At 69.6% G+C, this 115343-nt stretch carries 94 protein-coding genes and 1 pseudogene (2 of these 95 cut by a window edge); 40 read left to right on the forward strand and 55 right to left on the reverse strand.

The window, feature by feature from the left end; genetic code table 11:
• The 4 genes from JK364_RS40320 to JK364_RS40335 all read right to left on the reverse strand — a co-directional run.
• Positions 1–75: the beginning of a carbohydrate ABC transporter permease gene (locus JK364_RS40320; RefSeq protein WP_230993232.1), read on the reverse strand. Its footprint begins 876 nt before the window's first position; 75 of the gene's 951 nt are visible here — the first part of the coding sequence; its start codon is at positions 73–75; its stop codon lies beyond the left edge, outside the window.
• Positions 72–1058 (reverse strand): carbohydrate ABC transporter permease, encoded by a 987-nt coding sequence (locus tag JK364_RS40325; protein ID WP_201856482.1) that lies wholly within the window; start codon positions 1056–1058, stop codon positions 72–74. The genes JK364_RS40320 and JK364_RS40325 overlap by 4 nt, the downstream gene beginning before the upstream one ends.
• A gap of 237 nt (positions 1059–1295) precedes the next feature.
• On the reverse strand, positions 1296–2540 hold the full coding sequence (locus tag JK364_RS40330) for a sugar ABC transporter substrate-binding protein (RefSeq protein ID WP_201856393.1): 1245 nt from the start codon (positions 2538–2540) through the stop codon (positions 1296–1298).
• Between the two features lie 108 nt (positions 2541–2648).
• On the reverse strand, positions 2649–3713 hold the full coding sequence (locus tag JK364_RS40335) for a LacI family DNA-binding transcriptional regulator (RefSeq protein WP_201856394.1): 1065 nt from the start codon (positions 3711–3713) through the stop codon (positions 2649–2651).
• Positions 3714–3846: 133 nt separating this feature from the next.
• Here JK364_RS40335 and JK364_RS40340 point away from each other — a divergent pair, with 133 nt between their 5' ends.
• Positions 3847–5991, forward strand: coding sequence for an amylo-alpha-1,6-glucosidase (locus JK364_RS40340; RefSeq protein ID WP_201856395.1), 2145 nt, complete (start codon positions 3847–3849; stop codon positions 5989–5991).
• A 56-nt stretch (positions 5992–6047) separates the two neighbouring features.
• Here the strand turns inward: JK364_RS40340 and JK364_RS40345 are convergent, their stop codons facing one another.
• Positions 6048–6839, reverse strand: coding sequence for a class II aldolase/adducin family protein (locus tag JK364_RS40345; RefSeq protein ID WP_201856396.1), 792 nt, complete (start codon positions 6837–6839; stop codon positions 6048–6050).
• Positions 6840–7049: 210 nt separating this feature from the next.
• Here JK364_RS40345 and JK364_RS40350 point away from each other — a divergent pair, with 210 nt between their 5' ends.
• Entirely contained in the window at positions 7050–8252 is a 1203-nt protein-coding gene (locus JK364_RS40350; RefSeq protein WP_201856397.1) for an IS110 family RNA-guided transposase, read from the forward strand.
• 108 nt (positions 8253–8360) lie between these two features.
• Here JK364_RS40350 and JK364_RS40355 read toward each other — a convergent pair whose 3' ends face one another.
• Positions 8361–9824: a sodium:solute symporter family protein gene (locus JK364_RS40355; RefSeq protein ID WP_201856398.1), complete on the reverse strand. Its 1464-nt coding sequence runs from the start codon at positions 9822–9824 to the stop codon at positions 8361–8363.
• Positions 9825–10123: 299 nt separating this feature from the next.
• On the opposite strand from JK364_RS40355, the gene JK364_RS40360 reads away from it, so the two are divergent.
• The 5 genes from JK364_RS40360 to JK364_RS40375 all read left to right on the forward strand — a co-directional run bounded on the left by JK364_RS40360 (position 10124) and on the right by JK364_RS40375 (position 17247).
• On the forward strand, positions 10124–11347 hold the full coding sequence (locus JK364_RS40360) for a PucR family transcriptional regulator ligand-binding domain-containing protein (protein ID WP_307841524.1): 1224 nt from the start codon (positions 10124–10126) through the stop codon (positions 11345–11347).
• Positions 11348–11389: 42 nt separating this feature from the next.
• Positions 11390–11713: a PucR family transcriptional regulator gene (locus tag JK364_RS57725; RefSeq protein ID WP_307841525.1), complete on the forward strand. Its 324-nt coding sequence runs from the start codon at positions 11390–11392 to the stop codon at positions 11711–11713.
• 210 nt (positions 11714–11923) lie between these two features.
• Entirely contained in the window at positions 11924–13225 is a 1302-nt protein-coding gene (locus JK364_RS40365) for a serine hydrolase domain-containing protein (protein WP_201856399.1), read from the forward strand.
• Positions 13226–13450: 225 nt separating this feature from the next.
• Positions 13451–15622: a hypothetical protein gene (locus tag JK364_RS40370; RefSeq protein ID WP_201856400.1), complete on the forward strand. Its 2172-nt coding sequence runs from the start codon at positions 13451–13453 to the stop codon at positions 15620–15622.
• A gap of 5 nt (positions 15623–15627) precedes the next feature.
• Positions 15628–17247, forward strand: a complete 1620-nt coding sequence (locus JK364_RS40375) for a type 1 periplasmic-binding domain-containing protein (RefSeq protein ID WP_230993234.1) — start codon at positions 15628–15630, stop codon at positions 17245–17247.
• A 63-nt stretch (positions 17248–17310) separates the two neighbouring features.
• Here JK364_RS40375 and JK364_RS40380 read toward each other — a convergent pair whose 3' ends face one another.
• Positions 17311–19047 carry a sensor histidine kinase gene (locus tag JK364_RS40380; protein WP_307841534.1) on the reverse strand — a complete coding sequence of 579 codons (1737 nt, stop codon included), beginning with the start codon at positions 19045–19047 and terminating at the stop codon, positions 17311–17313.
• A gap of 427 nt (positions 19048–19474) precedes the next feature.
• Positions 19475–20680 (reverse strand): globin domain-containing protein, encoded by a 1206-nt coding sequence (locus JK364_RS40385; RefSeq protein WP_201856401.1) that lies wholly within the window; start codon positions 20678–20680, stop codon positions 19475–19477.
• A 326-nt stretch (positions 20681–21006) separates the two neighbouring features.
• On the opposite strand from JK364_RS40385, the gene JK364_RS40390 reads away from it, so the two are divergent.
• The 3 genes from JK364_RS40390 (at position 21007) to JK364_RS40400 (ending at position 22595) form a co-directional block, all read left to right on the forward strand.
• Positions 21007–21501 carry a hypothetical protein gene (locus JK364_RS40390; RefSeq protein WP_201856402.1) on the forward strand — a complete coding sequence of 165 codons (495 nt, stop codon included), beginning with the start codon at positions 21007–21009 and terminating at the stop codon, positions 21499–21501.
• Entirely contained in the window at positions 21498–21941 is a 444-nt protein-coding gene (locus JK364_RS40395) for a pyridoxamine 5'-phosphate oxidase family protein (RefSeq protein ID WP_201856403.1), read from the forward strand. Before JK364_RS40390 ends, JK364_RS40395 begins: the two co-directional genes overlap by 4 nt.
• A gap of 198 nt (positions 21942–22139) precedes the next feature.
• The gene (locus JK364_RS40400) at positions 22140–22595 is read left to right on the forward strand and encodes a cyclic nucleotide-binding domain-containing protein (RefSeq protein ID WP_201856404.1); all 456 of its coding nucleotides are present in this window, start codon (positions 22140–22142) and stop codon (positions 22593–22595) included.
• 19 nt (positions 22596–22614) lie between these two features.
• Here JK364_RS40400 and JK364_RS40405 read toward each other — a convergent pair whose 3' ends face one another.
• Entirely contained in the window at positions 22615–23307 is a 693-nt protein-coding gene (locus JK364_RS40405; protein WP_201856405.1) for a response regulator, read from the reverse strand.
• Between the two features lie 167 nt (positions 23308–23474).
• Complete coding sequence (locus tag JK364_RS40410) at positions 23475–25040, reverse strand: MFS transporter (protein WP_201856406.1); 1566 nt, start codon at positions 25038–25040, stop codon at positions 23475–23477.
• A 128-nt stretch (positions 25041–25168) separates the two neighbouring features.
• On the opposite strand from JK364_RS40410, the gene JK364_RS40415 reads away from it, so the two are divergent.
• The 3 genes from JK364_RS40415 to JK364_RS40425 all read left to right on the forward strand — a co-directional run bounded on the left by JK364_RS40415 (position 25169) and on the right by JK364_RS40425 (position 28453).
• Positions 25169–26125, forward strand: a complete 957-nt coding sequence (locus tag JK364_RS40415) for a LysR substrate-binding domain-containing protein (protein ID WP_201856407.1) — start codon at positions 25169–25171, stop codon at positions 26123–26125.
• Positions 26126–26424: 299 nt separating this feature from the next.
• Positions 26425–27312 (forward strand): universal stress protein, encoded by an 888-nt coding sequence (locus JK364_RS40420; protein ID WP_201856408.1) that lies wholly within the window; start codon positions 26425–26427, stop codon positions 27310–27312.
• A 265-nt stretch (positions 27313–27577) separates the two neighbouring features.
• Complete coding sequence (locus JK364_RS40425; RefSeq protein WP_201856409.1) at positions 27578–28453, forward strand: universal stress protein; 876 nt, start codon at positions 27578–27580, stop codon at positions 28451–28453.
• Positions 28454–28666: 213 nt separating this feature from the next.
• Here the strand turns inward: JK364_RS40425 and JK364_RS40430 are convergent, their stop codons facing one another.
• From JK364_RS40430 to phnG, 11 genes are all read right to left on the reverse strand, one after another.
• The gene (locus tag JK364_RS40430; protein WP_201856410.1) at positions 28667–29236 is read right to left on the reverse strand and encodes a hypothetical protein; all 570 of its coding nucleotides are present in this window, start codon (positions 29234–29236) and stop codon (positions 28667–28669) included.
• 60 nt (positions 29237–29296) lie between these two features.
• Entirely contained in the window at positions 29297–30964 is a 1668-nt protein-coding gene (gene ctaD / locus JK364_RS40435) for an aa3-type cytochrome oxidase subunit I (RefSeq protein ID WP_201856411.1), read from the reverse strand.
• Between the two features lie 190 nt (positions 30965–31154).
• Complete coding sequence (gene phnN, locus JK364_RS40440; RefSeq protein ID WP_201856412.1) at positions 31155–32378, reverse strand: phosphonate metabolism protein/1,5-bisphosphokinase (PRPP-forming) PhnN; 1224 nt, start codon at positions 32376–32378, stop codon at positions 31155–31157.
• Positions 32375–33550 (reverse strand): alpha-D-ribose 1-methylphosphonate 5-triphosphate diphosphatase, encoded by a 1176-nt coding sequence (locus JK364_RS40445; RefSeq protein ID WP_201856413.1) that lies wholly within the window; start codon positions 33548–33550, stop codon positions 32375–32377. Before JK364_RS40445 ends, phnN begins: the two co-directional genes overlap by 4 nt.
• Positions 33547–34200, reverse strand: a complete 654-nt coding sequence (locus JK364_RS40450) for a DUF1045 domain-containing protein (protein ID WP_230993235.1) — start codon at positions 34198–34200, stop codon at positions 33547–33549. Before JK364_RS40450 ends, JK364_RS40445 begins: the two co-directional genes overlap by 4 nt.
• Positions 34201–34277: 77 nt before the next feature.
• Positions 34278–34997 (reverse strand): phosphonate C-P lyase system protein PhnL, encoded by a 720-nt coding sequence (phnL, locus tag JK364_RS40455; RefSeq protein ID WP_201856415.1) that lies wholly within the window; start codon positions 34995–34997, stop codon positions 34278–34280.
• Positions 34998–35000: 3 nt separating this feature from the next.
• Positions 35001–35780, reverse strand: a complete 780-nt coding sequence (phnK, locus tag JK364_RS40460) for a phosphonate C-P lyase system protein PhnK (RefSeq protein ID WP_201856416.1) — start codon at positions 35778–35780, stop codon at positions 35001–35003.
• Positions 35777–36640, reverse strand: coding sequence for an alpha-D-ribose 1-methylphosphonate 5-phosphate C-P-lyase PhnJ (locus tag JK364_RS40465; RefSeq protein ID WP_307841526.1), 864 nt, complete (start codon positions 36638–36640; stop codon positions 35777–35779). The genes phnK and JK364_RS40465 overlap by 4 nt, the downstream gene beginning before the upstream one ends.
• Entirely contained in the window at positions 36637–37722 is a 1086-nt protein-coding gene (locus JK364_RS40470) for a carbon-phosphorus lyase complex subunit (RefSeq protein ID WP_201856417.1), read from the reverse strand. The genes JK364_RS40465 and JK364_RS40470 overlap by 4 nt, the downstream gene beginning before the upstream one ends.
• The gene (gene phnH / locus JK364_RS40475) at positions 37722–38348 is read right to left on the reverse strand and encodes a phosphonate C-P lyase system protein PhnH (RefSeq protein WP_201856418.1); all 627 of its coding nucleotides are present in this window, start codon (positions 38346–38348) and stop codon (positions 37722–37724) included. Before phnH ends, JK364_RS40470 begins: the two co-directional genes overlap by 1 nt.
• On the reverse strand, positions 38345–38818 hold the full coding sequence (gene phnG, locus JK364_RS40480; RefSeq protein WP_307841527.1) for a phosphonate C-P lyase system protein PhnG: 474 nt from the start codon (positions 38816–38818) through the stop codon (positions 38345–38347). Before phnG ends, phnH begins: the two co-directional genes overlap by 4 nt.
• Before the next feature lie 166 nt (positions 38819–38984).
• Between phnG and phnF the strand changes: the two genes are divergently transcribed.
• The gene (gene phnF / locus JK364_RS40485) at positions 38985–39731 is read left to right on the forward strand and encodes a phosphonate metabolism transcriptional regulator PhnF (RefSeq protein WP_201856420.1); all 747 of its coding nucleotides are present in this window, start codon (positions 38985–38987) and stop codon (positions 39729–39731) included.
• Positions 39732–39807: 76 nt separating this feature from the next.
• Entirely contained in the window at positions 39808–40668 is an 861-nt protein-coding gene (locus JK364_RS40490; protein ID WP_201856421.1) for an endonuclease/exonuclease/phosphatase family protein, read from the forward strand.
• A 52-nt stretch (positions 40669–40720) separates the two neighbouring features.
• On the opposite strand, the gene JK364_RS40495 is transcribed toward JK364_RS40490, so the two are convergent.
• The 8 genes from JK364_RS40495 to JK364_RS40530 all read right to left on the reverse strand — a co-directional run bounded on the left by JK364_RS40495 (position 40721) and on the right by JK364_RS40530 (position 51556).
• Positions 40721–41605, reverse strand: a complete 885-nt coding sequence (locus JK364_RS40495) for a MurR/RpiR family transcriptional regulator (RefSeq protein ID WP_307841528.1) — start codon at positions 41603–41605, stop codon at positions 40721–40723.
• A 60-nt stretch (positions 41606–41665) separates the two neighbouring features.
• Positions 41666–43351 carry an ATP-binding cassette domain-containing protein gene (locus JK364_RS40500; protein ID WP_201856423.1) on the reverse strand — a complete coding sequence of 562 codons (1686 nt, stop codon included), beginning with the start codon at positions 43349–43351 and terminating at the stop codon, positions 41666–41668.
• A complete protein-coding gene (locus JK364_RS40505; protein WP_201856424.1) occupies positions 43348–44241 on the reverse strand; it encodes an ABC transporter permease in 894 nt (297 codons plus the stop codon). The genes JK364_RS40500 and JK364_RS40505 overlap by 4 nt, the downstream gene beginning before the upstream one ends.
• Positions 44238–45239, reverse strand: coding sequence for an ABC transporter permease (locus JK364_RS40510; RefSeq protein ID WP_201856425.1), 1002 nt, complete (start codon positions 45237–45239; stop codon positions 44238–44240). The genes JK364_RS40505 and JK364_RS40510 overlap by 4 nt, the downstream gene beginning before the upstream one ends.
• A 101-nt stretch (positions 45240–45340) precedes the next feature.
• On the reverse strand, positions 45341–46861 hold the full coding sequence (locus tag JK364_RS40515) for an ABC transporter substrate-binding protein (RefSeq protein WP_201856426.1): 1521 nt from the start codon (positions 46859–46861) through the stop codon (positions 45341–45343).
• A gap of 108 nt (positions 46862–46969) precedes the next feature.
• On the reverse strand, positions 46970–47788 hold the full coding sequence (locus tag JK364_RS40520; RefSeq protein WP_201856427.1) for a YmdB family metallophosphoesterase: 819 nt from the start codon (positions 47786–47788) through the stop codon (positions 46970–46972).
• Between the two features lie 865 nt (positions 47789–48653).
• Complete coding sequence (locus tag JK364_RS40525) at positions 48654–50207, reverse strand: AbgT family transporter (protein ID WP_201856428.1); 1554 nt, start codon at positions 50205–50207, stop codon at positions 48654–48656.
• A 98-nt stretch (positions 50208–50305) separates the two neighbouring features.
• Positions 50306–51556, reverse strand: a complete 1251-nt coding sequence (locus JK364_RS40530; protein ID WP_201856429.1) for a lyase family protein — start codon at positions 51554–51556, stop codon at positions 50306–50308.
• A 398-nt stretch (positions 51557–51954) separates the two neighbouring features.
• Here JK364_RS40530 and JK364_RS40535 point away from each other — a divergent pair, with 398 nt between their 5' ends.
• Positions 51955–52647: a GntR family transcriptional regulator gene (locus tag JK364_RS40535; protein ID WP_201856430.1), complete on the forward strand. Its 693-nt coding sequence runs from the start codon at positions 51955–51957 to the stop codon at positions 52645–52647.
• 361 nt (positions 52648–53008) lie between these two features.
• Here JK364_RS40535 and JK364_RS40540 read toward each other — a convergent pair whose 3' ends face one another.
• On the reverse strand, positions 53009–54229 hold the full coding sequence (locus tag JK364_RS40540) for an alpha/beta hydrolase (protein ID WP_230993237.1): 1221 nt from the start codon (positions 54227–54229) through the stop codon (positions 53009–53011).
• 587 nt (positions 54230–54816) lie between these two features.
• Between JK364_RS40540 and JK364_RS40545 the strand changes: the two genes are divergently transcribed.
• The 3 genes from JK364_RS40545 (at position 54817) to JK364_RS40555 (ending at position 59304) form a co-directional block, all read left to right on the forward strand.
• The gene (locus JK364_RS40545; RefSeq protein WP_307841529.1) at positions 54817–56241 is read left to right on the forward strand and encodes an MFS transporter; all 1425 of its coding nucleotides are present in this window, start codon (positions 54817–54819) and stop codon (positions 56239–56241) included.
• Between the two features lie 225 nt (positions 56242–56466).
• Positions 56467–57285 (forward strand): 3-hydroxybutyrate dehydrogenase, encoded by an 819-nt coding sequence (locus JK364_RS40550; protein WP_201856432.1) that lies wholly within the window; start codon positions 56467–56469, stop codon positions 57283–57285.
• An 81-nt stretch (positions 57286–57366) separates the two neighbouring features.
• Positions 57367–59304, forward strand: a complete 1938-nt coding sequence (locus tag JK364_RS40555) for a helix-turn-helix domain-containing protein (protein ID WP_201856433.1) — start codon at positions 57367–57369, stop codon at positions 59302–59304.
• A 6-nt stretch (positions 59305–59310) separates the two neighbouring features.
• Here the strand turns inward: JK364_RS40555 and JK364_RS40560 are convergent, their stop codons facing one another.
• The gene (locus JK364_RS40560) at positions 59311–59976 is read right to left on the reverse strand and encodes a 3-oxoacid CoA-transferase subunit B (protein ID WP_201856434.1); all 666 of its coding nucleotides are present in this window, start codon (positions 59974–59976) and stop codon (positions 59311–59313) included.
• 3 nt (positions 59977–59979) lie between these two features.
• The gene (locus JK364_RS40565) at positions 59980–60741 is read right to left on the reverse strand and encodes a CoA transferase subunit A (RefSeq protein WP_201856435.1); all 762 of its coding nucleotides are present in this window, start codon (positions 60739–60741) and stop codon (positions 59980–59982) included.
• Positions 60742–61187: 446 nt separating this feature from the next.
• On the opposite strand from JK364_RS40565, the gene JK364_RS40570 reads away from it, so the two are divergent.
• The 6 genes from JK364_RS40570 to JK364_RS40595 all read left to right on the forward strand — a co-directional run bounded on the left by JK364_RS40570 (position 61188) and on the right by JK364_RS40595 (position 67768).
• Complete coding sequence (locus JK364_RS40570; RefSeq protein ID WP_201856436.1) at positions 61188–62423, forward strand: substrate-binding domain-containing protein; 1236 nt, start codon at positions 61188–61190, stop codon at positions 62421–62423.
• Between the two features lie 19 nt (positions 62424–62442).
• Positions 62443–63237, forward strand: coding sequence for an ABC transporter ATP-binding protein (locus tag JK364_RS40575; RefSeq protein WP_201856487.1), 795 nt, complete (start codon positions 62443–62445; stop codon positions 63235–63237).
• Entirely contained in the window at positions 63234–64037 is an 804-nt protein-coding gene (locus JK364_RS40580) for an ABC transporter ATP-binding protein (RefSeq protein ID WP_307841530.1), read from the forward strand. Before JK364_RS40575 ends, JK364_RS40580 begins: the two co-directional genes overlap by 4 nt.
• Entirely contained in the window at positions 64037–64924 is an 888-nt protein-coding gene (locus tag JK364_RS40585; protein WP_201856437.1) for a branched-chain amino acid ABC transporter permease, read from the forward strand. Before JK364_RS40580 ends, JK364_RS40585 begins: the two co-directional genes overlap by 1 nt.
• A complete protein-coding gene (locus JK364_RS40590; RefSeq protein WP_201856438.1) occupies positions 64921–66030 on the forward strand; it encodes a branched-chain amino acid ABC transporter permease in 1110 nt (369 codons plus the stop codon). The genes JK364_RS40585 and JK364_RS40590 overlap by 4 nt, the downstream gene beginning before the upstream one ends.
• Before the next feature lie 271 nt (positions 66031–66301).
• Positions 66302–67768 (forward strand): extracellular catalytic domain type 1 short-chain-length polyhydroxyalkanoate depolymerase, encoded by a 1467-nt coding sequence (locus JK364_RS40595; protein ID WP_201856439.1) that lies wholly within the window; start codon positions 66302–66304, stop codon positions 67766–67768.
• A 33-nt stretch (positions 67769–67801) separates the two neighbouring features.
• Here JK364_RS40595 and JK364_RS40600 read toward each other — a convergent pair whose 3' ends face one another.
• From JK364_RS40600 to JK364_RS40630, 7 genes are all read right to left on the reverse strand, one after another.
• A complete protein-coding gene (locus JK364_RS40600; protein WP_307841531.1) occupies positions 67802–68908 on the reverse strand; it encodes an ABC transporter ATP-binding protein in 1107 nt (368 codons plus the stop codon).
• The gene (locus JK364_RS40605) at positions 68905–69780 is read right to left on the reverse strand and encodes an ABC transporter permease (protein WP_201856440.1); all 876 of its coding nucleotides are present in this window, start codon (positions 69778–69780) and stop codon (positions 68905–68907) included. The genes JK364_RS40600 and JK364_RS40605 overlap by 4 nt, the downstream gene beginning before the upstream one ends.
• Positions 69768–70706: an ABC transporter permease gene (locus JK364_RS40610; protein WP_230993238.1), complete on the reverse strand. Its 939-nt coding sequence runs from the start codon at positions 70704–70706 to the stop codon at positions 69768–69770. Before JK364_RS40610 ends, JK364_RS40605 begins: the two co-directional genes overlap by 13 nt.
• Complete coding sequence (locus tag JK364_RS40615; RefSeq protein ID WP_230993239.1) at positions 70703–71821, reverse strand: ABC transporter substrate-binding protein; 1119 nt, start codon at positions 71819–71821, stop codon at positions 70703–70705. Before JK364_RS40615 ends, JK364_RS40610 begins: the two co-directional genes overlap by 4 nt.
• A 62-nt stretch (positions 71822–71883) precedes the next feature.
• Positions 71884–73320 carry an aminobutyraldehyde dehydrogenase gene (locus tag JK364_RS40620; protein ID WP_307841532.1) on the reverse strand — a complete coding sequence of 479 codons (1437 nt, stop codon included), beginning with the start codon at positions 73318–73320 and terminating at the stop codon, positions 71884–71886.
• A gap of 74 nt (positions 73321–73394) precedes the next feature.
• Positions 73395–74495 (reverse strand): zinc-binding dehydrogenase, encoded by a 1101-nt coding sequence (locus JK364_RS40625; protein WP_201856442.1) that lies wholly within the window; start codon positions 74493–74495, stop codon positions 73395–73397.
• On the reverse strand, positions 74492–75679 hold the full coding sequence (locus JK364_RS40630) for a mandelate racemase/muconate lactonizing enzyme family protein (protein WP_201856443.1): 1188 nt from the start codon (positions 75677–75679) through the stop codon (positions 74492–74494). The genes JK364_RS40625 and JK364_RS40630 overlap by 4 nt, the downstream gene beginning before the upstream one ends.
• 123 nt (positions 75680–75802) lie before the next feature.
• Here JK364_RS40630 and JK364_RS40635 point away from each other — a divergent pair, with 123 nt between their 5' ends.
• A complete protein-coding gene (locus JK364_RS40635) occupies positions 75803–76570 on the forward strand; it encodes an IclR family transcriptional regulator (protein WP_201856444.1) in 768 nt (255 codons plus the stop codon).
• A gap of 76 nt (positions 76571–76646) precedes the next feature.
• Here the strand turns inward: JK364_RS40635 and JK364_RS40640 are convergent, their stop codons facing one another.
• A complete protein-coding gene (locus tag JK364_RS40640; protein ID WP_201856445.1) occupies positions 76647–77870 on the reverse strand; it encodes a saccharopine dehydrogenase family protein in 1224 nt (407 codons plus the stop codon).
• Positions 77871–78002: 132 nt separating this feature from the next.
• Here JK364_RS40640 and JK364_RS40645 point away from each other — a divergent pair, with 132 nt between their 5' ends.
• From JK364_RS40645 to JK364_RS40660, 4 genes are all read left to right on the forward strand, one after another.
• Positions 78003–78722 carry a TetR/AcrR family transcriptional regulator gene (locus tag JK364_RS40645; protein WP_201856446.1) on the forward strand — a complete coding sequence of 240 codons (720 nt, stop codon included), beginning with the start codon at positions 78003–78005 and terminating at the stop codon, positions 78720–78722.
• Between the two features lie 254 nt (positions 78723–78976).
• On the forward strand, positions 78977–80569 hold the full coding sequence (locus JK364_RS40650; protein ID WP_201856447.1) for an APC family permease: 1593 nt from the start codon (positions 78977–78979) through the stop codon (positions 80567–80569).
• A gap of 99 nt (positions 80570–80668) precedes the next feature.
• The gene (locus JK364_RS40655; RefSeq protein ID WP_201856448.1) at positions 80669–81922 is read left to right on the forward strand and encodes an exo-beta-N-acetylmuramidase NamZ family protein; all 1254 of its coding nucleotides are present in this window, start codon (positions 80669–80671) and stop codon (positions 81920–81922) included.
• 90 nt (positions 81923–82012) lie between these two features.
• The gene (locus tag JK364_RS40660) at positions 82013–84829 is read left to right on the forward strand and encodes a SpoIIE family protein phosphatase (RefSeq protein ID WP_307841533.1); all 2817 of its coding nucleotides are present in this window, start codon (positions 82013–82015) and stop codon (positions 84827–84829) included.
• A 104-nt stretch (positions 84830–84933) separates the two neighbouring features.
• On the opposite strand, the gene JK364_RS40665 is transcribed toward JK364_RS40660, so the two are convergent.
• The 10 genes from JK364_RS40665 to JK364_RS40710 form a co-directional block, all read right to left on the reverse strand.
• A complete protein-coding gene (locus JK364_RS40665; protein WP_201856449.1) occupies positions 84934–85176 on the reverse strand; it encodes a hypothetical protein in 243 nt (80 codons plus the stop codon).
• Between the two features lie 98 nt (positions 85177–85274).
• Positions 85275–86537, reverse strand: coding sequence for an Nramp family divalent metal transporter (locus JK364_RS40670; protein WP_201856450.1), 1263 nt, complete (start codon positions 86535–86537; stop codon positions 85275–85277).
• Between the two features lie 109 nt (positions 86538–86646).
• The gene (gene groL / locus JK364_RS40675) at positions 86647–88296 is read right to left on the reverse strand and encodes a chaperonin GroEL (protein ID WP_201856451.1); all 1650 of its coding nucleotides are present in this window, start codon (positions 88294–88296) and stop codon (positions 86647–86649) included.
• Between the two features lie 94 nt (positions 88297–88390).
• Positions 88391–89416 (reverse strand): NAD(P)-dependent alcohol dehydrogenase, encoded by a 1026-nt coding sequence (locus JK364_RS40680; protein ID WP_201856452.1) that lies wholly within the window; start codon positions 89414–89416, stop codon positions 88391–88393.
• Positions 89413–90144, reverse strand: a complete 732-nt coding sequence (locus tag JK364_RS40685; RefSeq protein WP_201856453.1) for an iron-sulfur cluster assembly protein — start codon at positions 90142–90144, stop codon at positions 89413–89415. The genes JK364_RS40680 and JK364_RS40685 overlap by 4 nt, the downstream gene beginning before the upstream one ends.
• Positions 90141–91172 carry an amidohydrolase family protein gene (locus JK364_RS40690; protein ID WP_201856454.1) on the reverse strand — a complete coding sequence of 344 codons (1032 nt, stop codon included), beginning with the start codon at positions 91170–91172 and terminating at the stop codon, positions 90141–90143. The genes JK364_RS40685 and JK364_RS40690 overlap by 4 nt, the downstream gene beginning before the upstream one ends.
• A gap of 140 nt (positions 91173–91312) precedes the next feature.
• Positions 91313–91669 carry a propane 2-monooxygenase effector subunit MimD gene (mimD, locus tag JK364_RS40695; protein WP_201856455.1) on the reverse strand — a complete coding sequence of 119 codons (357 nt, stop codon included), beginning with the start codon at positions 91667–91669 and terminating at the stop codon, positions 91313–91315.
• A complete protein-coding gene (locus JK364_RS40700) occupies positions 91666–92772 on the reverse strand; it encodes an aromatic/alkene monooxygenase hydroxylase subunit beta (RefSeq protein ID WP_201856456.1) in 1107 nt (368 codons plus the stop codon). The genes mimD and JK364_RS40700 overlap by 4 nt, the downstream gene beginning before the upstream one ends.
• A gap of 59 nt (positions 92773–92831) precedes the next feature.
• Complete coding sequence (locus tag JK364_RS40705; RefSeq protein WP_201856457.1) at positions 92832–93875, reverse strand: FAD-binding oxidoreductase; 1044 nt, start codon at positions 93873–93875, stop codon at positions 92832–92834.
• Positions 93876–93957: 82 nt separating this feature from the next.
• Positions 93958–95601: a ferritin family protein gene (locus tag JK364_RS40710; RefSeq protein WP_201856458.1), complete on the reverse strand. Its 1644-nt coding sequence runs from the start codon at positions 95599–95601 to the stop codon at positions 93958–93960.
• A 279-nt stretch (positions 95602–95880) separates the two neighbouring features.
• On the opposite strand from JK364_RS40710, the gene JK364_RS40715 reads away from it, so the two are divergent.
• Entirely contained in the window at positions 95881–97707 is a 1827-nt protein-coding gene (locus JK364_RS40715) for a sigma-54-dependent Fis family transcriptional regulator (RefSeq protein ID WP_201856459.1), read from the forward strand.
• A gap of 87 nt (positions 97708–97794) precedes the next feature.
• Here JK364_RS40715 and JK364_RS40720 read toward each other — a convergent pair whose 3' ends face one another.
• Both JK364_RS40720 and JK364_RS57205 read right to left on the reverse strand, forming a co-directional pair.
• Positions 97795–98157, reverse strand: coding sequence for an alpha-L-rhamnosidase C-terminal domain-containing protein (locus JK364_RS40720; protein WP_230993265.1), 363 nt, complete (start codon positions 98155–98157; stop codon positions 97795–97797).
• A pseudogene (locus tag JK364_RS57205) lies at positions 98131–98247 on the reverse strand (alpha-L-rhamnosidase-related protein); the annotation flags it as partial. The pseudogene JK364_RS57205 and the gene JK364_RS40720, both read right to left, overlap by 27 nt.
• Positions 98248–98636: 389 nt before the next feature.
• Between JK364_RS57205 and JK364_RS40725 the strand changes: the two are divergent.
• Entirely contained in the window at positions 98637–101246 is a 2610-nt protein-coding gene (locus JK364_RS40725) for an MGH1-like glycoside hydrolase domain-containing protein (protein WP_201856461.1), read from the forward strand.
• 109 nt (positions 101247–101355) lie between these two features.
• On the opposite strand, the gene JK364_RS40730 is transcribed toward JK364_RS40725, so the two are convergent.
• Positions 101356–102696 (reverse strand): erythromycin esterase family protein, encoded by a 1341-nt coding sequence (locus tag JK364_RS40730; protein ID WP_201856462.1) that lies wholly within the window; start codon positions 102694–102696, stop codon positions 101356–101358.
• Between the two features lie 10 nt (positions 102697–102706).
• Here JK364_RS40730 and JK364_RS40735 point away from each other — a divergent pair, with 10 nt between their 5' ends.
• Positions 102707–102958: a hypothetical protein gene (locus tag JK364_RS40735; RefSeq protein ID WP_201856463.1), complete on the forward strand. Its 252-nt coding sequence runs from the start codon at positions 102707–102709 to the stop codon at positions 102956–102958.
• 29 nt (positions 102959–102987) lie between these two features.
• Here JK364_RS40735 and JK364_RS40740 read toward each other — a convergent pair whose 3' ends face one another.
• Positions 102988–103659, reverse strand: coding sequence for a TetR/AcrR family transcriptional regulator (locus JK364_RS40740; RefSeq protein WP_201856464.1), 672 nt, complete (start codon positions 103657–103659; stop codon positions 102988–102990).
• 270 nt (positions 103660–103929) lie between these two features.
• On the opposite strand from JK364_RS40740, the gene JK364_RS40745 reads away from it, so the two are divergent.
• From JK364_RS40745 to JK364_RS40755, 3 genes are all read left to right on the forward strand, one after another.
• The gene (locus JK364_RS40745) at positions 103930–105423 is read left to right on the forward strand and encodes an MFS transporter (protein ID WP_201856465.1); all 1494 of its coding nucleotides are present in this window, start codon (positions 103930–103932) and stop codon (positions 105421–105423) included.
• 119 nt (positions 105424–105542) lie between these two features.
• Positions 105543–106760 (forward strand): cytochrome P450, encoded by a 1218-nt coding sequence (locus JK364_RS40750; protein WP_201856466.1) that lies wholly within the window; start codon positions 105543–105545, stop codon positions 106758–106760.
• A 65-nt stretch (positions 106761–106825) separates the two neighbouring features.
• Positions 106826–107029 carry a ferredoxin gene (locus tag JK364_RS40755; protein ID WP_201856467.1) on the forward strand — a complete coding sequence of 68 codons (204 nt, stop codon included), beginning with the start codon at positions 106826–106828 and terminating at the stop codon, positions 107027–107029.
• A gap of 434 nt (positions 107030–107463) precedes the next feature.
• Here JK364_RS40755 and JK364_RS40760 read toward each other — a convergent pair whose 3' ends face one another.
• Entirely contained in the window at positions 107464–108393 is a 930-nt protein-coding gene (locus JK364_RS40760; protein WP_201856468.1) for an aminotransferase class III-fold pyridoxal phosphate-dependent enzyme, read from the reverse strand.
• Between the two features lie 599 nt (positions 108394–108992).
• On the opposite strand from JK364_RS40760, the gene JK364_RS40765 reads away from it, so the two are divergent.
• The 4 genes from JK364_RS40765 to JK364_RS40780 form a co-directional block, all read left to right on the forward strand.
• Positions 108993–110528, forward strand: coding sequence for a beta-ketoacyl [acyl carrier protein] synthase domain-containing protein (locus tag JK364_RS40765; RefSeq protein ID WP_201856469.1), 1536 nt, complete (start codon positions 108993–108995; stop codon positions 110526–110528).
• The gene (locus tag JK364_RS40770; RefSeq protein WP_201856470.1) at positions 110525–111562 is read left to right on the forward strand and encodes a Fe(II)-2OG oxygenase family protein; all 1038 of its coding nucleotides are present in this window, start codon (positions 110525–110527) and stop codon (positions 111560–111562) included. Before JK364_RS40765 ends, JK364_RS40770 begins: the two co-directional genes overlap by 4 nt.
• 721 nt (positions 111563–112283) lie before the next feature.
• Positions 112284–115322 carry an amino acid adenylation domain-containing protein gene (locus tag JK364_RS40775; protein ID WP_201856471.1) on the forward strand — a complete coding sequence of 1013 codons (3039 nt, stop codon included), beginning with the start codon at positions 112284–112286 and terminating at the stop codon, positions 115320–115322.
• Position 115323: 1 nt separating this feature from the next.
• Positions 115324–115343 carry the 5' end (the start) of an ATP-grasp domain-containing protein gene (locus tag JK364_RS40780; protein WP_201856472.1) on the forward strand. The gene runs 1264 nt beyond the window's last position, so the window shows 20 of its 1284 coding nt (coding positions 1–20); the start codon lies at positions 115324–115326; the stop codon falls past the right edge of the window.

The raw sequence follows: 115343 nt of genomic DNA on the forward strand, positions 1-115343 counted from the left end.
GGCGGAAACCTTGGTCTCGGCCTTGGCCTTGGCCTTGGTCTTGGCCTCGGGGGCAGCCGTGGCCGTGGCGTTCATCGATTCCTCCCGGGGCGGGGACCGCGCTCCCGCAGCGCCCAGCGCTGCAGGGCGGTAAGGAACAGGATCAGCACGAGCAGGATGAAGGCGATGGCCGCGCCCTGCCCGAAGTCGGCGCCGTCGAAGGCCGTCGAGTACGACAGGAAGGCCGGCGTCAGCGTCGTGTTGCCCGGAGCGCCCTGGCCCATCACATACACCTGGTCGAAGACCTGCCAGGTGGCGATCGTCCCCAGGGTGAGGACGAGGAAGAGCACCGGCCGCAGCGCGGGCAGCGTGATGTGGCGCAGCATCTGGCGGCGGTTCACGCCCTCGATGGCGGCGGCCTCCTCCAACTCGCGCGGGATGTCCTGGAGGGCCGCGAGGAAGATCAGCATGAAGGTGCCGGAGGTCGTCCACACGGCCAGCAGGATGATCGTGCACATCGCGACGGACGGACCGGACAGCCACTCGTACCAGGAAAGGCCCATGAAGGAGTGGTCGGCCAGCACACCCGGGGGGTGGTCGGGGTCGGCGATCCCCAGGCCGCCGAGGAGTGTCGAGAGCACCCCGCGCGGGTCGGCGAACCAGTTGGGGCCCTTCACCCCGATCCAGGACAGCAGCGTGTTGACGGCGCCACTGCCCTGGAAGAGGAAGAGGAAGACGGTGGAGACCGCGATCGAGCTGGTGACCGACGGGAAGAAGAACGTGGTGCGCAGGGCGCCCCGGGCGCGCAGCAGCCGCTGGTTGACGATCAGCGCCAGCACCAGCGCGAGCCCGGTCTGCAGTGGCACGGTCAGCGCCACGTAGTAGACGTTGTTGCGCAGCGAGGTGGCGAAGAGGGTGCGGTCGAGGCCGTCCTCGGTGAGCAGCGCCCGGTAGTTGTCCAGGCCCACGAACTTCGCCTGCCCGGTGAACGGGTTGGACTGCCCGTCCCAGTCCAGCAGGCTGACCCACAGGGCCATCAGGATCGGCAGCACCAGGAACAGGCCGAGGATCAGCACCATGGGGCTGACGAACAGCCAGCCCCAGGCGCCTTCACCGCGGCGGCGCCCCGCGGGCGGGGTGTTTGGGGTGCGGGGCGCCGCCTTGGGGCCGGACCCGCCGGGCGCGTCAGATGCGCCCGGCGGGCCGGCCGTACGGGGGTCCCCGCCGCTGGCCCCGGGGGCCGGGCGGGGACCGGACGACGCGCCGCGAGGGGTGCGGCGCGCCGTGCGGTGGACGGTGCGGAAGGGCATGGCGGCTCAGTCGCCCTTCGCGAGGCTCTGTTCGCCGTTGCGCTGCAGGTCGGCGAGGATCTTCTGCGGGTCCGTGGTGCGCAGCGACTGGAGTTCGGTGTTGAACTGGCTGAGCACCTTGTCGAACCCGGCGACGGTCACCGGGCCCTGCGCGTAGGCGTTGGCGTCGACCCAGGCCTTGGCCTCCGGCGCCTGCTTCGCGTAGTCGGCGAGGGCGCTGGTGCGCGAGGGCATCACCCCGAATCCGTCGGCGAACTTCAGCTGCCGCTCACCGGAGCTGAGGTACTTCACCAGGTCCACGGCCGCCGACCGGTGGGCGCTCTCGGCGGCCACGCCCCAGCAGTTGCTGAAGGCCAGCGTGGCCTTCCCGGCCGGTCCCGCGGGCAGCGGGACCACCTTGTAGTCCACCTTCGGGTAGTCGAGCTTCATGCCGCCGGTCAGCCAGTTGCCCTCGATGGTCATGGCGGCCTTGCCCTTGCCGAGGGCCTCGCCGCCCCAGCTGGTGTCGACCTGCTTGGCGTACTTCATCGAGCCGGACCGCAGCAGCGACCTCACAAAGCCGAGTCCCTCGGCGTTCTTCGCGCTGTCGGCGGTCATCTTCGTCTGCTTCGCGTCGGTGATCCATCCGCCCGCCTGCTTCATGAAGACGCCGAGTCGCTGGTACTCGTCGCTGGTGACCAGGCCGGTGACCCCGTTACCGGTGAGCTTGCCGGCGACCTTCCTCAGCTCGTCCCAGGAGGTGGGGTAGTCCTTCTCGGTCAGCCCCGCCTTCTTCCACAGGTCGGTGTTGATGGCGAGGGCGAGGGTGGAGGTGTCCTTGGGCAGGCACACCAGCTTCCCGTCGTAGGTGAAGGAGGTGCGCAGGGGCTCGGCGAAGTCGTCCGCGTCCTTGATCTTGTCGCCATACGGGTACAGGGAGCCGCCCTTGGCGTAGTTCGCGAACTGGTCGGAGTTGACGTAGAAGACGTCCGGCGGCCGGTGCCCGGCGAAGGACTGGGCCAGCTGCTGGTTCATGTCCTTGGCGGCTTCGACGGTCACCTTGTTGCCGGACTGCTTCTCGTACGCGGCCGCGGCCTCCTTGACCGCCTTGGTCTCGGCGTCGCCCGAGGTGGCTATCAGGACCTTCAGGTGCTGTTTGGCGCCGGTGTCCTGCTTCGTTTCCTTGTCGTCGCCGAAGCTCGACGAGCAGCCGGTGGCGGCCAGGAGCGCCGCGCAGGTGACGAGGGCGGCCGTGGCCGTGCGGGGGGCCATGATTCCTCCGTGGATTCGGGATGGTACGTGCGGCTCGAGGGGGGTGGAGGAGAGGTGGTGTTGTGGGGCGCGGCGCCTCACGGCGCCGGCGCGGCGGAGGGCCGGTCGTCAGGGCGCCGGTGCGTCGGGATCCGGCGCCGGAGTGCTGTCGCGGACGACGAGGGACGGCTCCAGCAGGACGCGCTCCGGTGGCGCGGCCGGGTTGGCCATCCGGGCCAGCAGCAGCCGCACGCACTCACCTCCGACCGCCTCCAGCGGCTGGGCGACCGTGGACAGGGAGGGCGAGAGGATCCCGGCGGTCGGCGAGTCGTCGAAGCCGACCACGGCGACGTCCCGGCCCGGGGCGGCGTTCCGCTCGCGCAGCGCGTGATAGCAGCCGAGCGCCAGCGTGTCGCTGGCCGCGACCACGGCCGTGACACCCGCGTCCAGTAAGGGCTTCACGGCGATACGGGCCGCCTCGACGTCCCCCGCGCTCTCCGCGCGCCGTCCGCGCGTCGGGAGCCCGTGCCGGCGCATGGCCCGCTGCCAGCCCTCGGCACGGTCGTCACCGACACCGGAGCCGCGCGGCCAGCCCAGGAAGGCGATTTTGCGGTGCCCAAGGGCGACCAGATGCTCCACGGCGGCGTCCGTGCCCGAGGCGCCGTCGACGTCGGCCCAATCACCGATCTGCCGCCCCGACCACATCCGGCCGAAGCCGACGAACGGTACGCCCCGCTTGGCCAGCCACGCCTGGCGCGGATCCTGGCGGGCGGTGTTGCTGAGCACGAAGCCGTCGACGTCATGCCGGCCGAGCAGTTCCTCGTACCCTTCCAGGCTCGGGCCGCCGGGCGGGCAGGCGAACAGCAGTATCCGGTAGCCGGCCTCGTCGGCGGCCTGCGACAGGGCGTGCAGAAAGCGGTCCATGACCGGGGCCGTGTCGCCGCCCGGGGCGGGCTGGATGCCGTAGCCGATCAGCTTGCTGGAGCGGGTGCGCAGCGTCTGCGCGGCACGGCTCGGGCGGTAGCCCATCTCGTCGATCGCCGCGCGGACTCGCTCCAGGGTCTCGGGGCGCAGCAGGTCCGGTGAGTTGATGGCGTTGGACACCGTCTGCGGGGAGACACCGGCCCGGCGGGCGACCATGGCAAGGGTCACCGGGCTGCCCTTGGGCGAGGGGCTGCTGGTGGAGCGGGGCATACGGGTCTCCGACGTACGAGGGTCTGAAGCCTGGTCCTACGAGCTCGATTTGAGCGTTCCAAAGGCATTGTCAGCGCTCTGAAGAGGCCGTTAATGTCATTGGATCGATCTAATGCTGAGAGGTTCTACTCCTTTGGACACCACTGTCAAGGCCCAGGACACCAACGGACCGGTCACGACCTCCACTTCGGCGGCGGCGGATCTGCAGCCGTTCCTGCACGACGCGGTCGTCACGCTCTACGCGCCGAGCTTTGCGGTCTCACGCGCGGATGGGCAGCTCGACGGGGGTGCGGACGGCTTCTACCACGGAGACGGCAGGGCGCTGTCCCATCTGACCGTCACGGTGGGGTCCATTGCCCTGGCGCCGGTCGGCGGCGGGCTCAGGGGAGCCGACCGGGCGGACTTCCGGGCGATCCTGCGGGGGCTCGGCGAGGTGACGCCCGACCCGGCGGTCGCCCTGAACCGCCGCCGGACCGTGGCCTCCGGGCGGTTGGAGGAGAGCTTCGAGGTCACCAACGCGGGCACCCAGCGGGTCGGCTTCCGGCTCACGGTCACGGCCGGCACGGACCTCGCCCCGATGGAGCGGGTGAAGTCGGGCCACGTCCTGGACCCGGTGCCGGCGCGGGCCGGGGGCGCGGAAGGCGCCGAGGGCGGCGGTCTGGTGTGGTCCCGCGACGGGTTCGCCGTACGCCTGGGCAGCGAGCCCGCGCCGGACGCCCTGGAGGCACCGGAGGGCCGGCTGTCGTACGACGTCGAACTGGACCCCGGCGCTTCATGGACGGTGACGCTGCGCTGCACGGCGGCGTACGCGGACGGCGACCAGTTCCCGGCCGCCCCGGCGGACGCCGTACCCTGGCGCGGCCCGGCCCTGCGCAGCGCGGACCGGCGCTTCGACCACTGGCTGGACCAGTCGGTCGCCGACGCGGACCGGCTGCGCCTGATGGACCCCCGGTCCGCGGAGGGCCGCACGGGCGGCGTCGATCAGTTCCTGGCGGCCGGAGCTCCGTGGTTTCTGACCCTCTTCGGCCGCGACTCGCTGTGGGCCGCCCGGATGCTGCTCCCGCTCGGCACCGAGCTCGCGGCCGGTACGCTGCGCACCCTCGCCCGCCGCCAGGGGGCGGTGGCCGACCCCGCCACGGAGGAGCAGCCGGGGAAGATCCTGCACGAAGTGCGGCGCTCCACCCAGAGCTTCACCGACACGTTCGCCGTCCCGCCGGTGTACTACGGCACGGTCGACGCGACCCCCCTGTGGATCACCCTGCTCCACGACGCCTGGCGCTGGGGCCTGGCCCCCGAGCAGGTGGAGCAGCTGCTGCCGCACACCGAGTCGGCGCTCGCGTGGATACGCGACCAGGCGGACGCGGCCGGCGACGGTTTCCTCAGGTACGTCGACCGGACCGGACGGGGCCTGGCCAACCAGGGCTGGAAGGACTCCGGCGACGCCATCCGCCATCGCGACGGCCGGCTCGCCGACCCGCCGATCGCGCTGTGCGAGGTGCAGGCGTACGCGTACGAGGCGGCGCGGGGCGGCGCGGCCCTGCTGCGCGCTTTCGGGCGGCCGGGGGCGGACGCCTGGGAGGAATGGGCGGACGGGCTCGCCACCCGCTTCCGGAAGCGCTTCTGGGTGGAGGACGCGCGGGGCCCGTACCCGGCGGTCGCGCTGGACCGCGACAGCCGGCCGGTGGACTCGGTCACCTCGGGCTTCGGCCACCTTCTCGGGACGGGCCTGCTGAACCAGGAGGAGAGCGCGGCGCTGGCGGCCCGGTTGACCGGCCCCGACCTCGACTCGGGCCACGGTCTGCGCACCCTGAGCAGCGATTCGGTGGGCTTCAATCCGTACGGCTACCACATTGGCTCCATCTGGCCGCACGACACCGCGATCGCCGTGCACGGCCTGGTCAGGGCCGGCTTCCCGGACGCGGCGGCGCCGCTGGCGGCGGGCCTGCTGACGGCGTCGGCGGGGTTCGCCGGCCGCCTGCCCGAGCTCTTCGCAGGGCACGGCGGAGCGGCGGGCCCGCACCCCGCCCCCTACCCCGCGTCCTGTCGCCCCCAGGCCTGGGCGGCCGCTTCCTCGGTCCTGGTGCTGCGCTCGGCCCTCGGCCTGGAGGCGGACGTCCCGGGCGGCACGGTCACCGTGGCCCCCGCCTTCGCCGGGGCGTACGCCCCGCTGACGGTGACGGGGCTCCAGGTCGGCGGGGCCCGGCTGGACATCGCGCTGGCGGCGGACGGAGCGGTGAGCGTGACGGCACCGGAGGGGCTGACGGTGGTCTCGGCCTGACGCGGCGCCCCGGTGCTTCGGCAGCAGCTCTACGAGCTGTGCGTGAACCCGAGGCTTCAGTCCTTGTAGTCGGGGGCGATGCGCTCGACCATCCGGAGCAGTGCCGCCCAGGCGAGGTCGTACGCCTTGTCGTCCTGGAGGTCGGAGCTGTCGTCCTCGCCGGCCAGTTGGCGTGCGGTGAGTTCGCAGATGTCGGGGTGGGGGGTGATGAGCTTCGCGCCGCCGGCCATGGCCGTGGTCTGGATCTCGCACGCCTTGTCCAGGTAGTACATGCGCAGGAATGCCTCGCCCGGGGTCTCGCCGACGGTCAGCAGACCGTGGTTGCGCAGGATCATCGCGGGGTGGTCGGCGAGGTCGGTGACCAGGCGGCGCTGTTCGGCGAGGTTGAGGGCGACGCCCTCGTAGTCGTGGTAGCCGACCCTGCCGTAGAACTCCATGGAGATCTGGTTGAGCGAGAGCAGACCGTCCTCCTGCGCGGCGACGGCGCAGCCCGCCTTGGTGTGGGTGTGCAGGACGCAGTGGGCGTCGGGGCGGGCGGCGTGGATGGCGCTGTGGATGACGAATCCGGCGGGGTTGACGGGGTGCGGGGTGTCCTCGACGGGCCGGCCGGAGAGGTCGACCTTGACCAGGTTCGACGCGGTGATCTCCTCGAAGAGCAGGCCGTACGGGTTGATCAGGAAGTGGTGCCCGGGTCCGGGGACGCGGGCGGAGATATGCGTGAAGATCAGGTCGGTCATCCGGAAGTGGGCCACCAGGCGGTAGACGGCGGCGAGTTCGCGGCGCAGGCGGTGTTCCTCGTCGGAAGTGGTCTGGGCGGTGTGATCGGTGCGGAGTGTCACTTCGGTCATGAGTGCTCCCTAAGAATGGTTGGCGGTCCGGGAGGACCGGGTGTGGCTGATGAGTGGTTGCCGTTGATGGCTCGGAAGGAATGGCCGCCCGGTCCTCCGGGACGCTCCGACCACTGATTGAGAACTGCGGTCATCGCTGGTTAGGGACCTGTCGGCGGAGTGTTCTGCGGGCCACGGAAGTGCTGGTCACGGTGGAACGGAGCGACGGGCTTGAGCACGCCTCACGCGCGGATATGGGTCGGCGTCGATGCCGGCAAGGGGCATCACTGGGCAGTGGCATTGGACGCCGACGGCGAGACGCTGTTCTCCACGAAGGTGATCAACGACGAAGCGCAGATCCTCACGCTGATCGAGACCGCCCGGGAACGGACCGGTGAGGTGCGGTGGGCGGTGGACATCTCTGGCCGATCTTCCACATTGCTGCTGGCTCTGCTGGTCGCACACGGCCAGCAGGTGGTCTACGTGCCCGGCCGCACGGTCAACCGCATGTCCGCGGCCTACAAGGGCGAGGGCAAGACCGACGCCAAAGACGCCCGAGTCATCGCCGACCAGGCCCGCATGCGGCGGGACTTCGCCCCGCTGGACACACCGCCGGAGCTGGTCTCCACCCTCCAGCTGCTGACCCACTACCGGGCCGACCTGATCACTGACCGGGTCCGGCTGATCAACCGGCTCCGTGACCTCCTGGTGGGCGTCTGCCCCGCCCTGGAGCGGGCCTTCGACTACTCCGCGGCCAAGGGCCCGGTCGTCATGCTGACCGAGTACCAGACCCCGGCCGCCCTCCGCCGGATCGGTGTGAAACGGCTGATGACCTGGCTGGAACGCCGCAAGGTCCGCGGCGCTGCCCAGGTCGCCGCCAGGGCGGTTGAGGCAGCTCAGACCCAGATGACCACCCTGCCCGGGGAGAAGCGGGCCGCCAGGATGATCGGCGATCTCGCCCACCAGCTCCTGGCCCTGGACGAACGAATCAAGGACAACGACCGGGAGATCCGCGAGATGTTCCGCACCGACGACCGGGCCGAGATCATCGAGTCCATGCCCGGCATGGGCCCGATCCTGGGCGCCGAGTTCGTCGCCATCGTCGGCGACCTGTCCGGCTACAAGGATGCCGGTCGTCTGGCCTCGCACGCCGGCCTGGCCCCGGTCGCCCGGGACTCCGGGCGCCGCACCGGCAACTACCACCGGCCCAAGCGCTACAACCGGCGCCTGCGGCACATCTTCTACATGGCCGCACAGACCGCCATGATGCGTTCCGGACCCTCCCGGGACTACTACCTCAGAAAGCGGTCCGAGGGTCTGCTGCACACCCAGGCCCTGCTCGCGCTGGCCCGTCGCCGGGTCGACGTTCTGTGGGCGATGCTGCGTGACGGGAGGCTGTTCACCTCCGCCCCGCCGGTCACACAGGCGGCTTGACAAGATCATTGAGATTCCTTCTGTCGTGGGCCTGATGGCCGGCGGGGCCCCGGGCCGGTTTGCCCGGGGGCTGTGTCGGTGAGTGAGCTGCCGACGCCGTCGGTCTGATCAGGCCGCGCTGAATTCGGGGGTGCTGGTGGGCTCGCCTGCCAGGCGGCGGCGCCATGCCGCGACGACGGCTTCTTCGGTCGGCTTGGTCGCGAGGCTGACGGCCACATAGGCGATGAGGCCGGCGAGCAGGCCGTAGTAGACCGGTTCGTTGGCGAGGAGTCCGTCGATCACCATAAAAGTGATCACTGTGGCGCCGCCCGCGATCATCGAGGCCATGGCGCCGGGCAGGTTTCCGCGCCTCCAGATCAGGCCGCCGAGGATGGGTACGAGCAGGCCGCCGACGAGCAGGTCGTAGGCGACGGTGAGGGCCTCGATGACGTCCCCGAGGAGGCAGGCGATGACCATGGAGGTCACGCCGAGGATCGCTATGGCCAGGCGGTTGGAGCCGATCTCGTCCTGGTCCGCCGGGCTGACGGGGGCCTCGTGGCGGCCGCGGTGACGCAGCCGGGCCCAGATGTCATTGGTGGCGACGGTCGCGGAGGCGATCAGGGCGCCGCTGGCGGTGGACATCATCGCGGACAGGGCGGCGGCCAGGACCAGGCCCTTGATTCCGGTGGGCAGGGAGTGCTTGACGATGGTGGCGAATGCCTCGTCGGCGCTGGCCAGGTTGGGGTAGAGCGCCTTGGTGGCCATGCCGATGAAGGCTCCGGCCAGGGCGTACACGAGACAGTAGACGCCGGCGACGGTGCCGCCCCAGGCGGCGACCTTGTCGGTGCGGGCGGTGAAGACCCGCTGCCAGATGTCCTGCCCGATGAGCATGCCGAAGGTGTAGATCAGTACGAAGGTGAAGATGGCCTGTCCGCCGATGGAGGTCGGGGAGAGGTAGCCGTGCGGAAGACGGTCGGCCATAGCGGCGAATCCGCCGGCCTTGGCCACCGCGATGGGCAGCAGCAGGACGAGCACGCCCAGGCTCTTGACCACGAACTGGACCATGTCGGTGAGCGTGATGGACCACATGCCGCCGAGCGCCGAGTAGCCGACGACGATCGTGCCGCCGATGACGACCGCGACCCAGCGCGGGACGTCGAACAGGACGTCAAAGACGCTGGCGTAGGCGATGGTGGAGGTCACGACCAGCATGAGTGTGTAGATCCACATGACGATGCCGGAGACGATGCCGGCGGCGTCGCCGTAGCGCAGGGAGAGCATCTCGGCGACGGTGTAGACCCGCAGCCGGGCGATCCGGGCGGAAAAGAAGATGCTCAGGGCCAGCAGCCCGAGTCCGATGGAGCAGACCATGGCGGCACCGGAGATGCCGTACGTGTAGCCCAGGCGTACACCGCCGATGGTGGAGGCGCCGCCCAGGACTACGGCGGCCATCGTGCCGGTGTACATGAGGGGGCCCAGGCGTCTTCCGGCGACCAGGAAGTCGCTCTTGGAAGCGGCGCGTTTCTTGCCCCACCAGCCCACGCCGACGATGCCCAGCAGATATCCGGCCATGATGAGGTAGTCGACGGTCATCAGGGTCCTCCGATTCACCGCGGCCGGCGCCTGATGCGCGAAGCCGTCAAAGGGGCTGAGGGGAAGGGCGCGGCCGCGCGCCAGGTGGGGAGGCCGGCGGCGCGGCGCCGAGGAGTGGAGAGAGGGAGGTAAGGGGGTGTGCACATGGGCAAGGGCCAGGGGTGGTGCCCTGCTGGTTACACGACCGTAGCTACCGGTCGTCCTGTTGCTGAAGTGCGGGTTCTATCCAATATGGAGTCATCCGTTGGATAAAACCGGCACTCCCGCGCAGTGCCACCGGGCTGGGAGGATGCCTCCTCATGACCGAGACCGAGCAGCCGTCCGTTCCCCTCAGCGTGTTGCTGGCCGACCCGGAACTGGGCCTGCGCCAGGTCGCCGGACCGGCCGAGGACCGCCGTATCAGCACGGTCGGCACCACGGAGATCGAGGACCCCACGCCCTACCTCTTCGGCGGCGAACTCCTCCTGACCGCGGGGGTTCGCCTCCCGCGCTCCGCGGACGGTATCGACACCTACCTGCGGCGCGTCGTCGCCGCCGGGGTGGCCGCGCTCGGGTTCGGTGTCGCCCCCGTACACGAGGAGGTTCCACCCGAACTCGCCGCGGCCTGTGACCGCCACGGGCTGCCGCTCCTGCGGCTGCCGCCGACCACACCGTTCGTGGCGGTCGGGCAGGCCACGTACGCCGCCATCGCCGAGGCCCGCAACCGTGAGCTGAGGGACATCTCCAAGGCTCAGTCGGCTCTCGCCTCCGCTGCCGCCCGTCCGGATGCGCTCCAGGCCGTGCTCACCCAGCTCAGCGCCCACACCAGGGCCTGGGCGGTGCTTTTCGACGCCCAGGGCAATGAGCTGTTCGGCGCCGGTCCTCGCCCCCCGGCTCCCGCACCGCAGCGCGTGCGCGACCTCGCCGTACACACCCTCGCGCGCACCAGCCGACGTCACGCGGCGCACCGACCAGTTCCTCCCGCGGCAGCGGCGGATCACCACGGAGGCATCCACCTGACCGTCCACACCCTGCCCGGCGCTGACGGCGCCACCACGCCGCTGGCCCTTGCCCAGGCCACCACCACGGACCCGACTCTGGTTCACCGCCATGTGACCAGTACGGCGACCGTCTTGCTGGCCCTGCTCACCAGCCCGCGGCATGCCCTGGGCACCGACACCCACAGCGTCGGCGCGCTGGTACGGCTGATGCTCGGGGCCACCCCCGCCCAGGTAGCACCCGCCCTGGCCCCCGCCGGCCGAACGAGCGGCGAGCACTGGATCGTGGTCCACGGACGGCACATCCCCGGACGCTCCACACCGGCACCGCCGACCGGTGACGATCCGGCCCAGCTCGCGACACTGGGCACCGCGCTGGGCACGCCGTACCTGTACATCGACGGCCCCAGTCTGAGAGCGCTGATCCCCGGCGCACCGGACACCCGGCCCAGCGCCCCCGCACAGGCCGCCGACCTGGGGTGGATCCTCGGCTTCAGCGCGCCCGTATCCGCCCCCGACCTGCCACCGGCCGACCGCCAGGCCTAGCGCGCCCTGCAGCGCGCGATCGCCGCCGATGCCCCCGCCGTCGTGCACTCCCCCGACCCGCTCAGCCTTGATGCGATCGTCGCGCCGGCCGACGCCCAAGAGCTCGCCCGGACCCGCTTCGCCCCGCTGGACCAGGCCGGCTCACCGGGCACCACGGTCCTCCTGGACACCCTGCGGACCTGGCTGAACCTGCACGGCAGCTGGGACCGCGCCGCGGCAGCCCTGCGGGTGCACCGCAACACCGTGCGCCACCGCCTCGCTCGGGTCGCCGAGCTCCTCGACGTCGACCTTCGGGATCCGGGCGTCCGCATGGAACTCTGGTTCGCCCTGCATTGGCTGCCCGACGAGCATCGCACGCACCCTTGACCGGCAGAACTCCCGCAGCCACACGTGGCGGACGCCGTCGACCCGCCGCTGGTCCGCACCGCCCGTAGGACACGGAGCCACAGCCTCAGCCGTTCGGGTGTGTGTACCACACATTGGTCCCGTGCCCCCTGTGTATGAACACTTGCTTCCGACATCCGCGAGCCGCATAGCAGATGAGGGATGCGACTCAAGAATGAGGAGAGAGCCACGATGACCTTCAGGCCCATCGGCAGCCACCACGTCCTGAGCCGCCGGTCCACACTCGCCGCGGCGGGGATCGCAGCCGTGAGCGCTCTCGGCGTGGATGGTGCCCAGGCGCGGTCGAGGCACACGCGCGCGTCCAGCCGCTCAAGCCTCACACCGGAGGCCGAGCCGATCGCCGAGAACCTCCTCGACACCACCCCGGAGAACCAGGCCGCGACCTATCGGCACGTCGACCGCCAACGGCTCGCGACCCGTGCCATCCACATGGACCCGGCCCGAACCACCCCGCTCCCGCGCAACGGAACCTCACTGAGCGACGTGCGCTACACCTACCAGGGGACCAGTCGCACCGTCGAACGCTTCGTCGCCGAGAACCGGATCGCCGGTCTCCTGGTGCTCAAGGACGGCGTCATCGCCCACGAGCAGTACGCGATGGGCAACACCGAAACGACGCGGTGGACGTCGATGTCCATTGCCAAGTCCGTCACCTCCACCCTGATCGGCGCGGCCCTGGCCGACGGCGCGATCGGCGGACTCGACGACCCGGTCCTGCGGTACGTCCCCGAGCTGAAGGGCAGCGCCTACCAGGACAACACGATCCGCCAGTTGCTCCAGATGAGCTCGGGCGTCAAATGGATCGAAGCCGGCGCGAACGACCCCTACGGCGACAACGACATCGCGCGCATGTTCAAAGGGATATACGGCAAGCAGCCAGGCGCGGTCATGGAACTCATGCGGACCCGCCCGCGGGCGGCGGCACCCGGCAGCGTCTTCAACTATTCCACCGGCGAGGCCTACGTGCTCTCGGCCGTCGTCGCCAACGCGACGGGGAAGACGGCGAGCCGCTACCTGTCGGAAAGGATCTGGCGCCCCCTCGGAATGGAAGCCGACGCGTACTGGATACTCGACGCGCCCGGGGGCCGGGAGATGGGTGGCAGCTGCATCCAGGCGACACTGCGCGACTACGGCCGCTTCGGGCAGTTCATCCTGACCGGCGGCGACGGAGTCGTGCCGAGGGGATGGCGGAACCAGGCGGGCCGACCCGAGTCCAGGCTCACCGGCTACGGGCGCCTGTACGAGGGATCCCCGTACGGCTACGGCTACCTGTGGTGGGCCATCCCGCCCGGGGTCGCCGGTGCGCGCGGCCGTGTCCCCACCTTCGTAGGGCTCGGGCACGGCGGGCAGAAGCTCTACATCAACCCCGCGGAAGGCGTCGTGGCCGTGCTGTGGAGCGCTCTGCGGCCCGGGGTCGACGTGGATCCGGAGCTCTTCGCGCTCCTCGGCTCCGTGGTCCACGCACTGCGATGACAAGTGCCGCGGCCCTCCAGAGGTCTTCCCCCGCGAGAGCCCTCGAACCCGCCGACCGCGAGCGTCGTGCCGTCCGGAATATGCCGCCACGGCCGATCCGTCAACTCCCCTCCAGGGATTTATCATTGTCCACAAAGATCGGTCGAACTTTCCACTAATCTTCCTGACTCATCAGCGCCAGCCGCCCGATCCCGGGCGGGAGAGCACTCCACGGGGGAGGAGTCCGTGCATGAGGACTTGGGATTCGAGAAGCTGCTCAGCGAGGACGGTTTCTTCGCGTATCTGCTCGGGCGGTCGCCGTCGGGCGCCGGCCGCGATCCGCTGTACGGCCCCGACCTCCCGGTGGTGCTGCTCACCGGTGGGCCCGGCATGGGCAAGGGACGGCTGTTGCACGCCGTGCAGGATCATTTCGCGACCAAGGTACCGGTAGTCCGTCTGGACTGCGGCTCGCCGGTGTACGCGCACCGGGCGGGACCGGAGCCGGGCGCCCGCTCGGCCGCGACCGAGGCCCTGGTCGAGATGGCCCGGCGGCTGTGCACCTGGCAGGGTACGGGCGGCTCGTTCGCCTTCCCCCGGCTCTTCGCGGGCCTGGCGGTGATCGCGACCGGCGCCGCGGAAGGTACCCCCGCGGCGGTCGCGACGGAAGTCGAACGGTACGAGGAGCTGCCCCAGAAGCGGCGCCTGCCCGGCCTGAGGACGGGGGACTTCTGGAAGGGCGTGATCTCCGGATCCCTCCAGAACTTACTGACGGCCATGGCCGGGCAAGCGCTCGACCCGTACTCCGCGGCAGTGGGCAACGCGCTGCTGGAAGCCCTCTTCCAGTCCTTGGCGCCCCGGGGCAGGGTGGAACTGGAGCGAATCTACGGCGGCTATCCCGGCGCGGCCGGCCAGCCCATGCATGGGCTGAGCAATCTGGCCACCGACTTCCAGGCCCGCGGCGAGGCACGGGAGCTGGCGGAGGACTTCCTCTTCCGGGCGCTGCGCGAGGATCTGGAGGCGGCGTACGCCTCGGCGTCCGGCTGGCTGCGTCGGGTGGGCCGCCCGGCGTTACTGCTGGACCACGCCGAGTCGTCGCTGGGGGAACGGCTGCTGCGCGCCGTACTCACCGACCGCCGGAGCGGGCAGCGCGACCGCGTAGTGATCGTGGGCACGGCGCGCCGGGCGGACGGCGGCGCCTTCCTGCACGGCGGCCTGCCGCCGGAGGAGGTGGTGTCCCCGGCGGAGTTCCGTCCCTCTGACTGCGGCCCGCCCGAGTGGTCCCGGCGCCTGGGCGGAGGGTCGGAACGGGCTCCGCTGGCCGACGGGGTGCTACTGCTGCGGATGCCCTTCCTCACTGGGGACCAGCTGCGTCGGGAGACCGAGCGCAGACAGACGCGCGGGGAGCCGGAAGGCGGCGCGAACCGCCGTCGCATCGACGCTGCCGTGGCGCGGCTGAGCGGCGGCCGGCCGCACACGGTGATCCGGCTGGCCGACGCCGCCGCCGCCTTCCGGATGTCGGCGGACGCCAACGACCGGGACCTGCTGGAGGCCCCGCTGCGGCTCCCCGGCGACAGCGCCCCCGAGCGGCCGGTGGCGGACGTGCTGCTCCAGGAACTGCTCATGGACCAGTTGCCGGTGGGGCTGCCGACCGAGCACCGCGGCGAGTGGCTGGATCTGCTCACCCATCTGTCGGTGGCACACGACGAGGAGTGCGCCGATGTCCTGCTGCGGCATCATCAGTCGGGCCATGTGAACCGCCTCACCGCGCACCAGGTGTCGAAGCTGCTCACCGACACCGGATGGCCCAGCTGCGAACGGCACTTCGTGGGGGACTTCGGGCTGCGCCAGATGCTGGTGCACCGGCTGTACGGGCTGCGCCCCGACGGCGCCGCTTGGTACGCCGACCACCACCTCCTGCGAGACCATTACGCGGAACGGGCGGCGGACGGGAGACCGCCGGACAGCGGGGCGTTCAGTTCGGTCATCGCACACCGCATGAACCACCATCTGGTGTCCGGCGGTACGGACGATGTGGCCGACCATCTGGCCGCCACGCTGCCCGGGCGCCCCCAGGAGTGGTGCGCGGAGCTGCTGGAAATCGCCCAGGCACCGTATCCGCCGGGCGGCGCGGACGCCCGGCGGGAGCGCGCCCAGGGCCTGGTGACGTCGGAGGGACCCGCGCTGCGCCGCACCGCCGACCAGCTGCTGCACGCGGTGTGGCTGTGCGAGGAACGGACCAGGCCGACCGGGCAGGAGACGGCCCGCACACTGGCCAAGCTGCTGGAGCTTCTCTCGATCATGGAGTTCGACGGGGCCGGGCAGCTCGGCAAGGTGGCCACCTACTGGAGCGGACTGGCGGCGAACGAGCAACCACTGCTGCGCTGCGCCTGCACCGAACAACTGGGGCGAAGGGGGTAACGGGGATGCCCAGATGGAAGAAGTTCCTCTATGTATTGCTGGCCGCGGGGGCGGTCACGGTGTGTGTTTGGCTCGTGCTGTACTTCATCCAGAAGCCGGACACCTGCGCCGACGGGGTCGAGCGGACCGGCGGCGAGTGCGTCGGCGTCAATGGCGCGGGCTACGATTTCGGCACGCCGGAGATTCATGACGTCTCCCGGGCCATCGCACGCGAGAACAAGAGGATCGACGGCCAGCCGCATGTCACCGTGGCGGTGATGCTGCCACTCCAGTCGGACAGGGTCGCGTTGCGCCGGCAGATGCTCAGCGACCTCCAAGGGGCGTATCTGGGGCAGCGGCAGGCGAACGAGGGCGAGGGCGAACCGCCGAGGATCCGGCTGGTGCTGGCCAACCCCGGACGGGCGTACAAGCAGCAGAAGAAGGTCGTGGACACCCTGCTGCGGATGGCCGACTCGTCCAAGGACCGGCTACGCGCGGTCACGGGCTTCAACCTCAGCCTCGATGACACGCGAGAGGCGGTCAAGCGGCTGACGAAGCACAAGGTCCCGGTCCTCGCCTCGCGGATCAGCGGGGACGAGATCGCGAACGAGGACCGGACGGACGGGACGGCCGAGCTGCCGTTCCCCGGCCTGGCCCGGTTGATCCCCACCAACCACGACGCGGCCCAGGCACTGGCCAACTTCAGCGGCGAACGGGGCCGGGAGAACCAGCGGACGGTGCTGGTCTACGACAAGCGCAGCGACGCCTACAACGAGTCGCTGGCGAAGGCGTTCAGCGGCATCGACGAGAAGGGCCCGCCCGGTCCCGCCGCGATGCCCTTCGAGTCCCCGGCCATCGACGAGCCCGGCTCGACCGGCAACCAGTTCACCCAGACGGCCAACAACATATGCGACTCCGGTGCCAGCACCATCTACTTCGCGGGCCGCACGATGCACCTGCGGATCTTCGCGCTCAAGCTCGCCCAGGTGGACTGCCAGAACCGGCACTACACGATCGTCAGCGGCTCCGACGCGGCCTCGCTGCGGCAGGACATGACAGAGAAGGACTGGCAACAGCTGCGCGGCGCGGACGGCAAGGCGAAGGTGACGGTGCAGTACGCCGCCCCCGCGCACCCGGACGCCTGGAGTACCGGGCTGGCCGACTGGAAGCGGGAGTGGCGAGCCCACCACCACCGCGAGCCCACCAAGGCGGAACTCCCCCAGTACCTCACCGAGCCGAAGGCAGCCCTGGACACCCTGAAGAAACGCATCGAGACAACACGCGAGCAGGGCATCGACCTCGGCTCCGCCCCGAACCTGGAGGACTCCCGGACGATGCTCGTGTACGACGGCCTCATCACCATCGGAAAGGCGCTCCACCAGGCGCAGGAGGGAGGCGCCGGGGCGGTGCCCGGCCGTGCGGACGTCGGCGCTCAGTGGTCGCTGCTCCAGTCCCGGCACCGGGTGCGCGGTACGAGCGGCCTGATCTGCCTGACCAGCAGCGGGAACGCATACGACAAACCGGTCGCGGTGGTCCAGCTGGATCCGGGCCGGGGAGGCCGCGGCAAGCTGAAGTTCGTCGGTCTGGGCTGGCCCACCGGCCGGGAACAGCCGAAGAACTGTGTGATTCCCAGCCGCGTTCCCTGAACAGCGCGGCGCGCCGCTCGCCGCTCGCCGCTCGTCGGCCGTCGGCCGTCGGCCGTCGGGATGTCATGGGGCGGCGTGCAGCGGTGCGGCCCATTCCACGACGGTGCCGCCCGGCTCGTTCGGGCGGAGGGAGAAGGAGCCGCCCAGTTCCTCGGCGCGCTGCTGGAGGTTGGCCAGTCCGCTTCGGCGGGTGACGGCCGGGTCGAGGCCGTGGCCGTTGTCCGCCACCTTCAACCGCAGCGCCGTGTCGGTGACGTCCACGCTGACGTCGACGGCGGTGGCCTGGGCGTGCCGGGCCGCGTTGGACAGGGCCTCGCCGGCCACGGCCAGCATGTGCTCGGCGTGACCGGCGGGGACGTTGGTGTCCAGCAGGCCGGTCATGCGCAGCGCGGGTGCGAAGCCCAGGGCTTCGGCGGCCCTCTCCATGGCCGCCACCAGCCGGGCTCGCAGCCCTTCGCTCCGGGACCGTTCCTGCTCGCCGAGCGAGTAGATGGTGGAGCGGATGACCTTGATGGTGTCGTCCAGGTCGTCCACCACCCGCTGGACCCGCGCACCCACCTGCGGCCTGTCGGCGAGCCGGCCGAGCGTGGACTGCAAGGTCAGCGCCCCGGCGAATAACCGCTGGATGACGAGGTCGTGCAGATCGCGGGCGATCCGGTCGCGGTCGTTGAGGACCAGCATGCGATCGGCGTCCTGCCGGTGCTCGGCGACCTCGAGCGCCAGCGCCGCCTGGTTGCCGTACCCGATCACCATGTCGATGACGGCGTCGGTGAGGACCGGGCCGCCCGGCACGTTGGCCACCTGCAGCACGCCCCGCACATGGTCGCGGGTACCGAGGGGGACGAGGAACGCGGGGCCCAGCTCCACGACGGCGGCGCTGCCACCGCTGGCGCGCGGATCGGCACTGACCGCGTCGCTGGTGATGGTCTCCCCGGAGGCGAAGACCTTCGCGGCCAGCGTGGCGGCACCCAGGAGCAGACCGCGCGCATCCTCCGCGCGCGTTCCGGAGGCGGCCTCGATGACCAGCTCGCCGCTGTCGCCGACCGGGATGGCCAGGGTGACCAGGTCCGCGCCGGCCATCTCCCGCAGGGTGGCGGTGAAGGACTCCAGGACCGCGGTGGGTTCGGTTCCGGACAGCAGACTGCGGGTCAGCTCGTTGCTCGCCGCCAGCCACCGCTGCCGACGGCGGGCGTCGTCGTACAGCCGGGCGTTGTCGATCGCCACACCGGCCGCCGCGGCCAGGGTGCGCAGCACCGCCTCGTCGTCGGCGTCGAACTCCGCGGCGCCCTGCTTGCCGGTCAAGTACAGGTTGCCGAAGACCTGCTCGCGCACCATGATCGGGGTGCCGAGGAAGCTGGACATCGGCGGATGCCCGGACGGGAAACCCACGGAAGAGGGATGCCGCGCCAGGTTGGCCAGGCGCAGCGGCTCCGGGTGGCGGATCAGCAGTCCCAAGATGCCCTCACCGCGCGGGTAGTGACCGATTCCCGCGATGGTCTCCTCGTCGATGCCGACGGTGAGGAACTGCTTGATCGTGCCTTCCTCGCCCAGCACGCCGAGCGCCCCGTACTCCGCGTCGACCAGGCTGACGGCCGACTCCACGATGCGCTGCAGCACCACCTCCAGCTCCAAGTCGGAGCCGATCGCGAGCACCGCGTCGAGCAGCGTGTGGACGCGGTCGCGTGCCGACCGCACCTGCGCCACCTGCTGTTGCAGACCCTCCAGCAGCTCATCCAGCCGCAACTGGGGCAAGACCCCGGACCCCGCGGTATCGCGGGGCTCCTGACCGCACTCGTCCACCACGGTTGCTCCCCATTCCCCTCACGCCGACCTCACCAGAATGCCCGAGGCGTGGACGCGGATCGACGGCACCCCGGGGAGCGGTTCGGCGGCGGGTGCACACGCGATTCCGGCACCGGGCGCGTGCCGTTGACCGATCGAGGGTGCCGGGGTGGAGGGAGGCAGGAACTGTCAGGTCACGGGAACGGCTCCGGGATACGGGTACCGACGCGGGCGCTCGGTGCGGTCGTACACGGGATACCTCCGGATCGGTCGGCAACCAGCGTCCGGCATCGGGCGGTCCCGGCGCGGCGGCCAATGGGCCCATCGACAGGGGCCAAGTGTCCCTCGTCCGCATCGGGTGGGAGCTGGGCCGGTTGAGGGCGGTCGGCGCCCGGGACCGGCTGGTCCGTGGGGCATGCTTCCTGCCGCCCGGCGGTCCTGCGTCTCAGCCCTCGGCGTGGGCCAGCCACAGGTCGGGGCCGAAGACCTCGTAGCGGATGCGGCGTGCGGGGATACCCGCCTGGAGCAGTTGGGCGCGGACGGCGCGCATGAAGGGGAGCGAGCCGCACAGGTACACGTCGGCGTCGGCGGGCAGGTCCAGCCCGTCGAGGTCCATCAGGCCCGTGCGCGCACCGGCTTCCTCGGCCGCGTCCCGTTCGTACCAGAACTCCGCTCGCGCCGCGGGCAGCTGGGCCACGAGACGACGGGTGTCGGCGCGCAGGGCGTGGTCGGCCGGGGCGTGGTCGGCGTGCAGGACACGGACCGGACGGGCCGAACCGGTGGCGGCGAGGTGTTCGAGCATGGCGACCATGGGGGTGCAGCCGATGCCGGCGGACACCAGCACGAGCGGGGTGTCGGTGTCATCGAGGACCACGTCTCCGAACGGGGCCGACAGGATGAGTTCGGCGCCGGTACGGACGGTGCGGTGCAGTTGGCTGGACACCTCGCCCTCGGGGGCGCCTGCCGCGCTCGCCGCCCGCTTGACGGTGATGCGCCGCAGCCGGTCGCCGGGGGCGTTGGACAGGCTGTACTGGCGGGTCTGGTGGATTCCGTCGGGCATGAGCACCCGGACGCTGACGTACTGACCGGCGCGGGCGGCGGGCAGTGGGCCGTCATCGGCCGGGCGCAACAGGAAGGAGACCACGTCCGGGGTCTCCTCCCGCCGCTCCACGACGGTCCACCGCCGCCACGGGCGCCGCGGGTCGGCCTGGGCTTCCTGGTAGAGGCGGGCCTCCTGGGCGATGAGGGCACCGGCCATCAGCCAGTACACCTCGTCCCAGGCGGAGGCCACCTCCGCGGTGACGGCCTCGCCCAGCACATCGCCGAGGGCGCGGAAGAGGTATATGTGGACGATGGTGTACTGGTCCTCGGTGACGCCGAGCGCGGCGTGCTTGTGGGCGATCCGGGACAGCAGCGCGTCGGGACGGGTGCCGGGGCCGGCCAGCAGCGCCTGGGCAAAGGCCGCGATCGATCCCGCCAGCGCCTTGCGCTGCTCGCCGCTGGCCTGGTTGCCGCGGTTGAACAGTCCGTCCAGCAGCTCGGGCCGCTCGGAGAACATGGTGCCGTAGAAACGCGCCGTGATCTCGTCCAGGGCCTCGCTCACAGCGGGCAGGGTGGCGCGAACGACAGCGGCCGACTCAAGTGAAAGCATGGCTCTCCTCCGCAGTGCGGGCACATGGGGGACGGCGCTCACCGCCGCAACCGGGGTCCGTCGTGTGGATCGCACCGGTACATCGATCGTGCCGGTGGCACCGCGATCCCGAGTAGGGCCGAACTTCCTTGCTACCAGGGCCCGTCGGGTCGAATGGGTATGAGGCTCGTCACGCGCGGACCGACGGAAACCAGAGTGACGTCGGCTTCCCCCTCCGCAAGGACCGACCGGCCCTTTCCTCGTTCCGCTCGGCTCTGGCGCGCCGCGCCCGAGCCCGGAGACGATCAAGCAGACCAGTGGGCGGTGAGGAGAAAGGACAGTCGGGAATGATCGCTGTCGTAGGGCATCCCGATCTCAGCACGTCGACGCTCGTGCTGGTGGAGGAGGAACTGCGGGCGCGGCTGGTCGAGTTCGCCCGGGCGGGCAGAGCCGGTCTGGTCCGCGCCGGAAAGGGGTTGCCGACGGCGTTCGGGAGGGCCGCCCGTAAGGCCGGGCTGGCCCTGGTGACGGTCCTGCCGTCGCGGAACGGCGTGCCCACGCAGTTGGCCGAGCTCGACCGCGGGGCCGCCGGCGAACTGCTGCTGTCGGAGCGGGTGCGGCTGGTGGAGTACGACCCCGTCGACCGCGGCTCGTGCGTGACCGCGGACGAGAGCTTGCTGCGCCACTGCGCCCGCGTGCTCGCGGTATGGGACGGCTCGCCGTCCAACGGCCGGGACGTCACAGCGCATCTGGTGGCCTACGCGCGCAGTCACGGGGTCGACGTCGAGGTGATCTGGCCGCGGGGGGCCAGGCACGGAACCGTTTGCCGGGAACCGTCATGACCGTTCAGCCTCTTCCCCCCGTTCCGGGCACCCGTATGGTCGAGCTGGACCGGAAGGAATCCATCACGCTGCTGACGGGCGTGTCCATGGGGCGGGTGGGCTTCACCCACCAGGCGCTCCCGGTGATCCGGCCGGTCAACCACCTCGTGAACGACGACGGCGACATCGTCATCCGCACCCACGCCGGTGCCGCGCTCCTGGCCACCGCATCGGCGTCCGAGGTGGTGGTGTACGAGGCCGACCAGATCGACGGGGCCACGCACACCGGCTGGAGCGTGATGGTCACCGGCACCGCGAGCCGCGTCACGGATCCGCGGGCACTCTCCCGCTACCGCACCGAGCTGACGCCCTGGATCAACACGGAGATGGAGCACGTGGTCCGCATCCGTGCCGAGTTCGTGACCGGCTACCGGCTGGAGACGACGGCATCGCACCGGTAGCACGGCGCCATAAGCCATTGCTCCGCGCGGGTTCGCCGACGTCATCGGGGCGTGGCCGACGTCATCGGGGCGTGGCGAGACCGAGCCCGCCACGGGGTCGGGTGGCCCGCCGTACGGACCGGACGGCCCCTCGTCCGGACCCGGCCGCTGCCACACGCTGGAGGCGACAGATCGCAGACCCCGTCCGGGAGGCAGGTCATGAACACCCCCACCATGCTGCGCGCGCTGCCCGCCGATCACCGGCAACGGCTCATGCACATCCCCCGGGAAGTGTCCTTCCCTGCGGGAACGCGCCTCTTCGACGAAGGTGCCCGCGCGGACCGGTTCTGGATCCTCCGCACCGGCTCGGTCGAGCTCGACACGCGGGTGCCCGGTCGGCGTACCGCCGCCATAGAGACTCTGGGTGCAGGCGAACTCCTCGGCTGGTCCTGGCTGTTCGCACCGCATGTGTGGCATCTGGGTGCCACCGCGACGACACCCGTGCGGGCCTACGAATTCGACGCCACCGCTGTCCGCTCCATGTGCGGTGACGACCCGGATCTCGGCCGGGCCGTCACCCAGTGGGTCGGCGAGGTGCTCGCCCACCGCCTGCGTTCCGCCAGGACCCGGCTGCTGGACCTCAACGCACCGTACGGCGCCGGCGGCGCCGTCTGAGCGGGCGAGATCTCGGTCTTCAGCGCCCTTCCCGCCGCCGTCGGCCCTGGGCCTGGGTGGCGATGACCGCGGCCTGGATACGGCGTTCCACGCCAAGCTTGGCCAGCAGACGGGAGATGTGGTTCTTCACCGTCTTCTCGGCCAGGTACAGCCGCTGACCGATCTGGCGGTTGGTCAGCCCCTCCCCGACCAGAGCCAGGATCTCGCGCTCCCGTTGCGTCAGGCCGGGCAGAGCGTCGGGCCGCTCCTGCCGCTGACCGCCGCGCAGCCGGGCCATCAGTCTGGTGGCGGCGCTCGGGTCGAGCAGGGACTGGCCGTCGGCCATGGTGCGTACCGCGGACACCAGGTCCGAGCCCTGGATCTGCTTCAGGACGTACCCGGAGGCGCCCGCCATGATCGAGTCCAGCAGGGCCTCCTCCTCATCGAAGGAGGTCAGCATCAGGCAGGCGAGTTCGGGCATGCGCGAGCGCAACTCCCGGCACACGGACACGCCGTCACCGTCGGGCAGGCGAACGTCGAGAATGGCCACCCGCGGTCGCAGCGCGGGCACGCGGACCAGGGCCTGTCGCACCGTCCCGGCCTCACCGACCACGCTGATGTCCGGCTCGTCGTCGAGCAGATCGCGCACACCACGCCGTACCACCTCGTGGTCGTCCAGCAGAAAGACCCGGATGGGGTTGCCGGGGCCGGGCCGTTCGCTGTCCGCCGCCATGGATTGCTCCCTGTAGGTTCCGCGTTCCGTCGATGCCCGATCGCGTCGGGATCGGGCACCGAACCGAGATCTTTCGCGCATTCGGGCCGAAGTACCAGGGCCGGTCGGCCCCATTCCGCCTACGCCGCCGGGCCGGGCACGGTGTGGCAAAGGCGTCGGGGCCGGTGTCAGTCCGTGGCCGGGAAGCGGCGCGGTGCCAGGAACAGCAGGACCAGGAACGCCAGCGCCGCCGCGCAGCCCGCGCCCAGGTACACGGTGCGGACGGCGTCCGAGACGGCCCGCCGGGCCACCTCCGGCGCGGTCCCGGCGTGGAGCGCCCGGGTCACCGAATCGAGGTCGCCCATGCCCACGAGCCGCGCTGCCAGCACCCCGTTGACGATCGCGCCGAAAACCGACGCGCCGATCGTCTGGCCGGTCTGGCGGCAGAAGAGAACGGAGGCGGTGGCCGTACCCCGCTCCGACCAGCCCACCGTCGACTGGACGCCGACCATGAGCGGGAGCTGGAACAGTCCGAGCGCGGCGCCCAGCAGCAGCATCAGGACCGTTGGCTGCCAGGCCTGGCCCGGGTACGGCAGGAGGGGGAAGGCGAACAGGAGCAGTGTGGCCGCGCCGATGCCGAGCATCGCGGTGTTGCGGATGCCGATGCGCCGGTAGACGTGCTGGCTGAAGGAAGCCGAGACGGGCCAGCTGAGCGTCCACACGGACAGGACGAATCCGGCGGCCACCGGTCCCAGGCCCAGAACCGACTGGGCGTACGTCGGGAGGAAGAGGCTCGGGGCCACCGTCACCAGGCCCAGCGCTCCGAGGGCGAGGTTGACGGCGGCGATGGGGCGCCGACGCCACACCCAACCGGGCATGATGGGCTCGCGAGCCCGCCGTTCGACGACGACCACGAGCGCGGCGAGCGCGAGTCCGGTGGTGAACAGGGCGAGCGAGGGGACCGACAGCCACGGCCAGGCCACCCCGCCCTGGACCAGCGCGCTGAGCAGCACTCCCCCGCAGGCGAAGACCGCGCACGCACCCGCCCAGTCGATGGGCGGCCGGTCGGCCGGCCGGTGGTCGGGCTCGTGGAGGTGGCGGACGACGAGCCACAGCACCACCACGCCGACCGGCAGGTTGACCAGGAAGATCCAGCGCCAGTCGGCGTACGCGGCGAGGACGCCGCCGAGAGCCGGGCCGGCGATCGCCGACACCGCCCAGACCGAGGAGAGTCGTGCCTGGATCTTGGGCCGCTCCGCCAGGGGGTAGAGGTCGGCGGCGAGCGTCTGCACCGTGGCCTGGAGGGCACCGCCGCCGAGTCCTTGTACGACGCGGAAGGCGATCAGCGCCACCATGTTCCAGGCAGTGGCGCACAGCAGGGAGCCGAGCAGGAAAATGGCCGCGCCCACGATGAGCACTGGTTTGCGACCGAAGATGTCCGACAACTTGCCGTAGACGGGCAGGGAGACCGTCACGGCGAGCAGATAGCCGGAGAACAGCCATGAGAACGCGGAGAAGCCGCTGAGGTCGCCGACGATCTGCGGAACGGCGGTGGAGACGACGGTGGAGTCGAGCGCCGCCAGCGCCATGGCCAGCATGAGAGCGACGACGACGGCACCCCGCTTCCTGGGCGGGGCGTGCTCCGTCGCCTGGTCACGTACCGCGGGCTGGGTGCTGCCCGTCCCGGGGTCTTCTGGGGTGAGTGGTGTCGGCCCGGTGTGGGGATGCCCGCGTCCGTCGGCCGCCCTGGTCATCGCGGAGTGCCTCCTTCATTGGCTGGGTCTGCGTTTCCATCGTTGTGACCCCCGCATCAATTTAGGAAGCGAATTGATACAATAATTCTCATTGTGAATCGTGATAAGACTGCTTAACATCGGGGCCCATGGTCTTTCCTCCAGAGCAAGTGCGAACATTTCTCGCGGTGGCACAGTCGTTGAGCTTCACTCAGGCCGCGGCGGCGCTGGGCCTCGGGCAACCCACGGTGAGCCAGCACATTCGCAAGCTGGAGCAGGCAGTGGGGCGGCCGTTGCTGGTCCGGGACACTCGCAGCGTGGTGTTGACCGTCGATGGGGAAGCCATGGTCGGCTTCGCCCGTTCCATCCTCGCCGCACACGCCCAGGCAGCGGACTACTTCACCGGCACAGGGGTGCGAGGCCGGTTGCGCTTCGGAGTGACCGACGATCTCGCATTGACCCAAGTGCCGCGGATCCTGCGGGATTTCCGGCACCTCAACCCCGGTGTCACCTTGGACCTCACCGTCTCCCAAGGGGTACATCTGCAACGCAGAGTGGAATCCGGCCACGTCGACGTCGCCTTCGTCAAGACGAACGCCGGAGACGGGCGAGGCCGGCTGGTGCGCCGGGACCGGCTGGTCTGGGCGGCGGCCGAGGGAACCGGCCTGCGGTGGGATGAGGAACGGCCGGTGCCACTCGTCGTGTACCAAGCCCCCAGTCCCAGCCGGGACCTGGCCGTGCAAGCACTGGAGCAGGCGGGCATCAGGCACCGCGTGGTCTGCACGGCGCGCGGGGTCAACGCCGTCCTCGCCGCCACCCGCGCCGGGCTCGGCCTCGGGATCTTTGTCCGCAGCCTCCTGCCGAGCGATCTGATCGAGCTCCCCGGCAGCGTGGGCCTGCCCGAACTCGGCGAACTCGACCTCGTCCTGATGACCAACCCGCACGCCCCCGCCGAACCTGTGGAGGCATTGACCACCGCCATCCTCGCGCACACCGACCGCATCCGCTCCATCCACGGCACCCGCCGCTGGCCGGCCGAGCCGGGGCGTACGGGAGCGGCGGGAACCCGCCCGGAGAGAACGGGCACGCGGCCGGGCTCGTCATGAGTCCGGCCGCGTCCTTCGCCCGGTGTTTGAGCTGGGCGTCCGACAGCCGCGCGGTGAGCGCCGATCCACCCATGCCCTGCCCGGCAGCCTCGTCGCACCACAGATCGGCCTCGGATACGCCCCCCACCGGCCGGTCCTGCTCGTCGAGCACGGGCACGAAGGTGAGGCGTCCCGTGCCCCGCCCGACCACGCGCGGGCGGTATGGGGCCGGTCGGCCTCGCTCAGGGGACCTGGGGCCCATCCCGCCGCCCCCTCCCCCACGAGAGGGTGGGAGCGCGTCCCGGAAGGAGGTCCGCACCATGCCCCGTACCGTCACCGTCGGCCTGGACGGTTCACCCGAGAGCCTCGCCGCGGCGGACTGGGCGGCCCGCGAGGCCCAGCGCCGCGAACTGCCGCTGAGCCTCGTCCACGCCCTGGACTGGCACTCGTTCACCTACGCGCCACTCACCGGAGTCGAGTCGCTGACCCGATGGGCCGAGCGCCTGCCGAGCGACACCGCGGCGCGGCTGCGACGCGACCACCCGGGCTTACGGATCGTCCATGAGCAGGTCGCCCGCGAACCGGTACCGTCGCTGCTGGCGGCCGCCGAGAACTCCGAGTTGCTGGTTCTCGGCTCACGGGGCTTGAGCAGGGTCACCGGGATTCTGGTCGGCTCCGTGGCGCTGTCGATCGTGGCCCGGGCAGAGCTGCCCGTCGTCCTGGTACGGACCGGCGGGGGCGGCCGGGGCGACCACCGGACCGGCCCGGCCGTCACCGCCTCTCGGGCCCGCGCGCGCCGCGATGTCGTACTGGGGCTCGACCTTCGGCGGCCCGCCGCCCCGGTGCTGGAGTTCGCGTTCGACGCCGCCGCCCGCCGGGCGGCGGCACTGCGTGTCATCCACGGTTGGGGCCCGCCCTCGGCCTCCGGCTACCCGGTCCCCTTCGGCACCGGAAAGTCCGCTCAGGTCGCGAGCGAGCTGACCGACGTACTCCGCCCGTGGCGGGCGAAGTTCCCCGGCGTCGAGGTGAGCGAGCAGACCGTGGTCGGCAGCCCCGCGGGGCACCTGGTGGACGCATCGGCCTATGCCGCCCTGGTGGTCGTCGGCCGCTTCGCCCACGGCCCGCGGCCCGGCCCGCGCGTCGGTCCGGTCACCCACTCCGTACTGCACCACTCCTCCGCGCCGGTGGCGGTGATCGCGCACGGCTGACCCCCGTCGGGAGGCAGCCGCGCAGCCGACGCCTTTCCTGGCCGTCCTTCGCAGGGAGCCCGTCCATGCACAGAACCATGCCGCACACCGTCCTCGCCTCCGCCCCGCCGACGCCGGCTCCGAGCACACTGCGGACGCGGGTGCGGCTCGCTGGGGCGCCGGGGAGCACCCCGCCTACGCCCATCCGCCCGACGACCGTCGAGCGATGGATCTCCCAGGCGCGGAACAACCGCTGCATACCCCTTCACCCGCGGAGGTACCTGTGATGCTTCGCCCCGTCGTCGCCGGGCTCGACGGCTCCCCCGAGAGTTTCACCGCGGCCAACTGGGCGGCCCGCGAGGCCCAGCGCCGCCAACTGCCGCTGAGCCTGGTGCACGCCTGGCTCTGGCAGGCCGGCGATCTGCCCGCTCCGGACAGCGAGGACACCGTGGGGCACTGGGCGCAGCGCATCCTGCGCGACGGCGAGAAGGAACTGAGCGGTCGCTACCCGGACCTTCCGCTCACCGCCGAGCAGGTACCCACCACGGCCGTCACAGCGCTGCTGGAGCGGGCGGAGGGCGCCGAGATGCTGGTGCTCGGCTCGCGCGGGCTCAGCGCCCTCACCGGCTTCCTGCTCGGCTCCGTCGGCCAGCAGGTACTCGCCCGGGCGACGTGCCCGGTGGTGATGGTGCGGGCGAACGAACGGTCCGCCGCCGAGCGACCGGGCGACGAGGTCGTCGTCGCGCTCCAGAACCTGCCGGAGGCCCCCGGGCCGCTGCTGGACTTCGCCTTCGCCGCGGCTTCCGCACGCAGGACGACATTGCGTGCCGTACACGTCCGCAAACTGCCTGCGTCCGACTACGGGTACGGCCTCGCCGCAGGACCCGTCGGCTACCTCGACGGCGACCCGGAGGCCCGGGTGAACCTGGAACTGGAAACGGCTCTGGAACCGTGGCGGAAGAAGTACCCGCGGGTCACGGTGGAACGCACGATCGATCTCGCGTTCGTGGCCGGGGCCGTGCTGCGGGCCACCGCCGAGGCCGGACTCCTGGTGGTCGGCCGCCGGACACACCGTTCCGCCCTGGGGACACATATCGGCCCCGTCACGCACGCGGTGCTCCACCACTCCACCGTTCCGGTGACCGTCGTACCGCACGGCTGAAAGCCGGCTCCCCGCGCCCGGCCGGGGCTGCCCGTCGTCACCGGCGAGGTGACGATCGTCAAGGCGGCCGCCGCCCAGTCGAGCGCCCCTGGTCGGCCACGTCCGCCCTCCTGGCGGGTCGATCGCACCGGCCCGGTTCCGGGACCGTGGCGAGGGCCCGCTCCGGGCCCTCGCCACGTCCACGCGCTCGGTCTCATCGACGGTCCCGAACCTCTACGGTCGGATCGACCCCGTCGGCGCTTTGCCACGGCGCACGGCGTGTCCCCGGGCCGCGTCGACGATGGCGAGGACGAGGAACAGGCTGACGACGCCCGCCGCGGTCAACGCCGCAGCAGCCGTGCGGCCCGGGTTCGCCGGCCCCGTCCACAGGACCGCGACAGCCACCGCGGTCGCCACGATGAGTCCGGGCAGCAGCCATACCAGGAAAGCGCGGCACCGCGAGGAGGCGGACCGGACCGGGGTCCCGTATCCCCAGGCCGCCCAGTGTCTCTCGGTCTCCCGGAGTTCGCGTGCTCGGTGAACACGGGACCCGGCGGCCAGCGCCGTGGTCACGGCCGCGCCCGCCGCGGCCACGACACCGATGACAGACCAGGACACCGGGGTGAGAAGCAGCGGCGCGAGAAGCGCGACCGTGCCCCAGACGGTGAGGCATCCGGCCGCGGCGATCCGGCGGGACAGCGGTCGGTCGTCTCGGGCCCGTATGTCCGCCACCGCGGGCAGGGACCAGACGCACCCACCGACGCAGGACACCGCGGCAGCCAGCGCGAGGACGGCATGGGACATGGCGCTCTCCTCCATCGAACACCTGGACATCGGCAGGGGCGTCGGACCGTGGCGGTCCACTCACCGCCGCGCGGCCTCGAGCTCGCGGATCTCTGGATGGTGCAGATCGAAGGCCGGGGATTCACTGCGTATCCGGGGCAGCCACGAGAAGTTGTGCCGTGGTGGCGGGCACGAGGTGGCCCACTCCAGGGAGCGTCCGTATCCCCATGGATCGTCGACCTCGACCTTCTTGCCGTACCTGGCGGTCTTCCAGATGTTGTAGAAGAACGGCAGGACCGAAAGACCGAGCAGGAACGAGCCGATGGAGGACAGCGTGTTGAGAGCGGTGAAGCCATCGGCCGCCAGGTAATCGGCATACCGGCGGGGCATGCCTTCGGCCCCCAGCCAGTGCTGCACAAGGAAGGTGAGGTGAAATCCGACGGTGAGGGTCCAGAAGGTGATCTTTCCAAGTCGTTCGTCGAGCATCTTTCCGGTGAACTTCGGCCACCAGAAATGAAATCCGGCGAACATCGCATAGACGACGGTGCCGAACAGTGTGTAGTGGAAGTGCGCGACGACGAAGTAGGAGTCCGATACATGGAAGTCCATAGGCGGCGACGCCAGGATCACACCGGTCAGGCCGCCGAAGGTGAAAGTGATCAGGAAGCCGGTGACCCAGAGCATAGGTGTCTCGAAGGACAGTGACCCCTTCCACATCGTCCCGATCCAGTTGAAGAACTTGATGCCGGTGGGAACCGCGATGAGGAACGTCATGAACGAGAAGAACGGCAGCAGCACACCACCGGTGACATACATATGGTGGGCCCAGACCGTAACCGAGAGACCGGCGATCGAGATCGTCGCGGCGATCAGCGAGACATAACCGAACATCGGCTTGCGCGAGAACACCGGGACGACCTCGGAGACGATACCAAAGAACGGCAGCGCGAGGATGTAGACCTCGGGATGTCCGAAGAACCAGAACAGATGCTGCCACAACAAGGCACCACCATTGGCCGGGTCGAAGATATGCGATCCGAACTTGCGGTCGCACTCCAGCGCGAGGAGCGCGGCGGCCAGCACCGGGAAGACAAGCAGAATCAACACCGAGGTCAGCAGTACGTTCCAGGTGAAGATGGACATCCGGAACATCGTCATACCCGGAGCGCGCATGCAGGTGATGGTGGTGATGAAGTTGACCGCACCCAAGATGGAGCCGAAGCCGGAGAGCGTCACGCCCATGATCCACATGTCGGAGCCGACACCGGGCGAATGGATGGCGTCCGACAGCGGCGCATACAGAAACCAGCCGAAATCGGCGGCGCCCTGCGGGGTGAGGAATCCGGCCGCGGCGATCAGGGAGCCGAACAGGAACAGCCAGTAGGAGAGCATGTTCAGACGGGGAAAGGCCACGTCCGGAGCCCCGATATGAAGCGGCATAATCCAGTTGGCGAAGCCGGTGAACAGAGGCATCGCGAAGAGCAGCAGCATGACCGAGCCATGCATCGTGAATGCCTGGTTGTACTGTTCGTTGGACATGATCTGGGTCCCCGGGCGCGCTAATTCGGCCCGCATGACCAGCGCCATCAGGCCGCCGACGAGGAAGAAGACGAAAGCCGAGACCAGATACAGCGTACCGATCCTTTTGTGATCGGTTGTCGTCAGCCACTCCACCAGGACACGCCGGCGCGTCGGCGGGGAATCGGCTCCGGGAGCAGCTCCCCTCACGTGGTTCCCCTTGGTACTCATTCCGTCCACCGACCCGCACCCTCCGCCTCTTTGATCAATTCCGAAACAGCCGGAAAGGGCAACACGCGAGCAAATCGCCGCTCCTTCCGGCTCACAACATGATCATCAGTCCGGGCAGTGGCCGCACAGGGCCGAAGAGTCCAGGGGCAGGGTCGAAGGTCCCTGATTTCCGGTCCGGCCGTGCCAAGAATCAGACCTCATAACAGTCAAGCAAATCGGCCGCGTTGAGCGTGCGGAAGTCGTCGAGCCGCTCGCGGAGCGTGGCGTGGTCCCAGTCCCACCAGGCAAGCCGCTCCAGCCGCTCCGCGATCTCGGGTGGTTGCCGGAACCGGATGATCCGCGCCGGCACGCCTGCGACGATCGCGTACGGAGGAACGTCCTTCGTGACGATCGCGCCCGACGCGATCACCGCCCCGTTCCCGACGACCACGTCCGGCTTCACCTGCGCCCCGTGCCCGATCCACGTGTCGTGCCCGATCTTCGTCCGTCGGGAGCTCCGCTTCGCGAACCACTCCGCGTCGTCCTCGGCGTCGGGCCAGTACTTCGCGGAGCGGTACATGAAGTGGTGCAGACTCACCCGGTCGAGCGGGTGGTCGGTCGCGCCGATCCGCACGAAGCTCGCGATGTTCGAGAACTTCCCGACGGTCGTGTTCGCGAGGTCGCAGTACCGGTCGCAGTAGCTGTAGTCACCCAGTTCGACGTCGGCGAGCCGAGAACCCTGCCCGACCTCCGTGTACCGGCCGAGCGTGCCGGCGACGACGGTCGAGCCCTCGTGCACGATCCCTGCCGACGGCAGCGCGCCCGGTCCGATGGGCGACTCGGAGACGGCGGGCGTGCGCCTCGCCGGCGCGGAGGTGCGGCGCGGCGTTGTCCGGATGACGCGCAGCAGCGCGGCGGCGCCGTCGGCGATGGTTCCGTCGTTGTGGATCTCCGCGTCCACCGCGTAGTCGGGGGCGGGATCGGGGCGGTGGAGCCGTCGGGCCATGTCATCCGCGTCCTCCCGGCCCCTGGTCCGCAGTCGGCTCGCCCGGACGGCTTCGGAGACCGTGACGCGGACGACGACGAGGTGTTCGTAGCGTGCCGCCAGTTCGTCGAGCACGGATCGGGACATGTTCGCGACGACGGAGCGGCCGTCCCTGATGTCGTCGTCGATCTCGATCGGGATCCCGTACCGCAGGCCGTGGGCGCTCCACTCGATCGCGAAGTGGCCCGCCTCGGAGGCGATCCGGAATTCTTGCACGGACCTCGGGAGGTGGTTCTCGCCCGGCCCGGGGGCACGCGTGATGTGCCGCTGGGGCAGGGAAACGTCCGGACCCGCGTGGCGTCGGGCCTCCGCGATGAGCGCGTCCTTGCCTACGCCGCTCGCGCCGACGACCGCGACGAAGGTGCCCGGGCCGATTTTCTGTGTGGTCATGCGACACGCACGCCCTGCCGGTACACGGTGCGGACGATCGGCACGCTCAGCCCCGCCGGGTGCTCCGGAGTGCCGGGAAGCGCGTGCGTGCGGACACGGACCAGGTCACCGCGCTTGCCGACCGTGATCTCACCCCGGTCGTCCAGACCGATGGCTGTGGCGGGGTTGGAGCTGATCAGCTTGACGGCGTCCTCGAGACGGACCGTCCCGTCGGCGACGAGCTGGAAGGCGGCCTGCATCGGGCTGGCGGGCACGTAATCGGACGAGAAGACGTGGAGCAGTCCTCGTTCGAGGAGCGCCGACGCCGCGACATTTCCGGACTGGCTGCCGCCGCGCACGATGTTCGGCGCGCCCATGACGACTGACAGGCCGTGGGCGACGGCGGCCTCGGCAGCCACGATGGTGGTGGGGAACTCGGCGATGCGCACTCCGAGTCCGACGGATTCCTTCACGTGTTCGGTCGTCGCGTCGTCGTGCGCCGCGAGAGCGATGCCGCGCCGACGCGCCCCCTCAGCGACGGCGTGGCGGTTGCGGTCGGCGTGGCGGCTCGCCTCGTGCAGGAGTTCGTCAGCGTACGCGTCGACGTCGCTCTCGGACACCAGCCCCTTGCCGATGTAGTACTTCTTGAACTGGGCGAGGTCATGGAACTGGCGCTGGCCGGGGGTGTGGTCCATCAGTGAGGCCAGTCGCACGAGCGGGTGGTCCGCGAACTCCTCGAACCGGTCCAGGCAGTCCTCGGCGGACACCTCGCATCGGAGGTGGATCGCGTGGTCTGCTCGGAACGCTCCGGCTGCTGACGCGGTGGTGATCGCGTCCATCAGCCGCCGGGCCGACCGGGTCACCGTCTCGCGGTTGCTCGGCTCCGATCCGAGCCGGACCGCGTCGAGAACGGTGGTGGCACCGGCGGCCGTCAGCTGAGCGTCGTGCGCGAGCACGGCGGGCATCGCCTCCCAGTGCACGCCGGGCCGGGGACGGAGGTGGTACTCGACGTGGTCGGTGTGCAATTCGACAATGCCGGGCAGCAGGTAGTCGCCGTCGAGGTCCTGGCCCGCCGCCACGATGCCCGTGCTGATGTCGGCGATCCGGCCGTCTCGGACGGCCACCGAGCCGAGGATGACCTCATCGCCGAGCACCACGCGGGCATTGGTCAGAACGAGTTCGTCGTTGGTCATCGGGAGCCTTCCAGCGGATGGAGTGAGTGGATGCGGAACGGGGCGCCGGGTTCGGTTTCCACGAAGAGTGCGAGCGCGCCGAGGGTGACGTCTCGGTCGAGGCAGTCGCGAAACCAGTACCGCAGCGTCTGTTCGACCTGGTCCTGCCGGTCGTCCGGCACGCGATCGGTGAGAGTGAGGTGAAACCGGAACTCGTCGAGCACGTAGGGGTATCCGAGTTCGGTGAGCAGAGTGCGCTGGCGTTCCGTGAGCGTGTGTGGTTTCCGCCGCGCGAGCTCCTCGGGTGTCGCCGGTGCCCGGAAGTGATCCAGTTCTGTCACGACGGACGCGGCAAGCGCGTTCAAGGCCGGGGCGTCTTCGCCGGGGGTGAGGGCGTAGAACCGGCTGATTCGGCTGATCGTGAGCCGCGGAATCGTGACCCGCGCGGTCGATGCGGCCAGTCGTGCGGTGGCGGTGGCGACATCGGCGATGGTGCGTCCGGGGGCAAGACGGAAGGGGGGTTTGAGGGTGCCGTGGAAGCCGTACCGGCGCGCGTCGTGAGTGATCCGGTCGACGGCCGTGCGCGTCCACCCTGCCGGCACGCCCCGGGGGGTGGCGCGGCCGGTGACGCTTCGCCCGAGCCAGGATTCCGCGCGCTCGCGCAGAAGCATTCCTGTGGCGTCGGTGTTTCCCATGCCTGGTGCGGCGTTTCCCATGCCTGGTGCGGCGTAGATCGCGTACCGGTGACTCACGCCGCCACCTTGCTCATCGGGGTGAAGTCCTCGACCGGTACGACGTGGTCCGCGACGGCTTCGCGCACCTCCGCGTCGTGGAAGATGCCGAGCATCGCGGTGCCCGCTTCGATCTTCTCGGCGATCAGCTCCACGACCACGCGGCGATTGCGGGCGTCGAGGGAGGCGGTGGGCTCGTCCAGGAGCAGCATCGGCAGGTCGGCGATGAAGCCGTGCGCGACGTTGACCCGCTGCTGCTCGCCGCCGGAGAACGTCGCCGGCGGAAGCCCCCAGAGGCGGTCCGGAATACCGAGGCGGGACAGCAGCTCGGCGGCGCGCTCACCCGCCTCCGTGGCATCGACGCCGCGCGCGATGAGCGGTTCGGCGACGACTTCGAGGGCGGGCACCCGGGGCACACAGCGCAGGAACTGGCTGACGTATCCCATGGCGTGGCGACGGGCGGTGAGGATCTCTCTGGGGTTCGCGGTCGCGATGTCGACGTCGATGTTCCCGGCTCGAAGGAGGACACTGCCGCGATCGACGGCGTAGTTGCCGTACACCATCTTCAGGATCGAGCTTTTGCCGGCGCCCGACGCGCCGCCGAGGACGACGCACTCCCCAGGGCTCACGTCGAAGTCGAGCCCGCGCAGCACGGCGAGTCGCTGCCCGCCCTGCAAGTGCATGGTGAAGGTCTTGTCCAGGCCGGAGACGGCGAGGGTCGGCTGGTCGGTGGTCACGGGTCACCCTTGCAGGATTGAGGAGACGAGCAGCTGTGTGTACGGGGCCTGCGGATCGTCCAGTACCCGGTCGGTCAGACCGGACTCGATGACCCGGCCGTCCTTCATCACCAGAGTCCGATGGGAGATCAGGCGGGCGACGGCGAGGTCGTGCGTGACGATGATGACGGCCAGTTCCAGATCGCTGACGAGCGAGCGGATGAGGTCGAGCAGGCGTGCCTGCACGGACACGTCCAAGCCGCTGGTCGGCTCGTCCATGAACACCAGGCGCGGCGAGACGACGAGGTTCCTGGCGATCTGCAGCCGCTGCCGCATACCACCGGAGAACGCGGCGGGGGTGTCGTCGACCCGGTCCCGGGGGATCTCGACGCGTTCGAGCCAGTCAGTCGCTTCCGCGCGGATGCGCCCGTAGTGGCGCCATCCGTTGGCCATCAGCGGCTCACCGACGTTGCCGCCGGCGCTGACGTGCATGCGGAGGCCGTCCGCCGCGTTCTGGTGCACGAAGCCCCACTCGCTGCGCCAGAGCCCGCGCACCGCGCTTTCGCTGAGCTCCGCGAGGTTCACGACGTCACCGTCGTCGAGCCGGTACCGGATGCTGCCCTCGCTGGTGTCCAGGCGCTGCGAGAGTGTGCCGAGCAAGGTGGACTTGCCGGACCCGGATTCGCCGACAACCGCGAGCACCTCGCCCGGCCACAGGTCGAAGTCGACGCCGCGGCAGCCGAACCGGTGGCCGTATCGATGGCTGACGTTTCGCACTTCCAGGAGCGGACGCTCGTCGCTCATGCGGTGGCCTCTTCGTTGTCGGCGCGAGCGGCTGTCCGCTCGCAATGGTCGCTGTCCGAGCAGGCGTACAGGGCGCCGCCGGCGTTGTCGGTGATGATCTGGTCCAGATACACGCCGGTGGACCCGCAGATCGCGCACGGCTGGTCGAAGGTCTGCGGCTCGAACGGATAGTCCTCGAACCCGAGGCTTTCCACGTCGGTGTGCGGCGGGATGGCGTAGACGCGCTTCTCACGGCCGGCGCCGAAGATGTGCAGCGCCTGGCTCTGGTGGAGCTTGGGGTTGTCGAAGCTCGGCGTCGGCGACGGCGCCATCAGATACCGATCGTTCACCAGCACCGGGTAGTCGTATGTCTTGGCGATGTGCCCGTACTTGGCGATGTCCTCGTACAGCTTGACGTACATCAGCCCGTACTCGTTGAGTGCGTGCATGCGACGGGTCTCGGTCTCGCGGGGCTCGAGGAAGCGCAGCGGCTCCGGGATCGGCACCTGGTAGACCATGATCTGCCCTTCGCCGAGGGGCGTCTCGGGGATGCGGTGCCGGGTCTGGATGATCGTCGCGTCCTCGGTGCGGGTCGTGGTCGGCGCGCCCGCCACCAAGTTGAAGAACGCACGGATCGACACCGCGTTCGTGGTGTCGTCCGCGCCCTGGTCGATCACCTTGAGTAGGTCGTCGGATCCGATGATCGCCGCGGTGAGCTGCACGCCGCCGGTGCCCCAGCCCCGGGGAAGCGGCACCTCGCGGGAGGCGAACGGGACCTGGAAGCCGGGGATCGCGACGGCCTTGAGCAGCACCCTGCGGATCATCCGCTTCGTCTGCTCGTCGAGGTAGCCGGCGTTGTACTCGATCTGCTGGGCACTCACGCGTTCGTCTCCTGCTTGCTTCCGGGGTTGTCGTGGAAGTCGCGCCGCAGCCGCCGGATGAGGTGCAGCTCGGCCTGGAAGTCGACGTAGTGCGGGAGCTTGAGGTGCTCCACGAAGCCCGCGGCCTGCACGTTGTCGGCGTGGCTGAGCACGAACTCCTCGTCCTGCGCGGGGGCGACGATCCGCTCCTGGAGCTCGCCCGCCCGCAGGGCGCGGTCGACCAGCGACATCGACATCGCCTTCCGCTCTCCGCGCCCGAACACGAGCCCGTAGCCGCGGGTGAACTGAGCGGGGGTGTCCGCGTTGCCGGTGAACTGGTTGATCATCTGGCATTCGGTGATCTCGATCCGCCCGAGCGGCACCGGGAAACCGAGCTCCGGCGCGTCGAACTCGACCTCGACCTCTCCGACACGGATCTCGCCGGCGAACGGGTGCGTGCTCCCGTACCCGCGCTGGGTGGAGTATCCGAGGGCGAGGAGGAACCCTTCGTCGCCGCGAGCCAGTCCCTGGAGGCGCTCCGCCCGGGTCATCGGGAACACGGTGGGTTCGCGCGTCAGGTCGGCCGGTTCCGGGTCTGTCCAGTCCGCGGCGCGGTCCGGCTCGAGGAGGGCGTCCGAGCCGAGCAGGTCGGACACGCGCGGCATGGGCACGGCGTCGGCGTCGGTGTCCGTCGGGCCGTCGCTGGTGGGGTCGGCGAACAGCCGGTGTGTGTAGTCGAACGTGGCACCGAGTTGCTGCCCGCCGGGGATGTCCTTGAATGTCGCGGACACGCGGCGCCGCGGGTCGAGCCCGGCGGTGTCGATCGGTTCCGAGTAGCCGAATCGCGGCAGCGTGGTCCGGTAGGAACGCACCAGCGTGATCGCTTCGAGCACGTCGCCCTGGCACTGCAGGATTGCTCGCGCCGCGAGCTTCGGGTCGTAGAGCGACCCTTCGGTCATCACCCGGGACACCAGGACCGGGAGCTGGCCGGCTGCGGCGTCCTGGCTGATCGCCGGGATTCCGGGATCACCGCGGCCTTCCTTGGCGAGCAACGCGTGCGCGTTCGCGATCGCCTTCTCACCGCCCTTGACTGCGACGTACATCAGGCCTCCTGACCCTGATCGGACACCGCGCGCAGACGCGTGGTGCGAGGAAGCGCGACGATTGAGTCGTCGCTCACGACGAGCAGATCGACGCCGCGGGGGAACAGCGCGCCGTTGCGCGTCCACGCGGCCAAGAACCCCTCAGGTGCCCACGGGGCCTCGATCTCGACCCGGCCGTCGATGCCGGGACCCGTCGCGGTGAAGCGCGCCCCGGTGCCCGGGGTCCGCGCGTCGAGGACGACGGTGGCCGACTGGTGAGGCGCGTCATCGGTGCCGAGCGCGAGCGCGTCGAGAGCCGGGAGCGTGTCCGGGGTGGCGAGGACGAAGTTCGCCGGCCCATGCTCGTTCGCCATCCGCGCGCCGGTGTGGAACGCCAGGTACGAGGTCACGTCGGAGTTTTCCGCCGGCGTCCGGTGCAGCCACACCGACACGTCCTCGTCGAGCAGGGTCAGCGCGACGGCCGTGAGCCCCGGGCCGAGCGCCTCCGGCGCCTGAGTGGGAACGGCGATCCGATACGAGCGGCCGGGGTGGGCGAGCGCGTCGAGGATGGCGCGGAACACGCGCTGCGCGCCCCTCGTCGGATCGGCGAACCCGGGCGCCGGCGCAGTGGTGGACGTGGTGTTCATTCGTGTTCCCTCGCGACCGTGAAGAAGTCGACCTTGGTGCTGCGCGCTTCGGCGTGCCGGGCGTCGTCGTAGGACGCCTGGCTGCGCTCCAGCGGCGCGACGACGTCGTTGAGCACCTGTGCGCGCAGCTTCTCGTCCGCCAGCAGGCCGTCGAACGCCGCCGCGAACCAGGCGTGTTCGAAGTCGGTCCCGAGCACGTACGCACTGCCGACGGTGTCCGCCGCGAGCGGGCCGCCGTGAAGCCGTACTGTGGCGCGGGTCACCGTCGCCTCACCGAGGTTGAACCGGTCCCCGCCGGCACCCACCCGGCCGCGGACCATGACCAGCCCCGCTTCCGGGCCGCGGATCGCCTCGATCTCGGGCTTGGCTTCCCCATCGCCCCAGGCGTCGGCGAGCTGACGGGACGACGCCTGCGCGAGGATCCGCATCCACCGCCTCCGCGTCGCATGGGCCTCAGTCGGACTCGTCACTCGAACCTCCGAATTTATCCAGCTCTTTGGATGAATCGACCGTAACGAGGCTCCGACAGATTTATCTAGTTAGCTGGACGACTGCCGGATGGATGCGAGATGAACTCGCGGTCGGGTTGTCCGCGAGGCCATAGGCAGGCGGTACTGTTCGGTCACCATGCCTCACGTGACACGTTCCGCCACCGGTTACTCGACGTGGCGCCTCATCGCCGACCAGCTCCGCAGCGAGATCGTCGACGGCTCGTTCCCGCCCGAAGTGAAACTGCCGACCGAGGGTGAGCTCGCCGACCGATTCGGCGTGCACCGCAACACCGTGCGTCAGTCCGTCGCGGCTCTCGCCGCCGAGGGCCTCGTGGCGACGCGCCAGGGCAGCGGCACGTTCGTCGTCCCGCACACGCTCCTGGTGCACCGGATCAGTCTGCGCACACGCCTCAGCGAGAGCATCGGCCGGCCGGGCGCGACGTCACACCGACCGATCGCCGCGGAGATCGTGGCAAGCCCACCGCACGAAGTAGCCACCCGCCTGCGACTCGACGGACGGCCCGCGCTGCAGGTCGAGACAGTCGCCGACGTGAACGGGACCACGGTCGCACGGTCGACCGCCTGGTTCGACGTCGCTCTGACGCCGGACCTCGATATCCACCTGCGGCAGACCCGATCCATCACCAAGGCGCTTCGCGCAGTCGGCATCGACGACTACGTCCGCACCTGGAGCGCGGTCAGCTCCCGCATCGCGAACGGGACCGAAGCCGAGGACATGAACCTTCCGGCGGGATCGATCGTCCTTGTCGTGCGATCTGTCAACACGCTTGTCGACCGCACGCCGCTGCAGTACACGAACACGCGCTTCCGCGCCGATCGCGTTGAGCTCGACATCGATTTCGACGCGTTCAACGATCTCGGCGGACACTGACCAAGGGACTGAGTCAACTTCCATCGTTCAGGATCGGATGGAAGATAGTTCACCGAAGGGCCCTACGGTCGAGGCCATGTCCAAGAAAATGAACCTCCGCGTGCTCACCCTCAACATCTGGCTGGATCCGCGGGACCGTGAGAAGCGGGACTCCCTTCTGCTCGAGGGGCTGCGCACCTTCGACGCCGACATCGTGTTCCTTCAGGAGGTGGTGCGCACCCCGGAGCGTGACGCGTTCAAGCTCGTGTCCGACAACTCGCCCCTCCACTGGCACCACGCCTCCGACTACACCCAGGAGGGCTGGCCCGCGTGGGGCACCGCCGTCGGCACCCGCTGGGCACCGAAGAGCATCGAGGTGCACCGGCTCCCGGCTGAGGACGGACCGTACGTGTGGGAGGCGATTCTGCCTCTCCCGATCGGCGTGGACATGCTCTTCCTCGGCGCCCGGCCGAGCTTCAAGTTCACCCGCGAGGCGGCCCGCGTCGAGCAGGCGCTGTTCATCACCGAGCTCGAGGAGAAGCGACGCCAGACGGCGCCGACGATCCTCGCCGGTGACTTCGACGCGGCCCCCGACCAGGACTGCATCCGCTTCTACACCGGCAAGTCCGCGATCAACGGCCGCAGCGCGGCGTTCCGCGACAGCTGGGCGATCGCCGGTGACGGCACTCCCGGGTACACCTGGACGACCGACAGCCCGTGGGTGGCACGCAGCGTCGTCGATGCCCAGGGCATCGTCCCGAACTACTGGGTGCAGGAGCCGCACCATCGTCGCATCGACTACGTGTTCGCCGGCTCGACGGAGAACCACCTCGAGGTGGAGAGCGTGATCAACAGCAGCAAGGTCGTGTTCAACGAGTACCCGACCGCCAGCGACCACTACGGCGTGCTCACCGAGTTCGAGTTCAACGCGCTCGACAAGCCCACTGCGTGGGCGTAGGCGTCAACCCGCTTCCGCTGCCCGGCATCGGCCGGGCAGCGGAAGCGGGTGGTCAGATCCGGTGCGTCTCTTCGGCGCGCGCGGACAGCGCCGCGCCGCGCAGGGTGCGTTCGGCGTTCTCCGCGGTCACCGCGGAGTAGAGCGCGTCCAGGACCGCGAGATGGATGAATCGGCTCATCATGGCCTCGATCTGGAACCGGGTCTCGCCCGAACCCGCGACAAGGGTCACCGACGAGGCCGCGACCAGCGGTGAGCGGTAGAAGCTCGTCACCGCGACGACCGTCGCGCCGACATCACGGGCCGCTTCCGCCGCGGCCACCGTCGCGCGCGTTCTGCCGGTGTGGCTGATCGCCAGGCATACGTCACCCCCGGTGAGCATCGACGCGCAGATGTGCTGCGAGATCGGGTCCGCGGGATTCTCGATCGGCAGGCCGGCGCTGCGGAACCGCAGGGCGGTGTCCATCGCCAACGGCGCGGACGGGCCGGCCGAGACGAGCACGATCCGCCGCGCGGCGTCGAGTGCGTGGACCGCGCGCTCGAACTCCTCCGGGTCGATGCTCGATTCCGCCGCCGCGATCGACCGGGACGTCGACTGGAACACCGACGCGATGATCGAGCCCGGTGTTCCGTCCTGCGCCACGTCGCGATCACCCGAGTCGGCCGGCGCCTCCGACGCGAGCTGCAACTTGAACTCATGGAACCCCTTGAGTCCGAGGTCCTTGCAGAACCGCACTACGCTGCCCACAGAGCTTCGCGACACCGTGGCGAGGTCGGTGACCGTCATGCGGACGACTGCTGCGGGATTGGTGAGAACGACGTTCGCGACGGCCGCCTGGGTGGGTGACATCGATGGGAAAAGCGCCCGGATCCGTGCGATGAGTGTGCCGCGATCGTGGCTCGTGTGCGGCGCCGATGTCAGGTCAGCGGACATGGTCATATCCAAGCACTGTCGATACCGGACGCGCTATCGCCGCGATCGGCTGGGGTCGATTCACGACTACGCATCGGTCTGTTCCAGCGCGCGGGCCCCGGTTCGCCGGCCCGCGTCCGGACCGGGTGCCGCGTTCGGTGCGAGCCAGGGGTTCGCGGACATCAGCTGCCGGGTGTACGGGTGTTCCGGCCGGAAGAGGACCTGGTCGGTGGGACCGGCCTCGACGATGCGCCCCCGTTCCATCACCACGATGGTGTCGGAGAGATGGGAGATCACCGCCAGGTCGTGCGAAACGACGACGAGGCCGAGCGGACGCCGCGTGGTCAGCGTGAGCAGCAGGTTCACGATCCCCGCCTGGACGGAAAGGTCCAGCGCCGACGTCGGTTCGTCGGCGACGAGGATGGACGGATTCGCGGCCAGGGCGCGGGCAATCGAGACGCGCTGGCATTGCCCACCGCTGAGCCGGCCCGGTCGCCTGTGCACGAGATCGCCGGTGAGGCCGACGGCCTCGAGCAGCTCGAGGGCACGCTCGTGCGCTGCCCGCCGCGGCAGCCTCTGCACCGTCCGGCATGCTTCCTCGACGCTCGCGAGCGCGGTCTGCGTTTCGGTGAGGGACGCGAACGGGTCCTGCAGGATCAGCTGCACCTCGTGCCGTTCCGGCTGCCGGCCTCCGAAGCGACGCCACGGCCTGCCGTCAACGGTCACCTGGTCCGAGGGGAGGACGCCGGTGAGCAGCCGGGCGAGCGTGGACTTCCCGCTGCCGGACTCGCCGACGATCCCGAGTCGCTCGCCGGCCCGGACACGGACGCGGATGTCGTGCAGAATCTGCCGGTCTCCGTAGGAGAAGTGCAGCCGACGAGCCTCGACCGTCGGCACATTCCCGGTCGGCACCGCTCGGGCCGGAACCGGTACGTACTCGCCGTCGGTGGCGGCCTGCGACTCCTCGCTCCCGCGGCGGGCCAGGAGGTAGTACCCGCGAGGCGTGCGTTCCGGAAGGGCGCTGACGAGCATCCGCGTGTACGGATCCCGCGGGCTTTGGAGCACCTCGGCGGTGCGGCCGGTCTCGACCACCCGGCCCTGGTGCATGACGACGACGCGATCGGTCGCGGACGCGATCGCGTTGATGTCGTGCGAGATGATCACGAGCCCGAGCTGACGCTCGAGTCGCAGCCCGGTGAAGAGGTTCAGCACGTCGGCGCGGACGGATGCGTCCAGAGCGGTGGTCGGCTCGTCGGCGAGGAGCAGGCGCGGTTCGGACGCGAGCGCGAGCGCGATCATCACCCGCTGCCGCATCCCACCGGAAAGTTCGTGGGGCCGGGAGCGCAGCAGTGTTTCGGTAGGGGTGAGCCGCACCGCCTCGAGCGCGTGGCGGACGTCGTCATCGGTCACCCGGGTGCGCCGGGTCAGCCGCAGGGCTTCGCGCACCTGGCTGCCGATTCGCTGCAGCGGGTCAAGGCTCGACATGCTCGCCTGCGGCACCATCGATACGATCCCGCGGAGGGTGCGCTGCCGGCTCCGCAGGGACTCACGGGTCACGTCGCGGCCGTCGACGTGGACCGTGCCGGACTCGATCCGGCCGCCGATCGAGGACAGCAGCCCCGTGATGGCGCGCAGGGTCATGGTCTTCCCGGAGCCGGTCTCGCCGATGATGCCGAGCGCCTCACCGCTGTCGAGCGCGAGGGACACACGGTTGAGCACCTTCGTCTGTGCGATGGTGACGTTGATGTCGCGGACGTCGAGCAGAGCGGTCACCGGGAGTTCCTTCCACCAGCGGAGTCGGCCATGAGGGCGAAGCCGACACCGAGCACGAGCACGACCAGGCCGGGAATGATCGGCGCCCACCAGGCGATCGGCAGCAGGGCGATGCTGTCGGCCATCATCCGGCCGAGTTCGGGCGTCGGCGGGGCGATGCCGACGCCGAGGAACGCCAGCGAACCGACCAGCGCGGTCGTCGCGACCGCCTGCGTCGCGGCGTAGGACAGGTTCGTCGACACCAGCGCCGGCCCGATGTGCCGGAACAGGATGCGCATCGGTCCGTATCCGAGGACGCGGGCGGCGACGACGGAGTCCCGCTCGCGGAGCACGATCGCGCGGGACATGGTCAGCCGGGTGTACGGGGGCCAGCACGCGATCATGATCGCGATGCTGATCGCGGCGGCGCCGCGCGGCAGACCGGGGATCAGCTCACGGTTACCGAGCGCCGCGGCGAGCGCGATCACGAGCACGATGTACGGGAACGCCATCGTCGCGTCGGTGATCCTGCTGATCACGGCGCGGCCCACGGCCGGAAGGTAGGCGGCGATCAGGCCGAGGAGCGCACCGCCGAACGCCGCGACGGCGATGCTGACGACGATGAGCCCGAGGTCGATCCGGCCGGCTTCGAAGACGCGGACGAAGATGTCCCGGCCGAGCTGGTCGGTGCCGAACAGATGCCGGGCGCTGGGCGGAGCGAGCGGCATCGCGCTGATGTCGGAGGACGACACCGGGCTGACCAACGGAACGATGATGAACGCCAGGGCGAGGACCACGACGATCGTCAGTCCGACCAGCCGCTCCGCGCGGAGGTTCAGCGTGCGACGGCGACGCGGGGAAGCGGGCCGGGGCATTGCCGCCGGGTTGGGCGGCTCGACGACGGCGGTCACCGGGCGGCCCTCGGGTCGATCACGCGCGTGGCGACCTCGGCGATCAGGTTGAGCACCACGACGACCGCGCCGGTCAGGAGGACGATGCCCTGGATGACGGGAAAGTCCAGCGATCCGACCGCGGTCGTCATCGCCCGTCCGATACCGGGGAGGCCATAGACGATCTCGACGATGACCGCACCGCTGATCAGGTAGCTCAGGCTGACACCGATGACGGCCAGCACCGGACCGGCGCAGTTCGGGGCGACGTGGCGGAGCATGAGCCGTGCCCGCGACATACCGCGCGCCGCGGCGGCTTCGGCGAAGGGTTCGTGCAGCACCTCGCCGGCGCGTGTCCGCACCACACGGAGGATGATCGGGGTCAACCAGAACGACACGGTCACCGCGGGCAGGAAGAGGTACTGGAAGCTGTCGGGGTAGCCGCTCCCCCACCCGCCTGCGGGGAACAGCCGTCCGCCGAGCGCGACCGTGAGGATGAGCACGAGACCGACCAGCGCGCCCGGTGCCGCGAGGCCGATCAGTGAGAACACGCGGACGATGTTGTCGAACACCGGCCGGTTGCCGCCCGCGGCGAGCAGCCCGACCCCGATGCCGACGACGCACGAGATCAGCAGCGCCACGCCGACGAGGGCGAACGTGACCCCGGCACCGTTCACGACGACGCTCGCAACGGTGGTGCCCGGGTGCTGGAAGGAGTTGCCGAGGTCGCCGTGCAGGAGACCGGCCAGGTAGCCGAGGAACTGCACGAGGAGCGGCTTGTCGAGTCCGAGCTCGGCGCGGAGCGCCGCGATCCGCTGCGGGCTTGCGCCTGTGTTTCCTCCGATCAGGACGACGGCCGGGTCGCCGAGCAGCGTCCGGATGAGGAAGAAGGTGATGACCATGACGAGCAGTGTCACGACGATCGCCTGCACGAACGGACTGAGAATGGCGGCCAGGCGCTTGCCTGCCCGGCTGCCGGTCCGGCGGGCCGCCGGACCGGGCAGGACTGCTGAGGACATCTGCAGTGCTTTCTCTGGAGAACGGTGTGAGCCGTACGGAAGAGGGAGGAAGGGCTCGCGATGCGCGTCCTCGCGCGGGTTGACGCGAGTCCTCGCGCGAGTTACGGCAGGACCAGATACGAAGCGCCCACGCTGTGGATGACGTTGCTCGGGAACCGGGACACACCCACGTAGCTCAGGGTCGTCAGCGGGATCGAAGGAAGTTCCTTCGCATACTCCTCGTTGATCTTCTCGACCAGCCCGGGCGCCTCACTGGAGGAGGCGGTCTTCATCCGGTCGGACAGCGCCTTCAGCTCCGGCATGTCCGGCTTCGTCGGCAGCGTTCCCCAGAAGTTGGCGTTGTTGCCCGACCTCGGGTCGCCGTAAATGTAGCCACCGAGGTAGGTCTGGGTGTTTTCGTAATAGCCGATCCAGCGGGTGAACAGACCCCAGTCGCCCTGCTTGAGACGGTCTCCGACCTGGTTGAAGGTCGTGTTCTCGATCTCGAGCCGGATGCCGATGGCCTTGAGCTGCTGCTGCACGACCTGAGCGACGAGCGGCACCTGCCACGCGGAGTCGGTGACGGTGACGAGCGGGATGGTGCACCCGTTCTGACACTTGGTGCCCTTGAGCTTGGCCTTCGCCGCGGCGATGTTCTGCTTGGTGGCCTTGACGTTCGGCGAGTCGTTGTCCTGGTTCCACGGGATGCCGTAGAGCGGCAGCCCGACGCGCTCGCCGCCGAGCGCCGAGGCGGCGATCTGCTGACGGTTGACGGCGAGCGAGATCGCCTGGCGGACGCGCTTGTCACCGGCGATGGGGTCGTTGAAGTTGACCGACAGCCCCATCTGGCCCCCGTTCCATTTCGCCGTGTCGAGCGTGAGCGGGCTCTTCACCTGCGACAGCAGGTTCCCCGGGATGTTGTCGGCGTAGTCGACCTGCCCGCTCTTGAGCTGCGCGAGACGTGTGGCGGCGTCGGTGACGGCGACAAAGTTGATCTTCTTTACCTTGCGCGGCGTGGTGTCGTAGTAGTTGGGGTTCGCCGAGAGGGTGAACTTGCCGTTGGTCGTATCGAGGGTGTCGAGCTTGAACCGGCCGGCCGAGACCGGGTGCTTCCAGAAGCTGTCGCCCTTCGCGATGGCCGACGCCGGAAGGATGATCATCTCCGGCGTCGACAGAGCGGCCGGCAGACCCGGATATGGACGGCTCATCGCCAGCGACACCGTGTTGTCGTCAGGCGCGGTGACCTTCTTGATACTGCTCATCACCGGGCCGATGAAGTTGTCACCGGCGACGTTCGGCGTCGACAGGATCCGATCGAGCGAAGCGACGACATCCTTGGAGGTCAGAGCGGATCCGTCGGAGAACTTCAGCCCGGAACGGAGCTTGACTGTCCAGGTCAGCCCGTCGGGAGAGGCGGTGACCGACTTGGCGAGCTGCGGGCTGCCGCTGTCCTTCCCGTCGGCGTAGTTCGTGAGGTAGCCACCCCACAGGAAGGTCAGCTGCGTCGTCTCGTAGGACGCCGAGCTCATCGGGTCCAGCGACTGCGGAATCGCGTGGTCCGCGATCGTGATCTCATCGCTCACGGCCTTCGATCCGGCCGACGGCGACGAGCACGCGTTCAGAGCCGACGCGGCGACCGCCACGGCCGCGGCGACGACCGGAAGTCGCCGCCGGCGTCTGCGCACAAGGGAGATGGACATCATGACTGCTCTCTGCAGAGGGGTTCGAGGAGGAGAAGAGAGGAATGGTGATCAGTCGGCATCGACGCGGACCACCGACGTGGTGAGCCCGTCGGCGATGTCGAAGATCGCCGCGCCCAGGGTGAAGTCACCGGTGGCGAGCTGGAAAGGCGGCAGTGAGGAGGTGTCCTCACCCCGGAAACCCTTGACGAAGTGGATCGGGTCGAACCCGTACCCGCTGAAGCCCAACCGGCCGGCCATACCGAGTTCCGCGACGAAGCCGGTGCCGCCGGGCAGCAAGTGCGCGTGGATCGTCCCGTCGTGGGTATGGGTCCCGACGACCGCGGCGACCTGCCCGTCGACGGCGCCGGAGAACCACGCCTTCTCCGACGGCGACCCGCTGTGCAGGTCAACCACGACCGTCCCCCGGAGCAGACCGCCTTCGGCCAGCTCCGTCCACGCGTCCCACAGGTCGGTCGGCTTCGGGGCCAGGCACCCCTTGCCCACCGCGCCGGGGCTCAGCAGATTCACCACCGTCAGCGTCTTGTCACCCTCACCGATGGTCAGGACCCCCTTTCCGCGCGTCTCCTGCACGTTCAGAGGGCGGACGACCTGCGGGTACGCGAACGACTCCGCGACCTCGGGACCGTCCCACGAGTGGTTCCCGCCGGTGATGACATCGGCACCACCCGCGATAAGGGCGTCCAACTCCTTACGGGTGGTCCCGAATCCGTTCTGCGGCAACGGGCCAGTGACGGCGGCGTTCTCCGCGTTCACCACGATCCAGTCGAGCTCGTACTCGGCACGCAGTTCCGGCAGGCGGGCACCGAGCCACGCAGCCGCTTCGGGGCCGACAACATCGCCCACGGTCATTACACGCATCTGTCGCATGACGCGACCGTAGAGCTCCGGCGGAAAATAGTTCACTTCAGTTGATGAACGAAGGATGAATCATCCATCGGCTTCAGTCTGGAACTTCCTTCACCAACTCATGCCGCCGGCAGGCCCGGCACGAGGGCTGCCGCAGGTCATCACCTGGGCCGCCGGGGCCGGACGGCCGCGGAACTCGGTCAGACAGCGGGCATGGCGGGCGCGACGTCGGCCCGGCCGACCACGGGCGGCAGCTCACACGCCGAACAGGCCGCGCTCCACCCTCCCGTTCGACGAGGACGGGGCGGGAAGGTCCTCGGGGCAGCCCCCGAGCGGCGGCCGAACTGACGGCCTCCGTCGCCTCGGCGACGAACCGCGTCGGAGATCTCCGAGGGCCAGTCCGTGCCGGGCACAGACGTCTCCCGGCAGGCCTTCTCCCGTACACACGCCGCCGCCCAACTGCGTCAGCAGTCACCCATCGACGTCAGCTGTTCGGTGGCTCGCTCGCCGACCCAGGCGGCGCGCAGGAGCCGGGCGCGTGACGGTGAGTTCGACGTCGCAGAGCACGCTGACAGGCAGCACACGCGGATCGCGGCCGGTTTGCTTGCGTCCGCCCGCGGTGAGTCCCCAGATGGGGGGCAGGCCGGCCTCAGCCGCGCGGGCGGGGCCGTCGACGGCAGGGAAGGAAGCCGGTGGCCCGGACGTCGAACTGGAAACACTCCTCGACGCCCGCCGGCGGGCAGCGTCTACGCTAACGACCTGCGGCCACCGCACGATCTTCAGGAGTCCACACAACACCCGATGATCACGCGGTGGCCGTAAAGGTTCCCAGCCGGGCCCGCCGCAAGATCGCGAACCCGGACTGGAGTATTACCGGACCGGAGTATTAGTAGAGGTGACCCCCGGGTCCGAGTGGGATGCCGAGGAGATACCAGACGACGAAGAGCGCGGCCCAGGACAGCAGGATCGCGAGCGAGACTGGGATCGTGAATGACATGACACTGCCGATTCCGGCGTTCTTCCGGTACCTCTGCACATATCCGAGTGCGAGGACGAAGTAGGCGTTCATCGGCGTCACCGGACCGGTGGCAGAGTCTCCGATCATGAATGCTGAGAGAGTCGCCTCCGGCCGCAGACCGACGTACATCATCATGGGTACCAAAATTGGGGCGAGGATGGCCCACATCGCGGTACCGCTTGAGATGATGAGATTGAGTACGGCGATGGCGAAGATGACGACGATGAGGACGGCCAGATCTGGTGCCGCCAACTGCCTGATCAGTTCGGCGCCTTTGACGGTCACGACGGTCCCGAGACCTGTCCAGTCGAAGTAGGCCAGGAACTGAGCGGCCGCGAAGAAGAGAACGAGCACGGGTGCGATCGGGATGATGCCGTCCGCCATGATCTTGGGCAGCGAGCCAAGCGACCGAACCGTGCCCATCATCCGGCCGTAGACGAAGCCCACCACCGCGAACAGCAGGGATATGAACACGGCGATGTTGACGATGACCACCGATTCGACGATGCTGCCGCCCTCTCCGCGCAGCGGAGAACCCGGGATGAGCAGCAAGGCCGCGATAAGCGCGACGTAACCCGCACCTGCGACGCCGGCCCACCTCAGCCCTCGGCGTTCCCCTGGTGTCAGGCGTACGTTCAGCGTGTCCGCCTGGTCGGCGTCTGGATCGTCTTCTTTCGACGGGAGCTGACTGAACTCGGGTCGTTTGGCCAGGAACAGTTCGACTACGAGTGCGATGACGATCGACAGGAGCACCGATGCGACCGCGGCATAGAAGTAGGTGGCCACTGGCGTGACCACGTAGTTCGGGTCGATCGTTTTGGCGGCCGCGGTCGTCAGGGATGCGCGGATCGCCGCGGACGGCGTGATCAAGGGGCTGGCATTGAAGGCCGCGGACACCGAGACGAAGGCGACGAGCACCCCGAGCACCGGGCTGCGGCCGACCGCGCGAAAGGCCAGGGCGCCGAGCGGGATCATCACCACGTAGGCCGAGTCGCCCATGACGTGCGAGATCATTGACGTGAAGGCGAGCGCGAACGTTACCCAGCGTGCCGGCAAGCGAATGATCGTAGCCTTGAGCACGGCGGTCATGAGTCCGCTCGACTCCGCGATGCTCACGCCGAGAATCATCGCGACGACGAGCGGAACCGGCGGAAACTGCCCGAAGTTGTCGAGCGCTGACTTGGCCGCGTAACCGAGCCCGTCCAGGGACAGCAGGTTCTTGAATGCGACCGCTTTATCGGAGCCGGGCAGGGTGACGGCCACGCCGATCCGAGAAAGAACCAGACTGACAACGCCCAGGATCCCGGACATGATCCAGAATAGCCAGAACGGGTTGGGGAGTTTATTTCCTATACGCTCGATTGCGGCGATCGCCCGGAACAGGATGTTCATCCTGTCGCCGGCGACGGTGGTGCTCTGCATAACCATGATCCGATCAGGTTCGAGAAAAGGCGGGCCAAGCCGTCGCCGCTCCGGACGGACGGGTATACGCAGCTATGGACCGGCTCTTCGCATGAGCGTCAGGAAACTGTGCTGTCGGCGACCACGTCGTAGCCGGCCTCCTCCGCCTCGGTGATGAGGGAGTCGAAGGGGCGAGCCGCGAGCGCGGCCAGACGCTCGCGATTCCACGCGATGCCGTCGACGCACTTGTCGATGAAGACGGGAATGACCGCGGCCAGTTCGGTGAGTGCCGGCGACAGGGACGCGACGACTGCCGGAGTATTGGGGTTGATGTCGGGCTCGCCCACCACGACGGCCATGCCTACCGCCGTGGCCGCGGCACGGATCGAGAAACTGGCCTGTATCACCATGGTCGGCACTACCGGGTTGACCTTGCCCGGCATGATCGATGAACCCGGCTGGAGCGTCGGGAGCTTGATCTCCGACAGGCCTCCGTTCGGGCCGGAACTCAAGATGCGCAGATCTTCGCACTGCTTGGCCAAGATCGCGGCGCAGCGTGCGGCGATGTCAGCCAGCGTCGCGTACCCGTCGGCATGAGCGAAGGCATCGGCCGGACAGGCGCTCGGGGTCAGCGGCAGTCCGGTGATGCCTGCGAGCTGCTCGACGACCGACTGAGTGAAACCGTCGGGCGCCCCGACCCCGGTTCCGAGGACCGTGCCGCCGAGGGGGACCACATGAAGCGTCTGTGCCGCCGCTTCGAACTGCGCGGCGAAGCGATCGGCCGCCGTGGCGTGCGCCTCGTGCATATCGGAGACCGAGACCATGACGGCGTCCTGCCAAGCGGTGCGCCCCAGACGCCGCAGTCCGTCGTGTCGCTCCGCCTGACGCCTGAAGCTGCCGGCGAGGTCGCGGAGTGCGGCTGCGACATCGAGTGCCTGTCGACTGAGAAGGATCTTCACCGCCGTCGGGTAGGCGTCGTTCGACGACTGGGATCGGTTGACGTGGTCGTTCGGGTGGATGTCCAGGGACACGTCCGCCGGAAGGTGCCGGCCCGCCCGTGCGGCCAGGACCTCATTGACGTTCATGTTCGTCGCGGTGCCACCGCCCGTGGCGACGACACGCAGCGGGAACTGCCGGAGCAGCCCACCGCGGGCGACGTCGACCGCCGCGTCGGCGATCGCGCTCGCCCGGGTGTCGTCCAGTAGTCCCATGGTTCGGTTCGCGTGTGCCGCAGCGTGCTTGACCTCGGCGAACGCCCGGATGAACTCGGGGAGGTCCCACAGCCGTAGCCCATGTGCCGGTGAGTTCTGGAGCGCCAGAGAGGTCACCTTCCCCCACATCGGAGTTTCGGTATCGATTCGCTCGCTCATATTGGGCCTTTCGAGACTGATCGCCAGGCAGCCGGAGTGGCCGCCTGGGCGGAGTCGGGGCGCGGGAACGCCGACGTCCTTGCGAGAGCGGCCGAAGGCACTACAGCTGGCGCCCCCGGGCTGACAGGGACCATAACCAGCCTTAACTAGGTTGTCTAGTTACTAGGTTTCTTGGTCTTCGCTCGACGTCGCGCCGCCGTAGGCTTGGGGGCGCGGGATGGGGGCCTGTCTCAAAGCTGTGGTTCGCCGACCCGCTGTGTGCACTCGGGGCATGGGGGCGACAGTAGGCACGACTCTCGGCGACATCGTCATTACGGAGAGTGGAGCGCTTCCGGGCGGCGGAGGTGGAAGCGGCGCAGTGAGCAAGCTGCCAGGAGTGGTGTGGGAGCGGCCGGCCTTTGGCTGCCGAGCTTCCGCCGCTCTACTATCAGTCGGTGATGCGAGCAGCCATGAAACTGAAGAGGACGAGCTTGGTGGACCAAGCCGTCGACCAGTTGCGCAGCGAGATCATCTACGGGTCGCTGACTCCTGGCACCCCGCTGCCGGAGACACAGGTGAGCGAGTGGCTGGGCATCGCCAGGCCCACCGTCCGTGAGGTCCTGCTTCGCCTGCAGAACGAAGGACTGGTTCAAGGACGAGGACGTGGATTGGCGTTCATGGTCAGTCGTATCAGCCGTGAACAGCTAGTCGACATCTACACCGCTCGACTGCATATTGAAACCGCCGGCGCGCGGTCTTACGGCGAAGCGGACCAGGCCAGCCGCGATGCCTTGGCCGACAGCGTTGACGCCCTTGAGGCCGCGCTGGAGTCTGCCGACCGTGTCAAACAGATCCAACTCGACCACAAGTGCCATGCGGCAACGGTTGCCTTGACAGGTTCTCGCAGGCTGACCGAGGTTCACGCGCAACTCCTGACGGAGTCTCGGCTGGCCGTCATCACCGCCGGCCTCTCGGATGACAACATCGTCCCGCTCAGCCACCGCGAGTTCGTCGACCTTCTGCAGGAGGGCCGGATAGAGGCCGCCTGCGATCAACTCGCTCGGCGCCTCGAGGTGGCGCGTGACCATGCCGCGCAGAGACTCCCCGAGTAGCCACTGGCTTTCCGAGTAGCCACTGGCTTTGGCAAATGATCAAGCCGATTGCCGGCATCCCCCGCCACGGATCCCGGCCCAATCGCCCGGTGCACCAGCTCTGGGAGTTCGTCCACTACCCGGCGATCGGCTCGTCCCGTGCCGGCGCACCCGCCCTGATCGCGGCCAGGGCGGCGGGCGGGACGAACGATTTCGACAGCGAGTATCGCCGCCGAGGGCGCATGGGCCATATGCGCCATCCCGCTCATGGCGGTGACACGCGCCGAGGGCGGCGCGCCGACGGGGACGCCGGGGATCGCGGCAGCCGCGAGGTTGAGCAGCGACGCCTGCGCCGGGTCGCCGCACAGCATCGGCAACGTGGTTACCGTAGCGATCGGCGGCCGGCCAGCGCGTCGAACCAGCGCGCCACCTGTGGTGCCGATGTCGCGAAGGATCCGAAGTGGTCCACGTCGCCCTGGTTCACCACGGGAACGTGCGCCTGGTGAGCGGCGAGCTGGAGCGCGCAACTGCGCGCGTTCCCGATGGGCACGTCGCTGTCGGCCGCGCCCGCATACAGCCGCACCGGCGCGTCCGGAGTCCAATCGCAGGTGTGATCGGCCGAGCGCATGGCGTCCAGCAGAGGGCCGGTCGGGTGCCGCAGACGGTCGTAGAAGGCGGGCGTGAGCAGCTGCTTCACCGAGGAGGCGAGGCCCTTGACCACCTCCTCCTCGTCATGCCTTCCGTCGAAGAGTGACTCCACGCGGCTCGCGTACGGCGCACGGAAAACCTCGCCCGGGTCCTTGTAGAAGTGATGCAGCCGGTTCTGGGCGACCAGCCAGTACGAGATGTAGAGGACGCCGCTGGTGTCGTTCACCCGACCGTCGAACAGGGCGGGCACCTCCTGGCCCTCCAGGTCGTACGGCCCGCTCACCGGGGCCAGCCCCTTCAGCCGGAAGTGCTGGTCCGCGCCCCTTTCCAGCGCCCGGCCGAGCGCCATCGCGACCTGGCCGCCCTGCGAGAAGCCGGTCGCGTAGACGTCACCGGTGAGCGGACGGCCGAGCCGGTCCGCGGCTGTGCGGGCGGCGCGCAACATGTCGACGGAGGCGGTGACGGCGGAGCGGGTGTCCATGTACGGGTGCGGGCCCGGCCCCTCACCGAGCCCCAGATAGTCGGGCGCGGCGACCGCACGACCCGCCGAGGCGTTCAGATACGACGGCACACGGCCCAAGTCCTCGCTCGCGGAGGGCGCGTAGGTGCGCTTGACCATGGTGCCATGCGTGTCCGAGACGAGGTCGAGCCGCTGGGCTCCGCCCTGGGGAAGGGTGAGGAGCCCGGTCGCGGTCGTGGGTTTCCCGTAGGGGTCCACAGTCCGGTACGTCAGCCGGTACGCCCGCACCCCGTACCGCACCGGGTCGATCGCGATGTCCCTCCCGGCCAGGAACTCCCTGACCTGCCCGGCGTCATGGTCGGCGACCGGGGTGACGGAGACGAGGGCGCCGCGGTGGGCGGTGTCGCGCTCCGACGCCGTGGCGACCGGCGCGACAGCGAATCCGGCGAATCCGGCGAGGAACATGGCCGCCACTCCGCAGAGCCGCTTCCGCATCGGCCAACTGGTCTGTCTTTCTTGGGATTTGCACCTCTCATCACTCATGCCGGAGACGTTACGGACTCACTGTTCGCATCGACATCCGAGACGCCCCCGTGTCCATGGTGCACTCAAGCCCACCATGGACAAGAGCGCGTCCCGAGCAGGTCCAGCGGCGTCTCGCGTCCCGCCCTCCGCCACCGGACCCGAGGTGGCGCGGCGGCCGCACGGGCATGGGCACAGGCATGGCGGGGCGCGGCGGCGATGGCCGAACACCTCACATGGCGTCCGTATCGGCCTCCGCGGCTTCCGGAACGAGGTTGGCAAGCGGTTCGGTGTCGGTTACGGTGAGTTCCTCAGCCGCTCGGTGAGCAGCGGGCCCGCGTTGCCCGCCCCATGCGATGCGGCGTTCTGCGGCGTTCCACGGGCCTCTCCACTCTTCCGGGTCTCGCATCCCCTCTCCTCGAGCAGCGGCGCCCCCTGTCCAGGGGCGGCCTCTGGCTGCGCCTTCCCCCTCCGCCAACAGCACCGCAACCGCCGCACAGCCGTGCGGATGTTCCCAACCATGCTGCCGCCGCGGCGTGCGGAAGGAGGCCGGGGTCGCAGTGACATCGACACCCACCACCAGACGATGGGCCCTGCTGGCCATGTCCGTGGGCGTGTTCTGCATCCAGCTCGACGCGTTCGCCCTGAACCTGGCCCTGCCGCGAATCGGCCGCGATCTCCACGCCGGAGGCGCCGGTCTGCAATGGGTGACCAGCACGTATCTGCTGTCCACCGGGACCCTCATGCTGGGTGCCGGACGCCTCGGCGACCTGTTCGGACGGCGACGGCTGCTGATCCTGGGCCTCGCCGTCTTCGGCGCGTCGTCCCTGGTCTGCGCGCTCGCCCCGGCGCTGCACGTCCTGGTCGGCGCCCGGGTGGTCCAGGGGGCGGGGGGCGCGATGGTCATGCCGGTGGGTCTGTCCCTGCTGACGAACGTCTATCCGAGCGAACTGCGGGGCCGCGCCACCGGCCGGGCGCTGGGCATCGGCGGAATCGCCACCGCCTGCGGCCCGTTCATCGGCAGTGCCCTCACCGCCGCGGTGTCCTGGAGGGCGGTGTTCTGGCTCAACGTCCCCCTCGCCGCGCTGGGCGCGGCATGGGCCTCGCGTACCGCCGAGAGCTATGACACCAGCGCGCCCCGGAGGGTCGACTGGCGCGGGCTTGCCACCGCGACAGCCGCGCTCGTCACCCTTGCCGTCACCGTCGACCGCGGCCGCCACTGGCAGTGGCCCGTCATCCTGGCCGGCCTGGTCGCCGCGGCCGCCCTGCTGACCTGGTTCGTACGGCTTGAACGGGTGGCGGCGAGCCCGCTGGTCGAGCTCACGCTCTTCCTCAACGGGCCCTACGTGGCGCTGACGCTCGCCGGGGCCGTCGCCAACACCGCGACGGTCATGTTCCTGTTCGTCGTGCCCCTGACGCTCCAGGGGCAGTGGGACCTGTCTGTCGCCGTGGCGGGCATCGCCTTCCTCGCCCCGGCACTGGCCATGGCGCTCGCCGGTCCGATCGCCGGCCGTGTGCCCCCACCCGCCGCGGTGCGCGTGATGACCGTCTGCCTGGGCGCGGGAGCCCTCGTCCTCGTCTGTCTTGCCCGGGCCTCATCGCTCGATGTGTATCTGATCGCGGCCACCGCGGGCGGTGCGGTTCTCGGAACGGCCAACTCACTGACCCTCGTCGCCACTCAGGGGGTGATCAGACCGGAGCGGGCCGGGGAGGCGTCCGGAGTCACCAAGACGGTCATCACGGTGGCGGCGGGCCTCGGCATTGCCCTGGCCGGGGCTGTCGCCGACCAGAAACGCGGCGTGGGGTCCGAAGCGGCCTCCGACACCGCATTGCGGATCACCGCCCTGGGGTGCATGGCCACCTGTGTGATCCTCGCCGTGTGGCTCGGGACCCATGAGCGACATCGGCTGCGCCGGTCGGTCCGGCGCGCGGTGAAGGTGGCGCTCGGACACCGACGCGGGGACCGGTCCACGCGGGAGGAGTGATCGAGGTAGCCCTTGCCCGACGTGTGAGCCGAGCGGGGCAGTGTGGTGAAAGCCTTGGACAGGGGGTCGGAACGTGCGGTGCCGGCGAAACCGGGCACATGGCCGCGTCAGGCTGCCACACCGTTACGTGCGTGCTCCCCATATGGGGCGGTGCCACCCTGACCGCTTCGAACATGGCGTCCCGCACCATGTCCGGGGGTGGGCCCGCTGCCTACCGTGACGGCCATGGACACCACCCGCACCGCCGAGGGCGACGCTGCCCGGCACGCCGGCCTTGACGCGTCCCTCGTCCCCGCCGGCCAGTTCCTGGAAGGGCGCAGCGCCATGGTGACCGGCGCGGCGAGTGGCATCGGACGGGCTTGTGCCGTCGCCCTCGCCGACGCCGGAGCCTTCGTGTACGTCGTCGATCTGGCCAAGGAAGCCGCCGAGCGGGTGGCCGAGGAGATCGGCGGCAGCCCCTGCGTGACCGACCTCGCCGACCCGACGGCCATCGACGGCCTCCCCACCACCATCGACATCGTCGTCAACAATGCCGGGCTCCAGCACATCGCGCCGCTGCACGAGTTCCCACCGGACCGCTTCGCCCTCATCCAGAGGATCATGGTCGAGGCGCCGTTCCATATCATCCGGCGCGCCCTTCCCCACATGTACGCGCGGGGGTGGGGCCGCATCGTGAACCTCTCCTCCGTACACGGCCTGCGGGCCTCGGCCTTCAAAGGCGCCTACGTGACCGCCAAGCACGCGATGGAAGGGCTGAGCAAGGTCGCCGCCCTGGAGGGGGCGCCCCATGGCGTCACGTCGAACTGTGTGAATCCCGGCTACGTCCGCACCCCCTTGGTCGAGGCCCAACTCGCCGGCCAGGCCCGCTCGCACGGCATGGCGGAGTCGGAAGTACTGGAGAAGATCATGCTGGAGCGCAGCGCCATCAAACGCCTCATCGAGCCGGAGGAGGTCGCCTCCGCGGTGCTGTGGCTGTGTTCCGAGAACGCCGGTTTCGTCACCGGCGCCTCGCTGCCGCTGGACGGTGGCTGGACCGCGCGCTGACCGTCCCGTGACCCGAATCGCCATACCCGCGGGTGCGCGCGCATCGAGCCGCGCGCATCCGCCCTCCCCGAGGTTCGTTCCATGTCACAGACCACTGTTCCTTATACCGCCGCCCTACGAGACCTGATGGAGTTGCTGGCCACGGACGCCTCCGCCGAACAGTTAACGGCGGTGGCCGCGCGCGCCCGCGCCGACGGCATCGACGACCACGAACTGAAAGAGATCGACCGGGCCGTCTCCACCGCCCTCGGGGTCCGGCAGGTGCTCCATCGCCAACGCCGCCGCGAAGCCGAACTCACCGCGCTGTTCGACACCGCCGGCGACCTGGCCGCCCTGCGTGACCTCGACGCGGTACTGCACTCGATCGTGCGGCGCGCCAGAACCCTGTTGGGGACGGACACCGCCTACCTCACCCTGGTGGACGAGGCCGCCCAGGACACCTTTATGCGGGTCACCGACGGCTCGGTCTCTCTCGCCTTTCAACAGCTCAGGCTCAAGCTGGGCGAGGGCCTGGGCGGGCTGGTGGCCCAGACCATGCGTCCCTACGCATCGCCGGACTACCGCAGAGACGAACGGTTCCAGCACACCCAGACCATCGACCATGGAGTCCTGGACGAAGGTCTCGTCGCCATTCTCGGCGTGCCGCTGCTCCTCGGCTCGGGCCCGGCCGGCGATCACCATGTCATCGGTGTTCTGTTCGCGGCCGACCGCGGCCCCCGCGGCTTCTCCCCGGACGAGGTGGCCCTGCTCAGCTCGCTCGCCGCGCACGCCGCCATCGCGATCGACACCGCCAGGGCGCTCGCCGATGCCAAGAACGCCGCGGCGGAACTCACCGAGGCCAACGCCGTCATCCAGGAACACGCGGCATCCACGCAGCGCGCCGCGGAAGCGCATGACCGGCTGACCGACCTCGTGCTGCGCGGTTCGGAGGTATCCGAAGTGGCCGCCGCGGTGGCTGAGTTCCTCGGCGGCCGGCTGACCATCTTCGACCCGCGCGGCGACGTGCTGGCCCAAGCGGGCGGCGAAGCGGGAGACGGTCCGCCGGATCCCGACGCACTTCTGAGAGCCGTCACCCGTGCCCGCGCCGAGGGCCGCTCGGTCCGCGACGGCGAGTGCTGGTACTGCGCCGTCCTGGCCGGGCAGGAGCTGCTGGGGAGCCTCGCCTTCCGCGGGCGCCCGGACCTCGACGGCCCCGACCGCCGGCTGTTCGAGCGCACTGGCACCATCACCGCGCTGCTCCTGCTGCTGCGTCGTACCGTCGTCGAAACCGAGAACCGCGTGCGCGGCGAACTGCTCACCGACCTCTTGGAGGGAGCGGGCCGCGATCCCGCGCTCCTCGCCGAGCGCGGGCACCGGCTCGGTGTGGACCTGACCCGGCCGCACCTGGTGCTGGTCGCCGAGCCCGAGACGCAGTCGGACGGCAGGCTGACTGCCTGGGCCCAGCAGTACCTCTTCGGCCGCGAGGGCCTGTGCTGCGAGTATGAGCAGCACGTGGTCATGCTGGTCCCCGACGACGGAACAGTGCCCGGTCAGGCCGCCCGGGCCGCCGCCGAACAGCTCTCCCAAGGGCTCGGTACACCCGTCAGCGTGGTCGCCGCGGGACCGTGCCAGGGGCTGGCGGCCCTGCCCGGCTTCTACGCCGAGGGCCGCCGCTGTCTGGGCGCCATGCGTGTGCTGGGTCTCACCGGTGGTGGTGCCTGTGCCGCGGATCTGGGCTTCCTCGGTGTTCTCCTGGGCAAGGAACAGGACACCGGAAGCTTCGTCAACAGGGTCTTGGGCCCCGTCCTGGATTGGGACGAACGCAGGGGAACCGAACTGGTCAGGACGCTTCAGGCGTATTTCGCCGTGAAGGGCAGCCACATTCGGGCCAAGGATCTGCTACATGTCCATGTCAACACTGTGGTGCAGCGGATCGAGCGGATCGCCGCGCTCCTGGGGCAGGACTGGGAGCACCCGGAACGCGCGCTGGAGATCCAGCTGGCGCTGCGGATCCACCTTGTTTCCCAGGCCTGCCCGTAGCGGTCCTCACTCCACGGAAACCCGGAGGGGCCCGATATCGGCCGGGACGCGCAGCTCGGGCTCGGTGACCGCCTGTACGTCGTCCACGCTGACGCCGGGCGCGAGTTCGACCAGGGTGAGGCCCTCGACCGTCACGTCGATGACGGCGAGGTCCGTGATGACGCGGTTGACCACGCCGCGCCCCGTGGCGGGCAGGGCCAACTCGTCGACGATCTTCGGGGTGCCGTCCTTCGCGGTGTGCTCCATGACGACGATCAGGCGGCGGGCCCCGTGGACCAGGTCCATGGCCCCGCCCATCCCCTTGACCATCTTCCCGGGGATCATCCAGTTGGCCAGATCACCTCGGGCCGAGACCTGCATGGCGCCCAACACGGACACGTCGATGCGCCCGGCGCGGATCATGCCGAAAGAGGAGGCGGAGTCGAAGCAAGCGGCGCCCTTCCGCAGCGTGACCGTCTCCTTGCCCGCGTTGATCAGGTCCGGATCCTCCGTGCCGTCCACCGGATAGGGGCCGACCCCCAGGACGCCGTTCTCGGAATGCAGCACGACGTGGATGTCGGCGGGGAGATGGCTGGGGATGAGTGTGGGAAGGCCGATGCCCAGGTTGACGTACTGTCCGTCCCGCAGTTCACGGGCGGCGCGGGCGGCGAGTCGGTCGCGGTCGAGTGCCATGGATCATGCCTCCTGGGCGGCGGGTCGGACGGTGCGGCGCTCGATGCGCTTGTCGACGGGGTCCGCTGCGACGATCCGGTCGACGTACACGCCCGGGAGGTGTACGGCATCCGGGTCGAGCTCCCCCGCCTCCACGACGCGCTCGGCCTCCACCAAGGTGGTCCGGCCCGCCATCGCGCACAGCGGGTTGAAGTTCCGGGCGGCGCTGTGGAACACGCAATTGCCGTGCCGATCCGCGATCTCCGCACGCACCAGCGCGAAGTCGGCCGTGATGGACTCCTCCAGCAGGTACCTGCGGCCGCCGAACTCCCTGACCTCCTTGGGCGGGGAGGCCACGGCCACGCTGCCGTCGGCGGCGTACAGCCACGGCAGGCCGCCCTCCTCGACCTGGGTGCCCACGCCTGCCGGGGTGAAGAAGGCGGGGATCCCGCTGCCGCCGGCACGCAGCCGCTCGGCCAGGGTGCCCTGTGGTGTGAGCTCCACCTCCAGCTCACCGGAGAGGTACTGCCGCGCGAACTCCTTGTTCTCGCCCACGTACGACGACGTCATCCGGGCGATCCGGCCGGCTCGCAGCAGCAGACCGAGACCCCAGTCGTCCACCCCGCAGTTGTTGGACACCACCCGCAGCCCCGCCGCCTCCGTCCGGGCCAGCGCGGCGATCAGCGTCGACGGGATCCCGCACAGACCGAAACCTCCGACGGCGAGAGTCGCCCCGCCCGGGATGTCGGCCACGGCGTCCGCGACCGAATCCACCACCTTGTCCATGTCGTCTCTCCGAGTTTCTCGGCCCAGGGCTCACCGGTCTCCTGACGGAGTGTCCGGCGACCCGGCCCGGGGGTCTGGTTCCCCTTACCTTTCACCGCGGGAGGGCCCCGCGGGTATGTAGTCCGCCACCATGGCCCTGACGATCCGCATAGTGATCCGCGCTGCGCCGGTCGGCCCCGGGCCTCGTAGCGTCTGAGCAGCGGCCCCAACGGAGACCGGGCGGTCTCCGCCTTCGCGGCACCGGTCGTTCCGGCCATGTGCGCCGGCCCCATGGCTGTGCCTCCAGGATCGGTGGTCGGCACCATGCCGTCCGTCGCGGGGCCCTCCTATCGTTCCGGCAACCACTCACCGCCCTTCCGCCGTCGCGTATGCGGGTGGCGCTTTCCAGGAAGAGGGCGCCACCCTGCGGCGACGGGTGGGCGGCACACCGTCAGGAGCCGGTCATCATGCGTTGCAGCGCCACGGACACCGTGCGAAGCAGATCTGTTCGCGCACTCACCCTGATCGCCGTCGGTGCCCTGGTCGCGGGCTGTTCCTCGGCCGGCACCGCCGGCACCGCGGCCGACGGCTCCGACGGCGAGACCGCTCCCGTGCGGGTGGGTCTGGTCTACTCCCGCAGCGGGCTGCTCGCCGCCTACGGCAAACAGTACGAGGAGGGCTTCAAGGCAGGCCTGGCCTACGCGACGCACGGGACGAACAAGGTCGGCGGCCACCCGATCGAGGTCACCGAGCAGGACGACGCGGGCGACCCGGCGAAGGCCGTGGCCGCGGCCAAAACCCTCGTCGGCAAGGGGTACAAGATCATCACCGGCACCACCGACTCCGGCGTGGCACTGCAGATGGCGCCGCTGGCCGCCCAGAACAAGGTGCTCTACGTCAGCGGCCCCGCGGCCACCGACGCCGTCACGGGTGTCAACGCCTACACCTTCCGCTCCGGCCGGCAGTCCTACCAGGACATCCTCACCGCCGGGGCGATGCTCGGCGACGCCAAGGGCAAGAAGGTCACCGTGCTCGCCCAGAACTCCGCGTTCGGACAGGCCAACGTGGCCGCGGTGAAGACCGTCCTCGGCGGGAAGGGCGCGAGAGTCGACTCCGTGCTGGCCCCGCCCAGCGCCACCGACCTCACCCCCTTCGCCCGCCAGGCCAAAGCCCGCAAGCCGGAACTGGTGTTCGTCGCCTGGGCCGGTGCCACCGCCCCCGCCCTGTGGACCGCGCTGAATCAGCAGGGCGTACTGGATTCGAGCAAGGTCGTCACCGGACTGGCCGGCACCGCCTCGTACCCGATCTTCGGCGCGGCAGGTTCCAAGGTCTCTTTCCTCGCCCACTACTTCCCGGGCGCCGGCGGCGGCAACCCGGTGGAGAAGGCGATGCTCAACAGCATCACCAAGGCCGGTGGCGCCCCCGACCTGTTCAGCCCCGACGGCTTCACCGCCGCCCAGATGATCGTGCACGCGATCGAGTCCGGCAGCGCGACCGACACCACTGCCATGGTCAAGGCACTGGAAGGCTGGAGCTTCGACGGGCCCAAGGGCAAGGAGCGGATCCGCGCCGCGGACCACGCCCTGCTGCAGCCGATGTTCAGGGCCAAGCTGAAGGGCACGGGCAGCGCCGCTGAACCAGAGCTGGTCGACCGCGTCCTGATGGCAACGGTCGCTCCCCCGGTGAAGAAGGCGGCGGGCTGAGCGGATGACCTCCTCGGACATGACGCCGAGCGCCCCGGGGACCGCGGCTGCCGGGGAGCCCCGCAGCTCCCCGGCGCCGGTCCTCAGACTGCGCGGCATCGGCTGGACGGTCGGCGGCGCGACCATCGTCGACTCGGTCTCCCTCGACCTCCACGAAGGAGAGTTCCTGGCCTTCATCGGCCCCAACGGCGCGGGCAAGACCTCCCTGTTCAATCTGGTCAGCGGCATCACCCCCGTTTCCCGGGGCACGATCGAACTCGACGGCGCCGACGTCACGAACGAAGCCGCCTACGCACGGGCCCGGCGCGGTCTCGGACGTACCTTCCAGACCTCCAGCCTGTGGCCGGGCATGACGGTCGCCGACCATGTGCGGCTGGCCGCCCAGGCCGCCGACGGCGGCTCGTACCGGGTCTGGCGCCGCGCCGACCCGTACCCGGAGTCGGTCGCCAAGGTGCTGGCACGCACCGAACTCGCGCACCGGGCGGACACCGTCGCCGACGCGCTCTCACACGGCGAGAAACGCAAGCTGGAACTCGCGGTGCTGCTCGTCGGCGAACCCCGGCTGATGCTGCTCGACGAGCCCATGGCGGGCGTGAGCGCCGAGGAAGTGCCCGCCCTCACCGAACTCATCCGCTCGCTGCACCGCGAGGAGGGCCGCACCGTGCTCATGGTCGAGCATCACATGGACGTCCTGCTGGGCCTGGCCGACCGGCTCGCCGTGATGCACCACGGCACGCTGCTGGCCCTGGACAGCCCCCAGGTGGTGATGGCCGACCCGACCGTACAGCAGGCCTATCTCGGGGAGGAGTTGTGAGCACGAGCCCGGCGCCGCTGCTGACGGTGCGCGACCTGCGGGTCGTCATCGGGGACAGCCACATCCTGCACGGCGTCGACCTGGACGTCGCCGCCCGTGGCACCACCGCGCTCCTGGGCCGCAACGGCGCCGGCAAGACCACCACCGTACGCGGGATCCTCGGCCTCGTACCGCGCACCGGCAGCGTGCTGCTGAGCGGCGAGGAGACGGTGCGACTGGCCACCCACTCCCTGGTCCGCCGTGGCATCGGCTACGCCCCCGAGGACCGCGGCGTCTTCGCCACTCTCACCGTCGCCGAGAACCTGCGGCTCGCCGAGCGGCCCGGCGCCGGCCAACCGGCCTACGATCTGGTACACGGACTCTTCCCCGAGCTCAGGCAGCGCGCCCGGCAGGCCGCCGGCACCCTCTCCGGCGGCCAGCAGCAGATGGTCGCCATCGCCCGCACCCTGCTCAACGGCAACCGGCTGATCATCGCCGACGAGCCCACCAAGGGCCTGGCACCCAAGGTGGTCACCGAGGTCGCACAGGTGCTGGAGCGCGCCGCCGAGGCGGTGCCCGTCCTGCTGGTGGAGCAGAACCTCGCCGTGGTGCGCCGCCTCGCCCGGCACTGCGTCGTGCTCGCCGACGGCCGCACCGCGCACCGGGGCCCCGCCGCCGAACTGCTCGCGGACGCGGGCGCGGCTCACCGGCTGCTCGGTGTCGGACGGGCGGGCCACGACGGTGCCGGCCCCTCACCGGCCGGCGCGTCCGCCCGCCCCGCGGCCCACCCCGCCACCAGGACCGAAGAGGCAGAGGTCTGATGTCCACCGTAGTCCTGCTCACCCTCACCGGGCTCGGCCTGGGCGCACTGTACTTCCTGGTCGCCTCGGGCCTCTCGTTGATCTTCGGCCTGATGGACGTGCTCAACTTCGCCCACGGGGCCCTGATGTCCATCGGCGCCTACGGCACCTGGTGGGCCGCCTCCGGCCACCTGCCCGGCGCCGGGCCCGGCGGCGCCGCTTTCGCCCTCGCGGTCGTCTTCGGCACCGCGGTCGGCACCGTCGCCGCGGTTCTGCTGGAACTCGCCGTCATCCGCCCGCTCTACGCCCGCCCCCGCGAGCAGATCCTGGCCACCGTCGGCGTGGGCCTGGCTGTTCCCGCGTTGCTCTCCGCGATCTGGGGCGCTGACGCCCGGCCCTTCCCCGGGCCCGCAGCACTGTCCGGCACCGCCGGCCTGCTGGGCGCCGAGGTGCCGTTCAACCGCCTGGTGCTGATCGCCGCCGCCCTCGTGGTACTGGCCGCTCTCAGGCTGTTCCTGAGCCGGACCCGGCACGGTCTGGTCGTCCGCGCGGGCGTGGAGGACCGGGCCATGGTCACCGCGCTCGGCATCGACGTGCGCAAAGCCTTCACCCTGGTCTTCGCCATCGGCGGAGCGGCCGCGGCCCTCGGCGGCGCGATCGGCGGTCTCTATTTCGGCTCGGTCGACCCCGAACAGGGCACCTCGCTGCTGATCTTCGCCTTCGTGGTCGTCGTCATGGGCGGCATGGGCTCGCTCGCCGGTGCCGCGCTGGCCTCGGTCGCCGTGGGCCTCGTCCAGCAGTTCGCCAACTACTACACCACCGCCGGACTCGGCGACCTCGCCGTCGTCGTCCTGCTCGCCGCCCTGCTGCTCGTCCGGCCGCGTGGGCTGACCGGGAGACTCGCATGACCACCGCCACCCGGCCGCGCGGTGAGACCCGCGCGGCGGACCAATCCCCCGCCACCCGCTCCGAAAGGTTCAGGCGAGCCGCCCGCTGGTGGCCGGCGCTGCCGCTGGTGGCCCTGTTCCTCGTCCCCTACAGCGCGCTGCCCCTGCCCGGCCTGCTGGACGGACCGATCGGCAGCCCCGGCAACCTCCAACTGCTGTCCCTGTGCCTGGTGTTCGGAGCCCTGGCCACCGGCTACGACCTGCTGCTCGGCCGCACCGGGCTGCTGTCGTTCGGCCACGCGCTCTACTTCGCCGCAGGTGCCTACGTCACCAACACCATCATGCTGGAGGCGGGGCTGCCCTTCGCCGTCTCCGCGCTGCTCGGCCTGCTCGCCGGGGTGGCGCTGTCCGCACTGCTGGGCGCGGTCAGCCTGCGGGTGACGGGCATCGGCTTCTCCATGGTGACCCTCGCCTTCGCGCAGGCCGCCTCGATCCTCGTGCAACGCGACCCGGGCGGCGTCACGGGTGGCGAGGAAGGCAGGGCCGCCCCCGCGGACAAGCTGCCCGCCGCGCTGGTCGGCATCGAAAACACCGCCAACCTGTACTGGGTCGCCCTGGCCTACCTCGTCGTCGTGCTGCTCATCGTGCGATGGGCGGTCCGCTCACCCACCGGCCGGGTCTGGGAGGGCATCAAGGAGAACGAGCGCCGGGTGGAGGTGCTGGGGCTGCGCCCCTACGGCTTCAAGCTGACCGCCTTCGTCCTGGCCGGCACCCTGGCCGCGCTCGGCGGCATCGTCCACCTGCTGCTGACCGGCGGCGCCACTCCGCAGACCACCACCTCCGACTTCACCCTCTCCCTGCTGGTGATGGTGGTACTGGGCGGCTCCGGCACCCGGTGGGGCCCCCTGGCCGGCGGCATCCTCTACACCTGGGCCGACCACCGGCTCGGCGACCTGTCGGGTTCCGGTGCTGTCACCGGGTTGCCCGCCGTGCTGCGAGTGCCACTGTCGCAGCCGCTGTTCCTGCTCGGCGCGCTGTTCGTCGCGGTGATATACCTGCTGCCCGGCGGCCTGGTCCGGCTGCCGGCTCGGCTGCGCGCGGCGCGCGCCGTCGTGGTCGAGTCGTGACGACTGGGCCGCCCTGGTGTCATGGCCGCACCACCCACACCATGTGTACACGAGCCACGTCGGCCGCCGATTTCCTGGCCGCCCCTCCCATGTCGCGGTCGGTCGCCCGGTCGTACGGTCCGCTTACAGCAAGCCGGTATGTCAGCCTGCCGGTGCGTCAGCGCCACGCACCGGCCGACGGGACCGGCCCGGCCGGTCCCGTGAAGTGGCATGGCAGGGCGCCGTGCGGCGTCCGCACTCCCTCCACTCCCCCACTCCATGGAGCTGCCCCATGCGTTTCGTCACCGTGCGCAGAGTCCTCAGACGCACCGCTCTGGCCGCCGCGCTCGGCGCGCTGGCCACGGGCATGACCGTCATCACCCCGCTCGCCCCCGTCGCCGCGGCCGCGGCCGACGGCACTCTCCAGCAGGTCACCAACTTCGGCTCCAACCCCGGCAATCTGGCGATGTACGAGTACGCGCCGACGAACCTCCCCGCGAACGCGCCACTGGTCGTGGCCCTGCACGGCTGCACCCAGTCGGCGAGCGACTACCACACCCACTCCGGCTGGCAGAAGTTCGCCGACCAGTGGGGATTCGCCGTGGTCTACCCGCAGACCGGCCCGGCCAACAACGGCATGTCCTGCTTCAGCTGGTTCGACGCCACCAAGGACACCCGGGGTAAGGGCGAAGCGGCCTCCATAGTTCAGATGGTCGACCACGCCACGGCGCAATACGGCTCCGACCGCGGGCGGATCTTCGTCACCGGCCTGTCGGCCGGCGGCGGCATGACCGCGAACCTGCTCGCCGACTACCCGGACGTGTTCGCCGGCGGCGCCGTCGACTCCGGCCTCCCCGCGCAGTGCGCCACCACCGTGATCGCCGCCTCCAGCTGCCAGTACAGCGGCCAGAACCTCACTCCCGAGCAGTGGGGGGACAAGGTCCGCGGTTCCTACCCCGGGTACACCGGCCCCTGGCCACGGGTCGCGATCTGGCAGGGCACCTCCGACACCACCGTCACGCCGGTCAACGGCACCGAGCTGCGCGACCAGTGGACCGATGTCTGGGGCATCAGCCAGACGCCCTCCAGTACGCGAGACCTGACCGGCGGCACCACCGAGAGCATTTACAACGATTCCGCCGGTAAGCCCGCCGTCGCCCACTTCTCGATCTCCGGCATGGCCCATGGCCTCGCCGTGGACCCGGGCTCCGGCGCCGACCAGTGCGGCACCACGGGGACCTACTACATCGACTCCATCTGCTCCAGCTACCACACCGCGAGGTTCTGGGGCCTGGACGGCTCCGGCAGCGGTTCCCTGCCGGGGCCGTCCGGGGTCACGGTCACCGGCACCACCGACGACGGCGTCTCACTGTCCTGGAACGCCGTGAGCGGCGCAGCCTCCTACAACGTCTACCGCGACGGCACCAAGGTCGGCTCCCCGACCAACACCTCCTACACCGACACCGGTCTGTCCGCCGGCGCCTCCTACCGCTACACCGTCGCCGCGGTCGACTCCACCGGCGCCGTCGGCGCCGCGTCCTCGCCGGTCACCGCGACGACGACGGGCGCCGAGCCGGCGCCCAGGTGCTACACCGACAACAACTACAACCAGGTCAAGGCCGGCCGCGCCCACCAGAGCCTCGGTCACACGTATGCCAACGGTTCCAACCAGAACCTCGGCCTGTACAACCTCGCCGTCACTCACACTCTCAAAGAGACTTCCCCGGGCTACTTCGTCCTCGCCGACTCCGGCTGCTGACCTTGGGGTGCGGTTCCTCCGTGCGGTCCGGGATCAGACGGGTGCCGCGAACACCGGTGCGGGGTGGATCGTCACCCGCACCGGTGATCCGGGAGAGAGGCGGGCGGCTTCCGCCTTCGGGATCTGGGCGAGCACCGGGTCCTGGTCCGGGAGCTGGATCCGCACCCGGCACAGCGATCCGAGGAAACTCACGGAAAGGACCCGCCCGATCGGTGCGCCGTGGCCCTGCCCCTGATCCGGCGCCGGATCCACCGTTACGGATTCCGGGCGTACGAACGCCCTGACAGGTCCCTCGAAGGCGCTTCCGGGGAGCAGCGGCAGCTGAGTGCCCAGCAGGCCCAACTCTCCCGATCGGGCCCTCCCGCGCAGGCGGTTGCTGAGACCGACGAACTCGGCGACGAACGCGGTGCGGGGCCGGTCGTACAGATCGCCGGGCGAGGCGATCTGCTCCAGGCGGCCGGCGTGGATGACGCCCACCCGGTCGGCGACCGCGAGGGCCTCCTCCTGGTCGTGGGTCACGAACAGCGTGGTGGTGCCGACCTCGAGCTGAATACGGCGGATCTCGTCCCGCAATTGGGAACGCACCTTGGCGTCCAGCGCCGAGAGCGGCTCGCCCAGCAGCAGCACCTCGGGCCGGACGGCCAGGGCGCGGGCCAGTGCCACCCGCTGCTGTTGCCCTCCGGAGAGCTGGTGCGGATAGTGGGCCGCGTGGCTGGCCAGGCCGACGAGTTCGAGGAGATCCTCCGCACGGCGGCGCCGCGTCCGGGTGCCGACACCACGCAGCCGCAAGCCGTAGGCGACGTTGTCACATGCGGTCATGGTGGGAAAGAGGCTGTATGCCTGAAACACCATCCCCATGCCCCGGCGGTTCGAGCTCAGCCGGGTGATGTCCTGGCCGCCGACGAGGATCCGCCCGGAGTCCAGTTCGTCGAGGCCGGCGAGGGCGCGCAGCGCGGTGGTTTTGCCGCAGCCGGAGGGACCGAGAAGCGCGACGAACTCGCCGGCCGCGACGTCCAGGGACAGGCCGTCCAGTGCGCGCACCTTGCCGAAGGAGCGATGGAGGTCGACCAGTTGGACCGCTGCCCCCGGTCGCTCGGCGAGCCGACCGGTGCGTGAGGAGTCCGCGATGTCGGTGGTCACGGTGTGGGCCCTTCCTCGGTGGCGTCCGCGGCGAGGGTTGTGGGACGACGCGAAGCCAACTGAGCGAGTGCGTACAGCAGGACGAAGGCGAAGAGGAGGGCGGCGGCCGACACGGCGACGGACACGGCCGCGTCGCGCTTGCCCAGCAGGTTGATGACGACCTGCAGAGTGTCGAAGTTCAGCAGCGAGGCGACGGTGAACTCACCGAGCACCAGCGCGACGGAGATGATCGACGCCGAGATCACCGCGCCGCGGATGTTGGGCAGGACGATGCTCACCAGCACCCGGGGCCAGCTCGCTCCCAGGCTGCGCGCCGCTTCGGCGAGCGTCACGATGTCGACGCTGCCGAGTCCTCCGTCGATGGCGCGGTGGGCGTAGGGCAGTACCAAGATGACGTAGACGAAGGTGAGGGTGAGCGGGGAGTCCCCGAGCAGGTAATTCACCCACAGGTAGATGGGGCCGATACCGGCGACGAGTACGATCGCGGGGATGGTCAGCGGCAGCAGGCAGGCGAATTCCACGAGCCGTCTCATCCGCGGCACTCGCAGATGCACCCAGGTCATCGTGGGCACCAACAGGACGAGCATGGCCACTACCGTGAGTGCGGAGAGTTGGAGCGAGTCGGTGATGGCTCCGAGGAGGTCCGCGTTGGAACCGATCTCCCGCCAGGCGTCGAGTGAGCGGCCCGTCGCCGTGCCCCGTGTGGAGAACTCGACCATGGCGAGCAGCGGCAGCAGCAGATAGCCGCCGATGAGGATGAGCACCACCCAGCGCAGTGCCCGCACCGGCGATGTCCGCGCCGTGCGGGACGCGGCCGATAGCCGTGGGGGGCGCGCACGCCCGTCGGGTACGGATGTGTTCACCGCAGCCATGTCGCCGCCTTCCGTTGCACGAGCGCGTACAGCGACATGACCACCGCCACCACCACGATCATGCCCAGGGCCAGTGCCTTGCCCGCACCTGCCTGGCCCAGGGCGACCTCACTGGTGAGGAAGTTGCCGATCTGCAGCGGCACGATCGGGCTGCCCTGGCTGACCAGGGCAGCGGCCGTCGCGTAGGAGGAGAAGGCGTTGGCGAAGAGCAGCAGGGCCGCACCGAGGAAACTCGGCGCGAGGGCCGGCCCGGCGACGTAACGCCAATAGGCCCATGTGGATCCGCCGAGGCTTGTCGACGCCTCGCGCCATTCCGGCCGGAGGTTGTCGACGGCTGGGAGGAAGACGATGAGCATGAGCGGGATCTGGAAGTAGGTGTAGACGACGACCAGCCCGGTGAGGCCGTAGAGCCAGGTGCCGCCGGAGAAGACGTTCACCCCCAGGTGGTTTTGGAGGAACAGGGTGACCACGCCGTTGAAGCCGAAGGTGGCGAGGAAGGCGAAGGCGAGCATGACGCCACCGAACTGTGCGAGAACGCCGCACGAGGCGACCGTGACTCGGCGCAGCAGGCCGTCGGGCCTGCTCTCCGCCACCGCCCAGGCGAGCAGCGCGCCCAGCACGGAGCCCGCCAGCGCTGTGGTGGCCGAGACTTCTATGGAGCGGACGAAGCCGTGGAGGTAGTCGCTGGTCGTGACGGTTCGGATGTTGCGCAGGGTGGGCCGCCCCCTGCCGTCCTGGAATGCGCCGATGAGCACCAGGTACGTCGGCCAGAGCAGGAAGACGGCCAGGTAGCCGAAGAACGGCAACAGCCCGAGATGGGGCAGCAGCCGGGGCAGGCGCCGGCGGCCGGCACCGGACGATGCGGGACTGGGCGATGCGGGACCGAGCGGCGGCGTGTCCGCCTCGGAGGGTGCTTCGGTGCTCAATTGACGGCCTTCCGCCAGTGGATCTGGAGGTAGTCCTGGCCGGCCTTCAACTGGGGCTCGGTGAAGACCACCGGAGTCCCGGACGCCTTCGGCAGCTTGGCGAGGGCGGTCTTGTCGATCGTGCCGTTCTGGCGCATCACATCACTCAGCACGGGCCGCGCGTAGCCCCGCAGCCAGGTGTTCTGCCCTTCGGTGGAATAGAGGTACTCCTGCCAGAGTCTGGCCGCCGCGGGGTGCGGGGCGTCCTTGTTGATCGACTGGTAGTAGTAGGCCCCCACGACCGCGTGCTCCGGGATCGATACCTTCCAGTCGACCTTGCCTTTCAGGGCGGTGGTCTGGGCGACGTTGAGGTAGTCCCAGTCCAGGACGACGGGGGTCTGCCCGGAGGCGATCGTCGCCGGGGTGGGGTCGACCGGGATCAGGTTTCCCCTGGCCTTGAGTTTTTTGAAGAACTCCACACCGGGTGCCAGGTCGTCCGCCGATCCGCCGTTCGCGACGGAGGCCGCGGCGACGCCGTGGAAGCCGGCGGAGGCCTGGGTCGGGTCGCCGTTGAGCGCGACCTTGCCCTTGTAGGCGGGCCCCAGCAGATCGTTCATCGTCACGGGTGCGGGTACCTTGGAGGCGTCGTAGCCGATGGCGAAGTAGCCGGTGTAGTCGCTGGTCCAGCGCCCCTTGGGATCCCTGAGGTGGCCCGGGACGTCCTTCCAGACAGTCGTCCGGTACGGCGCGAACAGGGCGGTATTGGCCAGTGCGACATTGCTGCCCAGGTCGAAGACATCGGGTGCGCGGTTCTGTCCCTTCAGTTGCCTGGCAGCGTTGATCTGGTCCTGGCTGTTGGCGTCGGGCTGTGTGGAGTGGACCTTGACGCCGTATTTCGCCTCGAAGCCCGCGATCATGTCGCCATAGTTGGCCCAGTCCGGTGGGAGCGCGATGACGTTCAGTGTTCCCTCCTTCTTGGCGGTGGCGACGAGCTTGGCCATGCCTCCCAGGTCGGTGGCGGATTCCGCCGTCGCCGCGGGGCCGGCCGAGTCCGTGGCGGAGAACCCGGGTGGCGGCGGGGGCGGGCCGCAAGCGGTGGCGAGCAGCAGGGCGGCACCGGCGCTGCCGGTGGCCAAGGTTCTCCTTGTGCGCACGGGATGCCTCTTTCATGGTGGCCCGAGTGACTGGCCGATGTCCGTCAGGCGGGTAGCTTGACCATGACGTGTTTGAGCTCGGTGAACTCCTCCAGCGAGTAGACGGACCGTTCCCTGCCGTGCCCGGACTCCTTGAAGCCGCCCCATGGCATCTCGGACGCGGACACTCCGTGGTCGTTGATCCAGACCGTGCCGAACCGCAGTCGGCGGGCCGCGTCCATGGCCTGGCCGATGTCCCGCGTGAAGATGGACGCGGCGAGCCCGTAGACCACGTCATTGGCCATCGTGTAGGCGGCCTCGGCATCCGCCGCGCGCTGCACCGAGATCACTGGCCCGAAGACCTCTCGCTGGACGATCTCGCTGTGCTGGGCGACGTCGGTCACCACGGTCGGGGCGACGTAGCACCCACCGGGGTCGGCTCCACCGCCACCGGTGAGAAAGGACGTCCCGGCCTCGGCCGCGCGGTCCAGGAAGCCCCGGACGCGCTCGGCGTGCGCGGTGTGGGCCAGGGGGCCCATCTCGGTGGCCGGGTCGGCGGGGGCGCCGACACGCAGCGAGGAGACCGCCCGGACCAGCTCCTCCACGACACCGTCGTAGGCGCGGTCCGTGACGATGACCCGGGACGCGGCGCCGCAGTCCTGTCCGGCGTTGTAGAAGCCGGCGCCGCGCACGACATCCGCGACCTCGACGGGGTCGGCGTCGTCGAGGACGACGGCGGGTGCCTTGCCGCCGAGTTCGAGATGGACACGCTTGAGGCTGTCGGCCGCCGCCCGCGTGACGTCCCTGCCCGTCGCGGAGTCCCCGGTGAGTGAGACGATGTCCACTCCCCCGTGGCGAACCAGCGGCACGCCTGCCGAACGGCCCTCGCCGTTGACGACGTTGAGCACGCCGGGCGGGAGGATTCCGGTGGCCAGCGCGGTCAGCCGGAGCGCGGTCAGCGGAGTCTGCTCGGACGGCTTGAGGACGACCGTGTTGCCCGCGGCCAGGGCCGGTCCGAGCTTGGTCACCATGGCCAGTAGGGGGTAATTCCACGGTGTGATCAGGCCCGCGACGCCGATCGGCTCACGGCGGACCATGGAGGTGTGGCCGGGCACGTACTCACCGGCGGCCCGGCCGTCCAGACAGCGCGCCGCTCCGGCGAAGAACCGCAGGCGCTCGACCGCCCCATGGGTCTCGGCCCGTGCGGCAGCGATCGGCTTGCCCGCGTTGAGCGACTCGACGCCGGCCATCGCGTCCGCGTCCTGGAGCAGCGAGTCGGCGAGGGCGAGCAGCGCCTCCGCACGTTCGCGGGGCGTGGTCCGGGACCAGCCGTCGGCGGCCCGGCGGGCGGCGGCGACGGCCTGGTCGACATCCCTGCCGGTGCTGTTGGGGACGGTGGCGATCGTCGCGCCGGTCGCGGGATCGAAGACGTCGGTCTCGCCACCTTCGGCGGCGTCCATCCACTCACCGTCGACATAGTTCTGGTCGTGCTCGATCAGCACGGCGTCACCTCTCATCGGGATACGGATCGGTGGCTCGGGGAACACCGGAGCGCTGGTCCGGGAGATCGCTGGATTCAGTCGAAGACGAGCACGTTGCGGGCGCCGTCGCCCGCACGGAGCCGGCCGAACCCCTCGGTGAGGTCGTCGAGTCCGATCCGCCGGCTGATGATCTCGTCGAGCAGCAGATCTCCGGCGAGGTAGCGCTCGACGAGTGCGGGTACGTCGCGCAGGAGATGGGCCGAGCCGAAGTAACAGCCGCCGATGCGCTTTTCGTCGACGAACGGATTGGCGTCCAACGTGACCGTCGCGCCGTGCCGCATCAGCCCGACGATCACCGCCTCGCCCCCGACGTCGAGGCTCTGCCACGCCTGCTGGACGGTCTGCTCGCGGCCAAGTGCCTCGAAGGCGTAGTCGACGCCGCCGGTGAGCTCATCGATCGCGGCGACCGGGTCCTGCCGGTCGGCGTGTACGACATCCGTGGCGCCCAGGCGCTCGGCCAGTCGCAGCTTGTCGGGGTTCACGTCGACGGCCACGATCCGCGATGCTCCGGCGGTCCTGGCTCCCTGGACGACGTTGAGTCCCACACCGCCGCATCCGAACACCGCGACCCGGGAGCCGTGGCGCACCCGGGCGGTGTTGTGCACCGCGCCGTATCCGGTGAGCACCGCACAGCTGATCAGCGCGGCACGGTCAAGGGGCATGGCCGGGTCCACGCGTACCGCTCCGGACTCCGGGACGACCGCGTACTCGGCGAATGAGGAGACGGTGAGGAAGTGGTTGAGCCGCCGGCCACCGCGGGACAACCGGCTCGTGCCGTCGAAGAGGCCGCCTCGGCTCATGGCCTCGCCCGCCACCGCGCAGTAGTTCGGGCGCCCGTTCCCGCAGGACGGACAATGGCCGCAGGACGGGACGATCGACAGCAGGACAGGGTCGCCAGCCTTCAGCCGGGTCACGCCGGGACCCGTCTCCGCCACGACACCGGACGCCTCATGGCCCAGGACGACAGGGAAGGGCGCGAGGCCGCGCTTGCCGTCGATGACATTGAGATCGCTGGCGCACAGCCCGCTCGCGGCGACCTTGACGAGTACCTCGCCGGCCTTCGGCCCGGCCAGTTCCACCTCGTCGACCTCGAACGGCCTGCCGGTGCCGGTCAGTACCGCTGCCTTGACCCTCACGTCGCACTTCCTTCCGCGGCCGCGAACCCGCAGTCGCCGCGCTCGATGGTGTGAACGGTGTGGTGCGCGACCAGGTCCTCATCGAGTAAGAAGCCGAAGCCCGGCCGGTCGGGCACGTGTGCATAGCCCTCCTTGTCGACCGTGAGCGGCTCGGCGAGCATCCGGTCGCGGGAGGGGGCGGTGAGCCCACTGGGTGGATCGTGCGGATACTCGAGGTAGCCGCAGTTGGGGAGTGCGGCGGCCAGATGCAGATGGACGAGCATGCCCAGGCCGTTGCCCCAGGTGTGGGGAATGACATCGACACCCGACAGCCCCGCGAACGCCGCGAGATGACGGATGCCCGAGAGCGTCTCCGACTTGACGGCATCGGGCTGGAGAACGTCGAAACAGCCGCGTTCGAGGAGCAGCCGGAACTCGTGCAACCCGTGGTTGTCCTCTCCGCCGGCCAGCTTGATGGCTTCCAGGCGGTCCCGTAGCCGCGCCAGCCCCGTCCAGTCGTGCCGGGGCAGCGGCTCCTCCAGCCAGGCGTATTCCAGCTGTTCCAGTTCGCGGGCCACCCACAGAGCCGTGCGGAAGTCCCATACGGTGTGACCGCCGACGCCGGGGTCGGCGCCGGCCTGGTTGGCGTCCACCATGAGCTCGACGTCGCGGCCAACGGCGGCGCGAACGGCCTCGGCTACGGCGATGTCGTCGCGCGGGTCGTCGTGGTGGAAGCGGAGTTTCACGGCCGTGAAGCCCTCCTCGACGAGCCGGACCACACTGTCCGCACGCTCGTCCGGGGTGCGCAGTTCCCCGGTCGAGCAATAGGCGCGCACACGGTCGGACGCACCGCCCCACAGGCGGCTCACCGGCAGTCCGGCCGCTTTCCCGAGGATGTCCCACAGCGGGATCTCCATGCAGTAAGACGGCGGGCCGAGAATCTCGGCGTCCCGAATTATCCCGGCCAGGCTCTCGATCCGGGCCGGGTCCTGGCCGATCAGATGAGGGGTGACGAACCGGTCGACGGCGATCTGCGCCTCGGGCCCGCCATGGGCCGCGCCGAGTCCCACGATGCCTTGGTCGGTCCCGACCTCGAAGACGACCAGGACGAGCGTTGTCTGGACGCGCCCCCGCCCCCACGCGGGGCGGAACGGCGCATCGAGGGGCAGTTCGACGAGTCGGCTCCGTATCCCGGTGATGCGCATGCTCTCACCAGCCTTCTCCCACAAGGGGATTGGACGTGTGACGCTATGATGCAACGAGTGTTGCACGATAGCAGCGCATACGATGAAGGGGAAGGTTGTCTGTGGAAGCCCCTGGAGTCGCTCATGAGTGATCGCGTGCAGGCCGTGGAACGCGCCTTGCTACTGCTCGAAGAAGTAGCCGCCAGCCCGGTGCCGCCCACGGCACCGGAGATCGCCCAGCGCGCCGGAGTCAACCGGGCCACCGCATGGCGCCTGCTCAGCACCCTCGAACACTTCGATCTCGTCGAACGCGATCCGCTCTCCGGTCGGTACACCATCGCCTACGGCACCGTGCGCCTGGCGAGGGCGACCGACGAGTCACTGCTGATCCGCCGGGCCCGGCCCGCCCTGGAACGGCTCGCCGCGCGGACGGACGGCAGCGCCTTCCTCGAGGTGGCCACCCGGGGCACGCTCGTCGTCCTTGACGAGGCGCGCCCCGCGAGCCCCGTGCACGTCGACCTGGCGGGCATCGACGTTCCGCTGCACTGCGGCTCGGCGGGCAAGCTCTATCTGGCCTCGCTGCCCGAGCAGGAACTGGCCGACCGTCTCGCCGCCCCCCTGGCCCGGCCCACGCCGTACACGATCACCAACCCCAGCGCGTTACGTGACGAAATCGACGCATGCCGGCGGACGGGCGTCGCGGTGAACTACAAGGAGCATCAGGAAGAGTGGTGCGGCATCACGGCGGCGGTCCGCGACCGGGCCGGACGGGACCTGGCGTATGTGAATCTCACGCTGCCGACCTACCGCTGGACCGATCCGGAACTGCGTGCCCTCGCTCCCCTTCTCAAGGAGGCGGCAGGTGAGATCGAGGACCGGCTGTACGTGTCCCGCCGGTCCGGCACGGAGTGACCACGCCGTTTCTTCCAATGTCAGGACCAACCCACCGCGCGGCGGCCCCGGGCGCGGCGCGTCGTCGCAATAGACATCATCCCTGCTCGCGCAGGCCCCAAGGGGCGTCGTACTCGGTGAGCAGGTCGAGGAACGGGCGGGGCGGCAGGGCTTCGGGACCGAGAACGCCCTTGCCGGACCAGGCGCCGGTGGCGAGCAGTTCGAGGGCGATGACCGGGTTCATCGCGGTCTGCCAGACGACGGCCTGTGAGCCGTACTCGCGCATCGTCCACTGGTTGTCGACCACGTGGTACAGGTACACCTCGCGGGCCTTGCCGTCCTTGGTGCCCTTGACCCAGGTGCCGGCGCAGGTCTTGCCGGTCATCCGGTCGCCGAGGGTGGCGGGGTCGGGCAGGCAGGCGGCGACCACGTCACGCGGCGAGACCTTCACCGGTCCGTGCTCGCCGGGCACGGTGACCTTCGTGGTCGAGTCCAGGCCGAGTTCGTGCAGGGTCTTCAGCCTCGCGATGAAGTCGTCGCCCAGGCCGTACTTGAACGTCACGCGCCGCGCGTCCACCCAGCGGGGGATCAGCAGCACCTCCTCGTGCTCGACGTTCACGCACTCCACCGGCCCGATGCCCTCGGGGAAGTCGAAAACCTCCGGTTCGCTGAACGGTGCGGTGGTGAACCAGCCGCGGTCCTTCTCGTAGACCACCGGCGGGTTCAGGCACTCCTCGATGGTGGTCCAAATGCTGAAAGAGGGCGCGAAGTCGTAGCCCTCGACCGTGAGGTTCGCGCCGTCGCGCACGCCGATCTCCTCGATCTCGTCGAAGAGCTCGTCCGCGGCGTACCGCGCGAAGACATCCGAAAGGCCCGACTCCACACCCATGCCGACCAGGGCCAGGCGCCCCGACTCCGCCCAGCGGTCTGCCAGCTCGAACTGCCTGTCGCCCAGCTTCACCCCGCACTCCTCGAACGGCCGCGAGGGATGCGGAACGGACAGCGACATCGCCATGTCCAGATAGTGTGCCCCGACCGCGAGGGCCGCGTTGAACAAAGGCATCACGAACCGTGGATCGGTCGCGTTGAACAGGACGTCGCACCGGTGCTCGGTGAGCGCGGCCCGCACCGCGTTCTCGTCCGAAGCATCCAGGCGCAGCGCGCTGAACCGGTCGCCGTGCTCCTCCAGAGCGGCGACGGCCGCTTCAGCGCGGGAGAGGTCGTAGTCGGCCACGACCATGTGCGTCAGGAATTCCCTGCGTGCCGCGATCCGGGTGGCGGCGGTGCCGACGCCGCCCGCGCCGACGAGAAGTACTCGCATGTCAGTGCCCCTTCTTCTGTTCCGGGAGCGGTACGCCTCCGGATTGCCCCTGATGCAACGGCACGGGGCGCTGTAAGGTCAACCACGTTGGCATAACCAGCCGTGCCGACGGCGATGGAGGCGGGTGAGGGGATGCCGAAGCGGGTGGTGCCCGAAGAGGCGCGGCGCAGGCGCAGGCCGACGCGACAGGGCGTGGTGTTGTCCGAGACGCTCATTGTGCGGGCCGCGCTGCGGATGCTGCGCGAGCACGGCAGTGCCGGCCTGACCGCCCGACGCCTGGGAGCCGCGCTGGGTGCGGATCCGAGCACCCTTTACCGCTACTTCGCGGGGATGGACGATCTGGCCCGCGCCATCGGCGACGAGCTGATGGGCCGAGCCTTGGACAGGTGGACGGCCACCGGTGACTGGCGGGCCGACTTGCGCGCCCTCGGGCTCGCCGTCCACTCCTCCTATCTCGCACACCCGCAGGCCGCCGTGCTCACAGCCAGCCGGGTCAGCGGACGTCCGCGAGAGATCGCGGTCGACGAGACAATCCTCGGCATTCTGCGCGGGGCGGGCCTGTCCGATCCCGCCGCGGTCCGCTTCTACCAGGCGTTCATCGACCTCGCCTTGGCCTTCGCCGCGCTCGACGCGGGCGAGCTGGCGCTCTCCGAGGAAGCCCGCACTCGGGACGAGGAGATGTGGGACTCCACCTACGCTCGGCTGCCGGCCACGTCCCACCCGAACATCGCCGCCACCGCCCGCCTGCTCGCCGCCCGGATGCTGCACAGCGCCTACCCGGTGGTCCTTGACACCTTGCTGGACGGCATCGCAGCCGAACTGGCTGCCGCAGGTGGCCCAGCGGCCGAATGAGCCCGATCCATGCGCTTTTGGCATGTTCTATCAATGTCTGGCCACTTCGGACTGGTTCCGGCAGATGCTTATGCCAACGACATTGACCTTCAGGTTCCCAGGGCGTTTTCTCTTCGGAACCGCGAGGTTACGGCGTCACGTAACGCGCCCAGGCGCGGCTGAATCCCTCGGGGCCGCCCGCTACGGACGTTCCGGTTGTCCCGGTGCGACTTTGCTGCTGGAGACACCCGAGGACATCCAGAAAGAGGGATCACATGGCCGAAGACAGTGCGCGGGGGACTCCTGAAGAGCCCAACCCGGCGGCCGGGCTCAATCCGAACGCGATCGGGTTTCTCGGCTCCATGGCCATTGGTCTGAACGCCACTTCACCCGCGTACTCGCTGGCAGCCGTGATCGGTCCCATCGCGGCGTTCGTCGGGGTCAACGTACCCGGCGTGATGCTGGCCTCCTTCTTTCCGATGCTGCTGATCGCGTCCGCGTTCTACTACCTCAACCGGGTCGACCCGGACTGCGGCACCACCTTCTCCTGGGTGTCGAGGGTGCTCGGCCCGACCACAGGCTGGCTGGGCGGTTGGGCCGTCACCATGACCGGAGTGATGGTCGTCGGCTCGCTCGCCGAGGTGGGGACGCGTTTCGGCCTACTGGCCGCAGGGCTCGACGGCTGGGCCGCGAACACCTGGGTCCTGCGCTCCTTGACGGTGCTGGTCATCCTGGCGATGTCCGCCCTGTGCGTCCGAAGCACCGAGGCCTCCGCCCGGCTGCAGAACGTGCTGACGCTGCTGCAAGTGGCCGGACTGCTGGTCTTCGCGGCCGTGGCCCTCTACCGCGTCCACGCCGGCACCAGCACCCTGCATGCCGTCCACCCGTCGCTGAGCTGGCTGAACCCCTTCAGCGCGGGCGTCGCACCACTCACCTCGGGACTCCTGCTCGGCGTCTTCACCTTCTGGGGCTGGGAGTCCGCGGTCAACCTCACCGAGGAGACGGAAGGCGCCGTCACCGCTCCGGGCCTGGCAGCCATCTGGTCGACGGTCGTCCTGCTGGCGACCTACGTGTCCGTGGCCTTCGCCGTGGTCGCCTACTGCGGTCCCGCCTTCCTCGGCGACCACGCCGGCGACGAGGAAGCGGTATTCGCGACGCTCTCCGACCAGGTACTCGGCGGATGGAGCTGGGTGGTGCTGCTCGCCGTCGCCACTTCCGCCCTCGCCTCCACCCAGACGACCATCATCCCGTCCTCCCGGACCGCCTTGTCCATGGCCCGCCGTCATGCCCTGCCCCAAGGCTTCAGCCGTATCCACCAAAAGCACCGCACGCCCGACGTGGCCACCTGGTGGGTCGCCGGCATCGCCATCGTGTGGTACCTCGTCATGCACTGGCTCAGTGACAACGCGCTCGCGGACTCGCTGACAGCGCTGTCCCTGCTCGTCGCGTTCTACTACGCGCTCACCGGGCTGGCCTGCGCCGTCCATCACCGGCACCTGCTGACCACGAGCTTGCGCGACTTCCTGCTGCTCGGTGCGGGACCGATCGTCGGTGCCGTGCTGCTGGCCTGGCTGCTGGTGGAGTCGGTGATCACCATGGCTGACCCCGCGAATTCCTACAGTGGGGTCTCCTGGTTCGGCATGGGACCGCCCCTGGTCATCGGAATCGTCCTGGGGCTCGCCGGCGTGCTGCTCATGCTGTGGTGGCGGAGGACTTCCCGCCGCTTCTGGACCGAACCGTACCCCCTTCCCCCCGCGCTCCCCGGCACCCTCGAAGCCGCAGGAACTGAGGACTCCTCATCCCACAGAGATCCGGGCGGCGGCCCTACGACGCCCGGACCTTCGACTCGCTCCGGCTTGCGCGGTTGAGGAGCCGGACGTCCGCGAGCAGGGGTGGCACTGGTGTCCGGGACCTCGTCGACGGGCATGATCGCATGAACATGCCAGCTCCGACATGGAGATCACATCATGAACCTGCCCAGGCGGAATCTGCTCGTCGTCGGCTCGGCCGTGGGTGCCTTGGCGGCCGCGGGTACGGCCGCCGCCACACCGGCCGCCACGGCGGTGGGTGGGCGCCGGCCGCGCACCGGCTTCGAGTGCCTCGCCGAGGACGGCTACGCTCTCCTCGAGGGCCAGAAGGTCGGCGTCGTGACCAATCCGACGGGCGTGACCCGGGAAGTGCGTCACATCATCGATGTGATGAACGCTGACGAACGCGTCGATCTGGTCGCCGTTTTCGGGCCCGAGCACGGGTTCCGCGGTACCGCTCAGGCCGGCGGTTCGGAGGGACGCTACGACGACCCGGCCACGGGTCTGCCGGTGTACGACATCTACCTCCAGAACGGTCAGCCGTTGGCGGACATCCTCACGGCCTCCGGCGTCGACACGGTGGTGTTCGACATCCAGGACGTGGGCGCACGCTTTTACACCTACATCTGGACGCTCTACGACTGCATGGAGGCAGCGCGGCTTGCGCGCAAAAGGGTCGTGGTCCTGGACCGTCCGAACCCGGTCACAGGCCGCGAGGCACTGGGCCCGGTGCTGCACAGCGAGTTCGCGTCGTTCGTCGGTCGCAAGCCCATCGCCCAGGCACACGGCATGACGGTCGCCGAGCTGGCGCGACTGTTCAACAACGAGTTCCTGCACACTCCTGTGGACCTGGAGACCGTCTTGATGACGGGCTGGCGGCGCTCGGAGTTCTACGACGCCTCAGGTCTGCCGTGGGTGCCACCGAGCCCGAATATGCCGACACTCGACACCGCCCTCGTCTACTCCGGAACGTGTCTGTTCGAGGGAACGAACCTGTCGGAGGGGCGCGGCACGACACGGCCTTTCGAACTGCTGGGCGCCGAAGGCATCGACGCACGGTGGGCGGAGGCCGCCAACGACCTCGGGCTTCCGGGTGTGGTCTTCCGCGAGGCGTACTTCGCTCCCACTTTTTCCAAGTTCGCGGGCAAGACCATCGGCGGGCTGCAGATCCATATCGGCGACCGCTCGGTGTATGACCCCGTGCGCACCGGTGTGGCGCTGCTGGTGACCGCGAAGCGCCTGTGGAGTGACTTCGCCTGGCGGCCCGACAACGCGATCGACAAACTCACGGGCAGCTCGCGGGTCCGGACCATGATCGACGCGGGTGCCGGGCCGGAGGAGGTGGTCGCGGCCTGGCAGAGCGAGCTCGCCGCGTTCCGCCGAGTGCGCGGCCGCTATCTCCACTACCGCTGACCGTACCGCGCCGAATCTCCTTCGTGTCGCGGGCACCGGCGTCCGAGGCGACACGGTCAGGCAATGACATCTTGAGTCTCACCGATTCTAGTGATTTACGAATTATTGGGAGCAAACTGGAAGGGGGGGAATTCTGCAATTTCGCTATTTTTCGGAAGGTGCGCTCATATGAGCAGTGCTCGGGACGACGACGCCGCTCTTGTGGAGGCTCATGAGCGGCTGCTCTCGGGCAGGACCATTGGCAAGGCTGTCCGGGGGCCGATCCAAAGCTCCTGGCGACGCTGTAACAGCATGGGCCTCACGGCCGACCGGCTTCAGGCCGCCTACACGGCCGATGTGGATATCGGGGGGAAGCTCACCTACGTCGCCCGGCCCGTGCTCGACCGGCTGGAGACCCGGCTCGCAGGCGTACCAGCGACCATATTCCTCACGGATGAGCGAGCCCGGCTCTTGCAGCGCCGGGCAGGCGAGCCCTCCCTGAACCGCCGTCTCGAGTCGTTGCAGCTCGCCCCTGGGTTCGGCATCCCCGAGGAGCTCGTCGGCACCAACGGCATCGGCACCGCGCTCGTGATGACGGGGCCCGCCTTCGTCTGCGGCCGTGAGCACTTCGCTGACGCCTGGAGCGGACTCGCCTGTGCCGGCGCACCCGTCCGCGACCCGTTCAGTGGGCAGGTCCTCGGTGTGCTCGACCTGACCTGTATGCACCTCGATGCCGATCCCACCATGGCGGACATCGTGGCAGAGGCGGCCCGCAGCATCGAGGAGCGACTCCTCGACGGCGTCAGCGCGCGAGAGCGTGCCCTGCTGGAGACATATCGGAGCGCCCGCGGGGTCGGAGTGGGCCAATCCGGATCACCCATGGAACGTCTCGGTCCCCGTGACCGACGCGTCCTGGAAGAACGCGCGACTGAGCTGATCTCTTCGGGCCGGACCGGCTTCGCCGAGGTCCGGCTCAGTCACGGTCGCGCAGCCGTACTCCTCAGCCGGCCGATAGGACATTGGTCCGGTGTCTCCGGCTTCTCCGTCGAGGCCGCCTTCCCCGGCGAGGGCATTTTCCCCCTCCTCGCACAGGGCTCTCCGGACACTGGATCTCCCGATACGGGCCCCGGTGTCCCGCGCTTCCCCACCCCCAGACCCGCCATCGTGTCCGCGCCCCAGCCTCGGACACCAGCGGTACCGGCCGACCAGTGGCTGCTCGCCGTCGGTGAACCTGGCATCGGTCAACTCGCACTGCGTGCCCGGCAGCGCCTCGGCCTGATCGCCGATGCCGGCTTCCGGATCGGAACCACTCTTGACGTGTCCCGGACCGCTGAAGAACTGACCGAGGTGGTCGTCCCCCGGTTCGCCGACTTCGCGGCCGTCGATCTGCCGGACTGCGTACTGCTCGGCGAGGAACCGATACGGGTGGACGGTCCGCTGCGCCGAACCGCCATCCGCGGCACTCACGAGGGTGCTCACCTCTATTCGGTCGATGACGTGATCACTTTCCATCCATCCATGCCGCAGGCCCAGGCCCTGGCCACCGGGGAGCCGGTGCGCGAACCGCGGCTGTCCGAGGCGCCGGGCTGGATCGCCCATGATCCGGTTCGGGGCTCGAAGATCCTTAGCGCGGGCGTTCACTCACTCATCGCTGTGCCCATGCTCGCCCGCGGCACGGTCCTGGGCGTCGTCAGCTTCTACCGATCCAAGGCCAGCGGTTCCTTCGAGGAAGACGACCTGGTCCTCGCGGAGGAACTCGTCGGGCGGGCCGCCGTATGCGTTGACAACGCGCGCCGCTTCACCCGCGAACAAACCATGGCACTCATGCTGCAGCGCAGCATGCTCCCGAGCGGGATGCCTGCCCAGCATGCGGTGGAGGTGGCCCACCGCTATCTGCCCGCGAAAGCCGGGGTAAGAGGCGATTGGTTCGACGTCATCCCGCTCTCGGGGGCGCGCGTGGCACTTGTCGTCGGTGACATCGTGGGGCACGGCATGCACGCTGCGGCGACCATGGGCCGGTTGCGCACCGCGGTCCACAACTTCTCCGCTCTCGACCTGGCGACCGACGAGATCCTGACCCAGCTCGACGACCTGGTCATCCGTTTCGACCTCGACGATCAGCGGGCCGGAAAGGCCGACGGGGGAATCGCTGGAGCGAGCTGCCTGTACGCCGTCTACGACCCGAGCACGCGCCGCTGCACCTTGGGCCGTGCGGGCCATCCGCCGCCCGCCGTGGTCCTCCCCGACGGAACCGTTGACTTCCCCCACATGCCGGTGGCCCCGCCGCTTGGTGTCGGCGGTCTGCCCTTCGAGACCGTTGATGTCGAACTACCTGAAGGTAGTCTCGTCGTCCTCTACACCGACGGGCTGATAGCGCACCTCGGCCAGTGCGATCTCGATCGCGGTTTCGCACACCTGCTGCGCATACTCGCTCAGGCCGCCCGAACGCCGGAAGAGGTCTGCGAGGCTCTCGGGGCTCTCCTTCCAGCAGACCCCTCGGACGACATCGCCGTCCTGGTGGCCCGCACCCGCGCCCTCGACGCCAGCCAGTTCGCCAGCTGGGATCTGCCGTCGGATCCGGCGGTCGTCTCCCGTGTACGCGCGGATGTCGACGAACAGCTGGCTGAATGGGAGCTCGGAGACCTGGGGTTCACCACCGCGCTGGTGGTGAGCGAGCTGGTCACCAACGCGATCCGCTACGGCGCGGAACCCATCCAGTTGCGCCTGCTCCAGGACAGCACGTTGATCTGCGAGGTGGCCGACGGCAGCAGCATCGCGCCTCGCATGCGCCGGGCACACACAACCGATGAGAACGGACGCGGGCTTTTCTTGGTCGCCCAACTTGCCCAGCGTTGGGGCACCCGGTACACGGCCAGCGGCAAGGTCATCTGGGCTGAGCAGCCGCTACCCGGACGCTCAGTGCAATAGTGGAGTCACATTCCGCATGGTCCGTGTACGTAAGCTCGTACCCGAGCCATGGGCACGGCCTCGGACTTCCTGCCCGCCCGTGCGTGTATGGCTCCGCACGGGCGTTAAGAGCCGGCGAGACCGGCCAGGCCGAGACCCGTCAGGCCGAGACCCGCCAGCGTCAGGCTGAGCCGGAGCACGCAGGACGCATGGGTGCTCCACCAGCGCACGCGGGGCATGGCCGAGGCCGGAATCAGGCTCCAGTCCACGCGGCGCAAGGCGGCTTTGTACAGGATCATGGCCACGATGCCCCATGCGCCGGCCATGGCGAGGGCGCCCGCGATCGCCCTGAGTGTGGTCACATCCATTGCGGCTCCTTTTCGGGGCGGAGTTCGGGGACCACGCCCCGGTTCGGATGACGTTGACAGCGTTGCGGATGGCCACTGGCACGTGCGGCTCGACCTGATCAGGCGGCGCCGGTCGCGGTCAGATAGATCAGTACGAGGTTGAGCGCGATGACGATGACGGTCACAAGCGCGGCCGCCACGGTCACCGGGCGCCGGTTCGCGCAGGCACCCATGACGGTGCGGCGGGAGGTCAGTACGACCAGCGGTACGAGAGCGAAGGGGATTCCGAAGGAGAGCACGACCTGGGAGAGGATCAGCGCCCGCGTCGGATCGGCCCCAGCGGCCAGCATCGCCAGGGCCGGGATCAGCGTGATGACCCGACGGATCACCAGTGGGATCCGTCGGCGCAGCAAGCCTCCCATGATGACCGCACCGGCGTAGCATCCGACCGCGGTGGAGGCGAGTCCTGACGCCAGGAGACCGACGGCGAAGAGCAGCGCGATCACGCCGCCCAGACGGTCACCGATCGCGGCGTGCACGCCCTCGAGAGAGCCGCTCTCACTGCCCTGCAACGCCGTCGCCGCCAGCAGCAGCATGGCCAGGTTGACGGCGCCGGCTACCAGCATGGCCATGCCCACGTCGTACTTGGTCACGGACAACAGTCTCCGTCGCTGCTCGCCCTCTTGTCTGCCATGCCGATCCCGGGCCAGCGCCGAGTGCAGATAGACGACGTGAGGCATGACGGTGGCGCCGAGCATGCCCGCTGCCAGGAGCACACTGTCCGCGCCGTCGAACCGGGGGATGAAGCCGTTCGCGGTACCCGCTGCCGATGGCGGGGCCACGAAGAGGCCGGCGAAGAACCCCAGGGCGATCACCGCGAGCAGGCCGATGACCACCCGTTCGAAAGACCGCTGTCCACGTCGGCTCTGCAGGGCCAGGAGCCCTGTCGACACCAAGCCCGTGATCAGCCCTCCGACGAGCAGTGGCAGATCGAACAGGAGATACAGAGCGATCGCCCCGCCGAGCACCTCGGCCAGATCCGTGGCCACCGCCACCAACTCGGCTTGCGCCCAGTAGGCCAGCCTGCCGACCCGGGGCATCCGGTCGCGCAGGGCTTCCGGCAATGACTGTCCGGTGACCAGTCCCAGCTTGGCCGACAGATACTGCACCAGGCAGGCCACCAGATTGGCTGCCACGACGACCCACACGAGCAGGTAGCCGTAACGGGCGCCGGCGGTCACATTGGTTGCCACGTTACCGGGGTCGACATAGGCGATCGCGGCGACGAATGCCGGTCCGACCAGGCGGAGCCGCTGCAGACGAGGGGCAGCGGGTGTCTGGGGTTCTGCCCCCGCGGCCGTTCTGGGATCGATGGTGTACATAGGCGTTACGGGCCTTTCGTTCGTGTCCTTCCGCCCGCTGGATTGCCGCGCCCTCAGGCTCGGGCTGGTCGTGTACGCGGCGGCAGCTTCTGGGGTCCGCTCCGGCCGGTCAGTAGATGTTCGACGGCCGGACCATGCCTTCGGCCAGGTCGCCGAAGCCGGGGGCCACGATCGCGCCCGGGTTCTGGATGATCTCCTCGACCACCAGCGTTTCGGTGGTGAGCAGCAGCGCCGCGATGGAGGCCGCGCTCTGCAGCGCCGAGCGGGTCACCTTCAGCGGATCGATCACGCCGAGGGAGAACATGTCGCCGTACTCCCCGGTGAGCGCGTTCAATCCATGTCCTGCCGGCAGCACGGCGACGCGGTCGACGACCTCCTGACCGTCATAGCCGGCGTTGATCGCGATCCAGCGCAGTGGCTCCGCGAGGGCGCTGCGGACAATGTCCCGTCCTGCCGAGTGGTCACCGGTCAGGTCCAGCCCGTTCAGCACCGATGCGCACTGTGCCAGTGCCGTACCGCCACCGGCGACAACCCCCTCCTCGATGGCCGCCCGGGTGGCGGACAGCGAGTCTTCGACGCGGTGCTGCTTCTCCTTGAGCTCCACGCCGGTGGCCGCGCCGACGTGGATGACCGCGACGCTGCCGGACAGGCGGGCGATGCGCAGTTGGAGGTGGTCCTGGTCGTGCTCGTTCTCGGCCCGCTCGAGTTCACGCTTGATCTGTTCGATGCGGGCCGAGACGTCCTCCTGCGCACCCGCGCCGCCGACCAGTGTGGTACCGGACTCGGTGACGGTGATCTTGCGGCACCGGCCGAGCTGGTCCAGCCGCACCGCGTCCAGGCTCAGGCCCGCGTCCCCGGTGACGACGCGTCCCCCGACGAAGGCGGCGAGATCCTCGAGCTCTGCGATGCGCCGGTGGCCGAAGCCCGGCGCCCGTATCACCACCGACTTGAAGGTGTCGTGCACGTTGTTGGCCACGAGCATGCCCAGAGCGGGGCCTTCCACCGTCTCGGCCAGGATCGCCAGCGGGCTGCCGCTGCGGGTGACCTGTTCCAGCAGCGGCATCAGGGTCTGGACCGTCGAGATCTTCTCGTTGGTGAGCAGGATGTAGGGGTTTTCGAAGACCGTTTCCATCCGGTCCTTGTCGGTCACCATGTAGGGCGAGATATAGCCGTGATCGAATTCCATCCCATCGGCGAAACTCACATGGAGCCCGAAGGAGGGTGACTCTTCCACCGTCACAACCCCGCTGCGGCCCACGCGGTCCATCGCGGTCGCGATCGTCTCGCCGATCTCGGCGTCGTTGTTGGCCGAGAGCGTGGCCACATGGGCCAGGTCGGCCTGGCCGGTGATCTGCCGGGTGTTCGCCTGCAGTGCGTCGATCACCGCGGCGACCGCCTGGTTGATGCCCGCCTTGAGCAGCATCGGGTTCGCGCCGGCGTCCACCGCGCGCAGTCCTTCGCGCACGAGGGCCTGGGCGAGCACCGTGGCGGTGGTCGTGCCGTCTCCGGCGACGCCGTTGGTCTTGTTGGCCACTTCCTTGACCAGTTGGGCGCCCATGTTGGCGAAGGGGTCGCGCAGCTGGATCTCGCGGGCGATGGTGACGCCGTCGTTGGTGATGGTGGGTGGGCCGGTCAGCTTCTCGATGACGGCGTTGCGTCCCTTGGGGCCGAGCGTCACCTTGACCGCGTCGGCGAGGGCGTTCACGCCTCCCTCGAGGAGACGTCGCGCATCGACGTTGAAGCGCAGATCCTTTGCCATCTTCCGTAACCGCCTCTCGGGCCGGTGGTGAGTGTGGTGCAGCGGTTGCCGCGAACGAAATGTCCTGTCCCGACGCGGGGGCAGGATGCCTGGATCAGGGAACGAGGATGGCCCGGCCGCGGACCTTGCCCTCGTCCAGGTCCCGCAGGGCCTTGTCGAAGTCGGTCAGGGGGTAGACGGCGGTGTGCAGGGCGACCTTGTGCTGGGCGGCCAGGGCCATGAGTTCCGCCAGGTCGGTGTAGGAACCGACCAGGTTGCCGATGAAGTTGATCTCGGTCGAGATGATGTCGATCGTGGGCACCGTCAGGAGCCCGCCGTAGCCCACCACGTGGTAGTCGCCCGCCCGGCGCAGCATGGCAAGGCCGTCCTCCAGGGCGCCGCCCTCGCCGACGAAGTCGATGACCACTTCGGCGCCGTGTCCGCCGGTGAGCTCTCGTACCTGCTCCACCTGGGTGCCGTCGGCGACGACGGTGTGCCGGGCGCCCAGGGTCTCGGCGAGCTCGAGTGCCTCCGGCGAGCGATCGACGACGATCAACTCGGCGGGGCTCAGTGCGCGCAGGGCCTGGATTCCGATGTGGCCGAGTCCGCCCGCCCCGATGAGCACCGCCCGCCGGCCGGGGGCCAGCCGCCGCGCGGCCTTCTTCGCCGCGTGATACGCCGTCAGTCCGGCGTCGGCGAGCGCCGCGACGTCCGCCGGGGCGAGCCCGCTCTCGAGCTTGACCACGGCGCGTGCGTTGGTCTTGATCAGTTCGGCGAATCCGCCATCGGAGTCGATGCCGGGGAAGGCGGAGTTCTCGCAGTGCACATCGTCGCCGCGGCGGCAGGGCGGGCACAGACCGCAGGTGGCCAGGGGGTGCAGGATCACCGGGTCGCCAACGGCCAGGCCGGTCACCGCACTGCCGAGCTCGTGCACCCACCCGGCGTTCTCGTGGCCCTGAATGTAGGGCAGCCCCACGCCGGACTTCTCCGCCCACTGGCCCTCGACGATATGCAGGTCGGTCCGGCACAGCCCGGCTCCGCCGACCCGGACGATCACATCCAGCGGACCCGTGATCGTCGGTTCGGGTACCTCCTCGACCACCGGTGTGCGGTGGTACGCATGCAGTCGTACGGCTTTCACGCGCTGCCGCCTTTCGTGTCCGGGCCGTAGCGGGTGACGAGCAGCCCCTCGCAGATCTCGGTGTTCGCCGCGATGCCCACGGCAGTGGTACGGCACCGCAGCAGGTGCGCCTCCATGCCGGCGGGGAGGACGGCGCGCCCGCGTTCGTCCGTGAAGACGGGATCACCACCGGCGGCCGGCAGGCCGAGCGCCTTCCGCCGGCGCACCAGGGTGGTGGTCAGCCGGCCGGGCAGGTCCCTCAGGCGGGCCTCGGCCATCTGGCCCGCGGTCCACCCGTGGTCGGTGAGGCGCCGCCCGAGGCGTTCCTGTACGGCCAGGAGGCCCTTGCGCAGGAAGGTCCGGCGCAGTTCCTCCAGCCGGTCGGGGTCGGACAGCAGCGGGAACGCCTCGGCGAACTCCTGGCCGCAGGCGACCCCGTGGTTGATCTCGTCCGAGGAGAAGTGGTCCTCCAGCACGACCGTCACCTCGGTGGTCCACGACAGGCCCGCGAGCGCCCGGCGGGCGCCCTCCACCATGAGCCAGGCGAAGTTCGGAGCGCAGAAGTAGGTGGGCAGCCTCAGCCGCGCCTCCACGCGCCCGCCGTCGACGCTGACGCTGCGGACGAAGCCGAGTTCGGTGATGGGCCGGTCCAGTTCGGGGTCCAGCACCGTGCCCAGGGCGGCGGTGACCGCCTCGGACCGCTCGGCCGCCCCGGTGGGGGGTGCGCTCGCGGCGCTGACCGGGGTCATGCCGGCACCTGCCCGGCGGACATCCTCTCGGTCGGGGTGGCGGCGGCCGACTGGACGGCCTGCGGCACCTTGATGTCGTACAGGCGGGCAAGGTTCAAGCCGAGGATCTTGCGCTTGACGTCCGTGGTGAGGACACCGTATTCGGACTGCATCTCCTCGGGTATCTGGAAGTCGACAAACTTCTCGATGAGCCAGCGCGGGCTCCAGATGGCGTAGTCACTGCCGAAGGTGATGCGGTCCTCATCCAGCCAGTACAGGAGTTCGCCGAGGACCCGGGCGAAGTAGCCCGGCCGGGAGTGGACGAACGGCATGACCACCGACAGGCCGGCGTAGACGTTGGGCTCCTGGGTGGCGATCCAGCAGAAGTCCTCCAGCCGCGGCAGGCCGGAGTGCTCGACGATGAAGTTCAGCTCCGGGAAGGCGGTGGCGGCGTGGTCGATGTCGGCGACGTCGAAGGCGTCGCGGTTCAGCGGCCAGATGGTGGGGCCCTTGTGGACGTGAATGTTGCGGATCCCCAGCTCGGCGCACTTGGCCAGGTAGTCCTGCGCGCCCGGGTCGGTGAGCTTCCAGCCCTTGGAGTCACCGCGCCATTCGGCGGTGTAGAGCTTGATCCCGCGCAGTTGCCACTCGGCCGCCAGTCGCTCCAGCTCGGCCAGGCCCGCCTCGCCGGCCCGGGGGTCGAAGGAGCCGTTGACGATCAGCCGGTCGGGGTGCTTGGCGGCCAGCCGGCCGTTGCGTTCGGTGGTGTTGAAGCCGTTGACGTAGAACTCGCTGAGGTAGGTGGGCTGGAAGATGGCCATGTCCACGTATCCGGTTTCGAACAGGTCGTGCATCAGGTCCTGCTCGGAGTACTTGCGGAACTTCTCCAGCGGCCACACCCACTCGGCGGGGCTGAGGTTGCGCTGGTAGTCGTAGAAGCAGCGGATGAAGCCCTCGCCGTACTTGTTGGCGGTGTTCTCCTCGCTGCCGTCCCAGAAGTGGATGTGGCCGTCGACCACGAAGTAATCCACGCCGTCCTTGGTGTACATGTGCTACCTCGAATTCCTGGTGAGTGGGTGAGGTCCCCGGTCCGGGGAGCGCGGGGAACGCGGGGAGGCGCTTTGGGACAGACGCACTCCCCGGACCGGTCCTGGTGCCGACGTGCGGGGCCGGAACCGCGGGACCGGCGCTACTGGACGGGCTTGAGGTCGAAGTCGATGTACTCTGCCGCTTCCTCCGGGCTGGCGAAGAGCATCGTCTTGTCATCGAAGTGGACCATGCGTCCGTAGTGGGTCGACATGATCTCTTCGAAGTCGGACTGGTCGAACTCGAAGCCGATCGCCTCGGAGATCTCGTCGAAGTCGAAGAGCAGCTTCCCTTCGCCGTCGACCCGGATCATCGACGGGTACTCCTCGACGGACACGCCGGACTTGCCGCGCATCACCTCGGCGACGACATGGCCGTTCTGGTTGTTCATCAAGGTCACGCCGCACAGGTTGGAGAAGGTGCGGTCGGAGTCGAACTTCTGGTTCTTGCCGGCGGTCACCGCGACACTCCCTTCGGCTCGGAGAGGTTCAGGTCGGACAGCAGGCTGCGCAGGCCCGCCGTCGCGGCGTCGAAGGAGTCGGCGAAGGTGGCCGGCTTCTCCTGCGGCTGGGACCAGATCGGCTGCAGTTCGTGTGCCGCCCTGACGCTCAGCGGTGCCCATGTCTCCAGCCAGCCCTGCAGAACGTCCCGGTTGTGCCCACCATGGGTTTCATCCGTGGTGAGCATGCGGAACAGCGCGCGGGTGTAGCGCTGGTCGCGGTCGTGGTCGTGCTCCCCGGTGCCGACCAGCGTCGGGGTGACGTAGTCGCCGTTGCGCGCGGCGACCTGCATCACCAGGTGGCTGCGGAACAGCACGCCGACCAGCGACTCGAACACCACGTTGGTGGCGAACAGCGACTCGGCCCAGTCGCCGATGGCGGTGAGCCGCTCGACGTTCTCCCGCACTCCCTGCCAGGCCGGGTCGGCGTGCCAGACCTCCTTGTGGACCGCCCCGTCGAAACCGATCCCCGCCTCGGACAGGTCCAGGTTGTACAGGGCCAGGTCCTGGGCGAAGCGCAGCTTGTGGGCACTGTTCACCGCGATCGCGGTGTTGATCATGTTCGTGGGCGCGGAACGCTGCTCGGAGGTGAACACGTGCATGCCCAGTCCGTGCTCGGCGTGCATCCATGCGCCCAGGTGCCGCTCCAGGAACGTCACCCAGGTCATCGGCCAGTCGCGGTACGCGCCGGCCTTCTTCGCGTTCTCCAGGTTGAGCTGGATCTGCCGGACGACGTTGGAGTTGTTCCGGTAGATCGTCTGCTCCCACTCCTCGTTCGGATCGAGGAAGAGATGCCAGTCGCCGGACCGCAGCACGGTCCAGTCCTGGGGGTAGCCGCCCTTGCCGTCCGCGAACCCGTAGACCCAGCCCTGGCTCAGGTGTCGCTCCGGATCGGGCTGCACATCGACCGTGACGTCCTCGTACATCGTCGCCCGCTTCTTCCGGGGCGTGAAGTAGTTGTAGGAGCGGCTCTTCGAGCCGGGAAACTCCTTCAAGCCCGCTTCCGCACCGGTGAATTCGATACGGGGGAAGCTCCTTGGCGCGGTGTTTTCCGCTGTGGCCATGGGCGCGTACCTTTCTGTGTCTCAACTCATGGGTGGAACGGGTATCCGTCGGCGATCCGTCAGTCCCCGGCGGCGGCGGTGATGGTGAACTTGTCGAAGAAGACCTGTTCTTCGGGCACCCCCATGCCCTCCAGCAGCGACAAGGCGGCGTCGATCATCGGCGGCGGGCCGCACAGATAGACGTCGCAGTCGGCGAGGTTGTCCTCCTGGCGCTCCAGAACCTCGGTGACCAGGCCGGTCTCCCCGGCCCAGTCCCGCGGCCAGCGGTCGGACAGGCAGGGCACGAAGCGGAAGGAGGGCAACTGCTCGGCGAGGTGTGCCAGCTCGGCGAGCTGGATCAGGTCGCCTTCGGTGCGGGCGCCGTAGTAGTAGACCGCCTCCCGCTCGTTCCCGCTCTCGGCCATCTGGCGCAGCAGCGAGAGGATGGGGGCCATACCGGCGCCGCCGCCGATGAAAACCAGGCGGCGGTCGGACGCGACGCGCAGGGTGAAGGTGCCGTACGGGCCGGTCACCCGCAGTGGGTCGCCGACCGCGAGTCCGTCCTCGAGCAGGCTGGAGAACCGGCCCCCGGGGTAGCGCTTGACGATGAACTCCAGATGGCCCTCGGCCGCCGAGAGGTTGGCCATGGAGAAGGAGCGGTGTTCGTCGGTTCCGGGGACGGTGATGTCGACATACTGGCCGGGGTGGAAGCGAAGTGTGGACTGCGACCCCGCGGGCAGCCTCAGCCGCAGCAGGGAGATGTCATGGGTGAGCTCCACCAGCGAGTCCACCTCGGTCCGCACGGTGACGACCGGAAGTCCGGACCTGATCATGTCCTCGTCGTAGTTGATGAGTTCGATCTCGGTGTCGCTGTAGATGTGTGACCGGCACAGCAGGACGTACCCCTCGTCCCTTTCGAAGTCGGGCAGGGCGAACGTGGAGTACCGGCCCATTTGGAGATCGCCGTCGAGCAGGAAGGACTTGCAGGCCGAGCACTGGCCCTCCTTGCAGCCATGGATCAGCATGACGCCCTGCCGGAACGCGGCATCGAGCACGGTTTCGTCCTCGTCGGCCTCGATTTCCATGCCTACCGGTTCAAATCGCACCTTGTGCGTGTCGGCCATGATGCCGCTCCTCGTAAAGTGAGGGCCCTCGCCGCGGCGCGTCGCGGCTGCGCGCCGCGGCGAGGGCCGGTACGGGTCGGCGTCAGGCCGTCGCTGAGGTGACGTTCGGGTTTGCCTTGTAGGCCGCGATGTGCGCCTCACGCTCGGCGTCGGACATCTCGTTGAGCAGCGCATTGGGGCTGGCGAACGGGATGCCGCGCACGTCGTCGAGGGTCCACAGCTTCTTCGGGTCGTCCAGGTCCAGATGCGGCTGTGGGATCAGCGTGTTGCCGTCGTCCCGGACGTAGCCGAGGTCGGCGATGATGTCGGCCAGATCCCGGCCGTGGTGCAGCGTCTCCCACTCGCGCTTTCCGGTCAGCCGACCCATGTTCGGGGTCGGGGTGCCCTCGTACTGGGGACGGAAGGCCACCTTGTCGGTCCAGTGGCAGGTCTCGGAGCAGTACGTCCGCCACTGGTCGTCGACCTTGTCGACCACCATGTCCTCGCGGATGAGGCACGGCACCATGCAGGTCCAGCAGCGGTGCGGGTACTCGTAGCCGACGTCCTCGAACGCGATCGGCTTGTTGCGGCCCGGGTAGCGCAGCCGGTTGTACTCCTCCCACCAGCGGCCGAACTGGTTGTACCAGCCGGGGTACTTCGACTCGAACCACTCGAAGTCCTGGTCGGTCATCGGGTCGATGCGCCAGTAGTTGACCGGCCATCCGGTGGCGAAGAACTGGGCGACGCGGTGCACATAGTGCTTGGCGTAGATCCGGTCCCACGCCTCCTCGACCAGGTCGTGCGGGATGACCAGGCCGTACTTCTCCAGCGGGATGAGGTAGCTGCGGTAGTAGTCGTCGTAGATCCACCGGCGCCACATCTCGGCGTAGCTGTCCCGCTCCTTGCGGCGGTCCTTGGTGCCGTACTCGATGAAGGTGCCGATGGCGGCGTCCACCACGCAATGGTTGTTCCACCACGCGTAGCGCAGGTCGCGCTCGAGCAGCTTGCGGTTGTCCTCGTCGGCCAGCGCCATCAGCAGGATGGAGTAGCCGTTGGAGATGTGCCGGGACTCGTCCGACTGCACCGAGTGGAACACGGTGGGCAGCAGGTGGTCGCCGTTGGCGGCGGCCTCCGACGGCATGGCCACGAACAGGGTGTTGGTGAAGGCGGTCTCGGCGACCACGGTCAGGTAGATGTTGGCGGCGGTGATCGCGTCGCCGGTGATGAAGCCCTCGCCGAACTGCCGGCCGATGGTGCCGGCGTAGTTGTTGGCGAACGCCTTCTCGGTGATGTCGAACCCGGCCGGGTCGATGTAGTGGTTCATGTACAGGCGCTTGAGGTTCATCTGGATCGTCGAGTGCCTGACCTCGTCGATCATCTGCACCGCCAGGCCGTTGTGGATCTCGGGGTTGGGAACCGCGTCGATGGCCATTGGCATGGCCCGGGCGGCCGAGATCTCCGGGAACGGGATGATCGACAGAAACAGCTTCTGCCACTCCATCCAGCGCTCCTGCACCTGGCGGAACATGTTCCCGCGGATGGCACCGTCCATCGCGCCGTAGACGCGGTTGTCCTTCTCCTCCTCCATCGGGAAGTAGGAGCGCAGGATCTGCTTGAGGGGGTCCTTCTTCGGGGCCTTGTCGAACGTGTAGTCGGTGCCGAACCGCTTCGCCGGTGTGGCGAAGGTCGGCTCCCACGACAGCTCGGTGATCTTCTTGTGCGCCTTGCTCAGACTCTGTCGGCTCACTCCATGCCTCCTGGGGATGGGTGGTGCGCGGCTCCGGTGCCCGCGACGTCGCCGTCACCGCACTGATCACCCGGGTGTCACCCGGTACGACCCGGCGATCGCGGGGGCGTACCAGGCCATGGCGTCCTGGTGCGTTAAATCACAGGGCATTCGCCAGCACGGGGAGGTCTCAAGATGAGACAATCCCGCAGTCTTCCACTGGTGTGTGCGGCCTGGTTGCATGGCCGAAACACGCTGGACATGGCTCCGGTGTGGCACGAACCGGGACAGGGAGACGTGATGCACTCGAACGACTCCGATGCTCCGCATCCGCCGCGCGGGCGTGTACTCGCGGCGGCACGGGAACGGTTCCTGACAGCCGGGTCCGTCGACTCGAACCAGGTGCGCGGGACAATCGCGGCCTCGTGGTGGAGATCGAAGAGCTGGAAGGTCGACGCCGACCACGTGCATCTGGCCTACGCCAGGGACCCGAACCTCGAGACCCCGCTGGTGCTCGGCGCCGCACCGGTCCTCAAACGGCTGCAGGAACAGGTGAGCGATGAGCCGGTGAGCGTCATCCTCACCGATGCGGCAGGCCTCGTCCTGGACCGGCGCACCGGGGACCGTCGGCTCGAGCGCCACCTGGACCGGGTGCAGCTCGCCCCCGGCTTCAGCTATGCGGAGCAATTCGTGGGGACCAACGGCATCGGCACGGCCCTGGAGGGCCGCCAGGCCACCGGCGTGTTCGGACACGAGCACTATGCCGAGGGTCTCGAAGAATTCGGCTGCTTCGGAGTGCCGGTGCGCCACCCCGTATCCGGCCGGCTGCTCGGCGTCCTGGACCTGACCTGCTGGAGCCGCGACGCCTCGCCGCTGCTGTCGGCACTGGCCAGGACCACGGCCGAGCATATCGAGCGGGAACTGACGACGATGACCGGACTTCGGGAGTTCGCGCTGTTCGAGGAGTACCTGCGGGCCTGCCGGCACAGCCGCGGCATCGTGTTGGCACTCAACAACGACGTCGTCATGATGAATGACCACGCCCGCCAGACGCTCACGGCCCCGGACCAGGCCGTGCTGCTGGCGGCCGCGGTCGAGGCCATGATGGGCAAGAAACGCGTCATGATCGATATGGACCTGCCCAGCGGCGCGAAGGTCCGGATGTCCTGCGCCCCGGTGCACACCCCCTCGGGCCCCGCCGGTGGCGTCGTCCGCGTCCGGCTCACCGGGACGACCGCGCGGCCACAGCCCGACACACCGGCCTTCCGTCCCATGCTGCCCGGCCTCGTCGGCTCCTCCGCCGTGTGGCAGCGCGCCTTGGAACAGGTGCGCACGCACTACCGGGCCGGTGAATGGATCACCGTGCACGGGGAGGCCGGCACCGGCAAGCTCGCTCTGCTGCGCGCCGTGTACCGCCACCACGAGCCCGCCGGCCGCTTCCATGTACTGGACGCCGCCGAAGCGACCGACTCCACCACATTCCTGACCCATGTGCGGGAGGAAATCCAGCAGAGCGGCGGCGCACTGGTGCTGCGGCACATCGACCGGCTGCCACCCGATTGCGCCCGAGCCCTCACCGATCTCCTACGCCGATACCAGCGCAGGCACCAGCGGCGTCAGGCCACCGGCCAGGCCGGAGAGCGCCTGTGGGTGACGGCGACCCACTGCTCCCCCGGGCACGATCAGAACCTCGCCGACCTGTTGCGGGTATTTCCCGCGGCCATGGAGGTCCCACCGCTGCGCCACCACATCGAGGACATGGCCGAACTCGTCCCGTTCCTCCTCGCGAAGCTGACCTCGCCGACGTCCCTGACCTGCTCCCCCGCTGCGATGCGGCTGCTGATGCGCGCCACCTGGCCCGGGAACGTCGCCCAGCTGCGGAAGATCCTCAGTGCCGTGGTGCAGCACCGCAGGTCCGGCGTGATGGAGGCGAGCGACCTGCCTCCCGAATGCCAGACGGTGTCCCGCCGGGTGCTCAGCCCCCTGGAGTCCCTCGAACGCGATGCGATTGTGCGCAGCCTGATCGACGCCAAGGGCAACAGGAGCAGAGCCGCCCGAGCGCTCGGAGTCTCCCGCGCCACCATCTACCGCAAGATCCACGAGTACGGCATCGACCTTCCGCAGTGACACCCCGCCGGCGTGGAGCGACGCCGAGCCGTTGCCGTTCGGGAACTCTCCCGGCTGCCCGGCCCGGTGTGATGGGAGACGTCGGTGTCAGTCGTGCGAGAGTGTCGAGCGGAAGGTCCAGCGGCCCGATCCGACGTGGTAGACCGCCTCGGTGCCCGTGGGGTGCACAAGGCCCGCTCCCGGTGGGGCCTGGGCAGGGCCGACGGAGGTGGGGACGTGGACCTCCGCCGTGCTGCCGACGGGGACGTCCACCCTCAGCCGGAAACGGTCGGCATCCCTCTGCCAGGCTGTGCGCGCGACGCCGTACGGTGTCCGGTAGGAGGCGGACGCCGAGGTCATGTCACCCTCGACGGCCGGATCGATGAGCAGCTCGGCATAGCCGACGGAGCCGGGGGTCTGGGCGATGCCCGCGACGCGGCTGGTGAACCAGGAGTCGATGGCGCCGAGCATGAAGTGGTTCTGCGCCTGGCCGGGACCGCCGTCCCAGGACTCGCCGAGGGCGGTGTTGCCGGCTCGCACCTGGTAGCCATAGCTGGGGCTGGTCGTCTGTCGGGTCCACCAGGCCGTCCGGCCACCACCAGCGGAACGTGGGGCGCGCGGACGGCGGCGCGGCGGCGAACCAGTTCCCGGCCGGCCTACCGCCGTCGGCCATGGGCACGGCGACCGCGCCTGGTGACACGGCGCCGAAGGCTGCCGCGGATGCCGCGGCCAGTCCTGTGGACCGGATCACGGGACCTTGACAGGCCGGTGCCGATCTCCATACTTCCGGCTGAGCCCATGGCCGACATGCCGAGTGCCATTCGATATTCCGAACCGACGAGAGTTGCGGACGCGACGAACACCCCCAGCGATATGCCGCCGCGCATGGCGGCCCGTTCACGTCCGGACGACGACCGCACCCGCCCCACACAGAAAGGCCACACCAGGTGATGCCGCATCAGATGCCCCGGCGCCACTTCCTCAGAACGGCCGGCGCGGCCGGCCTCGGCGCCTCGGCGATCGCGCTCGCAACGAACCAGGACCCCGCCAACGCTTCCCCACTCGTCACCGATCCCGCCTTGGAAACGGCCGCGGAGCACGGGACGACCCTGCCGTATCCCACGCTCAAACGGCCGTTCGCCATGCCCGGCGTCAAGGACCAGGACTGGACCGGTGCGCTGTTCGTCGGGAACGGCGAGTCCCGCTTCGTGCTCCGGATCGGCCTGATCACCGCGCAAGGCAAGCTCATCCGGGAGAAGATGACCAACCACCTCCGGCGGATCGGCCCCATGACGCCGGACGGCGCGTACAAGCAGGTCCACATCAGCACCGACGACCGCACGGTGATGCCGGCGCATCTCGAAGCGCTGCACGAGGTGATCGCCCACCCCGACCAGTGGTCGCCGGGTGAAGTCGCCGACGCCACGATGAAACTTCCACAGCTGCGGCAGCGGTACGACCAGGCACAGAGCCAGAAACGCACCATAGGTGTCCGGTACGCGCGCACCGGCGACGGCAGTGGCCTGGTCGGGGCCGTCACCGCGCTCGACGACGACACGACCGTCGTCCTCGAACTCGCCACGCCCTGGGGCGAGGAGGCGGCCTTCGCACTGGACGGCCGGGGTGTGAAGGGCAGTGCGCCGGGGCTGCTGGACAGTGACCGGACCGGTCACATCCGGCTGTCCCCCACCGAACCCGCCGACAGCGGCGGCTGCTACGCCTCGGTCGCCGACATGACGGCGGCCCTGACCGGAGGCACCGGCGCACCGGGCACCGCCGTCGCCGCGCTCGGGTACCGGCTCGGCAAGGGCCGGACCATCACGTTCGCCGCCCGGATCGGCGATCGCCCGCAGGACGCGCACGCGCCGGACGCACACGAGGTGGAGCGGGCGCTCGCCGCCGCCTCGGCGCGAGTCCGCGGCGACCACCTCACCGGCTCCGGACCGGTCGGACGGGCCGCTGACGCGGTGCGCGACGCCCTGTCCCTGAACACGAACTACGACAAGGACCGCCGGCGCAACTTCGTCATGTGGGGATGGGGCGGGGGAGGCGGACTGTTCACCGGATGGGACTCGGCCTTCGACGCCATCGACGCCGCCCTCGTCAGCCGCCCGCTCGCCATCCAGCACGAGACGGACGTCTTCGACGCCCCGGCACCGCCCAACCAAGTCCCGCTGCGGGGGCCGCGCTACGACCAGCAGAACTCCGGGCCCATGCATGCTTACGCCACCTGGCGGCTGTACACCAAGTTCGGCGACCGCTCAGTGCTGGAGAACGCCTACCCCACGCTCGTCACCTTCCACGACCTCCTGCCGGAGTGGGACACCGACGGAGACGGCCTGCTGGAGAGCCCCTACTTCGGAGACCGGGTCGGCGGCCGGGGCAACCACCTCGGACTGGACGACAGCCCCGTCTACGCCGCATACCACCGGATCGCCAAGCAGGGCGGCAGCGGCGACCGCCGCGACAACACCGACCTCACCGACGTGGCTCTCAACTCCTACTACGCGCTGCTCGCCGAGACCCTGGCCAAGATGGCCCGGGTGCTGGGTCGGCCACAGGACGCCACCCGCTTCGCCGCGCGGCACGAGACGATCCGGCAGTTGCTCAATGACCGGCTGTGGCACCCCGGCAAGGGCCTGTATCTGAGCCGCTACCTCGACGGCACCTGGAACGAGGTGGTGACGCCGACCGTCTTCTACCCATTGTTCGCCGGTCTCGCCACACAGGCCCGGGCCCGGATCCTGGTGGCGGAACACCTGCTCAATCCCGAGGAGTTCTGGGGTTCGTACGTCATTCCGAGCGTCGCTCGCAACGACCCGGCCTGCTGTTCCGGTGGCCCGGTGCACCCCGGCTCCGAGCACTTCCGGTTCTTCGACAAGTACGGCGAGGACTCCGCCCCCGAGCAGTGGAAGGGCGCCGTGTGGCCGCCGATGAACGCCACCGTGTACGACGGGCTCAAGCGGTACGGCTTTGACGACGCCGCCGGCCGGTTCGCCGCCCGGAGCACCGCGATGTACCTCGACGCCTGGGACAGGGAGAACTGGTTCCCCGAGTCCTTCGACCCCATTCCCGGCCAGTCCGTCATGGCCTCCGCCGTCGACACCGCCTGGCGCACCTACTCCTGGTCCAACGCGATGGCGGTACAGGGCCTGCACGAGCTCATCTCCGACAACCCCTGGGACGGTGACCCTTCGGCCCTCATGTTCGGCAGCCTCGGGCTGCCCGGCACCAATACGGTCGCCAACGTCCACTTGCGGGGACACACTTACACCGTCACCGCCGGACCGGACAGGACCGCGCTCGTCCGGGACGGCCGGACCGTGTTCCGGGCAACCGGTGCCCGCGTCGCGGTCCGCAACTTCGTACTCCGCGCCTCCGGGGCCTCCTTCGACATCAACGCCGACGGGCCCGCCCGCGTCGAGGTGCTCGTGCGGGGCCGCCGCTCCCGCGGGCGGAACGTGCCCGCCGGCCGCAGCCACGTCGAACTGTGCGACCTGGCCGCCCTGCGAGCGGCCGGTCGCGTAGACGTCACCGGTTACGGTCGGCGACCGGAGTGACGGAGACGAGGGCCCTGCGGTGGTCGGTGTGCCGCTCCGCCGCCGTAGCGACCTGCGCGACGGCGAACCCGGCCAGGAGCATGGCCGCCACGCCGGAGAGCCCCTCTGTCTACCGGTCCCGAAGCCGTGCGGCCGTCACCCGGTGGAGGTGGATCAGGACGTCGTGTGTGGGAGCGAGGGCTATGTCGTACGGCCCGTCCGGGTAGCCGGTGCCGACGATGCGGGTCGGCCGGGCACGGGTCAGCCACTCATGGGCTGGTGACCCGACCGTGCGCAGGTCGATGATGTAGTCGCGGAGGTGGACCCGGTCCAGGGTTTGCTCATTGGTGCCCGGTCCCGCAGGGCCCAGAGTCCAGCGGTGGATGGCGTCATCCGGGCCTGTGGCATTGAACGAGCCCTGGTCGAAGGTCAGGCCGACGCTCATATAGCCGCGGCCGAGACCCTCGCGCAGGAAGGCGCCCTGCATCTTCGGGTAGTGGGCCGGGTCACTCGACGCGTAGCCGATATGGGCGTCGTGCGCCGACAGCAGCACCTTGGTTCCGGTGTGCCGCTGCCACCACACGACGTTGGCGGCCATCTCCTGGTCGCGGTAGCGCATGGACTGCGCGACCTCGGCGGGATCGTCGAAGTCGAAGGCGTACTGGCGGGCGGTCCGGTCGATCGCGGCCGCCTGCTGGACGGCCCAGGCATACGCCTCGCCGCTGGTGTTCGACACCTGGCGCTTCACCAACCTCAGTGCCTCGCCCGCGCGTTGGGCCATCTCCTTGCGTTCGGGGTACGGCTTGTTCAGATACCGTTCGATGTATGTACCCGTCGGCACGTCGGGCCGCAGCCCACGGTAGAGCTCGGCGAGGCGGGGGCTCGACCCGGGATCGGTGGCGGCCACGTAGTCCGTGATCTCGTCGTACACCTCGGGTCCGGTCCAGGCGATGTCGTCACCCATGAACCGGACGGGGTCGTCCGGGTGTTGGACGTTGTACGCCCGCATCCACTGGAGGAGCTTGAGATAATCGGTGTTGTTCCACCACAGGTAGTCGCGCTGGAACTCCTCCCGCATGATGTCCCGGGGGTCGCCCTTGCCGTGGAGCACGTACTCGTCGAGACGCAGGCCGGTGCTCCAGGGGGCCTCCAGGGCGAAGGTCCGGAAGCCCTTCTCCCCGACGAGATGACGCAAGACGCGGGCCTTGAGAGCGAAGAAGTCGTGGGAGCTGTGGGTGGCCTCGCCCAGGCCGACGACCCGGGCACCTCCGATCATTCGGTCGAGGGTGTACAGATCGCCGGTGTCACCGCCCGGTTCAACGGCCCTCAGGGGGTGGGCAGCGTGATCGAGCACGTCGACGACGGAGGCGGCGGGTGACGTGGCCGGTGACGCTGTGGCGGGAGCGACGGGAGCCGCGGCGCCGAAGGTCATGAGCAGGGTCAGGACGATGGTGGTCCGATGCCATGTCATGATTCAAGGCTTGCGTGCCGAGCAGGCGATGGACCATCCCGCCGTCCTCCACCCTGGGGTACGGACAGCCACAGGGCGAGGCCGGGGGCTTTCCTCATGGACCACCCGGGCGCGCGGCACCGACCATGCGGAACAAGACGACACGGCGGCACAGTGGGCCGCTCCGCACGACGACGGCCGGCACCCGCCCGCGATGGCCGACCCCGACGCGGTGGCCTGCGTCATCGCGGTCCTCAGGGTGCGGTACGGGGTGGCGAACTGACGCCGGAGCCCCTCGCGCTCTGTCGGTCTTCACGTGCCCGCCGCGCCTCCCGGGCGCCGCGTAACAGGCGCCTCCCACAGGGCGGTGATCGCATCGGCCAGATCGGAGGCGGTGTCCTCCCAGTTGAGACGGGCCGCGGGAGAGCCCTCCGCGAGGGCCCGCTCGGTCTCGACACACATCTGCACGATCAGATGACGAGCCATCAGCACCCGTACGGCGATCACCTGGTGCGGCAGATCCGGGAGGAAACGGTCGAGGACCTCCCGCAACTGCTCCCGTGACGCGGAGACGAGGGCGTCCTCGTCCATCATCACCTCGAACAACGCCGGGTCGACCGACACCTGGGCGTTGAACCGGGCGAACCAGGAGGGGGCTCCCAGGGCGGCCATGTGCTCGGTGACGGGACGCACCGTGCAGGCCGCCCAGTCCCGGACGCAGGTGAAGTCCCCGGCCTCGGCCAGTACGCGGGTTCGGATCTCCGCGATGGCCTCCGCGTGCCTGCCGGCGATCGCCCGGACCAAGTCGGTCTTGGTGCCGAAGTGATAACCGACGGCGCCGGTGTTTCCCTGCCCTGCGGCGATGCTGATCTGACGATTGGAGACCGTATGCACCCCATGCTCGGCGAACAGCCGTTCCGCGGCGTCCAGGATCGCCGCCCGGGTCGCCTCAACCTGCGCCTCCCGGACCCCTCTGCCCGACATCGTCCGCCACCTCACCGGGACCGCGCACGGCACCCGCGACGTTCGGTCCCGAAACCGTCGCGGTCCTCCACCGGGGCGGCGGGAGGCCCGACCAGCCTACTGACCAGGGACGCCGTGGGCTGATCGCCGGGCATGTCCCGCCGCGCCCGAGGCTCTGCTACAGTCGATTTAAATCAATCGACTGAGTTAAATTTTGCTCAATCGGACCGCCCGGCAGCGCGCCAGCGGCCAGGCGGTCCCGCCACTCCCGCTATTCGGAGGCCCCTCGCCATGCCCGACGCCCTCACCCAGTCCGTCAGAAGCGGAGCACCCGCGCCGCCGAAACCGAACGTCGTCGTGGCGGTGCTGGCTTTCGCCGGGATCGTGGTCTCGCTGATGCAGACCGTGGTGATCCCGATCGTCCCCGAGCTGCCGACGCTGCTGCACGCCGATGCCGCGGACGCCGCCTGGGCGATCACCGCCACCCTGCTGGCCGCCGCGGTCGCCACCCCGGTGGTCGGCCGCCTCGGCGATATGTACGGCAAGCGCCGGATGCTGCTCCTCAGCCTGGTTCTGCTGGTGGCCGGGGCCGTCCTGTGCGCGCTGTCCGACTCCCTGACGTCGATGATCGTCGGGCGGGTGCTCCAGGGCCTGGCCGCCGGTGTCATCCCGCTCGGCATCAGCATCATGCGCGATGAACTGCCGGCCGAACGGCTCGGCACCGCAACCGCCATGATGAGCGCGTCCCTCGGCATCGGCGGCGCCCTCGGCCTGCCCGCCGCCGCGTTCATCGCCGACAACTTCCACTGGCACACGCTGTTCTGGGTCTCGGCCGCCATCGGCGCCATCGGCACCTGTCTGGTCTTCGCCCTCGTCCCGGAGTCCGGGGTCCGCACGGGCGGCCGGTTCGACGGGGTGGGCGCCGTCGGGATGGCCGTGGGTCTGGTGTGTCTGCTACTGGCGATCTCCAAGGGCGCCGACTGGGGCTGGGGCAGCGGCACCACGCTCGGCCTGTTCGCCGCGGCCGTCGTCGTCCTGGTGGGCTGGGGCTTCTTCGAGCTGCGGATCGCCGCACCCCTGGTCGACCTGCGCGCCACCGCCCGCCGCCAGGTGCTGGTGACCAACATCGCCTCGATGGCCTTCGGCTTCTCGATGTTCGCGATGTCTCTCGTCCTTCCGCAGCTCCTGCAACTGCCCGAGGCGACCGGCTACGGACTGGGCAAGTCGATGCTGACCGTCGGTCTGGTCATGGCCCCGCAGGGCCTGGTGATGATGGCCTGCGCGCCGGCGTCCGCGGCCCTTTCCGCCGCCAAGGGGCCGAAGACCACCCTGATGGCCGGCGCCCTGATAGTGGCGGCCGGATACGGCCTGAACATCGTGCTGATGTCCGAGGTGTGGCAGCTCGTCCTGGTGTCCTGCGTCATCGGCGCCGGGGTGGGCTTCGCCTACGGTGCGATGCCCTCGCTCATCATGGGCGCGGTGGATCCGTCCGAGACGGCCGCCGCCAACAGCCTCAACACTCTGATGCGCTCCATCGGCACCTCTACCGCCAGCGCCGTCGCCGGGGTCATCCTGGCGCAGCTGACCACCGACTTCGCGGGCCACCCACTGCCCTCGGAGAGCAGCTTCAAGGTCGTCATGGCCATCGGCGCCGGAGCCTCCCTCCTCTCCTTCGTGGTGGCCGCGTTCATCCCCCGCCGGCGTCCGCTGCCCACCGCGGACCCGGCCGTCCACGAGACCGCCGAGCCGTCCGCGCTCGTGGATGTGCCCGCCCCCAAGGTCTAGCGCCCCACATCCATCGGCGGCCCCGTACCCCTCCCCCGGCGCAGGCCACCGCGCCCCAGCGCCCGGAGGTGACCCGCGTCCTCGGACCGGAACACCCAACCCCCACCAGGAGGTCTCATATGAGCCGACACGACCCGGACATCCGTCTGCCGCTGACCGGCGACGGCCCGCTGGAACCCCCGGCCGAGTGGCAGCGGCTGCGCGAGCGGTGCCCGATGGCCACCGCCGAGCTCCCCAGCGGCGACAAGGCCACCTATCTGACCCGCTACGACGACGTCAAAAGCCTGCTGTCCGACGCCCGCTTCAGCCGCCCGACCGCCACGGACAACGCCGCCCGGATCGCCCCCGACGGCGCGGGCGGCCCCGCGGCCAACGGCGACACCTCGCTGGCCATCCCCGACCGGGGTGAACCCCATCAGCGGTGGCGACGGCAGGTGGGCAAATACCTCACCGCCAAGCGCATGACGGCGCTGCGCCCCGGCATGGTGAGCATCGCGGAGTCCCTCGTCGAGGACATGGTCGAGCACGGACAGCCCGCGGACCTCAAGGCCGCGGTCGGCTTCCCGTTCCCGGTCTATGTGATCTGCGATCTCCTGGGCGTGCCCGCCGAGGACAGGGACCGCTTCTCCTACTGGTCCGACGCGTTTTTGAACGTCACCCGCTATACGACGGACGAGACCCGGGCCGCGCACACCGAGCTCAACCAGTACATGGCCACGCTCATCGCGGCCAAGCACGCCGAGCCGGGCGAGGATCTGCTCAGCATGCTGATCGCGGAGAGCGCGGAAGAGGGCGAGGGGCTGTCCGACGACCAGTTGCTGCACACCGGGGTGGCGCTGCTCGTCGCCGGGCACGAGACCACCGCGAACATGATCGGCAAGATGGTCTCGATGCTGCTCGCCGACCGCACCCGGTGGGAGCGGCTGCTGGCCGACCCCTCCCTGGTGCGCACCGCGGTCGACGAAGCGCTGCGCTTCGACGCCAACCTGGGCTTCGGGCTGCGCCGCTATCTCGGTGAGGACGTCGACCTGGACGGCCGGCTCCTGCCCAGCGGGACCACCGTCATCTGCAGCATGCCCGCCGCCAACCGGGATGAGCGGGTTTTCGCCGATCCGGACGAGATGGACCTCGGCCGCTCCCCGAATCCGCATCTGACCTTCGGCGCCGGGCCACATTCCTGTCTTGGCCAGACCCTGGCCCGCTCCGAACTCCAGGTCGTCCTCGACGTCCTGCTGCGGAAGCTGCCGACGCTCCATCTGGCCGTGCCCGCACGGGAGTTGCAACGTGTCGAGGGCCTGCTCGTCGGCGGCCTGCGCACGGTGCCCGTGGGCTGGTGAGCCCCCCCCCGTAAACACTCCGCTGGCGAGACAGCGGGAGAAGACGGCAGAAAGCGAGGAATGACGTGAAGGTCCAGGTGGACGAAGCCAAGTGCTGCGGCGCCGGTCAGTGCGTACTGATCGCACCGGAGGTGTTCGACCAGCGAGATGAGGACGGCATCGTCGTCCTGCTCGCCCCCGAGCCCGCCGCGGACCAGCGGTCCGACGTCCGGGAAGCGGCGGCCGTGTGCCCCGCAGCCGCGATCACACTCGACGAGAATCCGTCGTAAGACGGGATTCCGCACCACGCGTCGAGCGACGCGCGTGCCCGCGCCGCCCCACGGAAGGGGCAGCGCGGGCGAACAGCCGCCGTGTCCCCTGGCAGCCACGACGTTACGGGAACAATGGCGCACAGTTCGAGCACCGATCCGATGAGTTCGCGTCCCCGAAAGCGCACCATGCGCAGTTCGCGTCGCAGGTCGAGGCCCTGAACATGCAGCGTCCGCACCCTCGCAGCCTCCGCGGCGGACATGCGGGTCCTGCGGCTCGCCAAGGGATCAGCCATCACGGCCCGTACCCAGGCGCTGAACAGTCACCATACAGGCGGGGCTCCACGGGGAACCGGCGACAGTTGAACAGGCGAGTCCTCCTAGCCACCGCGCACGGCCCACAGCTGCACAGCAGTGCCCTGCGGCCGGCTGCACCCCTCCCCCGGCAGCGTCGTTCATTCACGCGATTCCGTGGCCACAACCTTCTCGAGCACCTCCAGGAGCTCGTCGGCGTCGTCTTCGCTGAACGCCAGCGGCGGACGAATCTTGAGCGACGCCGCTGCCGGGCCCGAGGCGCTGATGAGCACTCCCGCCTCCCGCATGCCGTTGACCACGCGGGTGGCGAGCCTGGGGTCCGGCACGGAGGGGTCACCAGGCCGCCCCAGGTCGGCCGCGAGGAACATGCCCGCGCCCCGGACGTGGAAGACGCGCTCGTTGTCGGTCATGATGCGGCGCAGCCCGGCCAGAAGCCGTTCTCCGGTGCGGCGGGCGTGCGCCAGCAGCCCTTCTTCTTCGAGGACATCGAGCACGGCTGCGGCGGCAGCGACACTGACCGGGTTGCCGCCGAAGGTGTTGAAGTAGCGAACCTCGCTCCCAAAGCGCTCCTGGGCGTCCAGCGTGCCGACGACCGCGGAGATCGGCATTCCGTTGCCCATAGGCTTGCCCAGCACCGCGAGATCCGGCAGGAGTCCGTGCCGCTCGAACCCCCACCAGCGGCCCGTTCGCCCGAAGCCCGCCTGCACTTCGTCGGCGATGTACAGGCCCCCGGCGGCCCGGACCGCTTCGGCGGCGCCGCGCAGGAAGCCGGCTGGCTCAGTCTGCACGCCGTCGCTGGAGAGGACCGAGTCGAAGATGACGGCCGCCACCCCGTCCCCGCGGGCCTCCAGTTCCTCCACGGCCTGGCGCACCAACGCCGTCATGCGCGGCCCGACCTCGCTCGCCGGAGTGCGGGCGGTGTCGACCGATGGGACGGTGACAACGTGCTCACCCAGCCGGTTGTTCGGGCCGAGCGAGGGCGACAGCGACCTGTTCGATGCCGTCCTCAAGAACGTGGGGATCGACGTCATGCTCAGCGGTATCCAGACGCCAAGGATGAACTCGATCACGGAGAGGTGGATACAGACCTGTCGCCGCGAGCTCCTGCCGTACGTTGATCTGGAACCAGCGACATCTCCCGCACACTCTGCGCGAGTTCGAGCAGTTCTACAACGGACACCGACCACACCAGGGCATCGCGAACGCCAGACCTCTACGCCTCTTGCCCCCACCGATCGGCGATGCGGATACGTTAGCCCGCCTCGACATACGTCGGCACGATCGCCTCGGCGGCATCCTCCACGAGTACCGGCATGCGTCTTGACCTGCACGGATGAGGTTCCCGGCAAGGACAGAGTCGACCGGGCGCACAATTCTGCGGCCGAAGGCCGATTACCGCTGGCTGGGCCGAACAAGTCGATGTTGCGGATTTGGCCGCACCGGACGAGGCGCGGCCTACCTACGGCCGATAGTCTTTGGACCCAAGGGGGGTTGATTCGGTCACCCCTTCCATAAAGGCGGCGACGGTCAGCCGGCCCTGCCGGATAATCTGCTCCCACCACATCTGAGCATCCGCACCAGCACCTTGTTTTTGCCGTTAACCGACTGAAGGCGCCCCGCCGAGGGAGGTACTTTGCCGTGCCCACATCTACGTCGAACCAGGAGAGAAATGAGCAGCACCCAGAAGTTCGCCATCGTGGGGATCAATTGTCGGCTTCCCGGTGCTCGTGATGTGGGAGAGTACTGGTCAAATCTCAAGGCGGGCACGGATAGCATCACCACGTGGTCGCTGGAAGAGTTGATCGATGCGGGCATCGATCCCGAAATGGCCAAGAACCCTGCGTATGTCAAGGCGCGGCCGCAGTTCGCGGATGTGGAGAAGTTCGACGCATGCTTTTTCCGGTTCACTCCCCGGGAGGCGGAGATCCGGGATCCTCAGCACCGGCTGTTCCCGGAGTCCGTGTACACCGCGTTGGAGGACGTCGGCTACGATCCGTTCTCCGTTCCTGGACGGGTAGGTGTCTTCGCCGGCAGCGCTCCGAACGCCTACGAGCCGCAGAACGTCAGGCACCATCAGGAGCGCGTACAGGCCTTGGGGCAGATGACGGTCTCGATCGGTAACACGAACGACTACGTCGCGCCGACCGTTTCCTACAAGCTGGGACTGACCGGTCCCAGCGTCAACGTGGTGACCGCCTGTTCGTCGTCGCTCGTCGCGGTCCACATGGCGTGCCGGTCGCTGATGAACGGCGAATGCGAGACCGCGGTCGCGGGCGGAGTCGAGGTGGAGCCGCCCGTGGTGTCGGGCTACTGGTCGGCCGAGGGCGGGATCTACTCCAAGTCCGGCCACTGCCGACCGTTCGACCACGAAGCCGACGGCACCATCTTCGGTACAGGCGTCGGGACGGTCGTCCTGCGACGACTCCAGGACGCGGTTCGCGACAACGACAACGTCTACGCCGTCATCCTGGGCTCGGCCGTCAACAACGACGCTGCCGATCGGGCCGGTTTCACGGCACCCTCGAACAGCGGCCAGCGCGCGCTGATGGAGGCCGGGTTCGCCGACGCCGATGCCGGCCCGTCGATCATCGACTACATCGAGGCCCACGGCACCGGCACCATCGTGGGAGGCCAGATCGAGGTCACCGCGCACGGCGAGACGTTCGCCGCGCACGGCGTCACCCCCGAGTCCCGCAGTCTGGCCGGCTCGGTCAAGGGCAACATCGGCCACATGGGCCCGGTCGCAGGCGTCGACCCGCGCTCTGTACAGCGAGCCGCAGACCTCGCAGATCGGCCAGGTGCTTGTCGAGTAACTCTGCGGGGAGCCCTGTCTGCGCGAGTAGCGCGTCCTTCGCGCTATGAGGCGCCCAAACCAGCGCCGCGTAGATCCGTGTGCACACCTGATCGAGTTCGGGCAGCAAGGATTTCCCCCTATGTATCCCCTGTCACATGCCGTCTCCGCAGTATGCACGTGTGCACGGAAAAGATCACAGACGCGTACCAGATGCTGAGGCCGGAGCGAGATGTTCCGCATGTGTCTTGCGGAACTCCGGCAGTACGGCTCAACAGAGCCTGTGCACTGGCCGGTTGTTGCCGTCCACTCGCTGCCGCCCGCGGACTCCGGCCGGGGTCACGCCGCCCCTGCCAGAGTCCGCCAGTGTCATCCGGCCCTTTGGCAGTCCGCAATCGACGGAGGAACATATGACGACCGCGCCCGCAGGCAGCACCGCCAGCGTGTCCACCGACTGGCGGATCACACCGGAATTCGTCTTCACCGACGAGGAGTCCGCGGCGCTCGCCGAGGCAATCGGGACGGTGATGGCCAATCCGTACCGCCTCTACGACGCCCACGCGTTCCAGATAGGCCGACTGATCGAGGACGGCGTCGTACCCGAGCGCTTCCGCTCGTATGTATCCGGCCTCGCGGGCCGTGACCGGCACAAGGAGCCAGCCGTCGTCCTGAAGAACGTCCCCTACGACCGCGACGTACCGGTCTTCGACTTCGACGAGCCCGTGAAGTCGAAGTACGAGCTGAAGCGGACCTTCGTCGCGGAGGGCTTCCTCACCCTCTTCGCCCAACTCGCGGGCACCCCGCCGATCGGATACTTGAACATCAACGACGGCGACGTCTTTCAGGACATCTACCCCAAGCGCTCCATGCAGTCGACCCAGTCGCAGAAGGCGCTCGACGCGATCCACTTCCACAAGGACCTGGCCAACCACTTCGTCCGCCCCGACCAGGTGTACATGGTGGGCATGCGCAGCACCCCGGAGAACGAGGTGTACACCTCCTTCGTCCGTAACATCGACGTCATCGCGGCCTTCGCCGAGGAGGAACTGGAACTACTGCGCAGCCCGCAGTTCTACACGCCTTTCGATGACGTGACCGTGATGGGCGGCACCCTGGAGCTGGGCGAGGCCGACCGTCACCCGATCATCGGCGGCGAGGACGACCTGCGCTACTTCGAGAACCGCACGATCGGCGTGACCGACGCCGCCCGGGCGATCGTGCCCAAGGTCTCCGCGACCCTGCACGCCCTCAAGCAGCGCGTGTTCATCGAGCCCGGCGACTTCGTGATCACGTACAACAACCACACCGTGCACGCCAAGGAGGTGGTGAAGGTGCGCAAGCCGGAGGAGCTGTGCAGCCGGTGGATCATCAAGACGGTCAACGTCGACGATCTGGAGCCGCACGCCCAGCACTTCATGCCGGGCACCCGTCACCTCGTGAATGGCTGACACCCCGCCCGATCATGGTGTGCGCCGCACGGCGGCTGCGTGTGCGACTTCCGGCTGTACGACGCCGACGGGACCCGTGCGGTCCCGCCGGCGGCCACCTCGGTCGCCGCGCTCTCCCGTGCGGCGTGCCCTCTGCTGCTCCTGGGGCCCGGGACGCTGGACGGGCCCGCCGTGGGGGCACTCGTCACCCTCGCGCAGACCGAGGTGCTGCCGGTGATCGCCCGCGGCGTGATCCCGCCGTTGCTGCACCCCTGCCATCCACTGCTGCTCGGGCGGCCGACGTCGGAACCGGGACCGGCTGGACTTGCCCTCCAAGGCGCGGACGTGACGTCTGGGTGGACGGTCCGGCCGAGGTCCGCACCTGTGTGCGGGCGCTGGCGGTCCTGCTCACCGTACACTCACGGAGCGCGGGAGCGGACCGGACGAACTGGTTGGCCGACATCACAGGTTGGCGGCTCCTCCGGAGGAAGGCTGATGCCGCCGCGCCGGGCGGGACATCCCTGTCGGCGGCGCGGGTGCTGGACGCAGGCACGCGCGAGGAACCGGCCGCGCTCCCCCGGCCGCCGGAGCGGCCGCACCGCACGCCATCGGGCGGCAGCTGCCCCGGCAGCAACCCCCACGCTGCACCGCGGCACTTCCCGCACTCGCTGTTTCCCACGGCTCGCCGCCTGCCCGCGGGCTCCATCGACTGTTCCGATCCCCGTGACAGGGAGTGACAACCATGCCGACCCCGAATCTCGCCGCCCTGGTCGAAACGACCGCCCGTACCCACTCCGGGGCCATCGCGATGGAAGACGCCGGACGCACCCGCGGCTACGGGGAGCTGCTGTCGGACGCGCGGGCCATCGCCGCCGACATCGTCGCCGCCCGGGTGCGCTCCGTCGCGGTCACCGGGGAGCGGAGCGCCGCGCTGATCACCGCCGTGGTGGCCACTGTCCTGGCCGACGTCCGTCTGGTGCTCATCGACCCGGCACTGCCCGAGGCACGGCGGACCGCGATGGTGAAGGAGAGCGGCGCGGCACTGGTGTTGACGGCCGAGCCGGGCGACGGCGGCATCTCAGCCGAACCGGCGCCCGGTGCCAGCCCCGCTGGAGCCGAGGCCCGCCCCGGCTACATCTTCTTCACCTCCGGCACCACCTCCACCCCCAAGGCGGTCGACGGGCGGTGGGCCGGTATCGCGCACTTCACCACCTGGCAGCGGGACACCTTCGGTATCGGCCCCGGCGACCGCTTCGCCCAGCTCACCGGCCTGTCCTTCGACGTCGTCCTGCGGGACCTGTTCACCCCGCTGGTCTCCGGCGCCACCATCTGCATCCCGCCGCGTGACGTGGCCACCGCCGTCGGCGGCGTGCCCCGCTGGCTGGAGACGGCCGGAATCACCGTCGTCCACACCGTGCCGTCGCTCGCCGCCCGCTGGACCTCGGTCCCGCGGGACAACCGGGCCGCCGGCGACGCGCTACGGTTGACCTTCTTCGCGGGCGAGCCGCTGCCCGCGGCCGCCGTCACCGGATGGCGCGAGCGGTTCGGCGCCACCCAGGTCGTCAACCTCTACGGACCCACGGAGACCACCCTGGCCAAGTTCTGGCAGGACGTCACCGAGCCCGTGCCCGGGGTCCAGCCGGTCGGCCGGCCGTTGCCCGGCACCCACGCGGCCCTGGTCGACGGCGAGGTCTGGATCAGCACCCCGTACTCCACACGCGGGTATCTCAACGCCCCCGGCGAGCAGGCCGATCGCTTCGTCGGCCCGCCCGCCGGGACCGCCGACGCCGTCTTCGGTGAGGAGCCGGCCGACGCTGGCGCCGGGGCCGTCTGGTACCGCACCGGCGACCTTGGCCGGCTCGGCGAGCACGGCGAGCTCCACCTCTTGGGCCGCTCCGACTTCCAGGTCAAGATCGACGGCAACCGGGTCGAGCCCGAGGGCATCGCCGCCGCGCTACGCGAGCACCCGGCCGTGCGTAACGCCGTCGTTGTCGCCCACCGGCGTTCCGACGGCGCGGTGCGCCTGGTGTGCCACTACGCGGCGGACGCCGGCGACGGGGACGAGGCGGAGCTACGTCGCTGGGCTGGTGAACGGCTGCTTGCGGCCCACATCCCGTCCACTCTGTACCGGCTCGACGAGCTGCCCCTCACCGCCAACGGGAAGGTGGACCGGACCTCCCTGCCCGAGCCCTGCACGCCAGGCACCGATGTGCCCGACGAGGGCCGGGACGGCCTCACCCAGTCGGTCACCGAGGTCTTCCGCTCCGTGCTGCCCGACGCGCCCGACCGCGCCGACGCCGACTTCTTCCAGCACGGCGGCTCGTCGCTCGACGCGGCCGATCTGTCCGTGCGGCTGCTCGCCGCGACGGGTCGGCGGCTGGAGATGGGCGAGATCTACCAGCTGCGCACCCCGCGTGCGATGGCCGAGGCGCTCCGCGACCGCCCCTTGGACAGTCAGGGGGGCATCCCGCGCGGCACCCACCCGGACCGCACCGGGCTCTCCCCGCAGCAACGCCGCTACCGCAGCGTCTATCTGCCCAGGGTCAACCGCTCGTGGAGCAACATGCCCGCCCTGTTCGCGCTTCCCGACGGTACCGGCGCCGCCGCCGTCGAGCAGGCGCTCCGGACCGTGATCGACCGGCACGAGAGCCTGCGGGCCAGCTTCACCCCCGCCGACGCCCCGGCGGACCCCGAAACGCCACTGACCCTCCATCAAGACTTCACCCCGGCACACGCGTTGACCTTCGCCGTGGAGACCGTCAATCTGCGCACCCTGCCGGAGAGCGAGCAGAGCGCACGGATGGAGGAGCTGCGGATCGCGGAGGCGAACACCCCGATCGAGATCGGCCGGGTCCCGCTCTTCCGGGCCACGCTGCTGCTGCACCACGGGGACCGGGCGACGCTGCTCTGGAATGTCCACCACATGGTCTCGGACGGGTACAGCCAGCGCCTGCTGCACCAGGAGCTGACCCATCTGCTCGGCGGCGTGCCGGAGCGCCTGCCGGAGCTGCCCATCGGCTACCGCGACTACATCGCCTGGCGCGAGCGGCTCGCCACCGATCCCGGTGCCTGCGAACCCCACCGCCGGTACTGGCAGGAGGTGTTCGCCGAGCCGTACGAGCGGCCGCTGCTCCCGGCCCGTGCCGAGACCGAGGACGCGGCGCGGGGCATCGCCCACCAGTTCCCGGTGCCGGACGATCTGCGCGCCGAGGTGGCCGCCTTCTGCCGCGAGCACGGCACCACGGCGTTTTCCGTCTACTTCGCCGCGTACACGCTGATGGCTCACGACCTCTACGAGCGCGACGACCTGGTGATCGGGACCCCGGTCGCCGGCCGCACCCGGCCCGAGTTCCAGAACCTGATCGGAAACTTCATCTCGCTGGTCGGCATCCGGAACCGGCGCGACGGGGGTGTCGGCTTCCCCGCGCTCGTCCGTGCGCTCCAGGAGGGCACGGTGCGGGCGATGGAGCACCAGGACTACCAGTACGACGAGGTCATGGCCGACATCGGCGCCGCGCCGGACGACGACCGCTTCCCGCTCACCACGGTCTTCATCTCTCTGGTGGAGGTCCCCGCCGGCCAGGCCCCGGGCCTTCGGACGCCGTCCCACCGCGACCTGGGCTGCGAGGTCAAGTTCGACCTGATGGGCTATCTGCAGCGGGCCGGCGACATGGTCGCCCTCGACCTGCACACCCGTCAGGGGCTGCTTTCAGCGGACCGGCTGGAAGCCTCGGCCGCGACGTTCCTGAACCACCTCCGCACCGGCCTCAAGGAGGGCTGACATGACGCACGCCGTCCTGGT

Source organism: Streptomyces endocoffeicus, from assembly GCF_016741935.1.
Classification (GTDB): domain Bacteria; phylum Actinomycetota; class Actinomycetes; order Streptomycetales; family Streptomycetaceae; genus Streptomyces; species Streptomyces endocoffeicus.

Coding starts and splice junctions, on each gene's coding strand:
- JK364_RS40325 (WP_201856482.1), bottom strand. CDS start 1,058: ATGGTGCTGATCCTCGGCCTGTTCCTGGTGCTGCCGATCCTGATGGCC.
- JK364_RS40330 (WP_201856393.1), bottom strand. CDS start 2,540: ATGGCCCCCCGCACGGCCACGGCCGCCCTCGTCACCTGCGCGGCGCTC.
- JK364_RS40335 (WP_201856394.1), bottom strand. CDS start 3,713: ATGCCCCGCTCCACCAGCAGCCCCTCGCCCAAGGGCAGCCCGGTGACC.
- JK364_RS40345 (WP_201856396.1), bottom strand. CDS start 6,839: ATGACCGAAGTGACACTCCGCACCGATCACACCGCCCAGACCACTTCC.
- JK364_RS40355 (WP_201856398.1), bottom strand. CDS start 9,824: ATGACCGTCGACTACCTCATCATGGCCGGATATCTGCTGGGCATCGTC.
- JK364_RS40360 (WP_307841524.1), top strand. CDS start 10,124: ATGACCGAGACCGAGCAGCCGTCCGTTCCCCTCAGCGTGTTGCTGGCC.
- JK364_RS40365 (WP_201856399.1), top strand. CDS start 11,924: ATGACCTTCAGGCCCATCGGCAGCCACCACGTCCTGAGCCGCCGGTCC.
- JK364_RS40375 (WP_230993234.1), top strand. CDS start 15,628: ATGCCCAGATGGAAGAAGTTCCTCTATGTATTGCTGGCCGCGGGGGCG.
- JK364_RS40385 (WP_201856401.1), bottom strand. CDS start 20,680: ATGCTTTCACTTGAGTCGGCCGCTGTCGTTCGCGCCACCCTGCCCGCT.
- JK364_RS40390 (WP_201856402.1), top strand. CDS start 21,007: ATGATCGCTGTCGTAGGGCATCCCGATCTCAGCACGTCGACGCTCGTG.
- JK364_RS40395 (WP_201856403.1), top strand. CDS start 21,498: ATGACCGTTCAGCCTCTTCCCCCCGTTCCGGGCACCCGTATGGTCGAG.
- JK364_RS40400 (WP_201856404.1), top strand. CDS start 22,140: ATGAACACCCCCACCATGCTGCGCGCGCTGCCCGCCGATCACCGGCAA.
- JK364_RS40405 (WP_201856405.1), bottom strand. CDS start 23,307: ATGGCGGCGGACAGCGAACGGCCCGGCCCCGGCAACCCCATCCGGGTC.
- JK364_RS40410 (WP_201856406.1), bottom strand. CDS start 25,040: ATGACCAGGGCGGCCGACGGACGCGGGCATCCCCACACCGGGCCGACA.
- JK364_RS40415 (WP_201856407.1), top strand. CDS start 25,169: ATGGTCTTTCCTCCAGAGCAAGTGCGAACATTTCTCGCGGTGGCACAG.
- JK364_RS40420 (WP_201856408.1), top strand. CDS start 26,425: ATGCCCCGTACCGTCACCGTCGGCCTGGACGGTTCACCCGAGAGCCTC.
- JK364_RS40425 (WP_201856409.1), top strand. CDS start 27,578: ATGCTTCGCCCCGTCGTCGCCGGGCTCGACGGCTCCCCCGAGAGTTTC.
- JK364_RS40430 (WP_201856410.1), bottom strand. CDS start 29,236: ATGTCCCATGCCGTCCTCGCGCTGGCTGCCGCGGTGTCCTGCGTCGGT.
- ctaD (WP_201856411.1), bottom strand. CDS start 30,964: ATGAGTACCAAGGGGAACCACGTGAGGGGAGCTGCTCCCGGAGCCGAT.
- phnN (WP_201856412.1), bottom strand. CDS start 32,378: ATGACCACACAGAAAATCGGCCCGGGCACCTTCGTCGCGGTCGTCGGC.
- JK364_RS40445 (WP_201856413.1), bottom strand. CDS start 33,550: ATGACCAACGACGAACTCGTTCTGACCAATGCCCGCGTGGTGCTCGGC.
- JK364_RS40450 (WP_230993235.1), bottom strand. CDS start 34,200: ATGCTTCTGCGCGAGCGCGCGGAATCCTGGCTCGGGCGAAGCGTCACC.
- phnK (WP_201856416.1), bottom strand. CDS start 35,780: ATGAGCGACGAGCGTCCGCTCCTGGAAGTGCGAAACGTCAGCCATCGA.
- JK364_RS40470 (WP_201856417.1), bottom strand. CDS start 37,722: ATGTACGTCGCAGTCAAGGGCGGTGAGAAGGCGATCGCGAACGCGCAC.
- phnH (WP_201856418.1), bottom strand. CDS start 38,348: ATGAACACCACGTCCACCACTGCGCCGGCGCCCGGGTTCGCCGATCCG.
- JK364_RS40490 (WP_201856421.1), top strand. CDS start 39,808: ATGTCCAAGAAAATGAACCTCCGCGTGCTCACCCTCAACATCTGGCTG.
- JK364_RS40495 (WP_307841528.1), bottom strand. CDS start 41,605: ATGACCATGTCCGCTGACCTGACATCGGCGCCGCACACGAGCCACGAT.
- JK364_RS40510 (WP_201856425.1), bottom strand. CDS start 45,239: ATGTCCTCAGCAGTCCTGCCCGGTCCGGCGGCCCGCCGGACCGGCAGC.
- JK364_RS40520 (WP_201856427.1), bottom strand. CDS start 47,788: ATGCGACAGATGCGTGTAATGACCGTGGGCGATGTTGTCGGCCCCGAA.
- JK364_RS40525 (WP_201856428.1), bottom strand. CDS start 50,207: ATGCAGAGCACCACCGTCGCCGGCGACAGGATGAACATCCTGTTCCGG.
- JK364_RS40530 (WP_201856429.1), bottom strand. CDS start 51,556: ATGAGCGAGCGAATCGATACCGAAACTCCGATGTGGGGGAAGGTGACC.
- JK364_RS40540 (WP_230993237.1), bottom strand. CDS start 54,229: ATGCGGAAGCGGCTCTGCGGAGTGGCGGCCATGTTCCTCGCCGGATTC.
- JK364_RS40550 (WP_201856432.1), top strand. CDS start 56,467: ATGGACACCACCCGCACCGCCGAGGGCGACGCTGCCCGGCACGCCGGC.
- JK364_RS40555 (WP_201856433.1), top strand. CDS start 57,367: ATGTCACAGACCACTGTTCCTTATACCGCCGCCCTACGAGACCTGATG.
- JK364_RS40560 (WP_201856434.1), bottom strand. CDS start 59,976: ATGGCACTCGACCGCGACCGACTCGCCGCCCGCGCCGCCCGTGAACTG.
- JK364_RS40565 (WP_201856435.1), bottom strand. CDS start 60,741: ATGGACAAGGTGGTGGATTCGGTCGCGGACGCCGTGGCCGACATCCCG.
- JK364_RS40570 (WP_201856436.1), top strand. CDS start 61,188: ATGCGTTGCAGCGCCACGGACACCGTGCGAAGCAGATCTGTTCGCGCA.
- JK364_RS40575 (WP_201856487.1), top strand. CDS start 62,443: ATGACGCCGAGCGCCCCGGGGACCGCGGCTGCCGGGGAGCCCCGCAGC.
- JK364_RS40585 (WP_201856437.1), top strand. CDS start 64,037: ATGTCCACCGTAGTCCTGCTCACCCTCACCGGGCTCGGCCTGGGCGCA.
- JK364_RS40590 (WP_201856438.1), top strand. CDS start 64,921: ATGACCACCGCCACCCGGCCGCGCGGTGAGACCCGCGCGGCGGACCAA.
- JK364_RS40595 (WP_201856439.1), top strand. CDS start 66,302: ATGCGTTTCGTCACCGTGCGCAGAGTCCTCAGACGCACCGCTCTGGCC.
- JK364_RS40605 (WP_201856440.1), bottom strand. CDS start 69,780: ATGGCTGCGGTGAACACATCCGTACCCGACGGGCGTGCGCGCCCCCCA.
- JK364_RS40630 (WP_201856443.1), bottom strand. CDS start 75,679: ATGCGCATCACCGGGATACGGAGCCGACTCGTCGAACTGCCCCTCGAT.
- JK364_RS40635 (WP_201856444.1), top strand. CDS start 75,803: ATGAGTGATCGCGTGCAGGCCGTGGAACGCGCCTTGCTACTGCTCGAA.
- JK364_RS40640 (WP_201856445.1), bottom strand. CDS start 77,870: ATGCGAGTACTTCTCGTCGGCGCGGGCGGCGTCGGCACCGCCGCCACC.
- JK364_RS40645 (WP_201856446.1), top strand. CDS start 78,003: ATGCCGAAGCGGGTGGTGCCCGAAGAGGCGCGGCGCAGGCGCAGGCCG.
- JK364_RS40650 (WP_201856447.1), top strand. CDS start 78,977: ATGGCCGAAGACAGTGCGCGGGGGACTCCTGAAGAGCCCAACCCGGCG.
- JK364_RS40655 (WP_201856448.1), top strand. CDS start 80,669: ATGAACCTGCCCAGGCGGAATCTGCTCGTCGTCGGCTCGGCCGTGGGT.
- JK364_RS40665 (WP_201856449.1), bottom strand. CDS start 85,176: ATGGATGTGACCACACTCAGGGCGATCGCGGGCGCCCTCGCCATGGCC.
- JK364_RS40670 (WP_201856450.1), bottom strand. CDS start 86,537: ATGTACACCATCGATCCCAGAACGGCCGCGGGGGCAGAACCCCAGACA.
- groL (WP_201856451.1), bottom strand. CDS start 88,296: ATGGCAAAGGATCTGCGCTTCAACGTCGATGCGCGACGTCTCCTCGAG.
- JK364_RS40685 (WP_201856453.1), bottom strand. CDS start 90,144: ATGACCCCGGTCAGCGCCGCGAGCGCACCCCCCACCGGGGCGGCCGAG.
- JK364_RS40690 (WP_201856454.1), bottom strand. CDS start 91,172: ATGTACACCAAGGACGGCGTGGATTACTTCGTGGTCGACGGCCACATC.
- JK364_RS40700 (WP_201856456.1), bottom strand. CDS start 92,772: ATGGCCACAGCGGAAAACACCGCGCCAAGGAGCTTCCCCCGTATCGAA.
- JK364_RS40705 (WP_201856457.1), bottom strand. CDS start 93,875: ATGGCCGACACGCACAAGGTGCGATTTGAACCGGTAGGCATGGAAATC.
- JK364_RS40715 (WP_201856459.1), top strand. CDS start 95,881: ATGCACTCGAACGACTCCGATGCTCCGCATCCGCCGCGCGGGCGTGTA.
- JK364_RS40720 (WP_230993265.1), bottom strand. CDS start 98,157: ATGCTCGGCGCCATCGACTCCTGGTTCACCAGCCGCGTCGCGGGCATC.
- JK364_RS40725 (WP_201856461.1), top strand. CDS start 98,637: ATGCCGCATCAGATGCCCCGGCGCCACTTCCTCAGAACGGCCGGCGCG.
- JK364_RS40730 (WP_201856462.1), bottom strand. CDS start 102,696: ATGACATGGCATCGGACCACCATCGTCCTGACCCTGCTCATGACCTTC.
- JK364_RS40740 (WP_201856464.1), bottom strand. CDS start 103,659: ATGTCGGGCAGAGGGGTCCGGGAGGCGCAGGTTGAGGCGACCCGGGCG.
- JK364_RS40745 (WP_201856465.1), top strand. CDS start 103,930: ATGCCCGACGCCCTCACCCAGTCCGTCAGAAGCGGAGCACCCGCGCCG.
- JK364_RS40750 (WP_201856466.1), top strand. CDS start 105,543: ATGAGCCGACACGACCCGGACATCCGTCTGCCGCTGACCGGCGACGGC.
- JK364_RS40765 (WP_201856469.1), top strand. CDS start 108,993: ATGAGCAGCACCCAGAAGTTCGCCATCGTGGGGATCAATTGTCGGCTT.
- JK364_RS40770 (WP_201856470.1), top strand. CDS start 110,525: ATGACGACCGCGCCCGCAGGCAGCACCGCCAGCGTGTCCACCGACTGG.
- JK364_RS40775 (WP_201856471.1), top strand. CDS start 112,284: ATGCCGACCCCGAATCTCGCCGCCCTGGTCGAAACGACCGCCCGTACC.